At 64.7% G+C, this 109,306-nt stretch carries 118 protein-coding genes and 1 pseudogene (2 of these 119 cut by a window edge); 69 read left to right on the top strand and 50 right to left on the bottom strand.

Annotated features, from left to right (window positions below; all coding sequences use genetic code 11):
* Positions 1-617, bottom strand: partial view of a carboxylesterase/lipase family protein gene (locus AB5K84_RS27125; protein ID WP_011086777.1) — the 5' end (the start) only. Its footprint begins 934 nt before the window's first position; 617 of the gene's 1,551 nt are visible here — the first part of the coding sequence; it begins with the start codon at positions 615-617; its stop codon lies off the left edge, out of view.
* A 120-nt stretch (positions 618-737) separates the two neighbouring features.
* On the opposite strand from AB5K84_RS27125, the gene AB5K84_RS27120 reads away from it, so the two are divergent.
* From AB5K84_RS27120 to AB5K84_RS27110, 3 genes are all read left to right on the top strand, one after another.
* Positions 738-1,529 (top strand): AraC family transcriptional regulator, encoded by a 792-nt coding sequence (locus AB5K84_RS27120; protein WP_011086778.1) that lies wholly within the window; start codon positions 738-740, stop codon positions 1,527-1,529.
* A gap of 201 nt (positions 1,530-1,730) precedes the next feature.
* Complete coding sequence (locus tag AB5K84_RS27115) at positions 1,731-2,393, top strand: SRPBCC family protein (protein ID WP_011086779.1); 663 nt, start codon at positions 1,731-1,733, stop codon at positions 2,391-2,393.
* On the top strand, positions 2,393-2,755 hold the full coding sequence (locus tag AB5K84_RS27110) for an ArsR/SmtB family transcription factor (RefSeq protein ID WP_028171024.1): 363 nt from the start codon (positions 2,393-2,395) through the stop codon (positions 2,753-2,755). The genes AB5K84_RS27115 and AB5K84_RS27110 overlap by 1 nt, the downstream gene beginning before the upstream one ends.
* Before the next feature lie 42 nt (positions 2,756-2,797).
* On the opposite strand, the gene AB5K84_RS27105 is transcribed toward AB5K84_RS27110, so the two are convergent.
* On the bottom strand, positions 2,798-3,295 hold the full coding sequence (locus tag AB5K84_RS27105) for a peptide deformylase (protein ID WP_011086781.1): 498 nt from the start codon (positions 3,293-3,295) through the stop codon (positions 2,798-2,800).
* 77 nt (positions 3,296-3,372) lie between these two features.
* Here AB5K84_RS27105 and AB5K84_RS27100 point away from each other — a divergent pair, with 77 nt between their 5' ends.
* Together AB5K84_RS27100 and AB5K84_RS27095 are read left to right on the top strand one after the other, a co-directional pair.
* Positions 3,373-3,957, top strand: coding sequence for a TetR/AcrR family transcriptional regulator (locus tag AB5K84_RS27100; protein ID WP_011086782.1), 585 nt, complete (start codon positions 3,373-3,375; stop codon positions 3,955-3,957).
* Positions 3,958-4,064: 107 nt separating this feature from the next.
* A complete protein-coding gene (locus tag AB5K84_RS27095; RefSeq protein ID WP_011086783.1) occupies positions 4,065-4,652 on the top strand; it encodes a membrane protein in 588 nt (195 codons plus the stop codon).
* Between the two features lie 178 nt (positions 4,653-4,830).
* Here the strand turns inward: AB5K84_RS27095 and AB5K84_RS27090 are convergent, their stop codons facing one another.
* Positions 4,831-5,292, bottom strand: coding sequence for a cupin domain-containing protein (locus tag AB5K84_RS27090; RefSeq protein ID WP_011086784.1), 462 nt, complete (start codon positions 5,290-5,292; stop codon positions 4,831-4,833).
* A 184-nt stretch (positions 5,293-5,476) separates the two neighbouring features.
* On the opposite strand from AB5K84_RS27090, the gene AB5K84_RS27085 reads away from it, so the two are divergent.
* Positions 5,477-6,697, top strand: coding sequence for an MFS transporter (locus AB5K84_RS27085; protein WP_011086785.1), 1,221 nt, complete (start codon positions 5,477-5,479; stop codon positions 6,695-6,697).
* A gap of 43 nt (positions 6,698-6,740) precedes the next feature.
* On the opposite strand, the gene AB5K84_RS27080 is transcribed toward AB5K84_RS27085, so the two are convergent.
* From AB5K84_RS27080 to AB5K84_RS27070, 3 genes are all read right to left on the bottom strand, one after another.
* Positions 6,741-7,613, bottom strand: coding sequence for a bifunctional helix-turn-helix transcriptional regulator/GNAT family N-acetyltransferase (locus AB5K84_RS27080; RefSeq protein ID WP_011086786.1), 873 nt, complete (start codon positions 7,611-7,613; stop codon positions 6,741-6,743).
* A 52-nt stretch (positions 7,614-7,665) separates the two neighbouring features.
* Positions 7,666-8,079: a cupin domain-containing protein gene (locus AB5K84_RS27075; protein WP_011086787.1), complete on the bottom strand. Its 414-nt coding sequence runs from the start codon at positions 8,077-8,079 to the stop codon at positions 7,666-7,668.
* 79 nt (positions 8,080-8,158) lie between these two features.
* Positions 8,159-8,560 carry an Ohr family peroxiredoxin gene (locus AB5K84_RS27070; protein ID WP_028171032.1) on the bottom strand — a complete coding sequence of 134 codons (402 nt, stop codon included), beginning with the start codon at positions 8,558-8,560 and terminating at the stop codon, positions 8,159-8,161.
* Positions 8,561-8,708: 148 nt separating this feature from the next.
* Between AB5K84_RS27070 and AB5K84_RS27065 the strand changes: the two genes are divergently transcribed.
* Positions 8,709-9,179, top strand: coding sequence for a MarR family winged helix-turn-helix transcriptional regulator (locus tag AB5K84_RS27065; protein ID WP_011086789.1), 471 nt, complete (start codon positions 8,709-8,711; stop codon positions 9,177-9,179).
* Positions 9,180-9,254: 75 nt separating this feature from the next.
* On the opposite strand, the gene AB5K84_RS27060 is transcribed toward AB5K84_RS27065, so the two are convergent.
* From AB5K84_RS27060 to AB5K84_RS27030, 7 genes are all read right to left on the bottom strand, one after another.
* Positions 9,255-9,410: a hypothetical protein gene (locus tag AB5K84_RS27060; protein ID WP_011086790.1), complete on the bottom strand. Its 156-nt coding sequence runs from the start codon at positions 9,408-9,410 to the stop codon at positions 9,255-9,257.
* A 102-nt stretch (positions 9,411-9,512) separates the two neighbouring features.
* Positions 9,513-9,866 (bottom strand): MmcQ/YjbR family DNA-binding protein, encoded by a 354-nt coding sequence (locus AB5K84_RS27055; RefSeq protein WP_011086791.1) that lies wholly within the window; start codon positions 9,864-9,866, stop codon positions 9,513-9,515.
* Between the two features lie 65 nt (positions 9,867-9,931).
* Positions 9,932-10,975: a threonine aldolase family protein gene (locus tag AB5K84_RS27050; RefSeq protein ID WP_011086792.1), complete on the bottom strand. Its 1,044-nt coding sequence runs from the start codon at positions 10,973-10,975 to the stop codon at positions 9,932-9,934.
* On the bottom strand, positions 10,975-12,225 hold the full coding sequence (locus AB5K84_RS27045; protein ID WP_011086793.1) for a dicarboxylate/amino acid:cation symporter: 1,251 nt from the start codon (positions 12,223-12,225) through the stop codon (positions 10,975-10,977). Before AB5K84_RS27045 ends, AB5K84_RS27050 begins: the two co-directional genes overlap by 1 nt.
* Positions 12,222-12,905, bottom strand: coding sequence for a GntR family transcriptional regulator (locus AB5K84_RS27040; protein ID WP_038967643.1), 684 nt, complete (start codon positions 12,903-12,905; stop codon positions 12,222-12,224). Before AB5K84_RS27040 ends, AB5K84_RS27045 begins: the two co-directional genes overlap by 4 nt.
* Before the next feature lie 85 nt (positions 12,906-12,990).
* Positions 12,991-13,224 (bottom strand): tautomerase family protein, encoded by a 234-nt coding sequence (locus tag AB5K84_RS27035; RefSeq protein WP_011086795.1) that lies wholly within the window; start codon positions 13,222-13,224, stop codon positions 12,991-12,993.
* Between the two features lie 36 nt (positions 13,225-13,260).
* A complete protein-coding gene (locus AB5K84_RS27030) occupies positions 13,261-14,001 on the bottom strand; it encodes an SDR family oxidoreductase (RefSeq protein WP_038967644.1) in 741 nt (246 codons plus the stop codon).
* Positions 14,002-14,105: 104 nt separating this feature from the next.
* On the opposite strand from AB5K84_RS27030, the gene AB5K84_RS27025 reads away from it, so the two are divergent.
* The 11 genes from AB5K84_RS27025 (at position 14,106) to AB5K84_RS26975 (ending at position 23,084) form a co-directional block, all read left to right on the top strand.
* A complete protein-coding gene (locus AB5K84_RS27025; RefSeq protein WP_011086797.1) occupies positions 14,106-14,999 on the top strand; it encodes a LysR family transcriptional regulator in 894 nt (297 codons plus the stop codon).
* Between the two features lie 996 nt (positions 15,000-15,995).
* Entirely contained in the window at positions 15,996-17,660 is a 1,665-nt protein-coding gene (locus AB5K84_RS27020) for an acetolactate synthase large subunit (RefSeq protein ID WP_011086799.1), read from the top strand.
* Positions 17,661-17,841: 181 nt separating this feature from the next.
* Entirely contained in the window at positions 17,842-18,189 is a 348-nt protein-coding gene (locus AB5K84_RS27015; protein WP_011086800.1) for a Lin0512 family protein, read from the top strand.
* 4 nt (positions 18,190-18,193) lie between these two features.
* On the top strand, positions 18,194-18,886 hold the full coding sequence (locus AB5K84_RS27010; protein WP_038967556.1) for a GNAT family N-acetyltransferase: 693 nt from the start codon (positions 18,194-18,196) through the stop codon (positions 18,884-18,886).
* A gap of 73 nt (positions 18,887-18,959) precedes the next feature.
* Positions 18,960-20,144 (top strand): serine hydrolase domain-containing protein, encoded by a 1,185-nt coding sequence (locus AB5K84_RS27005; RefSeq protein ID WP_011086802.1) that lies wholly within the window; start codon positions 18,960-18,962, stop codon positions 20,142-20,144.
* Positions 20,145-20,241: 97 nt separating this feature from the next.
* A complete protein-coding gene (locus AB5K84_RS27000; protein ID WP_038967554.1) occupies positions 20,242-20,451 on the top strand; it encodes a YgaP family membrane protein in 210 nt (69 codons plus the stop codon).
* On the top strand, positions 20,448-20,969 hold the full coding sequence (locus tag AB5K84_RS26995; RefSeq protein WP_011086804.1) for an RNA polymerase sigma factor: 522 nt from the start codon (positions 20,448-20,450) through the stop codon (positions 20,967-20,969). The genes AB5K84_RS27000 and AB5K84_RS26995 overlap by 4 nt, the downstream gene beginning before the upstream one ends.
* A gap of 3 nt (positions 20,970-20,972) precedes the next feature.
* The gene (locus AB5K84_RS26990; RefSeq protein WP_011086805.1) at positions 20,973-21,320 is read left to right on the top strand and encodes a carboxymuconolactone decarboxylase family protein; all 348 of its coding nucleotides are present in this window, start codon (positions 20,973-20,975) and stop codon (positions 21,318-21,320) included.
* A gap of 27 nt (positions 21,321-21,347) precedes the next feature.
* A complete protein-coding gene (locus AB5K84_RS26985) occupies positions 21,348-22,013 on the top strand; it encodes a DUF429 domain-containing protein (protein WP_441232695.1) in 666 nt (221 codons plus the stop codon).
* Positions 22,014-22,130: 117 nt separating this feature from the next.
* Positions 22,131-22,274 (top strand): hypothetical protein, encoded by a 144-nt coding sequence (locus tag AB5K84_RS26980; protein WP_165448151.1) that lies wholly within the window; start codon positions 22,131-22,133, stop codon positions 22,272-22,274.
* A gap of 105 nt (positions 22,275-22,379) precedes the next feature.
* Positions 22,380-23,084, top strand: a complete 705-nt coding sequence (locus AB5K84_RS26975) for a glutathione S-transferase family protein (RefSeq protein WP_038967553.1) — start codon at positions 22,380-22,382, stop codon at positions 23,082-23,084.
* Position 23,085: 1 nt separating this feature from the next.
* Here AB5K84_RS26975 and AB5K84_RS26970 read toward each other — a convergent pair whose 3' ends face one another.
* The 3 genes from AB5K84_RS26970 to AB5K84_RS26960 all read right to left on the bottom strand — a co-directional run bounded on the left by AB5K84_RS26970 (position 23,086) and on the right by AB5K84_RS26960 (position 25,093).
* Positions 23,086-23,868: a sulfite exporter TauE/SafE family protein gene (locus AB5K84_RS26970; protein WP_011086808.1), complete on the bottom strand. Its 783-nt coding sequence runs from the start codon at positions 23,866-23,868 to the stop codon at positions 23,086-23,088.
* Between the two features lie 3 nt (positions 23,869-23,871).
* The gene (locus AB5K84_RS26965) at positions 23,872-24,504 is read right to left on the bottom strand and encodes a TetR/AcrR family transcriptional regulator (RefSeq protein WP_011086809.1); all 633 of its coding nucleotides are present in this window, start codon (positions 24,502-24,504) and stop codon (positions 23,872-23,874) included.
* A gap of 217 nt (positions 24,505-24,721) precedes the next feature.
* Positions 24,722-25,093 carry a tRNA-binding protein gene (locus tag AB5K84_RS26960; RefSeq protein ID WP_011086810.1) on the bottom strand — a complete coding sequence of 124 codons (372 nt, stop codon included), beginning with the start codon at positions 25,091-25,093 and terminating at the stop codon, positions 24,722-24,724.
* 107 nt (positions 25,094-25,200) lie between these two features.
* Between AB5K84_RS26960 and AB5K84_RS26955 the strand changes: the two genes are divergently transcribed.
* The gene (locus AB5K84_RS26955; RefSeq protein WP_038967551.1) at positions 25,201-25,554 is read left to right on the top strand and encodes an ArsC family reductase; all 354 of its coding nucleotides are present in this window, start codon (positions 25,201-25,203) and stop codon (positions 25,552-25,554) included.
* A gap of 24 nt (positions 25,555-25,578) precedes the next feature.
* On the opposite strand, the gene AB5K84_RS26950 is transcribed toward AB5K84_RS26955, so the two are convergent.
* Complete coding sequence (locus tag AB5K84_RS26950; protein ID WP_162185833.1) at positions 25,579-26,259, bottom strand: hypothetical protein; 681 nt, start codon at positions 26,257-26,259, stop codon at positions 25,579-25,581.
* 310 nt (positions 26,260-26,569) lie between these two features.
* Here AB5K84_RS26950 and AB5K84_RS26945 point away from each other — a divergent pair, with 310 nt between their 5' ends.
* The 7 genes from AB5K84_RS26945 (at position 26,570) to AB5K84_RS26915 (ending at position 33,200) form a co-directional block, all read left to right on the top strand.
* Complete coding sequence (locus tag AB5K84_RS26945) at positions 26,570-27,325, top strand: ABC transporter ATP-binding protein (RefSeq protein ID WP_011086813.1); 756 nt, start codon at positions 26,570-26,572, stop codon at positions 27,323-27,325.
* Complete coding sequence (locus tag AB5K84_RS26940) at positions 27,318-28,064, top strand: ABC transporter ATP-binding protein (protein ID WP_011086814.1); 747 nt, start codon at positions 27,318-27,320, stop codon at positions 28,062-28,064. The genes AB5K84_RS26945 and AB5K84_RS26940 overlap by 8 nt, the downstream gene beginning before the upstream one ends.
* Positions 28,065-28,154: 90 nt before the next feature.
* Entirely contained in the window at positions 28,155-29,378 is a 1,224-nt protein-coding gene (locus AB5K84_RS26935; protein ID WP_011086815.1) for an ABC transporter substrate-binding protein, read from the top strand.
* 74 nt (positions 29,379-29,452) lie between these two features.
* Positions 29,453-30,322 (top strand): branched-chain amino acid ABC transporter permease, encoded by an 870-nt coding sequence (locus AB5K84_RS26930; protein ID WP_011086816.1) that lies wholly within the window; start codon positions 29,453-29,455, stop codon positions 30,320-30,322.
* 1 nt (position 30,323) lies between these two features.
* On the top strand, positions 30,324-31,292 hold the full coding sequence (locus tag AB5K84_RS26925; RefSeq protein ID WP_011086817.1) for a branched-chain amino acid ABC transporter permease: 969 nt from the start codon (positions 30,324-30,326) through the stop codon (positions 31,290-31,292).
* Positions 31,293-31,448: 156 nt separating this feature from the next.
* Positions 31,449-32,093, top strand: a complete 645-nt coding sequence (locus AB5K84_RS26920; RefSeq protein WP_011086818.1) for a DUF47 domain-containing protein — start codon at positions 31,449-31,451, stop codon at positions 32,091-32,093.
* 99 nt (positions 32,094-32,192) lie between these two features.
* Complete coding sequence (locus AB5K84_RS26915) at positions 32,193-33,200, top strand: inorganic phosphate transporter (RefSeq protein ID WP_011086819.1); 1,008 nt, start codon at positions 32,193-32,195, stop codon at positions 33,198-33,200.
* On the opposite strand, the gene sugE is transcribed toward AB5K84_RS26915, so the two are convergent.
* Entirely contained in the window at positions 33,193-33,507 is a 315-nt protein-coding gene (gene sugE, locus AB5K84_RS26910; RefSeq protein ID WP_028171053.1) for a quaternary ammonium compound efflux SMR transporter SugE, read from the bottom strand. The genes AB5K84_RS26915 and sugE overlap by 8 nt on opposite strands.
* A 158-nt stretch (positions 33,508-33,665) precedes the next feature.
* Between sugE and AB5K84_RS26905 the strand changes: the two genes are divergently transcribed.
* From AB5K84_RS26905 to AB5K84_RS26850, 12 genes are all read left to right on the top strand, one after another.
* The gene (locus tag AB5K84_RS26905) at positions 33,666-35,288 is read left to right on the top strand and encodes a peptide chain release factor 3 (RefSeq protein ID WP_011086821.1); all 1,623 of its coding nucleotides are present in this window, start codon (positions 33,666-33,668) and stop codon (positions 35,286-35,288) included.
* Positions 35,289-35,394: 106 nt separating this feature from the next.
* Positions 35,395-35,973 (top strand): hypothetical protein, encoded by a 579-nt coding sequence (locus AB5K84_RS26900; protein ID WP_028171054.1) that lies wholly within the window; start codon positions 35,395-35,397, stop codon positions 35,971-35,973.
* Positions 35,974-36,042: 69 nt separating this feature from the next.
* On the top strand, positions 36,043-36,627 hold the full coding sequence (locus AB5K84_RS26895; RefSeq protein WP_011086823.1) for an NnrU family protein: 585 nt from the start codon (positions 36,043-36,045) through the stop codon (positions 36,625-36,627).
* Positions 36,628-36,629: 2 nt separating this feature from the next.
* On the top strand, positions 36,630-37,451 hold the full coding sequence (gene panB, locus AB5K84_RS26890) for a 3-methyl-2-oxobutanoate hydroxymethyltransferase (RefSeq protein ID WP_011086824.1): 822 nt from the start codon (positions 36,630-36,632) through the stop codon (positions 37,449-37,451).
* Positions 37,452-37,463: 12 nt separating this feature from the next.
* A complete protein-coding gene (locus AB5K84_RS26885) occupies positions 37,464-39,056 on the top strand; it encodes a class I adenylate-forming enzyme family protein (protein ID WP_011086825.1) in 1,593 nt (530 codons plus the stop codon).
* A 169-nt stretch (positions 39,057-39,225) separates the two neighbouring features.
* Positions 39,226-39,879 (top strand): tetratricopeptide repeat protein, encoded by a 654-nt coding sequence (locus AB5K84_RS26880; RefSeq protein ID WP_011086826.1) that lies wholly within the window; start codon positions 39,226-39,228, stop codon positions 39,877-39,879.
* Positions 39,880-39,909: 30 nt separating this feature from the next.
* The gene (locus tag AB5K84_RS26875; RefSeq protein ID WP_011086827.1) at positions 39,910-40,461 is read left to right on the top strand and encodes a hypothetical protein; all 552 of its coding nucleotides are present in this window, start codon (positions 39,910-39,912) and stop codon (positions 40,459-40,461) included.
* A 49-nt stretch (positions 40,462-40,510) separates the two neighbouring features.
* Positions 40,511-41,893, top strand: a complete 1,383-nt coding sequence (gene der, locus AB5K84_RS26870) for a ribosome biogenesis GTPase Der (RefSeq protein ID WP_011086828.1) — start codon at positions 40,511-40,513, stop codon at positions 41,891-41,893.
* Positions 41,894-42,092: 199 nt separating this feature from the next.
* Positions 42,093-43,136, top strand: coding sequence for a hypothetical protein (locus AB5K84_RS26865; RefSeq protein WP_038967550.1), 1,044 nt, complete (start codon positions 42,093-42,095; stop codon positions 43,134-43,136).
* Positions 43,137-43,150: 14 nt separating this feature from the next.
* Complete coding sequence (locus tag AB5K84_RS26860) at positions 43,151-43,462, top strand: hypothetical protein (RefSeq protein ID WP_038967549.1); 312 nt, start codon at positions 43,151-43,153, stop codon at positions 43,460-43,462.
* Positions 43,431-44,819 (top strand): TCR/Tet family MFS transporter, encoded by a 1,389-nt coding sequence (locus AB5K84_RS26855; RefSeq protein ID WP_011086830.1) that lies wholly within the window; start codon positions 43,431-43,433, stop codon positions 44,817-44,819. The genes AB5K84_RS26860 and AB5K84_RS26855 overlap by 32 nt, the downstream gene beginning before the upstream one ends.
* A 176-nt stretch (positions 44,820-44,995) precedes the next feature.
* Positions 44,996-48,265 carry an autotransporter outer membrane beta-barrel domain-containing protein gene (locus AB5K84_RS26850; protein WP_244441989.1) on the top strand — a complete coding sequence of 1,090 codons (3,270 nt, stop codon included), beginning with the start codon at positions 44,996-44,998 and terminating at the stop codon, positions 48,263-48,265.
* A 171-nt stretch (positions 48,266-48,436) separates the two neighbouring features.
* On the opposite strand, the gene AB5K84_RS26845 is transcribed toward AB5K84_RS26850, so the two are convergent.
* The 6 genes from AB5K84_RS26845 to radA form a co-directional block, all read right to left on the bottom strand.
* Complete coding sequence (locus tag AB5K84_RS26845) at positions 48,437-49,663, bottom strand: ABC transporter substrate-binding protein (protein ID WP_028171062.1); 1,227 nt, start codon at positions 49,661-49,663, stop codon at positions 48,437-48,439.
* A gap of 164 nt (positions 49,664-49,827) precedes the next feature.
* Entirely contained in the window at positions 49,828-50,976 is a 1,149-nt protein-coding gene (locus AB5K84_RS26840) for a hypothetical protein (protein ID WP_011086834.1), read from the bottom strand.
* 101 nt (positions 50,977-51,077) lie between these two features.
* Positions 51,078-51,818 carry an SDR family NAD(P)-dependent oxidoreductase gene (locus AB5K84_RS26835; protein ID WP_011086835.1) on the bottom strand — a complete coding sequence of 247 codons (741 nt, stop codon included), beginning with the start codon at positions 51,816-51,818 and terminating at the stop codon, positions 51,078-51,080.
* 138 nt (positions 51,819-51,956) lie between these two features.
* A complete protein-coding gene (gene purF, locus AB5K84_RS26830) occupies positions 51,957-53,480 on the bottom strand; it encodes an amidophosphoribosyltransferase (protein ID WP_011086836.1) in 1,524 nt (507 codons plus the stop codon).
* A gap of 28 nt (positions 53,481-53,508) precedes the next feature.
* On the bottom strand, positions 53,509-54,138 hold the full coding sequence (locus tag AB5K84_RS26825; protein WP_011086837.1) for a CvpA family protein: 630 nt from the start codon (positions 54,136-54,138) through the stop codon (positions 53,509-53,511).
* A 166-nt stretch (positions 54,139-54,304) separates the two neighbouring features.
* Positions 54,305-55,750 carry a DNA repair protein RadA gene (gene radA, locus AB5K84_RS26820; RefSeq protein ID WP_011086838.1) on the bottom strand — a complete coding sequence of 482 codons (1,446 nt, stop codon included), beginning with the start codon at positions 55,748-55,750 and terminating at the stop codon, positions 54,305-54,307.
* Positions 55,751-55,954: 204 nt separating this feature from the next.
* Between radA and AB5K84_RS26815 the strand changes: the two genes are divergently transcribed.
* Both AB5K84_RS26815 and AB5K84_RS26810 read left to right on the top strand, forming a co-directional pair.
* Positions 55,955-57,112, top strand: coding sequence for an ABC transporter substrate-binding protein (locus tag AB5K84_RS26815; protein ID WP_038967546.1), 1,158 nt, complete (start codon positions 55,955-55,957; stop codon positions 57,110-57,112).
* Positions 57,112-59,181, top strand: a complete 2,070-nt coding sequence (locus AB5K84_RS26810) for a putative bifunctional diguanylate cyclase/phosphodiesterase (protein ID WP_011086840.1) — start codon at positions 57,112-57,114, stop codon at positions 59,179-59,181. Before AB5K84_RS26815 ends, AB5K84_RS26810 begins: the two co-directional genes overlap by 1 nt.
* Positions 59,182-59,192: 11 nt before the next feature.
* Here AB5K84_RS26810 and AB5K84_RS26805 read toward each other — a convergent pair whose 3' ends face one another.
* Entirely contained in the window at positions 59,193-59,918 is a 726-nt protein-coding gene (locus AB5K84_RS26805; RefSeq protein WP_028171067.1) for a sulfite exporter TauE/SafE family protein, read from the bottom strand.
* Positions 59,919-60,104: 186 nt separating this feature from the next.
* Between AB5K84_RS26805 and AB5K84_RS26800 the strand changes: the two genes are divergently transcribed.
* The 3 genes from AB5K84_RS26800 to AB5K84_RS26790 all read left to right on the top strand — a co-directional run bounded on the left by AB5K84_RS26800 (position 60,105) and on the right by AB5K84_RS26790 (position 61,770).
* Positions 60,105-60,422 carry a hypothetical protein gene (locus AB5K84_RS26800; RefSeq protein ID WP_011086842.1) on the top strand — a complete coding sequence of 106 codons (318 nt, stop codon included), beginning with the start codon at positions 60,105-60,107 and terminating at the stop codon, positions 60,420-60,422.
* Positions 60,423-60,498: 76 nt separating this feature from the next.
* Positions 60,499-60,867 carry a GFA family protein gene (locus AB5K84_RS26795; protein ID WP_038967545.1) on the top strand — a complete coding sequence of 123 codons (369 nt, stop codon included), beginning with the start codon at positions 60,499-60,501 and terminating at the stop codon, positions 60,865-60,867.
* Positions 60,868-60,951: 84 nt separating this feature from the next.
* Positions 60,952-61,770: a DUF4886 domain-containing protein gene (locus AB5K84_RS26790; protein WP_011086844.1), complete on the top strand. Its 819-nt coding sequence runs from the start codon at positions 60,952-60,954 to the stop codon at positions 61,768-61,770.
* A gap of 1 nt (position 61,771) precedes the next feature.
* Here the strand turns inward: AB5K84_RS26790 and AB5K84_RS26785 are convergent, their stop codons facing one another.
* Positions 61,772-62,542 (bottom strand): exodeoxyribonuclease III, encoded by a 771-nt coding sequence (locus AB5K84_RS26785; protein WP_011086845.1) that lies wholly within the window; start codon positions 62,540-62,542, stop codon positions 61,772-61,774.
* 40 nt (positions 62,543-62,582) lie between these two features.
* Between AB5K84_RS26785 and AB5K84_RS26780 the strand changes: the two genes are divergently transcribed.
* The gene (locus AB5K84_RS26780) at positions 62,583-62,801 is read left to right on the top strand and encodes a hypothetical protein (protein WP_028171072.1); all 219 of its coding nucleotides are present in this window, start codon (positions 62,583-62,585) and stop codon (positions 62,799-62,801) included.
* A 12-nt stretch (positions 62,802-62,813) separates the two neighbouring features.
* On the opposite strand, the gene alr is transcribed toward AB5K84_RS26780, so the two are convergent.
* Together alr and AB5K84_RS26770 are read right to left on the bottom strand one after the other, a co-directional pair.
* Positions 62,814-64,079 (bottom strand): alanine racemase, encoded by a 1,266-nt coding sequence (gene alr / locus AB5K84_RS26775; protein ID WP_038967543.1) that lies wholly within the window; start codon positions 64,077-64,079, stop codon positions 62,814-62,816.
* Between the two features lie 46 nt (positions 64,080-64,125).
* Positions 64,126-65,637, bottom strand: a complete 1,512-nt coding sequence (locus tag AB5K84_RS26770) for a replicative DNA helicase (RefSeq protein WP_011086847.1) — start codon at positions 65,635-65,637, stop codon at positions 64,126-64,128.
* Positions 65,638-66,190: 553 nt separating this feature from the next.
* Here AB5K84_RS26770 and AB5K84_RS26765 point away from each other — a divergent pair.
* Positions 66,191-66,397: a transcriptional regulator gene (locus tag AB5K84_RS26765; protein WP_082756721.1), complete on the top strand. Its 207-nt coding sequence runs from the start codon at positions 66,191-66,193 to the stop codon at positions 66,395-66,397.
* A 3-nt stretch (positions 66,398-66,400) separates the two neighbouring features.
* Here AB5K84_RS26765 and AB5K84_RS26760 read toward each other — a convergent pair whose 3' ends face one another.
* Positions 66,401-67,651, bottom strand: a complete 1,251-nt coding sequence (locus tag AB5K84_RS26760; protein ID WP_028171076.1) for an SAM-dependent methyltransferase — start codon at positions 67,649-67,651, stop codon at positions 66,401-66,403.
* A 280-nt stretch (positions 67,652-67,931) separates the two neighbouring features.
* On the opposite strand from AB5K84_RS26760, the gene AB5K84_RS26755 reads away from it, so the two are divergent.
* The 3 genes from AB5K84_RS26755 to AB5K84_RS26745 all read left to right on the top strand — a co-directional run bounded on the left by AB5K84_RS26755 (position 67,932) and on the right by AB5K84_RS26745 (position 70,094).
* Complete coding sequence (locus tag AB5K84_RS26755; RefSeq protein WP_063921447.1) at positions 67,932-68,909, top strand: c-type cytochrome; 978 nt, start codon at positions 67,932-67,934, stop codon at positions 68,907-68,909.
* A 109-nt stretch (positions 68,910-69,018) separates the two neighbouring features.
* A complete protein-coding gene (locus AB5K84_RS26750; protein WP_011086850.1) occupies positions 69,019-69,615 on the top strand; it encodes a TetR/AcrR family transcriptional regulator in 597 nt (198 codons plus the stop codon).
* Between the two features lie 11 nt (positions 69,616-69,626).
* Positions 69,627-70,094 carry a PaaI family thioesterase gene (locus tag AB5K84_RS26745; protein ID WP_011086851.1) on the top strand — a complete coding sequence of 156 codons (468 nt, stop codon included), beginning with the start codon at positions 69,627-69,629 and terminating at the stop codon, positions 70,092-70,094.
* A 117-nt stretch (positions 70,095-70,211) separates the two neighbouring features.
* Here the strand turns inward: AB5K84_RS26745 and rplI are convergent, their stop codons facing one another.
* The 4 genes from rplI to rpsF all read right to left on the bottom strand — a co-directional run bounded on the left by rplI (position 70,212) and on the right by rpsF (position 72,719).
* On the bottom strand, positions 70,212-70,817 hold the full coding sequence (rplI, locus tag AB5K84_RS26740) for a 50S ribosomal protein L9 (RefSeq protein ID WP_011086852.1): 606 nt from the start codon (positions 70,815-70,817) through the stop codon (positions 70,212-70,214).
* A gap of 50 nt (positions 70,818-70,867) precedes the next feature.
* Positions 70,868-71,845 carry a DUF2232 domain-containing protein gene (locus AB5K84_RS26735; RefSeq protein WP_011086853.1) on the bottom strand — a complete coding sequence of 326 codons (978 nt, stop codon included), beginning with the start codon at positions 71,843-71,845 and terminating at the stop codon, positions 70,868-70,870.
* A 128-nt stretch (positions 71,846-71,973) separates the two neighbouring features.
* Positions 71,974-72,213, bottom strand: coding sequence for a 30S ribosomal protein S18 (gene rpsR, locus AB5K84_RS26730; protein WP_007592020.1), 240 nt, complete (start codon positions 72,211-72,213; stop codon positions 71,974-71,976).
* Between the two features lie 5 nt (positions 72,214-72,218).
* Positions 72,219-72,719: a 30S ribosomal protein S6 gene (gene rpsF, locus AB5K84_RS26725; RefSeq protein ID WP_011086854.1), complete on the bottom strand. Its 501-nt coding sequence runs from the start codon at positions 72,717-72,719 to the stop codon at positions 72,219-72,221.
* A 319-nt stretch (positions 72,720-73,038) separates the two neighbouring features.
* Here rpsF and AB5K84_RS26720 point away from each other — a divergent pair, with 319 nt between their 5' ends.
* The 9 genes from AB5K84_RS26720 to gmk all read left to right on the top strand — a co-directional run bounded on the left by AB5K84_RS26720 (position 73,039) and on the right by gmk (position 81,742).
* Complete coding sequence (locus AB5K84_RS26720; RefSeq protein WP_011086855.1) at positions 73,039-73,746, top strand: TetR/AcrR family transcriptional regulator C-terminal domain-containing protein; 708 nt, start codon at positions 73,039-73,041, stop codon at positions 73,744-73,746.
* 3 nt (positions 73,747-73,749) lie between these two features.
* Complete coding sequence (locus AB5K84_RS26715; protein WP_011086856.1) at positions 73,750-74,775, top strand: fatty acid desaturase family protein; 1,026 nt, start codon at positions 73,750-73,752, stop codon at positions 74,773-74,775.
* Between the two features lie 172 nt (positions 74,776-74,947).
* On the top strand, positions 74,948-75,907 hold the full coding sequence (gene fabD / locus AB5K84_RS26710) for an ACP S-malonyltransferase (protein WP_011086857.1): 960 nt from the start codon (positions 74,948-74,950) through the stop codon (positions 75,905-75,907).
* 102 nt (positions 75,908-76,009) lie between these two features.
* On the top strand, positions 76,010-76,747 hold the full coding sequence (gene fabG / locus AB5K84_RS26705) for a 3-oxoacyl-[acyl-carrier-protein] reductase (protein ID WP_011086858.1): 738 nt from the start codon (positions 76,010-76,012) through the stop codon (positions 76,745-76,747).
* 311 nt (positions 76,748-77,058) lie between these two features.
* On the top strand, positions 77,059-77,298 hold the full coding sequence (locus AB5K84_RS26700) for an acyl carrier protein (RefSeq protein ID WP_008130699.1): 240 nt from the start codon (positions 77,059-77,061) through the stop codon (positions 77,296-77,298).
* Between the two features lie 109 nt (positions 77,299-77,407).
* Positions 77,408-78,673 carry a beta-ketoacyl-ACP synthase II gene (gene fabF / locus AB5K84_RS26695; protein WP_011086859.1) on the top strand — a complete coding sequence of 422 codons (1,266 nt, stop codon included), beginning with the start codon at positions 77,408-77,410 and terminating at the stop codon, positions 78,671-78,673.
* Between the two features lie 125 nt (positions 78,674-78,798).
* Positions 78,799-80,076: an endolytic transglycosylase MltG gene (gene mltG, locus AB5K84_RS26690; protein ID WP_011086860.1), complete on the top strand. Its 1,278-nt coding sequence runs from the start codon at positions 78,799-78,801 to the stop codon at positions 80,074-80,076.
* Positions 80,077-80,191: 115 nt separating this feature from the next.
* Positions 80,192-81,079, top strand: a complete 888-nt coding sequence (locus AB5K84_RS26685; RefSeq protein WP_028171087.1) for a YicC/YloC family endoribonuclease — start codon at positions 80,192-80,194, stop codon at positions 81,077-81,079.
* Positions 81,080-81,082: 3 nt separating this feature from the next.
* Positions 81,083-81,742: a guanylate kinase gene (gene gmk / locus AB5K84_RS26680; RefSeq protein ID WP_011086862.1), complete on the top strand. Its 660-nt coding sequence runs from the start codon at positions 81,083-81,085 to the stop codon at positions 81,740-81,742.
* Here the strand turns inward: gmk and AB5K84_RS26675 are convergent.
* From AB5K84_RS26675 to AB5K84_RS26665, 3 genes are all read right to left on the bottom strand, one after another.
* Positions 81,675-82,874 carry a hypothetical protein gene (locus tag AB5K84_RS26675; protein ID WP_011086863.1) on the bottom strand — a complete coding sequence of 400 codons (1,200 nt, stop codon included), beginning with the start codon at positions 82,872-82,874 and terminating at the stop codon, positions 81,675-81,677. The two genes, gmk and AB5K84_RS26675, sit on opposite strands and share 68 nt — an antisense overlap.
* 130 nt (positions 82,875-83,004) lie before the next feature.
* Positions 83,005-83,502: a hypothetical protein gene (locus tag AB5K84_RS26670; protein ID WP_038967539.1), complete on the bottom strand. Its 498-nt coding sequence runs from the start codon at positions 83,500-83,502 to the stop codon at positions 83,005-83,007.
* A gap of 28 nt (positions 83,503-83,530) precedes the next feature.
* Entirely contained in the window at positions 83,531-84,877 is a 1,347-nt protein-coding gene (locus tag AB5K84_RS26665; RefSeq protein WP_038967535.1) for a caspase family protein, read from the bottom strand.
* Between the two features lie 1,215 nt (positions 84,878-86,092).
* On the opposite strand from AB5K84_RS26665, the gene AB5K84_RS26660 reads away from it, so the two are divergent.
* The 5 genes and pseudogenes from AB5K84_RS26660 to AB5K84_RS26640 form a co-directional block, all read left to right on the top strand.
* Positions 86,093-86,611 (top strand): toxin-activating lysine-acyltransferase, encoded by a 519-nt coding sequence (locus tag AB5K84_RS26660; RefSeq protein WP_011086867.1) that lies wholly within the window; start codon positions 86,093-86,095, stop codon positions 86,609-86,611.
* 913 nt (positions 86,612-87,524) lie between these two features.
* Positions 87,525-87,983 (top strand): toxin-activating lysine-acyltransferase, encoded by a 459-nt coding sequence (locus AB5K84_RS26655; RefSeq protein ID WP_063921450.1) that lies wholly within the window; start codon positions 87,525-87,527, stop codon positions 87,981-87,983.
* A gap of 19 nt (positions 87,984-88,002) precedes the next feature.
* Complete coding sequence (locus AB5K84_RS26650) at positions 88,003-88,449, top strand: hypothetical protein (RefSeq protein WP_011086870.1); 447 nt, start codon at positions 88,003-88,005, stop codon at positions 88,447-88,449.
* A 9-nt stretch (positions 88,450-88,458) separates the two neighbouring features.
* Positions 88,459-88,596, top strand: a complete 138-nt coding sequence (locus AB5K84_RS26645) for a hypothetical protein (protein ID WP_157839480.1) — start codon at positions 88,459-88,461, stop codon at positions 88,594-88,596.
* 88 nt (positions 88,597-88,684) lie between these two features.
* Positions 88,685-88,825, top strand: a pseudogene (locus AB5K84_RS26640) (transposase); the annotation flags it as partial.
* A gap of 117 nt (positions 88,826-88,942) precedes the next feature.
* Here AB5K84_RS26640 and AB5K84_RS26635 read toward each other — a convergent pair.
* The 3 genes from AB5K84_RS26635 to AB5K84_RS26625 all read right to left on the bottom strand — a co-directional run bounded on the left by AB5K84_RS26635 (position 88,943) and on the right by AB5K84_RS26625 (position 91,278).
* Positions 88,943-90,547, bottom strand: coding sequence for an IS66-like element ISBj7 family transposase (locus AB5K84_RS26635; protein ID WP_011084592.1), 1,605 nt, complete (start codon positions 90,545-90,547; stop codon positions 88,943-88,945).
* Positions 90,548-90,619: 72 nt separating this feature from the next.
* Positions 90,620-90,973, bottom strand: a complete 354-nt coding sequence (gene tnpB / locus AB5K84_RS26630) for an IS66 family insertion sequence element accessory protein TnpB (RefSeq protein WP_011084591.1) — start codon at positions 90,971-90,973, stop codon at positions 90,620-90,622.
* Positions 90,970-91,278 carry a transposase gene (locus tag AB5K84_RS26625; protein ID WP_158516560.1) on the bottom strand — a complete coding sequence of 103 codons (309 nt, stop codon included), beginning with the start codon at positions 91,276-91,278 and terminating at the stop codon, positions 90,970-90,972. Before AB5K84_RS26625 ends, tnpB begins: the two co-directional genes overlap by 4 nt.
* A 327-nt stretch (positions 91,279-91,605) precedes the next feature.
* Between AB5K84_RS26625 and AB5K84_RS26620 the strand changes: the two genes are divergently transcribed.
* Both AB5K84_RS26620 and AB5K84_RS26615 read left to right on the top strand, forming a co-directional pair.
* On the top strand, positions 91,606-91,851 hold the full coding sequence (locus AB5K84_RS26620) for a hypothetical protein (RefSeq protein WP_038968062.1): 246 nt from the start codon (positions 91,606-91,608) through the stop codon (positions 91,849-91,851).
* Between the two features lie 203 nt (positions 91,852-92,054).
* Positions 92,055-92,444 carry a hypothetical protein gene (locus AB5K84_RS26615; protein ID WP_038968061.1) on the top strand — a complete coding sequence of 130 codons (390 nt, stop codon included), beginning with the start codon at positions 92,055-92,057 and terminating at the stop codon, positions 92,442-92,444.
* Between the two features lie 240 nt (positions 92,445-92,684).
* On the opposite strand, the gene AB5K84_RS26610 is transcribed toward AB5K84_RS26615, so the two are convergent.
* From AB5K84_RS26610 to lptF, 11 genes are all read right to left on the bottom strand, one after another.
* The gene (locus AB5K84_RS26610) at positions 92,685-93,194 is read right to left on the bottom strand and encodes a hypothetical protein (protein WP_162494085.1); all 510 of its coding nucleotides are present in this window, start codon (positions 93,192-93,194) and stop codon (positions 92,685-92,687) included.
* A 4-nt stretch (positions 93,195-93,198) separates the two neighbouring features.
* Complete coding sequence (locus AB5K84_RS26605) at positions 93,199-93,420, bottom strand: hypothetical protein (RefSeq protein ID WP_063921453.1); 222 nt, start codon at positions 93,418-93,420, stop codon at positions 93,199-93,201.
* Positions 93,421-93,691: 271 nt separating this feature from the next.
* A complete protein-coding gene (locus AB5K84_RS26600) occupies positions 93,692-93,883 on the bottom strand; it encodes a hypothetical protein (protein ID WP_171463758.1) in 192 nt (63 codons plus the stop codon).
* 208 nt (positions 93,884-94,091) lie between these two features.
* The gene (locus tag AB5K84_RS26595; RefSeq protein WP_038968058.1) at positions 94,092-94,322 is read right to left on the bottom strand and encodes a hypothetical protein; all 231 of its coding nucleotides are present in this window, start codon (positions 94,320-94,322) and stop codon (positions 94,092-94,094) included.
* A gap of 74 nt (positions 94,323-94,396) precedes the next feature.
* The gene (locus AB5K84_RS26590; protein ID WP_011086875.1) at positions 94,397-95,455 is read right to left on the bottom strand and encodes an alcohol dehydrogenase; all 1,059 of its coding nucleotides are present in this window, start codon (positions 95,453-95,455) and stop codon (positions 94,397-94,399) included.
* 24 nt (positions 95,456-95,479) lie between these two features.
* Positions 95,480-96,334: a 16S rRNA (adenine(1518)-N(6)/adenine(1519)-N(6))-dimethyltransferase RsmA gene (gene rsmA / locus AB5K84_RS26585; protein ID WP_011086876.1), complete on the bottom strand. Its 855-nt coding sequence runs from the start codon at positions 96,332-96,334 to the stop codon at positions 95,480-95,482.
* Positions 96,334-97,371 (bottom strand): 4-hydroxythreonine-4-phosphate dehydrogenase PdxA, encoded by a 1,038-nt coding sequence (gene pdxA / locus AB5K84_RS26580; protein WP_038968057.1) that lies wholly within the window; start codon positions 97,369-97,371, stop codon positions 96,334-96,336. Before pdxA ends, rsmA begins: the two co-directional genes overlap by 1 nt.
* Complete coding sequence (locus tag AB5K84_RS26575; RefSeq protein ID WP_028171094.1) at positions 97,371-98,297, bottom strand: SurA N-terminal domain-containing protein; 927 nt, start codon at positions 98,295-98,297, stop codon at positions 97,371-97,373. Before AB5K84_RS26575 ends, pdxA begins: the two co-directional genes overlap by 1 nt.
* A 68-nt stretch (positions 98,298-98,365) precedes the next feature.
* On the bottom strand, positions 98,366-100,852 hold the full coding sequence (locus AB5K84_RS26570) for an LPS-assembly protein LptD (protein WP_063921454.1): 2,487 nt from the start codon (positions 100,850-100,852) through the stop codon (positions 98,366-98,368).
* Positions 100,852-101,949, bottom strand: a complete 1,098-nt coding sequence (gene lptG, locus AB5K84_RS26565; protein WP_038966780.1) for an LPS export ABC transporter permease LptG — start codon at positions 101,947-101,949, stop codon at positions 100,852-100,854. Before lptG ends, AB5K84_RS26570 begins: the two co-directional genes overlap by 1 nt.
* Positions 101,946-103,115, bottom strand: a complete 1,170-nt coding sequence (gene lptF, locus AB5K84_RS26560) for an LPS export ABC transporter permease LptF (protein ID WP_011086881.1) — start codon at positions 103,113-103,115, stop codon at positions 101,946-101,948. Before lptF ends, lptG begins: the two co-directional genes overlap by 4 nt.
* A gap of 337 nt (positions 103,116-103,452) precedes the next feature.
* Between lptF and AB5K84_RS26555 the strand changes: the two genes are divergently transcribed.
* The 5 genes from AB5K84_RS26555 to AB5K84_RS26535 all read left to right on the top strand — a co-directional run.
* Positions 103,453-104,952, top strand: a complete 1,500-nt coding sequence (locus AB5K84_RS26555) for a leucyl aminopeptidase (RefSeq protein WP_028171097.1) — start codon at positions 103,453-103,455, stop codon at positions 104,950-104,952.
* A 6-nt stretch (positions 104,953-104,958) separates the two neighbouring features.
* Positions 104,959-105,411, top strand: coding sequence for a DNA polymerase III subunit chi (locus AB5K84_RS26550; RefSeq protein ID WP_011086883.1), 453 nt, complete (start codon positions 104,959-104,961; stop codon positions 105,409-105,411).
* A 166-nt stretch (positions 105,412-105,577) separates the two neighbouring features.
* Complete coding sequence (locus AB5K84_RS26545) at positions 105,578-106,069, top strand: hypothetical protein (protein ID WP_171463844.1); 492 nt, start codon at positions 105,578-105,580, stop codon at positions 106,067-106,069.
* Between the two features lie 290 nt (positions 106,070-106,359).
* A complete protein-coding gene (locus AB5K84_RS26540; RefSeq protein ID WP_038966785.1) occupies positions 106,360-107,472 on the top strand; it encodes an efflux RND transporter periplasmic adaptor subunit in 1,113 nt (370 codons plus the stop codon).
* On the top strand, positions 107,472-109,306 hold the 5' portion of the coding sequence (locus tag AB5K84_RS26535; RefSeq protein WP_011086886.1) for an efflux RND transporter permease subunit. The gene runs 1,240 nt beyond the window's last position; 1,835 of the gene's 3,075 nt are visible here — the first part of the coding sequence; it begins with the start codon at positions 107,472-107,474; the stop codon falls past the right edge of the window. The genes AB5K84_RS26540 and AB5K84_RS26535 overlap by 1 nt, the downstream gene beginning before the upstream one ends.

Below are 109,306 nucleotides of genomic sequence, written 5' to 3'. Positions count from 1 at the left end.
ATCCCGGCGGCCATGGCGCCGGCGGACTCGCCGAACAGGGTGACGTTGTCAGGATCGCCGCCGAAGCCGGCAATGTTGGCCTTGACCCAGCGCAGCGCCGCCAGTTGGTCTCTGAGGCCGTAATTGCCCGACGGCGCTTCCGCGTCGAGATCAGGATGGGCGAGGAAGCCGAAGACGCCGAGGCGATAGTTGAAGCTGACGACGACGACCCCGCTGGCCGCCAGCGCGCCTCCGTCGGTCGCGGGGTTGGCCGAGGAGCCGAATTGAAAGCCCCCGCCATGAATCCACACCATCACGGGCCGCCTCTCGTCCGGATGCTCCGCTGTGGTCCAGACATTGAGATAGAGGCAATCCTCGTCGCGCGGTCCCGGCCGATGGTCGTTTTCGAGAGCTGAAAGACAGCCTGCGCCAAACACACTTGCATCTCGCACGCCGTCCCAAGGCGCTGGCGGCCGCGGTGCGCACCAGCGCAGCCGTCCAACCGGGGGCGCCGCGTAGGGGATGCCCTTGAACGACAGCACGCCGCTTGCGTCCCGCACGCCGCCGCGCACGAAACCGGCTTGGGTGCGGACCACACGTCCGAGTTCGGCTGCTGTCGCGGTCGTGAAGGCATTCATGGTCGTATCCCGTCATCGGTAGGCGCCTGGCCGCCGCCCGGCAGGTTTGGCAGCAACCTATCGACTTTCGCCCTCGTTGAATTTAGATATTTAGCCAATCAATGACTAAAAACCGGCAGCATGCGGCAACCCCTTCGCTTTCCATGGTCCAGCCTCGATGTGGACGATCGCTCCGCCCCGGTCATCGCCGTGCGCGTTGACGTGACGGGGACCAAGGGGGAGGTCCCCGATCACAGCCACCGCAAGGGACAACTGGTCTTCGCGTTGGGAGGTGGTGTCACATGTCGCGTTCCCAGTGGCCTGTGGATGGTGCCGCCACATTGCGCGGTGTGGATTCCCGGCGGCATGCAGCACAGCAACCTCGCCACAGAGAATGCCCGGCTGTTTTTCGTCTACATCGAGCCCGACATCGTGGACCTGCCGGGTCGATGCTGCACGCTGTCGATCTCGCCGCTGCTGCGTGAGCTGATCGTCGAGTTGTGCGATCAGGTCGGGGATGACTTGGCGAGGGTGGACCTCCTGGCGAGCGTCCTGCTCCGCGAGCTGCCGCGCATGCCCGTCCAGCAGCTCCATCTGCCGCTCTCGTCCGAGCCGCGGTTGAAGCGGATCGCGGCTGCGCTGGCAAAAGATCCTTCCGACCGCAGGACCCTCGCCGAATGGTCGAAGCGCGTCGCGCTCAGCGAGAGCAGCCTCGCGCGTCTCGTCGTCAGGGAAACGGGTCTGAGCTTCGGGCGCTGGCGCCAGCAATTGCACCTGATCGTCGCCCTGCGAGAACTCACTGCCGGCGCCAGCGTGCAGCAGGTCTCGGCCGATCTCGGCTACGAGTCCGTCGCGGCCTTCATCACGATGTTCAAGAAAGCGCTCGGCAAACCTCCGGCAAAATATCTCAACAGTATCGTGCGGGATGCGTAGGGAAGCACGCAACTTCCCGATCTATTGCCAGCGGCGGAGCTTCTTCCCGGAGGTGCCGGAGCACGAGGCGGTTGGGGACCTTTTTCTGCCGCTGAAGGAGGGGCACCGAATTCCAGGCGTCGAACGTCGTGAATATAAGACTTGACTTATATTAGTGCAGATCGATATTTGCCCTTGCGATCAACGACAAGGAGGAATGCAATGGAGATCGACGTCGCCAGAGTCTTGGGGCTTGTGACGCGTTCGGTGCGGAATTTCGAGAAAGACGGCAAGCCGGCCAGCGCGGTGACACTGACGCGGCTTTACGAGACGAGCGTTGACGATCTTTGGGACGCGGTGACCAGCAGGGAGCGCATTCCGCGCTGGTTCTTGCCGGTCGAGGGAGACCTCCAGCTCGGCGGAAGGTACCAGCTCAAGGGCAATGCGGGCGGCACCATCACGGCATGTACGCCGCCGACCCATTTTGCAGCGACGTGGGAATTCGGTGGTGCGATGAGCTGGATCGACGTCCAGCTCGCGGCAGAACGACATCAGGCGCGGTTGACGCTGGAGCACACCGCGATCATCGAGGATCACTGGAATCAGTTCGGCCCAGGCGCCGTGGGTATCGGTTGGGACCTCGCCATTGCCGGACTTGAGCGATATGTCGCCACCGGGGCATCGGTCGACCATGAGACGGCCGAGGCATGGATGGGATCTCCTGCGGGCAAGGAATTCATGACACGAAGCGGCGAGCAATGGCGCGAGGCGCATGTCGCGAGCGGGGTCGACCCTGACACGGCGAAGCAGCGCTCGGACCGCACCATCGCCTTCTATCGCGGCGAGATGCCGCCCGATGTCGCACATCCAGGCACAGGAAGCTGATGCACGTCTTCGAGGTCCTCGCCGATCCCGTGCGCCGTCGCATCCTCGAGCTGCTGTCGCCCGGGGAAATGGCGTCCGGCGAGGTCGTCGAGGCGATCGGGGCGGAGTTCGGAATCACGCAGGCCGCCGTGTCGCAGCACCTCAAGGTGCTGCGCGAGAGCGGCTTCGCGACGGTTCGGGCGGAGGCGCAAAGGCGGCTCTATTCGGTCGACGTTGCGGGGCTTCGCGCGGTGGATGCGTGGATCGGTCAGTTCAGGAATTTCTGGGAGCCGAAGCTGGACGCGCTGGCGACCGAGATCGCGCGCGGCAAGCGGGAGCGTCGTCACGCTCCCGTCACCAAACGGAGCGGGAAGAGGGCTTGAAGGCGTCGCGAACAAGGTGGCGAAGCCGCCTTAGCGTCACGGTCACCCCCGCGACATTTTCTCGAACTTCTTCACCAGCCGTTCCCGCTTCAGCCGCGACAGCCGCTGGATCCAGAACATCCCGTCGAGCTGATCGATCTCGTGCTGGTGACAGACGGCGCGCAGGGCTTCCGAATCCTCGGTCTGCATGGTGCCGTCGAGATCCCAGTAGCTGATGCGCACGCGGGCGTGACGCTGGACCTCGTCGTTGACCCCGGGCATCGAGACGCTGCCCTCCCGGTGCATGATCATCTCGGGCGAAGCCCATGTGATCTCAGGATTGACATAGGTCCGTGCGCCGTCTTTGGCGTCGAGCTCGAGCACCACGACGCGCAAGGGCACGCCGATATGCGGAGCCGTGATGCCGATGCCGGGCGCGGCGCGCATGGTGTCGAGCAGGTCCGCGGCGAGCTCGCGGAGCTCGTCGTCGAACGCAGTGACGGGGCGGGCAGGAATCGCCAGCCGGCGGTCGGGGTAGCGGACGAGGGGGCGGATGGTCATGCACGCTCCTACCACTCACGGATGGTTGAAGCACCTCGTTCTTGACGCCCTACCAACTGGAAGGTAGTTAATGCGCCATGACCAACGTTTCCTCGACCGCCGACGAGATTCTGGCCTGCGCGCGCACGCTGATCATTGCCGGCGGCTATAACGGCTTCAGCTACGCCGACATCGCCGACATCGTCGGCATCCGCAAGCCGAGCATCCACCACCATTTCGCCAGCAAGGTCGACCTGGTCCGCACCCTCGTGTCGCGCTATCGCGAGGAGGCCGCGGCGGGACTCTCCGCCATCGAGCGCAACATCCCGGACCCCGGCGCACAGCTCAAAAGCTATCTCGCCTATTGGGAGGCGTGCATCAAGGACGCGACGGCTCCGTTCTGCGTGTGTGCGCTTCTTGCCAGCGAGCTTCCGCTCCTGCCCGAGGAGGTGGCGCTTGAAGTGCGCGCCCATTTCCGCGCCCTGGCATCCTGGCTGACCTCGGTGATTGAGCGCGGCAAGCGGCAGGGGCGGCTACAGCTTTCCGGCACGGCGCGGGTCGAGGCCGAAGGATTCATGGCCACGGTTCACGGCGCGATGCTGTCGGCGCGTGCCTATGGCGATCCCAAGATGTTCGGTGTCATCACCCGGCCGCTGCTGGAGCGGCTGTCCGCAACGCGCTGAGATCCACCCGGCGGGCCCCCCGACAATCACACAAGCTGCAAGCCACCTGCGTCGCTGCAATTTCGCTTCGCTCGAGAAACTACCAACTAGTAGGTAAGGAGACTGTCATGAGAGATCATCATCAGCCGGATTCGGCCGGTCAGGAGCAATGGCTGAGGCTGTACTACTTCACGCGCGCGGGGTTTTCCGTCGCTTGGGTCGCCGCAGCGTTTGCCGTCGGTCAGTCCTCCGCGCCGGTCGCCGGAATTTTGCTCGTCGCCTATCCGGCGTGGGACGCCGCGGCCAATTGGCTCGACGCGCTGCGCAGCGGTGGGCTCGGCCAGAACCGCACCCAGGCTCTGAACGTCCTGGTCAGTCTGGCGACCACAGTCGCGGTCGTCCTTGCCTTGCAGGTCAGCATGAACTGGGTGCTCGGCGTGTTCGGTGCATGGGCGATCCTGTCCGGATTGCTGCAGCTCGGGACGGCAATCCGGCGCTGGAGGCGTTTTGGCGCGCAGTGGGCCATGGCGCTCAGCGGTGGCCAATCAGCGCTGGCAGGCGGCTTCTTCATCGCTCAAGCCGCGATGCCCGCGACTCCGTCGATCACGAATGTCGCCGGCTATGCTGCGGTCGGCGCGCTCTACTTCCTGGTCTCGGCGATCTGGCTCACCGTCAGCGCGTGGCGGCGTGGCGCCAGGCGGGCTCGGCTGGGGTGATGCGATGGCGTTGGCGGGATCATGACAGGATGCCGGTGTTTTGCCCGACGAGTCAAATTGCGGCCTGGTATCGCAAGTGATCGGCATCGTAAATGACCGACATCGTAAGTCATTGATCCCGCAGCGCCCGCCTACTGTGCATGGGGTTGTTTTCGAGATTTTTGTTCTCGTGGCCGAACTAGCCGTCCGGATAGGGCTTGCCATCCTTGTGCAGGAACCGGCCGTCGGAAGCCGGGCTCATCATGTCGATGTCGGAGCAGGTGATGAGGTCGGCGGGCGAGCGCGAGCCGATTTCGAGGTAGAAGGCCATCGCGTCCGACCGGTTGATCATGTGATGGCCGTTGCCGCTGCCTTTCGGAAAGGCGGCGCAATCGCCCGCGCGCAAGACGGTTTCACCGTCGTCCTCGATCAGTGTCAGTTCGCCTTCGAGCAAATAGACGAACTCGTCCTCATGCGAATGCCAGTGCCGCTGGCTCGACCAGCTGCCCGGCGGCAGCCGCATCAAATTGACGCCGAAATCGGAAAGGCCCCCGGCGTTGCCGAGCCGCTGCCGGATGCGCTCGGCGCAAGGAAGGCTGAAGGGCGAGGGATAGCCGGAGCCTCTGCGCTCCGGCACTGCGGCGATGTCGATCTTGGGCATGCGGGTGCTTTCCTGAAACCTTTGGAGTTATGAGGCGCGAACAGGCCGCATCAGGGGCGGCGCTTGCGGAACCGCGCACCGGCGGCACGGTCGCGATCGCCGGAAAATTAAAGTACCGTCGCCTGTCGGCGCGCGCCAATCCCAATCGTCTTTCACTCAGACAGACTGACGGGAGACAAGGAAAATGAACTCGTCCTACTATCGCTGGGTGATCGTCGCCGCCGGCGGCCTGCTTGGCTGTGTCGCGATCGGCGGCATGTTTTCGCTGCCGGTGTTCCTGCAGCCGATCGCCAAGGACACCGGCTGGTCGGTGACCGGCATCTCCAGCGCCATGACGATCGGCTTTCTGGCGATGGCCTTCACCAGCATGGCCTGGGGCACCGCGACGGACAGGTTCGGGCCGCGGCCGGTGGTGCTGACGGGCTCGACGGTGTTGGCGCTGAGCCTGTTCGGGGCGAGCCATGCGACCTCGCTCATTGCGTTCCAGTTCGTGTTCGGCCTCTTGGTCGGTGCCTCCTGCGCGGCGATCTTCGCGCCGATGATGGCGACCGTCACCGGCTGGTTCGACACCCATCGCAGCCTCGCGGTCTCGCTGGTGTCGGCCGGCATGGGCATGGCGCCGATGACGATGTCGCCGCTCGCGGCCTGGCTCGTCTCCGGCCATGACTGGCGCACCTCGATGCAGATCGTGGCACTGGTGGTCGGCGCCATCATGATCCCGGTATCGCTGCTGGTGCGCCGTCCGCCCGCACTTGCGCAGGCGACGCCCGTGCCGTCGGGTGAGGACGCCGCGCAGGCGGAGATGTCGCTGGGGGAGGCGCTGCGCTCGCCGCAATTCCTCATCCTGCTCGCGACCAATTTCTTCTGCTGCGCCACCCATTCCGGCCCGATCATCCACACCGTCAGCTATGCCGTGAGCTGCGGCATTCCGCTGATCGCGGCGGTGACGATCTACAGCATCGAGGGTTTTGCCGGCATGGGCGGCCGCATCGCCTTCGGCCTGCTCGGCGATCGCTTCGGCGCTAAGCGCGTGCTGGTCACGGGCCTGCTGTTGCAGGCGTTCGGCGCGCTCGCCTACGTCTTCGCGCATCAGCTCGCGACTTTCTACGCGGTCGGCGCCATCTTCGGCTTCATCTATGCCGGCACCATGCCGCTCTACGCGGTGCTGGTGCGCGAAAACTTTCCGCTGCGCATGATGGGCACGGTGATCGGCGGCACCGCGATGGCCGGCAGCCTCGGCATGGCGACGGGGCCGCTCGCCGGCGGCCTGATCTACGACGCGTTCTCGAGCTACGCCTGGCTCTACATCGCCTCCTGGGCGATGGGCCTCGGCGCCTTCCTGATGGCGATGACCTTCCGCCCGTTCGCGAAGCCGCAAGGGCAGGTGGCGACCGCGGCGGCGTGAGGCTGTAGCCCGGGTGAGCGAAGCGACACCCGGGACTTCTGCCTCACAGCTGCTTTTCGAAGAACAGATCCGGATAGGGATCGTCATTGAACCGCGGGATCTCGCGCCAGCCCGTGCTGCGGTAGAGCTGGCCGGCCTCGGGGAGGGCGCTGTTGGTGTCGAGCCGCAGCAGCGCGATGCCGAGCTCGCGCGCCGCGTCTTCGGCCGCGTCCATCAGGCGACGGCCGAGCCGCAATCCGCGCGCGGCGGGGGCGACCCACAGCCGCTTGATCTCGGCATAGCCGTGATCGGTTCCCTTCAGCCCGACACAGCCGATCGGGAGCGTGTCCGACATCGCGACGATGAAGCTCCCGCGCGGCCGGCGCATGTCCTTGGCATCGGGATCGCGCGACAGCGAAACGTCAAAGCCCTGTTTGAAACGGCGGCTGAGCTCCGCGTAATATTCGCCGAGGCAATAGCGCGCCTCCTCGGATCGCGGGTCCGTCTCGTCGAGCGCAACGCGCTCGCGTGTCAGCGCGGAGGCGATCATGTCCATGGCCGCCAGCAGCGCATCGCGCTGCAAATGGTGGGCGAGGAAGCTTTCTGCCTGCGTATTCGACAGCGCCTCGTAGGCTGCGAACTCGCGCCGGCCCGTGCGTGTGAGTTTTGCCACGCGGCGGCGCGCATCGCCCGCATGCGCCGTGGTCTCGACCAGCCCTTCGTCTTCGAGGCTGCGCAACAGCCGGCTCATCAGCCCGGAATCGAGCCCGAGATAGTCTCGGATCTCGGCCACGTCCGAACGTCCGTGCCCGATTGCGTTGAGCACCCGCGCGGCGCCGAGCGGCCGGCCACGGCCGAGGAACGAGGTGTCGAGCGCGCCGACGGCGGAGGTGACGGCACGGTTGAAGCGGCGAACGCGTGAGACGGGGTCGAGCATAATATCTGACTTTAGTCAGATATTGTCTCCTGGTCAATTGGAGTGGCTGGCCTCACTTCGCCAGCGTCAGCAGCGGCTTGTCCTTCGCGACGATATAGGTCGCAAGCTCGCTGGCGGTCTCGGTGCCCACGTTCTTCGCCGCATGCACCGTGCCGGACGGGATGAACAGCACGTCGCCGGCCTTCAGCGTCACCGGTGGCTTGCCTTCGATGGCGTATTCGATGGCGCCTGACAGCACGTAGATGATTTCTTCGCCCGGATGGGTGTGCCGGCCGAACGCCACGCCGGGGGCGAGGTCGACGCGCACCTGCACGGCTTCGCGGCCGGGCGCGCTGAGATCGTGGCGCTGGAGGTCGGTGCGCGTGACACCGGCCGGCTGCGCCGCTACCGGCAGCGTGAACAGGTTTGCGGCCAGTACGGCTGTGCTGGCGAGGATACGCACGGCGGGCAAAAGACGATGGCTCATGGTCGGCTCCGTGTGGTCGCTGGATTGATCGCACCACGCGGGCCCAGCCGATGCCGGCCGGTTCCCGCGTCGTGGCGCTTCAGACGAGGGTGGTGGTCACCTCGATGTTGCCGTGCACCGCCTTGGAGTACGGGCAGATGCCGTGCGCGGCCTCGATCAGCTCCTGCGCCACCGCACGGTCGACGCCGGGGACGCTGACGTCGAGACGGGCGCGCAAGAAGAAGGCGCCGTTCGCATTGTTGAGGTCGATCGCGGTGTCGACCGACGGCTCGCTCGGCAGCTTGACCTTGCGCTGGGCGGCGGCGAGCCCGAGCGCGCCGAGGTAGCAGGCCGACCAGGCGGCCGCGAACAGGTTTTCGGCGGCCGGATGCGGCTGCGCCAACTTGATGTCGAGGAAGCCGTCGCTGGAGCGCGCGGCACCGTCGGAGCCTGAGGTGACGTGGGTCTTGCCGGTAAAGAGAAGCTTGGCAGCGGATGACATGGCGGGGTCCTTTCGGGATGCCATTTATCGTATCCGATCTAATCGGATGCGCCTTTAAATAAACCCGCCGCATCCGCCGGTCAAGATCTTCCGATTTAATCGGATACGATTTATATCGGTTGGCAGATCACGAATTGCGGAGGTTCCCGTGGCCCGTTCCCCCAAAGCCGCCGGCAAAGGCCGAAAGCTGTCGAATTTCCTGTGCTTTGCGGTCTATTCGGCCAATCTCGCCTTCGGCCGTGCCTACAAGCCCCTCTTGGACAAGGTCGGGCTGACCTACACCCAGTACATCGCCCTGGTGGCGCTGTCGGAGGAGGACGAGCAGACCGTCAGCGCGCTCGGCGAGAAGCTGTTCCTGGAATCCAACACGCTGACGCCGATCCTGAAGAAGCTCGAGCAAACGGGTTACATCAGGCGCCACCGTGATCCCGCCGACGAGCGGCAGGTGCGGGTGAGCCTGACGCCGGGCGGGCGCAAGCTGATCGAACAGGATCTCGGCGAGTCCCTGATCGAGGCGACCGGCCTCGGCGACGATTTTCCGGTGGTGCAGAAGACGGTGAGCACATTGCGCGACAATCTGCTGCGCGCGACCCAAACGGGTGCAGAGAAGAAGCGCTGAGCGGGGCGGGCTTCTGCAGGGAAGCCGGAGGCGGTGTCCGCCTCCGGCGCAAGCACGAGGGACAAGCGCTCCGCTTCAGCTGCAGACCGTGCGCGGAATCATCCATGTCGCAAAGGTCTGCCAAATCCCGTCTTCGCGACGGCGCTGGTAGGCGACGAAGTCGGCTCCGTCACCATGCACGAGTTCATAGCGATGAGATTTGGCGGCTGTGGTGGTGCTCGGTGAGCTCATAAAACACTCCATCTCGAATGGACTTTGCCCTCAGTTAGTTGCGGTGCAGCACAAGTCCATGGGAGGAACATCACGTTATGGCGAGGGCGGCGCAGCGAGGCTCTAGTCCAGCCCCAGCATCTTGCGCGATTTGCGCGTCAGCTTGGCCACGATCAGCGCGTGGGCCTGCGCCAGATAGGCGGTGAGCTCGGCATCCGGCAGGGCGTTGTTGCTGACGAGCTGCACCCATTTGGCGCGGGCGAGATACGGCGCCGGACGTGCCACGCCGTGCTCGATCAGCATCGCATAGGCCATGTCCGAGACCTTGAACATGTAGCCGCCGGAGCTTGCGACAAAGCCGCCGCCGAGCGCGAACATCTTGCCGCCGACCTTGAATACGGAAGTGCCCTCCCACTGCACCACCTTGGTGGCGGCGGGCAGGCGCAGGCAGCGCGCTTCGAAGCTTTTCGGAGTCATGGGGCGAGCGATAGCACGCCGCGTGCGGCTTGCAATGCGCGCGCTTGCTGCTTGCAATGCGCGCGCTAGCGGCCGAGCGCCGCGAAGGCGGCAATGGTGCGGTCCACCGCCGCTCCGTCGATGTGGCGATGGGTGACGAGCCGGAGCTGCGAGGGGCCGCTGGCCTGCACCAGGATGCCGCGCTGCTTCACGCCCTCGGCCCATGCGGCGGCCTCGCGTCCGCTTGCGGAGACGTCGACGCGCAGGATGTTGGTTTGCACCTGGTCGGGATCGGCGAGTGCCGGGTCGAGCCAGCTCAAGGCCGCGGCGAGCCGCCTTGCTGCCGCGTGATCCTTGGAGAGGCGCTCGATCATCGTCTCCAGCGCGACGAGGCCCGCGGCTGCGACGACACCGGACTGGCGCATGGTGCCGCCGACGAGTTTCCGCAACGTGCGCGCCCGTGCGACGAACGCCGCGCCGCCGCACAGCAGGCTGCCGACCGGCGCGCTCAGGCCCTTGGACAGGCAGACCATCACGCTGTCGGCATGCTCGGCGATCCGTGCCGCCGGCACGCCGAGCGCGACCGAGGCATTGAACAGGCGGGCGCCGTCCAGATGCACGGGGATCCCGTTGCTCTGTCCGAGCGCGTGAATTCGCATCATGTGCGGCGGGGGCAGCACGGCGCCGCCGGCGCCGTTATGCGCAGTCTCCATTGCGATCAGGCCGGGACGTTCCGAGCCGCGGATCGCGTCTGCAAGCGCCGCTTCGTCCATTGCACCGCGACGGCTCGGCATGGGCTTGGGCACCAGCCCCGCGATCGTCACGACGCTGCCGAGCTCGGAGTTGAGCAGGTGCGCACCAGCGTCGGCGAAGACCTCTCCGCCGCGCTCGGCATGGGCGAGCATCGCCAGGAGATTGCCCATCGTGCCGCTCGGCACGAACAGGGCAGCTTCCTTGCCGGTCAACGCGGCGCCCCGCGCTTCGAGCGCGCGGACGGTCGGGTCGCCCTCGCGGCCGTCGTCGCCGAGCGGGGCCCGCTGCATGCGCTCCAGCATCGCGGCCGTCGGCAGCGTGACGGTGTCGCTGCGCAGATCGACGACGCCGTCGCGGCCTCTCTCTTGCGCGACCATCAGGCGTCCTGCACTTGCAGGCCGGCCGCCGTCGGCTGGGTCTCATCGGCGGCCATGTCGCCGGCAAACTTTTCGACCAGCTTCACCGCGACCGTGTTGCCGAACACGTTGATCGCGGTGCGGCCCATGTCGAGGAAGGCGTCGACGCCGGCGATGACCGCGAGCGCCTCGATCGGCAGCCCGATCGCCGACAGCACCATGGCGATGGCGACGAGCCCGCCGGAGGGGACGTTGGCGCTGCCCTTGCTCGCGATCGTCGTGACCATGACGATGGTGAACAGCGTCGACCAGGTCAACGTCACGCCATAGGCTTCCGCGAGGAAGGTGACGGCGAGGGCAAAATACATGATGGCGCCGTCGCGGTTGAAGGCATAGCCGAGCGGCAGCACCACCGAGACGATGCGCTCTGAGGCGCCCATCGCCCGCAGCTTCTCCATGTGCAGCGGCAGGGTCACTTCCGAGGAGCGGGTGGAGAAGGCCAGGATCATCGGCTCCATCACCGCCTTGGTGACGGCAAGCGGCTTCTCGCCGATCGCAAGCAGCATCAGCCAGAAGATCGCGACCATGATCGCAAGGCCGAGATACATCACGCCGACGAGCTTTGCGAGCGCGACCACGGTGGCGAGGCCTTGCGTCGCGAACAGCCACGCCATCACCGCGAAGATGGCGATCGGAGCGAGCGAGGTGATCCATTTGGTGATCTTGAACATCGCCGCCATCACCGCCTCGAGCACGGCGACCATGGGCTCGCCGACCTTGCCGCTAGAGGCGAGTGCGAGGCCGAACAGAATGGCGAAGACGAGCGTCGGGAGAATCTTCTGCTCGGCCATCGCCGCGACGATGTTGGAGGGGATCATGTCCATGAAGAACTTGATCCAGTCCACCGACACTGCGAGGTTCTGCGGCACCTTGCCGGTCGCGGCCAGCGGGGCGCCGGCGCCGGGATGGAAGGCGGCGTTGAGGAGCAGGCCGATCAGGATCGAGATCACGGTGGCGAGGTAGAAATAGCCGAGGCTGATCGCGGCGACGCGCCCCAGGACCTTCAACTCGCTCCCCATGCGGTAGAGGCCGAGCGTGACGGCTGCGAACACCACGGGAATGACGATCATCTTCACCGCCTCGACGAAGGCGGTGCCGATCGGCCGCAGGCTCGCGCCGAAATCCGGCCAGAGCAGGCCGACGCCGAGGCCCAGCACCAATCCGAGCAGCATCTGGAACACGAGCGGCAATCTGAACAGCGGCCGGATCATGCGTGGTGGTCTCCTTGTCCCGGATATTGCGTGCGGATCGCGCCCAGCGCGGTGAGGCGGGCCTCGAATGCGGACGACAGATGCCGCCACATGCGCTGCTGCGCGGCGTCAGGATCGTGCGCTTCGATGGCCGCGTAGATGTCGAGATGCTCGCTGACGGCCTGGCGCGTGCGCTCGACGCTGTATTGCCGCATCTTCTGGAGGGCGAGGCCGCTCTGCGCGCGCAGATTGTCGTAGGACTGCGCCAGCCGGCCATTGCCGGTCGCGCGAAAGAGTTCGTCGTGGAAGGCCCAGCCGACCTGCTGCGCCTCCTCGACATCGATGTTTTCGCGCGACTGAATGCTGCGCAGCTCCCCGGCGCATTGGCGCAGCGGCTCCGTCGGCCCGCGCGTCGCGGCGAGATAGGCGGCCATGCCTTCGAGCGCGAGCCGCAATTCATGAATCTCGCGCAGATCGTCAAAGGACATCTGGCGCAGGAAGGTGCCGCGCATCGGATGGATGGTGAGCAGGCCGTCCTTGGCGAGCGCCTTCAGCGCCTCGCGGATCGGGGTGCGGCCCAGCGCCAGGCGGCTCGACAGGCTGCGTTCGGAGAGGGGTTCGTCAGGCGCAAACTCGCCTGACACGACGAGGTCGCGGAGCAGGGCATAGGCGCGGTCGCGGTCGAGGGAGGCGGTGGGCATAACTGACATACCAGCGGCATGTCAGAGGAATGTCAAGCGGGCCTACTGATTTTGCTGGTGAAACGAACCAAGGGCGGCACCGAGCTCAGCCTGAAGCTGGCGTGACGGCGTCGCGGGCGCGCCAGGCGTCGGGAACGACGAACACCTCGTCGGCGCGGCCGTAGCCGCCGTCGGGGACTTCCTCGATCAGCACCATCGTGTGCGGCCGCGCCGCTTCGCCGAAATAGTCGACGAACAGCGCGGTGAGGCGATGCACGATCTCCGCCTTCTGGGTGCGAGACAGCGCGGCTTGCGGAATCTTGATGTTGGCGAAAGGCATGATGGGTCTCTCCGTGTGATGCGATCGTGCCGTGCGTCAGACCACGCCGCCATTGGCGCGGATGACCTGGCCGTTGATCCAGCCGCCATCGCGACCGGTGAGGAAGGCGACGATTCCTGCGATGTCGTCGGGCTGGCCGAGGCGGCCGAACGGGTTCATGGCGGCAATGGCGCGCACCTGCTGCTCGCTCTTGCCTTCGAGGAACAGCCGGGTCTCGACCGGCCCGGGCGCCACCGCGTTGACGGTGATGCGCCGGCTGCCGAGCTCCTTGGCGAGGATGTGCGTCATGGTTTCGACCGCGGCCTTGGTCGCGGCGTAGACGCCGTAGCCGGGCTGGTAGAGACCGACCACGCTGGAGGAGAAGCTGACGATGCGGCCGCCGTCGCGAAGCCGCCGCGCCGCCTCGCGCAAGGACCGGAACACGCTTCCGAGATTGATCGACGTTTGCCGCGCGAACGCTTCATCGGTCACCTCGGCGAGCGGCCCGAGCTCGATGATGCCGGCATTGTTGACGAGGATGTCGACGCCGCCGAAGGCGCGCTCGGCCGCATCGAACAGCCGCGAAGGGGTTGCCGAATCGGCGAGGTCGGCCTGCACGGCGATGGCGCGCCCGCCGGCGGCCTCGATCTCGGCGACGAGCGCATCGGCAGCCGCGCGGCCGCTCGCATAGTTGATCGCGACCGCAATCCCGCCCTGCGCCAGCCGGCGGGCGATCGCTGCGCCGATGCCGCGGGAGCCGCCGGTCACGATGGCGGCGCGCTGATGTTGGTGGGTCATGGCAGGTCTCCTCGTTGTCTTCAGCCGGAGATTTAGCTGATCGCCGTGGCCGGATAATCGCCTCAGACTTGCCATCACTTGTCGGCTGTGGTGAACAATCGGCCATGGACCGATTTGACGCCATGCGTCTGTTCGTTCGCCTCGTCGAGCGGCAGAGTTTTACGGCTGCGGCCGCCGATCTCGGCATTCCCCGCTCGACGGCGAGCGAGGTCTTGCGCGGCCTGGAGTCGCGCTTGGGCGCGCGCCTGCTCGACCGCACGACGCGGCATGTCACGCCGACGCTCGACGGCGAGGACTACTACCGCCGCTGCGTCGCGATCCTGGCCGAGGTCGAGGAAGCGGAAACTGCGATGCGCGATGCGCGGCCGCGCGGCCTGCTCCGCATCGACGCCCATCCCTTGCTGACCCGCACCTTCATCCTGCCGCACCTGCCGGCATTCCTGGCGCGCTATCCGCAGCTCGACTTGCAGATCGGGCAGGGCGACCGCCTGGTCGATCTCGTGCGTGAAGGCATCGATTGCGTGATCCGGTCGGGCGAGCCGGAGGACAGCGGGATGATCCTGCGCCGCCTCGGCACGATCGCCGAGATCACGGTGGCGAGCCCGGCCTATCTCGCCAGCCACGGCGTGCCTAGGGCGCCTGATACGCTCGACGGCCATCAGATGGTCGCCTTCGTCTCCTCGCGCACCGGCGATGTGCTGCCGCTGGAATTTTCGGTTCCCGGCGCGCTGCATCACGTCGTGCTGCCGAGCCGGGTTCGGGTCAACAATTCCGACACCATGGCCGATCTCGCACGGCTCGGCTTCGGCCTCGCCCAGGCCCCCCGCTATCGCTTCGCGGATGATCTCGCCAGCGGCGCGCTGGTCGAGGTGCTCGCCGACTATCCGCCGTCACCGACGCCGCTCTCCGCGCTGTACCTGCAAAACCGCCAGCCCGCGCTGCGCCTGCGCGTCTTCCTCGACTGGATATCGGGCATTTTTGCCGAGGCGAAGCTTTGATGTGACTCGTAGCCCGGGTGAGCGAAGCGATACCCGGGACCGCCGCCCGCACGAATCCCGGATATCGCTTCGCTCATCCGGGCTACAAGAGCTTGCGTTGCCCGACGGGCAAAACACCCAAGCTGCGGGTCAATCCGCTCAAGCAAAAATATTCCACTTTACCGAAATTCGGCTTTGGCGTATTCGTGCGCCACCTCATCCCGGTCAGAGGGGCGTATCGCGATCGTCACGACACGCGGGGTGAGCTGCGGTGGACGCTAGTCACATCGGCGCGAGGGCATCGCAGGGCGGGCAACCGTGAGCGAAGGCCGTCGCGCACACGACCGGTGTGATCTGCGTACGGCAAAACCGTGTCGTCCTGGCGCCCGGGGTCTGTGCGCCAAGTCTTGCGGTGATGCGGCGGCCCGACCGGGCGCGCACATCAGCGATCCGCAAGGCGACGGGGGCAATAGTGCATCGCTCCCCGGGGAGAACGCGGCATAAGCCGTCAAACCACTGCGCAGGGAAGGCCGTGTGTTGGGCTTCACCTGTATGCCGCTGTGCAGATTTTTCGTAGCCACCTTTCGCACAGTGGACCGTGGGTGCCTGGCCGGCACCCGGCCTTCCCTGCGCCCTCTGACATCGGAGGGTGTCGCGATGAAGCAAAGCTCGGGCGAAGCAAGCCGCGAGGATGCGAAGATGTGTCTGCGATTGGGAAATCCGACTGGTCGCGAGCACCAATTTATCACCGTCACCCTGAGGTGCTCGTCCTGCGATGTATCGCAGGGCGAGCCTCGAAGGGCGACGGCCCGGCTGCATCCCGGCCGTTCATCCTTCGAGGCTCGGCTTGCGATGCATTTGCACCGCAAGCCTCGCACCTCAGGATGACGGAACAGTCACTCTCTACATAGTTGGCCAACTGCGCCGCTTTGTGAGTTGTGCCGGAGCGCCACGCGGTTACGATACACTTGAGGTTCCCGTCGAACACAGGGGCCGACATTGTGACCGGGAGGCGACATGAGCGGGCAGGAGCGCAAGGTGAAGGGATCGGACCTGTTTGTCGCGGCGCTGGAGAATGAAGGCGTCGATCGCATCTTCGGCGTTCCCGGCGAAGAAAACCTCGATCTCGTGGAATCGCTCCGCACCTCCAAGATCGAGCTGATCCTGACCCGCCACGAGCAGGCGGCCGCCTTCATGGCTGCCACCCATGGCCGGCTCACCGGGAAGCCCGGCGTCTGTCTCTCGACGCTCGGCCCAGGGGCGCTCAATCTGTCCACGGGTGCGGCCTATGCGCATCTCGGCGCGATGCCGATGATCCTGATCACCGGCCAGAAGCCGATCATGAGCAGCAGGCAGGCGCGCTTCCAGATCGTGGACGTGGTCGCGACCATGAAGCCGCTGACAAAGCTGTCGCGGCAGATCATCAGCGCCTCCAGCATCCCGACCGTGGTGCGCGATGCCTTTCGCGTGGCGATGGAGGAGCGGCCGGGGCCGGTGCATCTCGAACTGCCCGAGGACATCGCGGGCGATGAAGTGCCGGCCGCTCCCGTGATTCCGATCCATCCGATCGAGATTCCGGTCGCCCACCGCGCCGCGCTCGATCGTGCCGCCGAGATGATTCTCGCCGCAAGGCATCCGCTGGTGATGATGGGCGCCGCGACCAGCCGGCCGCGATCGACCCACGGCATCGCGAGCTTCGTGCGGCGAACCGGCATTCCCTTTTTCACCACGCAGATGGGGAAGGGCACCGTGCCCGGCGGCACCAATCTCTATATGGGCACCGCGGCGCTGTCGGAGCGCGACTATGTCCACGACGCGATCGACGCCGCCGATCTGATCGTGGCGATCGGTCACGACCCGATCGAGAAGCCGCCCTTCATCATGGGGCCGTCGGGCCCGAAGGTTATTCACGTCAGCTACACGTCGGCCAGCGTCGAGCAGGTCTATTTCCCGGATGCCGAGGTTGTCGGCGACGTGGGCCCGAGTCTGGAGCTGCTCGCCGACCGGCTCGAAGGCAAGCTGCCGCAGGCCGCGGCGCTGCTGCCGCTCCGTGAGGAGATCCTCAGGCATATCGCCGACCGCGCCACCGAGGCGCGCTGGCCGCCGACGCCGCAGCGGATCGTGCACGACATTCGCCAGGTGATCCCGGAGAACGGCATCGTCGCGCTCGACAACGGCATGTACAAGATCTGGTTCGCGCGCAACTACCGCACCCGCGTCGCCAACACGCTGTTGTTGGACAACGCGCTGGCGACGATGGGCGCAGGCCTGCCGTCGGCGATGATGGCGGCGATGCTCTATCCCGATCGCCGCGTGCTCGCGGTCGCCGGCGACGGCGGATTCATGATGAACAGCCAGGAGATGGAAACCGCCGTCCGCCTCAAGCTCAACCTGGTCGTGCTGGTGCTGGAGGACAACGCCTACGGCATGATCCGCTGGAAGCAGGCAGTCGATCATTTCGCCGATTTCGGCATGACCTTTGGCAATCCCGATTTCGTCCTCTACGCGAAGGCCTATGGAGCCAAGGGCCATCGCATCGCGAGTATCGACAGCTTCGGCCCGACGCTGGATGCCGCGTTCAGGGAAGGCGGCGTGCACCTGGTCTCGATCCCGATCGACTATTCGGAGAACGTGCGGGTGCTCGTGGATGAGCTGCGGGCTCACGAGAAGTCGAAGGCGTGATGTGCTCGCCACTCTCGCCACACCCGTCATTGCGAGCGTAGCGAAGCAATCCAGAGTGTTTCCGCAGAGGCAGTCTGGATTGCTTCGTCGCTTCGCTCCTCGCAATGACGGAGTATGCCGATCAGCCAAAATGCGATAACAACTTGCGTCAACGTAATCCAACCAGCCACAGGAATATGAAATGACTCGCGTTCGCTGTATCACCGAGATGGGCATGGGCGTCGACGTTCACGGCAGGGACGCCACCAAGGCGGCGAAGCGGGCGGTGTCGGATGCCATCCGGCATTCGAGCCTCGGTTTCTTCCGGATGATCGGCAAGACCGCGAACGACATGTTCGTCGATGTCACGATCGGAGTGCCCAACCCCGAGGGGGTGGACAAGGAAGCCGTTGCGAAGGAGCTGCCCTACGGCACCGTGACCGTGACTGCGGTCAAGGGCGGACTTGAGATTCCCTCGGCCACGGAAGTGGCCAACGACCCCATCCTCATCGCCAATGCCGCCGTCATCGTCAGCTTCGACAAGGAGTAGGGCGGTGTCCGACAGCGATGAGGCGCTGCTGGATCGCCCGATCTGGAGCGCGCTGACAACGAGCCAGAAGCATCTGGCGGAGGGTGGCCCGCGAGCGCTGCGCTATCCCGTGGACATGACGCCGTTTGCCGACATGGCCGACATGTCCGCGGCAAGTTTTGCCGCGCTCCGTGATCTCCTGTCGGGCTCGCAGGTTGCCGCGTTGTTCACGCCGGAGCCGGTCGAAATGCCCGCCGGTTTCAAGGTGGTGCTGGCCGAGACCGGCGAGCAGATGATCGGCTCGCCCGCTGACAGTTCGCTGCGCGACGCCGAGATCGTCAGATTAAGCGCCGCCGACGTTCCCGCCATGATGGCGCTGACGGATCTGACGAAGCCCGGTCCATTCGCACTGCGTACACATGAGCTCGGCACATTCCTCGGCATCCGCGTCGGTGGCGAACTGGTCGCGATGACCGGCGAGCGGATGAAGCCGGGAAGGTTCGTCGAAATGACAGCCGTCTGCGTCCATCCGGACTATCGCGGGCGCGGCTATGCGCAGGCGCTGCTCGCGGCGGTCGCGCGCCGGATCGAGGCGCGCGGCAAAATTCCGTTCCTGCACGTGTTTTCCGGCAACGCGTCCGCGATCGCGCTGTACCAGCGACAGGGCATGCGGATTCGGCGGCGCCTGTACGTCACTGCGTTCATGAAGGAGGGATAGGCTCCCTCAAGGACCGCCCTTCATTTCCTTCGAATTCACGCTATATCCGTCCCAACCACAATTGGGGGAAACAATGGACGCCAGGGCAACCGATTTTTCCGCCGTACGGACGGCGATGCAGCGCTACGTCGATCAGGAGATCATTCCCGGCGTGTCCTGGGCGGTGCTGCGCGGCCGGGAGGTCGTTGACCAGCAATGCGTCGGGCTTGCCGACCGCGAAGCCAAAACCGCGCTCCGGACCGACCACATTTTCCGCGCGTTTTCGAATACCAAGATCTTCGTCACGTGCGCGATCATGCTTCTGGTGGAAGAGGGCCGCATCGGGCTTGACGATGTCGTCGAAAAATTCCTGCCGCAGCTCGGCAATCGCAGGGTGCTGAAGCAGGACGCTTCGAGCCTTGCCGATGTCGAGCCGGCGAAGGGCTCGATCACGATCCGCCAGCTCCTGACCCACACCTCCGGCCTCAGCTACGGCATCTTCGACCCCGGCACGGTGCTGTTCAAAGGCTATAACGAGGCGGGCGTGCTCAATCCGTTGACGCCGCTGACCGACATGATCGACAAGCTTGCCGATCTGCCGCTGTCCTATCATCCCGGCACGGGCTGGGAATATTCGGTGGCGACCGACGTGGTCGGCCGCGTTGTCGAGGTCGTCTCCGGAAAATCCCTCGATGCCTTCCTCAAGGCGCGCATTTTCGATCCGCTCGCCATGACCGATACCGGCTTCTACGTGCCCGAAGCGCAGCAGGGCAGGCTGGTCGCGCTCTACACCGGCGCCGACGTGCTTGATCCGATGAAGCCCGGTCTGACGCGGGCCGACAATCTGCCTTACCCGCAGGCCTATCGCCGTCCGTTCCCGCGGCTCTCGGGCGGCGGCGGTCTGGTCTCGACCCTGCCGGACATGCTTGCGCTGGTGCGCGCCTTGGTGCCTGGGGCAGATACACTGCTGAAGTCGGAGACGCTGGGGCAGATGGTGACGAACCAGCTGCCCGCAGGCCAGACCATCCGCTTTGCCAATCTCGGGCCGATGCCCGGCAAGGGTTTTGGTCTCGGCGGCGCCGTCACCTTCGCGCCGACGCCGTTCGATCCGCCGAATTCCACCGGCGAATTCCAGTGGGGCGGCCTTGCCGGCACCCATTGGTGGATCTGCCCGCAGGCGAATACCGCCGGCGTCCTGATGGCCCAGCGCTACATGGGCTTCTGGAATCCGTTCTTCTTCGAGTTCAAGCGCCTGGCCTACCAGGCGGTCGGAGCCTGACCGCGAAAAAAAATTGCAGGCCTCCGCGAATCCTTTTCGCCCGTCGCGTCCTCCTTGTCCTCGAGGCATTCCGCCTCGGCGCGTGTCGGAGGATGTGATGGGATTTTACAGGAAGAACATCGGCGGCCTGCATCAGGCGGTGCGGGTGGCGCTCGGAATTGCGGTCGCGATTGCCGCGTTCGCGTATCTGTCGGGGCTTGCGGCGTGGCTGGTCGCGCTCGGCGGCGCAGGCTTCGCGCTGACCGGCCTCGTCGGCTACTGCCCGATGTGCGCGATGGCCGGAATCGGACGAGGAGGCGTGTCGTGAGCGCGGCTGCGATCTCGCCCAACCTGTTCGAGGCGGCGCGGCTCGGCGATCCCGAGGCGATCGCGTCGCTGCTCGCGACGGCGCAGCCCGATATCCGCCGCTACGCGCGCGCCACCTGCCGCAGCTCGGCGGATGCCGAGGATGCGACGCAGGAGGCGCTGTGGATCCTGTTCCGCCATGTCGGCACCATCCGCTCGCTGCTGGCGCTGTCCGCCTGGCTGTTCAGCGTGGTTCGGCGCGAATGCCTGCGGCTCGCGCGCAAGGCCGGCCTTATGCCGGCCATCGCTGCGAGTGACGCGGAGGCCGCACTGCTGTCGCGGCCCGAGGCCGATCTGCGGCTCGACGTGGCCGCGGCCTTCGAGGCGCTGCCGCTGCACTATCGCGACGTCGCGCTGATGCGCGACGTCAAGGAGATGACCATCGACGAAATCGCCGTCGCACTCGGCGCGTCCAGGCAGACCGTCAAGGCACGCCTGCATCGCGCCCGCGCATTGATGCGCGAATATCTGACGAGATGAGACATGACCGATTATCAAAACTCCGATGACCTGAGATCCGTCCCGGCCTTCGTCGCGCTCGCGCCGGTCGAGGCCAACGCCTTCCTCGCCTTCAATCATGCCGTCGAGCGCAAGGACGGCTTGATCCCGCCGAAATATCGCGAGCTGATTTCGCTCGCGGTCGCGCTCACCACGCAATGCGCCTATTGCCTCGACGTGCATACGGCACAGGCGGCGAAAGCCGGTGCGACGCGCGAGGAGGTCGCGGAAGCTGCGTTGATCGCCGCTGCGGTCCGCGCCGGCGGCACGCTCGGCCATGCGCTGTTGGCCCAGCGCCTGTTCGAACGACATCAAGGTGAAACCACGGGATGAACGCGCATCGGAGGCTCGGTCGTACGCGTGAATAATTATCTCGGTCTCGATGGATTTCGTTACGGCTGGGTCGCAGCCTGGATCGACGAGCGCGGCGATCACGGCTTCGACTATTCGCCGGGGCTGACGCGATTGCTCGCGATGCCACATGCGCGCGCGATGATCGACATGCCGATTGGGTTGAACGTGAGCGGCTATCGAACATGCGACCTGCGTGCGCGCGAACTGGTCGGCCCCGCCGTGTTTCTCGGCGCGCGCCGCGACCTCTGGAGATTTCCCGACATGGCGGCAGCCAATCGTCATTACTGGGAGCACGAAGGCAAGGGCAGAGGCGTGTCGGCGCAGCTCTGGAACATCAGGGACAAGATCAGGGATGTCGACGAGATCATGACGCCGGCACGGCAAGCCACGATCGGCGAAGCGCATCCGGAATTGATCTTCTGGAATCTCGCCGGGCGCCTACGGCTGGAGAGCAAGGGATCAGCGCACGGCCGCGAACAACGCATCGCGCTACTGGAGCAACGCGGCTTTACACGCTTGCGGAAATGGCTGACGCAGCGTCACGGCACCGGCATCGGCCGTGACGATCTCATCGACGCCTGCGCCTGCGCGGTCGCAGCGCGCGACAGCACGCAGTCGGTCGGTGATGGCGAGATCGATCCGCGCGGATTGCGAGTGGAGATCAACTATTGAGGCGACCGGCCGCCAAGGTGCGCTCGGGATAAAGCGGCAATTTATTTGACAGGTGTAGGAACTGCGGGTGGTCGGCCCGCGTTCCCCGTGCGAAGAGATTACAGAGATGCTCGTGCGATGAATGATACCAGTCAATTCGCGACCGCGCTGCTCGCGCTCGTTTTCACCGGAGCCCTGCTCGTCACCGGGCAGCGCTTCATCGAGCAACGTGCGCAGCGCGATATCGTGTATGCGACAAGTCACTTGCTGCGGCCGCTGTGATCCGGCTTCAGTGCGAAAAGATCGTGTGACCTCTGCATCGGCCTTGTGCCGTTCGTCCGCTCGCCTAGATTAGGCGACAATCTCACGAACGATGCCGGGGTCCCGATGTCCGATCTCTCCGCCTTTCCCATCACCAAGCGCTGGCCGGCAAGGCATCCGGAGCTGCTTCAGCTCTATTCGTTGCCGACGCCGAACGGCGTCAAGGTGTCGATCATGCTGGAGGAGATCGGGCTTCCCTACGAGGTCCATCTCGTCGATTTCGGCAAGGACGACCAGAAGACGCCCGAGTTTCTGTCGCTCAATCCGAACGGCAAGATCCCGGCGATCCTCGATCCCAACGGTCCCGGCGGCCGGCCGCTGCCGCTGTTCGAGTCCGGGGCTATCCTGCAATATCTAGCGGAGAAGACCGGCAAGCTGTTGCCGCAGGATGCCGCGCGCCGCTACCAGGCCATCCAGTGGGTGCATTTCCAGATGGGCGGGATCGGGCCTATGTTCGGCCAGGTCGGTTTCTTCCACAAATTCGCCGGCAAGGATTTCGAGGACAAGCGGCCGCTAGAACGCTACGTGGGCGAGTCCAGGCGTCTGCTCGGCGTGATGGAGACGCATCTGGCCGGCCGGCAATGGTTCATGGATGACGACTACACCATCGCCGACATCTCGATGCTTGGCTGGGTGCGCAACCTCATCGGCTTCTACGGCGCCGGTGATCTCGTCGAATTCACCCAGTTCAAATCGGTTGCCGCATGGCTCGAACGGGGACTTACACGTCCGGCGGTGCAACGTGGGCTCAACATTCCGAAACGGCCGTGAACTAGCTCAGCGCCTTGTAGGTCATGTAGAGCGCCATCAGCGAGACGAGGGCGATCATGACCCGGCGCAGCACCGATTTGCTGACGCCATTGGCCATGCGTGCGCCGAGATCGGTGCCGACCCAGAGGCCGGCGACGATGCCGATGATGGCCGGCCAGCCGACCATGAGCCCCTTGCTCCAGTAGATCCACGCCGCTGGAATGTTGGTCGGGATCACCGAGAAGACGAGGCTGACGAGTTGCGCCTGGTGCTGCGGCACGCGCAGGCCCGCGGCAAGGCCGACGGTGATCGCCAGGCCGCCGCCGATCCCCATGAAGCCGGAGGAAAAGCCGGCCAGCGCGCCGATGAGGAACAGCGGGAGCCAGGGCAGTTCGGCGGGATCGCCGGCCTCGCCAGCTCCGTCCTTGCGGTCGCGGCGCAGCAGCAGGGCTGCGATCAGCAGAGCGAGGTAGACGACGTAGGTCCATTGCAGCACTGCGTCGGACACGCCGGCCGCGGCATAGCCGCCGCCCGCGCCACCGACGAGAAATCCGATGCCGATCCAGACGATCCATTGCAGCGGACTGCGATTGCCGCTCTGCCAGTAGCGGCGCACTCCGGCGAAACCGGTCGGCGGGACCTGCGTGATCAGCGAGGTGCCCTGGGCGACGTGCTGCTCCGCGCCGAGCAGCAGAACGGAGAAGATCACGAGACCGCCGCCCGGGCTCGTGCCCATGAAGCCCGATGTCGCGCCGCCGACGAGGCCGACGCCGATGCCTGCGAGCAGTTCGTAGATCCAGGACATCGCTCAAGCCCGGGTTCGTCGCTTGACGTCCGGCTTCGTCGTGCGGAAGCCGTCGATCACGCCATCGACAGCCGCCATGCAGGCATCGACGTCAAAGTCCTCGCCCCAGCATTTTTGCAGCACAAAGCCCTGGAAGATAGCGATCAACACGCGCGCGATGGCGTCGGCGCCGAGATCGCGCCTGATGAGGCCGTCGTGCTGGGCGCGCTCGACCAGCGCCACGATCAGGGCGCGCGGCATCTCGATGCCTTCGACGACGCTGGTGCGGACGCGGCGGTTACGCAGCGCCTCGGCCCAGCCATGGATGCCGACGCGCCGCCGCGCTTCGCCGGCGGGATCGGTGAGCCATTGCGCGTAGACGCGGACCAGCGCGTGAAGTCCTTCGATCGGATCGCCCGATCCCTGCGCGACCGAGTTGAGCACGGCTTCGCGGCGGTGCCGGTCGTCGGCGAGCGCCTCGATCAGGTCGTCCTTGCTCCGGAAGTAGAGATAGACCGCGCCATGGCTCAGCCCCGACCGCTTCACGATGTCGGCCATGCCGGTCTGGTGAAAGCCGTTCTCGGCGAAGCAGGCGAGGGCGGCCTCGAGGATCTGCCGTCGCCGGCCTTCACGCTGCTTGTCGCTGATCTTCGGCATCGGAGCCTCCGCAAATAACTGACTGATCGATCGTTTTAGCGATTCATCGAGGGCAGCTTGATTATTGGCGGGTATAATAAAAAACGATCAGTCAGTCATTTTTAGATCAACGACGGGTTTTGGTCAAGTCTCGATGGCTCCGAGCCGGGGAACAGGAGACGTAAACGGCTGGCGAGCCGCCGACAGACGCAACGGCTCGGCTCGCGACCGTGTGCCGCTAGAACAGCCGTCCGCCGTTCGGCACCGGCTTGCCCGGCTGCACCAGCACGACCTTGCCGTCGGCATCGGGAAATCCGAGCGTCAGCACTTCCGATACGACCGGCCCGATCTGGCGCGGGGGAAAATTGACGACGGCCGCGACCTGTTGCCCCACCAGCGTCTCGAGCGGATGGTTCTCGGTGATCTGCGCCGAGCTCTTGCGCACGCCGATCGCCGGGCCGAAGTCGATCCACAGCCGCCAGGCCGGCTTGCGCGCCTCCGGGAACGGCTTGGCATCGACGATGGTGCCGACGCGGATATCGACCGCGAGGAAGCTGTTGAAGTCGATGGTCGGCGACGGGGCCGCGGCGGGATCGTGGGTGACGTGCATGATGAGTCCGTTGACAGAGTTCGTAAGCTTCGCTCGCAATATTGTCGCGCGAACCGGAGTTTCGTACAACGCCGCAGCCGAAGCATCACGCATGCGAGAGGAACGTCTTGCCCAACATCATCTACGGCATCAAGAACTGCGACACCATGAAGAAGGCGCGCGCCTGGCTCGACAGCCATGGCGTTGCCTATGAGTTTCACGACTACAAGACGGCGGGCGTCGAGAAGGACAAGCTCAAGCAGTGGAGCGACAAGCTCGGCTGGGAGATTCTGCTCAATCGTGCCGGCACGACCTTCAAGAAGCTGCCCGACTCCGACAGGGAGGGTCTTACCGAAAAGAAGGCACTGGCGTTGATGCTAGCGCAACCATCGATGATCAAGCGTCCGGTGCTGGAAGTCGGCGGCAAGCTGCTGGTCGGCTTCAAGCCGGACATCTACGCCAAGGAAGTCAGGGCGAAGTAAGTCGGCGCCAAATCGCGCTGAAGGCTAGTTCAGCTCGATGATCTCGGTGGCGTCGGCGGGACCGGACTGGTCCGCGAACTCGACGACGTCGGCGGCCGCGATACGGCCGGGGGCGCGATGAAAGAGGTCGCGATCGATCACGGCGCGCAGCTTCGGTCGCGGCGGCGCGTCATTTCCGCGCATCAGATTCTTGATCTCGAAGCCGCCGTCCTCGCAGAAGGTCTTGAGCGAGGCGATGATGTGACAGACCTTGCCGTCGGTGAGGAACGGCAACAGCAGGCGTTCGTAGGCGACGATGCGCCCATAGATGTCGTCGACGTCGGCAACGCTGTAGACCGGAAGCCCGCGCGCGACGCATTCGTAATAGATGGGCATCACGGAGGGCACGAGCCGCGGCCCGATATATTCATCCAGCGGCACGCCTTTGCCGGTGTGTCCATAGGCGCGCGAGATCCGCGTGCCTTCGCTCTGGATGATGAGGCGCGGCACCGGAGTTGAGGCGTCAACGGTATAATAGATGAGATCGGACAGCTCTTCCTCGAGCCGCGCAGGTTGATACTCCCAGATCGCCGGCGCGATCTGCTGGCGCGCGTAGAGCCGCAGCCACGTGTTCAGGAGATCACGCTGCCTGATCGACTTGACGGCGGAGGGAGCGGCGCTTGCGAAATCCAAAACAATATTCCCGGCAGATCGAAACCCGCGCATCATCCATGCCGCGGGAAAATTTTCTATGAAGGCTGGCGCGCGGGACGAAAGACCGTTAACGACGGCTTGACGACCGGTGCTTTCTTGAACCGGAAGGCCGGGCAGGCGTGACATCAAAACATCTCCGACTAAGGGAGCATTTGTATCCCAGCCGGAGACCTGATCTGCTCAGCTTTCCGCCTTGCCTAACCCCCGTCACCTCCGGCATATTCCGCGCCCGGAGGCGGCGTTCCGGGAAGGCTCCAAGGCCTCCTGAAAGCCGAAGCAACAAGGACAGCCACGCGGGTCGCGCGGGCAGGGGGAAATCTGTTTGGCCGATGAGTTCATTCTCGAAACGGAAGGCTTGACCAAGGAGTTCGCGGGCTTCTTCGCTGTCCGCGACGTTGCGCTCAAGGTCCGCCGTGGGAGCATTCACGCGTTGATCGGCCCGAACGGCGCCGGCAAGACGACGTGCTTCAATCTTTTGACCAAGTTCCTCAGGCCGTCCGCCGGGAAGATCCTGTACAAGGGACAGGACATCACCGCGATGGCGCCGGCCGACGTGGCCCGCATGGGACTGGTGCGATCGTTCCAGATCTCGGCGGTGTTTCCGCATATGACCGCATTGGAAAACGTTCGCGTCGCGCTTCAGCGCCAGCACGGCAGTTCCTTCGATTTCTGGCGCTCCAAGTCCGTGCTCAACCGTTTCAACGATCGCGCACGCGATCTGTTGAACGATGTCGGCCTCAGCGAGTTTGCCAATACGCCTGCGGTCGAGATGCCCTACGGGCGCAAGCGCGCACTCGAGATTGCAACCACGCTCGCGCTCGACCCCGAGATGATGCTGCTGGACGAGCCGATGGCCGGCATGGGCCACGAGGACATCGACAAGATCGCGGCGCTGATCAAGCGCATCTCCGCGAAATACACCATCCTGATGGTCGAGCATAATCTGAGCGTCGTGGCGAATCTCTCCGACATCATCACCGTGCTGACGCGCGGGCAGGTTCTCGCGCAGGGCCATTACAGCGAGCTCACCAAGGACGAACGCGTCAAGGAAGCCTATCTGGGAGCCGGTCATGCCTGACACTGCGATCGCCGAGGCTCCGGCAAAGGCTGCGAGCGGCGGAAACATCCTCCAGGTCCGCAACCTCGAGGCCTGGTATGGCGAGTCCCACATCCTGCATGGGATCAATTTCGACGTGAACGCGGGCGAGGTTGTCACCCTGCTCGGGCGTAACGGCGCCGGCAAGACGACCACGCTGAAGTCGATCATGGGCATCATCGGCAAGCGTACCGGCTCGGTGAAGTTCAACACCCAGGAGATCATCCGCACGACCTCCGATAAGATCGCGCGCATGGGCATCGCGTTCTGCCCGGAAGAGCGGGGGATATTCTCCAGCCTCGACGTGCGGGAGAATTTGTTGTTGCCGCCAGTGGTCCGCGAAGGCGGACTGCCGCTCGAGCAGATCTTCGACCTGTTTCCGAACCTGAAGGAGCGGCTCAACAGCCAGGGCACGAAGTTGTCCGGCGGCGAGCAGCAGATGCTGGCGATCGCGCGCATCCTGCGCACCGGTGCGAGCTTCCTGATGCTGGACGAGCCGACCGAAGGGTTGGCGCCAGTCATCATCCAGCAGATCGGCCACACCATTGCGCGGCTCAAGAAGGAGGGCTTTACGATCCTCCTGGTCGAGCAGAACTTCCGGTTCGCATCCACCGTTGCCGACCGCTACTACGTGGTCGAGCACGGCAAGATCATTGACGGATTTTCCAATGCGGAGCTTGCCGCCAACATGGACAAGCTCCACACTTATCTCGGCGTCTAGGCATGATCCGGAAGGCGTGAAGCGATTTTCCGAAAAGATCATGCTTAAACAGAAGAACTGCCAACGAGAAAATTCAAAAAGGAAAGTTGCATGAAGACCAGGTCGATTGCATCATTGCTGCTGACCACCGCGCTCACCTTCGCCGCAGCCGGCGTCGCGTCCGCGCAGGACAAGACCGTCAAGATCGGCGCGCTGTCCGATCAGTCAGGACTCTATGCCGATCTCGGCGGCCCCGGCTCGACGCTCGCAGCGCAGATGGCCGTTGAAGATTCCGGCCTTACCGCCAAGGGCTGGAAGATCGACATTGTCTCCGGCGATCACCAGAACAAGCCCGACATCGGCACCGCGATCGCGCGGCAGTGGTTCGACGTCGACAAGATCGATGTCATCGTGGACGTGCCGAATTCCGGTGTGGCGCTCGCCGTCAACAACGTCATCAAGGAAAAGAACGGCGTCTACATCAACTCTGGTGCGGCGACCTCCGACCTCACCAACGCGCAGTGCTCACCCAACACCGTGCACTGGACCTACGACACGTACATGCTGGCCCACACCACGGGCCAGGCGCTGGTGAAGGCGGGTGGCGACAGCTGGTTCTTCCTGACCGCGGACTACGCCTTCGGTGCGGCGCTCGAGCGCGATACAACGGCCGTTGTCACCGCCAATGGCGGCAAGGTGGTCGGCGGCGTGAAGCATCCGCTGAACACGCCGGACTTCTCGTCCTTCCTGCTCCAGGCGCAGGCCTCCAAGGCCAAGATCATCGGCCTTGCCAATGCCGGCGGCGACACCACCAACGCCATCAAGCAGGCGGCCGAGTTCGGCATCGTCAAGGGCGGCCAGAAGCTCGCCGCGCTCCTGCTGTTCCTCACCGACGTCAAGGCGATCGGTCTGGAGACCGCGCAGGGCCTCAACTTCACCGAGACGTTCTACTGGGACATGAACGACCAGACCCGGGCGTTCTCGAAGCGCTTCGCCTCGAAAATGAAGAACAACGCGCCGCCGACCATGGTGCAGGCCGGCGTCTATGCCGGCGTGCGCCACTATCTCAAGGCGCTGGACGCACTCGGCGGCAATCCTCACGACGGCGTCAAGGTCGTCGAGAAGATGAAGTCGATGCCGACGGAGGACGATCTGTTCGGCAAGGGCGAGATCCAGCCGAACGGCCGCACCATCCACAGCGCCTATCTGTTCGAGGTCAAGAAGCCCTCGGAGTCCAAGGGCCCGTGGGACTTCTACAAGCTGGTCGGCACGGTGCCGGGCGATCAGGCCTTCACGCCGCTGTCCGAGAGCAAGTGCGCGCTGTTGAAGAAGTAGGATAACGGCCCGCAGGCCTTTGAGGCCTGCGGGCGACTTTCAGGGGAACGCCGAAGGGACCGGGTGCGGGATCGATGCAGGCACTTTACGCTCAGCTACTGGTGGGACTGATCAACGGCTCGTTCTACGCGCTGCTCAGTCTCGGGCTTGCCGTGATCTTCGGCATGCTCAACATCATCAATTTCGCCCACGGCGCTCTCTACATGATGGGCGCCTTCGTCGCCTATTTCCTGCTGAACAATGATTATCTCAGTATCGGCTACTGGCCGGCATTGATCGTCGCTCCGATCGTCGTCGGCATCTTCGGCATGATCCTGGAACGGACCATGCTGCAATGGCTGACCGGGCTTGACCATCTCTACGGCCTGCTGCTGACCTTCGGCATTGCGCTGATCGTGCAGGGCGTGTTCCAGAACTATTTTGGATCGTCGGGCCTGCCTTATGCCATTCCTGACCAGCTCAAGGGCGGCATGAATCTCGGCTTCATGTTCCTTCCGGTCTATCGCGGCTGGGTCGTCGTGTTCTCGCTTATCGTGTGTCTGGCGACCTGGTACCTGATCGAGAAGACGCGGCTCGGCGCTTACCTCCGCGCCGCGACCGAAAACCCGACGCTGGTCCGCGCCTTCGGCATAAACGTGCCGCGCATGATCACGCTGACCTACGGTCTCGGCGTCGGCCTTGCCGCGCTCGCCGGCGTGCTCTCGGCGCCGATCAACCAGGTGCGGCCGCTGATGGGCGCCGACCTCATCATCGTCGTGTTTGCCGTGGTGGTGATCGGCGGCATGGGATCGATCATGGGCTCGATCATCACCGGTTTCGCTCTCGGCGTGATCGAGGGCCTGACCAAGTATTTCTACCCCGAGGCCTCCAACACCGTCGTGTTCGTGCTGATGGTGCTGGTGCTCTTGGTGAAGCCATCGGGATTGACGGGAAGGGCGGCCTGATATGACAGCCTTGACGGACGATACGCTGCGGGCGACCCCGCGCGCGATGCGTGACGAGATGATCGTGTTTGCGGTGATGGCGCTGCTGCTGGCGTCGGTGCCGTTCACGGGGGTCTATCCGTTCTTCGTGATGCAGGCGCTGTGCTTCGCGCTCCTCGCCTGCGCCTTCAACCTTCTGATCGGCTATGGCGGCCTGCTGTCGTTCGGCCACGCGATGTTCTTAGGCACGGCCGGCTATTGCAGCGCGCATGCGCTGAAGGTGTGGGCGTTGCCGCCGGAGCTCGGCATCCTCGTCGGCGTCGCCGGTGCTTTCGTGCTCTCGATCGTGACCGGCTACATCTCGATCCGCCGCCAGGGCATCTATTTCTCGATGATCACGCTGGCGCTGTCGCAGCTCCTGTACTTCATCTACCTCCAGGCGCCGTTCACCCATGGCGAAGACGGCATTCAGGGCATTCCGCAGGGGCACATGTTCGGCGTCCTCGATCTCTCCAAGCCGACGGTCCTGTACTACGTCGTGCTGGTCGGCTTCCTCGCCGGCTTCCTGTTGATCTTCCGCATCATCAACTCGCCGTTCGGCGAGGTGTTGAAGTCGATCCGCGAGAACGAGCAGCGCGCGATCTCGCTCGGCTACCGGACCGACCAGTACAAGTTCCTGGCCTTCGTCCTGTCGGGCACGCTGGCCGGCTTCGCCGGATCGCTGAAGGTGTTCGTGGCGCAAAATGCCTCGCTCACCGACGTACACTGGTCGATGTCGGGCGAAGTCGTGCTGATGACGCTGGTCGGGGGTCTCGGGACCATCTTCGGACCCGTGGTCGGCGCCTTCGTGATCATCGCCATGCAGCAATATCTGGCGAGCTTCGGCCAATGGGTGACGGTGATCCAGGGCTCGATCTTCGTGATCTGCGTGCTCACCTTCCGCCGCGGCGTCGTCGGTGAAATCGCGCATTACTTCCGGCGTTCGCTCTAAGTAATTGATTTAAGGTCAATTTACCCGCTTCGTGAAAGTGGTGGATGATCCGGCGCCGCGGGCGTGAGGTGGCACGCGCGCGGACCGAAAATGGTCTATGACAGTTTCGTGACGGCCCTTCCGGGCCGGGCCATTTCCAACCGGTAGTCTATCCCCATGATGCGATGGTTTCGCGCTTTCCTGCCCAAGGAAGAACGGTTCTTCGACCTGTTCGACCGCCATGCCCAGACCGTGATCCAGGGCTCGATCGCGCTCCAGGGCATGCTCAACGGGGGCGAGGAGACGCCGGTCTATTGCCAGCGCGTCAACCAGTTCGAGAACGATGCCGACAACATCACCCGTGAGGTGCTGACGGCGGTGCGCCGCACCTTCATCACGCCGTTCGACCGCGGCGACATCAAGAACCTCATCACCTCGATGGACGATGCCATCGACCAGATGCAGCAGACCGCCAAGGCCGTGATGCTGTTCGAGGTCCGCGCCTTCGAGCCGCCGATGCGCGAGATCGGCGGGCTTCTGATCGAATGCGCCAATCTGGTCGGCCGTGCGCTGCCCCTGATGCAGCAGATCGGCAAGAACGTGGCCATGCTGACCGCCATCACGGAAGAGCTGACCAAGCTCGAGGGCCGGGTCGACGATCTCCACGACATCGGGATGAAGGAGCTGTTCCTCAAGCACCGCGACGGCAACGCGATGGATTTCATCGTCGGTGTCGAGATCTACGACCATCTCGAAAAGGTCGCCGATCGCTTCGACGACGTCGCAAACGAGATCAACAGCATCGTCATCGAGCAAGTGTAGCGCATGATCCGGAAAAATGTGCAGCGGTTTTCCTTCGCGACAAACGCGGAACGCGTTTGCGCGGAGATCATGCGAAAACTTTAAGGCAGGGGCCTCGCCGTGGATGCTGCGTTGGGTCTTCCCGTCCTGGTCGGACTGATCGCCGTCGCGCTGCTGTTCGACTTCTTGAACGGCCTGCATGACGCTGCCAATTCGATCGCGACCATCGTCTCGACCCGCGTGCTGCGGCCGCAATTCGCGGTGTTCTGGGCCGCTTTCTTCAATTTCGTCGCCTTCATGGTGTTCGGGCTGCACGTCGCCCAGACCATAGGCACCGGCATTATCGATCCCTCAATCGTCGATGCCCACGTGATCTTCGCGGCGCTGGTCGGCGCCATCGTCTGGAACCTCGTGACCTGGGCGCTCGGCATCCCGTCTTCGTCGTCGCATGCGCTGATCGGCGGGTTGTTCGGTGCCGGCGTGGCCAAAGCCGGGATTTCGGCGGCGGTCTGGAGCGGATTGTCCAAGACGGTGATCGCCATCGTGCTGTCTCCGCTGGTCGGCTTCCTGCTGGCGATGCTGCTGGTTGCGATCGTCTCCTGGGCCTCGGTGCGATCGACGCCCTTCGCCGTGGATCGCGCCTTCCGCATCCTGCAATTCGCCTCCGCCTCGCTCTATTCGCTCGGCCATGGCGGCAATGACGCGCAGAAGACCATGGGCATCATCGCCGTGCTGCTCTATTCACAGGGCCATCTCGGCAGCGAATTCTCGGTGCCGTTCTGGGTCGTGCTGTCCTGCCAGGCCGCGATGGCGATGGGCACGCTGATGGGCGGCTGGCGCATCGTCCGCACCATGGGCCTGCGCATCACGAAACTGACGCCGATGCAGGGCTTTTGCGCCGAAACTGGCGGCGCCGCGACCCTGTTCATGGCGACCTTCCTCGGGGTTCCCGTCTCGACCACCCATACCATCACCGGCGCCATCGTCGGCGTCGGCGCCGCCCGCCGCCTCTCGGCGGTGCGCTGGAACGTCGCCAGCTCGATCGTCTATGCCTGGGTGATCACGATGCCGGCCTCGGCGATCGTCGCCGCGCTGACCTGGTGGGCCGTCAGGATTTTCGTCAAGTAACGAGCTTCAGCCCGATGATACCGGCAACGATCAGTCCGATGCTGGCCAGGCGAAGCGCGGTCGCCGGCTCGCCGAACAGGATGATCCCGAGCGTCGCCGTGCCGACCGCGCCGATGCCGGTCCACACCGCATAGGCGGTCCCGACGGGCAGCGATTTGAGCGCGAGCCCAAGCAGGATGACGCTGCCCGCCATCGCCGCGAGCGTGATGACGGAGGGAACAAGCCTGGTGAAACCCTCGGTGTATTTCAGGCCGATCGCCCAGGTGATCTCGAGAAGACCGGCGACGAACAGGATGCTCCAGGCCATGACGACCCTCCATTCAAGGCAGGGTCGTCCCCGCGGCTGATATGCTGGTGGATAGGAGGGCCGTCCCTCCCAAACGGCGATATGGGGCTGGCCGAAGGGCTCCGCAATTACCACATCAGGCTTGATCCGGCCCATTTTCCCTGCCAAACGCTCCCGCCATGTCCGACATCGCCACCACCACAGCCGAATCGCCGGCCCGTTCCCCGCTTGCCGCTGAAGTGGCGCGGCGGCGCACCTTTGCGATCATCTCCCACCCCGACGCCGGCAAGACCACGCTGACCGAAAAGCTGCTGCTGTTCGGCGGCGCCATCAACCTCGCCGGTCAGGTCAAGGCCAAGGGTGAGCGGCGCAACACGCGCTCGGACTGGATGAAGATCGAGCGCGAGCGCGGTATCTCGGTCGTGACGTCCGTGATGACCTTCGAGTTCGAGGGCCTCGTGTTCAACCTGCTGGACACGCCGGGCCACGAGGACTTTTCGGAAGACACCTATCGCACGCTGACGGCCGTCGATTCCGCCGTCATGGTCATCGACGCCGCCAAGGGCATCGAGGCGCGCACCCGAAAACTGTTCGAGGTCTGTCGCCTGCGCGACATTCCGATCATCACCTTCATCAACAAGATGGACCGCGAGAGCCGCGACGTGTTCGAGCTGCTGGACGAGATCGAGAAGACGCTGGCGCTCGACACCACGCCGATGACCTGGCCGGTCGGCCGCGGCCGCGACTTCCTCGGCACCTATGACGTCGTCAATGGCGGCGTGCGCCTGCTCGAAGGCGGCGGCGCCAAGACCGGCGCGGCGCAGCAGATCGAGATCGAGGAGCTTGCCAAGCTCAACGCCAATCTCGACGTCTCCGCGGTGAAGGACGAGCTCGAGCTCGTCACCGAGGCTTCAAAACCGTTCGAGCTGGAGGCGTTTCGCGAGGGCCACTTGACGCCGGTCTATTTCGGCAGCGCGCTGCGCAATTTCGGCGTCGGCGACCTCCTGGAGGGCCTCGGCAAGTTCGCGCCCGAGCCGCGTGCGCAGGAGAGCGACCAGCGCAAGGTCGAGGCGACCGATCCGCGCATGAGCGCCTTCGTGTTCAAGATCCAGGCGAACATGGATCCGAACCACCGCGACCGCATCGCCTTTGCGCGCCTGTGCTCGGGCAAGCTCAGCCGCGGCATGAAGGCGAAACTGGTGCGCACCGGCAAGAGCATGCCGCTGTCGAGCCCGCAATTCTTCTTCGCGCAGGACCGTTCGGTGGCGGATGAGGCCTTTGCCGGCGACGTCGTCGGCATTCCCAACCACGGCACGCTGCGCATCGGTGATACCCTGACCGAGGGCGAGGATTTCAACTTCGTCGGCGTGCCGAGCTTTGCGCCGGAAATCGTCCGCCGCGTCCGTCTCACCGACGCGATGAAGGCGAAGAAGCTGAAGGAAGCGCTTCAGCAGATGTCGGAAGAGGGCGTCGTCCAGGTATTCCGCCCGCGCGACGGTGCACCGGCGCTGGTCGGCGTGGTCGGCGCGCTCCAGCTCGACGTGCTGAAGGCACGGCTGGAGGCGGAATATTCCCTTCCGGTCGAGTTCGAGGTCAGCGAGTTCCAGCTTGCGCGCTGGGTTTCTTCAGACGATCGCAAGAAGCTCGACACTTTCATCGCCGCCAACACCTCGAGTATCGCCGACGACGTCGATGGTGATCCCGTCTATCTGGCGAGGAACGAGTTCTATCTCGGCTACACCAGGGAACGCGCCGAGGGCATCGAGTTCACCAACGTCAAGGACGTCAAGAAGAAGGGATAACGCGCGCCAAGGCCGCCTAAACGCGAGCATGTGAACGCGCGCGCACTTGACGCTTTCGCGACGAATGCCACCTTTCGTCCACAGTGGCATTGAGAGTTCGCATACCATGTGGCGCGGCATTCTCCTTCTTATACTGCTGGCGATATCGACGGTGGCCGCCGACGCGCAGCGGCGCCAGATCAATCCCATCCCGTTTGCGCATGAACCGTGCAGCGTGCTCGACAACCGGCCCTGCACGCCGTCCTATTGCAGCCCGCTCGAGCCCGGGCCCTGCATTCCCGAGATCGACTATCCTTACGGCCAGAATCTCCAGCTCACGATCGTCAGCGTGCCGTCCGAATCCGACCGCGCCAAATACCGGAAGCCGGATCACGATCTCGATACGATCGGCGACCTCTTCGCCGAATTGCGCACTTGCTGGTCGCCGCCAGCGGACAACGCGCGGGCCGGCATGCAGATGTCGGTGCGCTTCAGCTTCAACAAGGCGGGCGGCCTGATCGGTCCGCCACGCCTCACATACGCCACCGCGGGCGTCCCGGCCGACACCCGCACGACCTATCTGAACGCCATCGATGCTTCGCTGAAGGCCTGCTTGCCGCTGAAATTCACCAGCGGTCTCGGCGGCGCCCTGGCAGGGCGGCCGATCGCGATCCGCTATGTCGACAATCGGCAGCTCGGCAAGTAGCGCATCGGTTGCGACCGACCGCCAATCGATGCTACGCCAGAGGCGGGCGCTGGTTGAGGGGAGGATGTCGTGGGTCTGCTGGTCATGATCCTGGGGCTGGTGCTGTTTTTCGCGGCGCATGTCTTCACAACGAAACGCGAGGCGCGCGCGCAGGCCATCGCGAGGCTGGGCGAGGGGACCTACAAGATCCTTTATGCGCTCGTCTCACTCGCGGGGCTCGCGCTGATCATCTGGGGCTTTGGTCATTACCGTGCGACCGGCTGGATCGACGTCTGGTATCCGCCGAAGGCGATGAAGCACATCACGCTCGCGCTGATGCTGCCCGCGGTCATCCTGGTTGTCGCGTCATACCTGCGCGGCCGTATCTACGCGACGCTGAAACATCCGATGCTGGCCGGCATCAAGCTGTGGGCGGCCGCGCATCTCCTCGCCAATGGCGATCTCGGTTCCATCATCCTGTTCGGCTCGTTCCTGGGCTGGGCGGTGTTTGACCGCATTTCGTTGAAGCATCGCACTGACGCTGGCGGCCCGCCGATTCCGGTAGGCGGCGTCTCCAACGATCTGATCGCGGTCGCGGTCGGCGTCGTTGCCTATCTGGCGCTGGCGTTTGCATTCCATCCTGTCGTGATCGGGGTTCCTGTCGTAGGGGTCTGACAATGTCCGTCCAATCCGCCATCAGGCGCAAGACCGCGCCCGACCTCCGCATTCGCAAGAATGGCGAGCCGATCGTGATGCTGACCTCCTATCACGCGCACACCGCCGCGCTGGTCGACAGGCACTGCGATGCGATCCTGGTTGGCGATTCCCTTGGCAATGTCATGCATGGCTTCGAGACCACGGTGCCCGTGACGCTTGAGATGATGATCCTGCAGGGCTGCGCGGTGATGCGCGGCTCCAGCCAGGCGCTCGTCGTCGTCGACATGCCGTTCGGTTCCTACGAAGGCTCGAAGGAGCAGGCCTTCCAGTCGGCGGTGCGGATCATGAAGGAAACGCTGTGCGGCGCGGTCAAGCTCGAGGGCGGCGCGCGGATGGCGGAGACGGTGGCGTTTCTCTCCGAGCGCGGCATTCCCGTGATGGGCCATATCGGGCTGACGCCACAGTCGATCAACACGCTTGGCTCGTTCCGCGCACAGGGCCGCGAGGAGGCGAACTGGGCTCCGATCGAGAATGACGCCAGGGCGATCGCAGAGGCGGGGGCCTTCTCTATCGTGATCGAGGCGGTCGCCGAGCCGCTGGCGCGCAAGATCACGCAATCGATCGCAGTTCCTACCATCGGCATTGGCGCGAGCGCAGCCTGCGACGGCCAGATTTTGGTGCTGGAAGATATGCTCGGCTTGTCGCCGCGGTCGCCGAAATTCGTGCGCCGCTATGGCAATCTCGGGCCGGCGATCGAGGAAGCCATCGCGGGCTATGCGCGCGACGTGAAGAGCCGGGCCTTCCCGGGCCCGGAGCATGTCTACGACATGAAGAAGAGCTGAGGAGGGGCGCGCATGGACTGGTCGCAGCACGCACTTCCGTCGATGCGGCTTGAGCCGCGCTTCGGCGACCGCGTCGTGCCGGCCTTTGTGAAGCGGCCGGGCAGCGTTTGGGCGATGATTGCGGAAGCGGTTGCGCAGAACGCCGATGGCGAGGCCCTGATCTGCGGTCATGTCCGGCTGAGCTGGCGCCAGGTCGTCGACCGGGCCGCCCGGATCGCCGAGGGCTTTCGCAAGCTCGGCCTCAAGCGCGGTGATCGCGTGGCCATCCTGCTGGGCAACCGCATCGAATTTCCGCTGCTGCTGTTTGCCGCCGCGCATGAGGGGCTGGTCACGGTTCTGCTCAGCACGCGTCAGCAGAAGCCGGAGATTGCCTATGTGCTCACCGATTGCGGCGCCAAGATCCTGATCCACGAGGCAGGGCTCGCCGGGCGGCTGCCGGATGCGCGGGATGTGCCCGATGTGATCCACCGCGTTGCCGTCGACGACGACCCGCATGCGTCGCGCTTCGCAGTGCTCGCTGACAAGGCCGCGGCCGCCGCGCCCGTCGACGTGAGCGAAGAGGACACGGCGATGATCCTCTACACCTCGGGCACGACGGGCAAGCCAAAGGGCGCGATGCTGGCCCATTGCAACATCGTGCATTCCTCGATGGTGTTTGCGTCCTGCCTGCAATTGACGGAAGCGGACCGTTCGATCGCGGCCGTGCCGCTCGGTCACGTCACTGGTGTCGTCGCCAACATCACGACCATGATCCGCTGCGGCGGCGCGCTGATCATCATGCCGGCGTTCAAGGCCGCCGATTATCTCAAGCTCGCTGCGCGCGAGCGCGTCACCTACACGGTGATGGTTCCGGCAATGTACAATCTCTGCCTGCTCCAGCCCGATTTCGACAGCTACGATCTGTCGAGCTGGCGCATCGGCGGCTTTGGCGGCGCGCCGATGCCGGTCGCGACCATCGAGAGGCTCAAGGCGACGATTCCCGGCCTGAAGCTGATGAACTGCTACGGCGCGACCGAGACGACATCGCCCTCGACGATCATGCCGGGCGAACTGACGGCGAGCCATATCGACAGCGTGGGCCTGCCGTGTCCCGGCGCGCGCATCGTCGCGATGGGACCCGATGGGCGCGAGCTGCCCCATGGCGAGATCGGCGAGCTCTGGATTCAGAGCGCCTCCGTCATCAAGGGTTACTGGAACAACCCGAAAGCCACGACCGAGAGCTTCACCGGTGGGTTCTGGCACTCGGGCGATCTGGGGTCAGTCGATGCGGACGGTTTTGTCCGCGTCTTCGACCGCCAGAAGGACATGATCAATCGCGGCGGGTTGAAGATCTATTCCGCGGAGGTCGAGTCCGTGCTGGCGGGCCACCCCGCGGTGATCGAGAGCGCGATCATTGCCAGGGCTTGCCCGGTGCTCGGTGAGCGCGTCCATGCTGTCGTGGTGACCCGCACCCCGGTCGCCGGCGACGTCTTGCGGGCCTGGTGCGCGGAGCGGCTGTCCGACTACAAGGTCCCCGAAACCATGGCGATCACCACCGAGCCGCTGCCGCGCAACGCCAATGGCAAGGTGCTGAAGCGGCAGTTGCGGGAGCACTTGGGAACCTGAGCCGGGCAGGGGCTTCTTCCGGGCTCTCCCGGGTGGTTAACGCCTTGATCGGGCTCGCTTTGCCTTGCCACCGCCATATCGTTAGGCTACCTCGCCGCCACGCGGGGGACGGGATTCCTGACGCGAACGCTGTGGCGCGCGCACCCGGACGGGCATGGGATTAGCATAAGTGTCTGAATTATTTGACGAAGTCGACGAGGAAGTACGTCGCGAACAGCTCAAGAAGCTGTGGGAAAAATATTCGATCTACTTCATCGCCCTGATGGTGCTCATCGTGGCCGCTGTGGGCGGCTGGCGCGGCTACCAGTATCTGGAGGCCAAGAAGGCCGCCGAGGCCGGCGCCGCCTTCGAGAAGGCCGTCGAGCTGTCAGAGCAGGACAAGCATGCGGAGGCCGAGACGGCCTTCACTGAGCTCGCCGCCAAGGCTCCGTCGGGCTATCGCACTCTGGCGCGGCTGCGTGCTGCGGCCGAGGCCGCTAGCCGCGATCCCAAGGCCGCCGCCAAGATGTACGACGACATTGCCGCCGACCGCGGCGTCGGCGGCGAGTGGCAGGATCTGGCGAAGATCCGCGCCGCCGGCCTGCTGGTCGACAGCGCCAGCTACGCCGACATGCAGCAGCGGCTGGAGGCTTCCGCCACACCCAAATCGACCTTCCGCCACAGCGCCCGCGAGTTGCTGGCGCTGTCGGCCTGGCGCAACAACGACACGACCGCAGCCCGCAAATGGCTCGACGCGATCGCAGAGGACGGCGAAACGCCGCCGGGCCTGCGCTCGCGCGCCGAGGCGCTCCAGGCCCTGCTGCCGCCCGTCGCCAAAAGCTGACGGTCCCGAGAGCTGAGACGAGACACCGATATGCGCCGCACGCCACGCTTGATCGCAGCCGCCGTCCTGATCGCCTTCACGGGCGTGCTGGGCGGCTGCTCCAGCTTCGATCCGAGCGACATGCTCGATTTCCTCGACACCAAGAAGAAGCTGCCAGGCGACCGCAAGCCGGTCTTCCCGGAGGGCGTGCCGGGCCTCGAGCAGGGTGTGCCGAAGGACATGTACAAGGGCGCACAGCAGCAGCCCGATCCGAATGCGCCTGCCGTTGCGGCTTTGCCCACGGAGCCGCCGCCTGAGCCGGCCAAGCCGGCGAAGGGTGCGAAAGCGAAAAAGACCAGACAGCCGGCTGCCAGCGCGGCCGCGCCCGCCGATGCGCCTGCCGGCGAAGTCGATGGCGAGGCCCAGCCGGAGGCCGCGCCGCCCGCGGCCGCTCCGCAGCCCAAGCAGAAGATCGTACGCAAGCGCACCACCGCGCCGCCGCCCGATCAGCCCGTCCAGCAGGCCCAACCGACTCAGAGCACGCAGCAGCAGTCGCAGGGCGGCTTCCCGGCGCCGCTGCCGAGCGGCAGCTTCTCGCGCTAATAATTTCATTGCATTGACAGGCGCGGCCTTCGCAGCGCACGAATGACCGATGTCCTTCACGATTGCCATTATCGGCCGGCCCAATGTCGGCAAATCGACGCTGTTCAACCGCCTGGTTGGGCAAAAGCTCGCGCTCGTCGATGACCTGCCGGGTGTCACCCGCGACCGCCGCGAGGGTGAGGCCAGGCTCGGCGACCTCGAATTCACCATCATCGACACCGCCGGCCTCGACGAGGGCGCCAAGGGCTCGCTGACCGCGCGGATGCAGGAGCAGACCGAGGCCGCGATCGCGCAGGCCGACGCGCTGTTCTTCGTCGTCGATGCCCGCATCGGCCTGACGCCGACCGACCGCGCCTTCGCCGACTTCGCCCGCAGGGCCAACAAGCCGGTGCTGCTGGTCGCCAACAAGAGCGAAGGCAAGCATGGCGATGCCGGCGCGATGGAAGCCTTTGCGCTTGGTCTTGGCGATCCCATCCAGATCTCGGCCGAGCACGGCGAGGGCATGGGCGAGCTTTATGACGCCCTCGCCAAGCTGATGCCGGAGCCCGTCGAGGAGGATGAGGACGAGGACGACGCGCCGCTCTCCGAGGAAGAGGCCGCGACGCGCCCGATCCGGGTCGCCATCGTCGGCCGGCCGAATGCCGGCAAGTCGACGCTGATCAACCATTTGCTCGGCGAGGAGCGCCTGCTGACGAGCCCGGAGGCCGGCACCACGCGCGACTCCATCGCGGTCGAGATCAACTGGAAGGGCCGCGAATTTCGCGTGTTCGACACCGCCGGCCTGCGGCGTCGCTCGCGCATCGAGGAGAAGCTCGAAAAGCTCTCGGTCGCCGACGCGCTGCGCGCGGTGCGCTTTGCCGAAGTCGTCGTGCTGATGATGGATACGCAGAACCGCTTCGAGGAGCAGGATCTGCGCATTGCCGATCTGGTCGAGCGCGAGGGCCGCGCGCTCGTGCTCGCCGCCAACAAATGGGACCTGATGGAGACCAAGGGCGGCGGCGCGATCTCGGGCCTGCGCCGCGACGCCGACCACTGGCTGCCGCAGGTCAAGGGCGTGCCGATCGTCGCGGTATCAGGCCTGATGGGCGAGGGCATCGATCGCCTGATGCAGGCGATCCAGGACGCTTACGCGGTCTGGAACAGACGCGTGTCGACGTCAGCGCTCAATCGCTGGTTCGAGCAGGCGGTCCAGGCCAATCCGCCGCCGGCTGTGTCCGGCCGCAGGCTGAAGCTGAACTACATCACGCAGACCAAGGCGCGGCCGCCGAGCTTCGTGCTGTTCTGCTCGCGTGCCGACGCGGTGCCGCAGTCGTACCTGCGCTATTTGACCAATTCCATGCGCGAGGCTTTCGATCTGCCTGGCACGCCGGTGCGCATCACCTTGCGCGAGAAGGCCAACCCCTTCGCCCATAAGCGCAAGCGGCCGTCGTGAAGGGCAGGTCGGCTGCTCAGTGCCCTTAGAGCCACAATTTTTGCTTCGGCCGTCTTCGCGCTAAGTGCCTTTTTGGCAACAGTTCCAGAATCTCATTGGCATCTGCTGGACTGCTGGCGCAGGAGGGTGCAACTTAAGATTTTGATAAAGTAACAGCGCATCCGTGCTTGATGTGCGCGGCTGAGCGGAGGCTATTGTGATGAAGCGGAGCTTTTTCGCTGCCGCCGCAATCCTGTCTCTCATGTCTACAGGTTGCGCGATCCACCCATTGCCCGAAGACGTGACAGGCGTCAAAACCTATCACATCGTTCGCCAAATTCGATGCGAAAGCCGCGATACACTTCGACGGTTTGTCATCAAGTGGCTGCACCAGATCGGTCCTAAAGTCCCGACGGCCGAAGACCTTGCCCTGCAATACGAGAAAGAGCCGGCCTCGATAAAAGACTTCCACTACGATCTATTCAAGGGCGCGGCTCTTGTTCGTGTGCGCTCCGCTGCGAAACTGTTTTACGACGCTGGGCTCGCTTATAGTTTCGACCTCACCATGACGGAGGATAATAACCTTTCGACCGACGTGAACTTTCTCAAGCCTCTTACCAATTCGCAATACACGCTCGGTCTGCACGGTTCAGCCAACAGAGCGCGGGTAAACCAGCGCACATTCACAGCGACGGATACTTTCAGCGGTCTGCTGACAAAGGTACCTGAAGCGTATTGTGTAGGAAAAGTCGTCGGTCCAAACTACATTTATCCGATTGCGGGGCACATAGGCATCGATGCTGTTATCGAAGACTTCATCAACCTGACGCTGTTCGCCAATTTGGCAGGCGGTGATGCCAAGCCGGGCGTCGGCGGCAGTCCTCCTACCATGGCTGACAAGCTCACCTTCACCACGACGGTGTCCGCGTCTGCTGTTCCAGGAGTTACGTTTACTCCCGTAACTGATGCGTTCCAATTGACGAGCGCGACCGGAACCGGACTTGCTGATCGGACCGACGTGCATCAGGTGACGGTGGGAGTCGCGATTGCACCCACGGGGGTGGTCGAGTTGGATCCGCTTCGATCCTACCTCTTCTCCTCATCTCGCGGCGGAGCCGCAGCCGATCCGACTGATCACATCACACGGAGTCCTCTCATCGTTGGTCGGCGTGTGATCGGAGGCGGCAGCCCGTCCGAGCGGCTTGCGGTTCTGGCGGCGGATCAGGCCAAGAGCCCGGAAGTTGAAGTTAGGCGGCTTCGGTAAACCAGGAGGGCATTATGGCGAACAAGGCAAAAGGGGCGAAGAAGGCTGGCAAATCCAAGGCTGCAAAGAAGTCGTCTTCGACAAAGAAGATGCTCAGAGTTCCGCTGCACTCCGTCGTGCATTTTGTCAGGATGCTCCACGACGAAAAGCATGCGGCGAATTTTGTGAAGGCCGCACGGGATTCGAAAGCGGTCGTGGCTCTGCATCCCGCAACAGTCGACTTCGTCAAGAACTTCGTTGCGGACAAGCAACTTCACCATGCAATGGTAACCAAGGTGGTCGATCCGTGTCCGGATGATCCTTTCGAGTGTCATTTCAGGGACTGAGTTCGGAAGCCAAAGTGCGGATCCGGATTTCTCTTCTGTTCCAAGGATCAATGCGATTCTAGGATTCGGATGCCGAGATTCGATATCTGGAGGCTCCTTGTTGCCGAATACGTCTAAAGTGGCGCCGGTCCGGCGCGGGGCGGTCGCCTTCATCTTCGTCACCATCCTGCTCGACATGCTCGCGCTCGGCGTGATCATGCCGATCCTGCCAAAGCTCATAGAGAGCTTCGTCGACAACGACACCGCACACGCGGCCCGCATCTTCGGCCTGTTCGGCACCGCCTGGGCGTTGATGCAGTTCGTGTTCTCGCCGGTGCTGGGCGCGCTGTCGGATCGTTTCGGGCGGCGGCCGGTGGTGCTGCTGTCGAATTTCGGGCTCGCCGCCGACTACGTGCTGATGGCGCTGGCGCCGTCGCTGGTGTGGCTTTTCATTGGGCGCGTGATCTCCGGCATCACCTCGGCCAGCATCTCGACGGCGTTTGCCTATATTGCCGACATTACGCCGCCGGAGCGGCGCGCGGCGATCTTCGGCAGGATTGGCGCGGCCTTCGGCGCCGGCTTCATCCTGGGCCCGGCGCTCGGCGGCTTGCTCGGCGACGTCGATCCGCGCCTGCCGTTCTGGGCGTCGGCGGCTTTGAGCTTCGCCAATGCGCTCTATGGGCTCCTGGTCCTGCCGGAATCGCTGGCGCCCGACAAGCGCGCGCCGTTCCGCTGGACCAGCGCCAATCCGGTCGGGGCGCTGCGTCTGCTGCGTTCCAACGCGATGCTGGCTGCGCTGTCGGTCGTCAACTTCATCGCGCAGGTCGCGCATGTCGTGCTGCCGTCGACCTTCGTGCTCTATGCGACCTATCGCTACGGGTGGGATTCCAAGACGGTCGGGCTGACGCTCGCGATGGTCGGCATCTGCGCCATGGTAGTGCAGGGGCTCGCCATCGGCCCGATCGTGCGCGCGCTCGGCGAGCGGAACACACTGTTGCTGGGCCTGTGCTGTGGTGCGATCGGGTTCGTGATCTTTGGCGCAGCGCCGACCGGACCGCTGTTCTGGATCGGCATTCCCGTGATGTCGCTGTGGGGCATCTCGGGTGCCGCGATGCAATCGCTGATGACGCGGCTGGTCGCACCCGATCAACAGGGTCAGCTGCAGGGCGCAACCGCGAGCGTGCAGAGCGTGTCGCAGCTCGTCGGGCCGTTCCTGTTCACGCTGACGTTTTCATACTTCATCGGCACCAGCGCGCCCTGGCAATTGCCCGGCGCGCCATTCCTCCTCGCGGGCGCGCTGATGGTGGTATGCGTGGCCATTGCGATGCGGACGCTGGCGACAGTCGCATCCGCCCGGCAGACTGGTGCCCGCGAATAGGACGGTTGCGACTGTCGCCAATTCGCAACAGAGATTCCGATTCGTCGGATTCTCGCCAGACGTGCGTACATGGAGCCTTTCGGCGGCGATACTTAGCCTGTTCAATAAATCTGTTGATTCGTTCTTTTTGCAATTGAAGGCCGGGGCCGCCGACGCCTCGGAAGCAAGCCATTCAAATGACGCGCCTGCCGATTCGGATATGGTGTTTCCCTCGGCAGCGCTTGCTGATTTGGCGAGCTGCCGCTGCAATTGCGATCACGGCTACCGTCACGCTGGCTCTGATGGGCGGGGCGTATGCGGCCTGTTCGCCGGCGGCCGACAATAGCCCCAATCCGCCGCCAGGCACGACCATTACATGCTCGGGCGTGACGACCGATCAGAACGGGACCAACGGTTACGGGACGGGCAACCAGACCGGCATTGTCATCAATGTCGATAGCGGTGCCTCTGTCACCGGAAGCGTGAATAGCGGAATTAATATCGGCAACGCTACGGTCAGCAATTCGGGAAGCATCACAGGCGCAACGAACGGTGTCTTCTCTCAAAATGACGTCACCGTCACCAACAACACCGGCGCCACCATCACCGGCACTGTCCTATCCGGCATCGGCTCGAACAACGGCAGTGTGACTGTCGTCAACTCCGGCACGATCACGGGCAACGCAAACGTTGGCGTATTCGCCTTCGTCAACGCCACGGTTACCAACAATGCGGGCGCCACCATCGCCGGCGATCTCGGCGTCAATTCCGGCTATTCCGCTGTCGGAAATGTCACCAATGCCGGCAATATCATCGGCACCTCTTACGGTTTCATTGCCTACGGCACGGGGGTCGTCTCCAACGCTGCGGGCGGTCTGATTTCCGGCGGGATAAGCGGTGTCCAGGCCAACCAATTGTTGAATGTCACCAATGCCGGCACGATTACCGGTACGACCAGCTATGGCCTGGAGGTGACCGGCAATATGGACGTCACCAACGCCGCCGCCGGGACGATTACCGGCGCAACGGCTGCCATCCGCGCCAACAGCGGATCGATTTCGGTAACGAATTTCGGCACCATCTCGAGCCCCACCGGCTTTGCCGCCTCTGCGAATGCCAATCTGACAATAACGAACGGTGTCACTGGAAGCATTACCGGCGGCATGGCTGCCAATTTGGGCTTTGCTCACGTTACCAATCACGGGACCATTTCCGGTCTCAACAATATCGCCATCTTTGCCTTCACCGACGTCAATGTAACCAACGGCGTTGGCGGGCAGATCACGAGCCTGATCAACAACGGAATCTATGCCAGCAATGGCGTCGCAACCGTCGTCAATTCCGGAACCCTAAGTGCCGGCGGCTTTGGCTACGCCATTCGCGCCGAGACGAGTGCGGTGGTGACCAACAATGCCGGCGCGCAGATCAGTGGCGGCGACACCGGCGTCCGCGCCAGCCTCGGATCCGTCTCAGTCATCAACTACGGCTCCATTTCCGGCCTTGCGGGCAACGGCATCTATGCGAGCACGGGTGGGTCGGACGTGTTCAATGCGGGGACCATCACTGGAGGAACGGCCGCGATCCAGTTCGCCGGTAGCGGCAACGTTCTCACGCTCGCGCCGGGATCGGTGATATCGGGCAACGTGCTCGGTGGGGGCAGTGATACGTTCCAACTCGGGGGCAGCGGTGCGGCGACCTTCGATGTCAGCACGTTGGGTGCGGCGGCCCAGTATCGGGGGTTCACGACCTTCAACAAGGTCGACGATTCAGTCTGGACGCTGACTGGCACCGGCTCCTTCTCCGGTGATGTCAATGTCGGCGGCGGGGCGCTGATCGTGAACGGCAACATCGCATCGGCCAGCAATCTCGTTGTCAATGCCGGCGGCACGTTGGGCGGCAACGGCATCGTCGGCAATACCGTCATCAACGGCGGCATTCTGTCTCCAGGCAACTCGGTCGGCACCATCAACGTTCAGCGCAGCCTCGTCTTCACGGCCGCCTCGACCTACCTTGTGCAGGTGTCATCGGCGGCTTCCGACCTCACCAATGTGACGGGGGCGGCGACGTTGGCCGGGACGGTTCGGGTTGCGCTCGCCAACGGCACCCTTCGGTTCAATTCGCCCTATACCATCCTGACCGCGGGGGCGCTGAACGGTTCGCGCTTTGATTCGGTGGCGACGCCGACGGGAATTTCCGGTTCGCTGACCTATTCGGGCGGCACGGTGCAGCTTGTTCTGGCCTCGGGCCTTGGGGAGATTGCCGGCCTCAACATCAACCAGCAGGCCGTCGCCACCGCGCTCGACATGGCGTTCAATTCCTTCGGCAACGTTCCTTCGGCGTTTGGCGGTATCTTCGCCGGCAATGTCCCGGCGAACCTGACACAGGCCTCGGGCGAGCTGGCGACAGGTTCGCAGCAGACAACATTCGACGCGATGAACCTCTTCGTCAATTTGCTGGCCGATCCGTTTACCGCTGGCCGCGACGGGACCGCACCGACGCCCGTTTCATTTGGGAAAGAGGGAGCAGCCGATAGCTATGCCGGCGGTCGCCGCCGGCCCGGTGCCGAGCGTGACGCCTACGCCATGATCGCCAAGACGCCGAGCGCGATCGATTTCGGCCAGCGCTGGAGCGTGTGGGGCGCGGGCTATGGGGGCTCGCAGACCACCGACGGCAATGCCGTACAGGGATCGAACACGTCCACCAGCCGCATCGCTGGCACGGCCGTCGGCGCCGATTATCGGATCTCTCCATTCACCCAGGTCGGGTTCGCCTTGGCCGGCGGCGGTACCAACTTCGTCGTCGCCAACGGTCTCGGTTCGGGACGCTCCGACCTGTTCCAGGCCGGTGCATTCGTTCGTCATACGGCCGGCTCCGCGTACGTCTCCGGCGCCCTGGCCTATGGCTGGCAGGATATCACGACGAACCGGACGGTCACGATTGCGGGCAGTGACCAGTTGCGTGCGCAGTTCAACGCCAATGCGTGGGCGGGGCGTATCGAGGGCGGCTATCGCCTCATCACCCCATGGGCCGGCATCGGCCTTACGCCCTATGCCGCCGCGCAATTCGCGACCTTCGAGCTGCCGGGCTATGCCGAACGGGCCATCGTCGGTGCCAACACCTTTGCGCTGGCCTATGCGGCCAAGACCGCTACCTCGCCGCGCTCCGAATTGGGATTCCGCACCGACCGATCGTTGGCATTGCCGGGAGCGATCCTCACCCTGCGCAGCCGCTTCGGCTGGGCACATGACTACAATATCGATCGCGGCATCGCCGCCACTTTCCAGGCGTTGCCGGGCGCATCCTTCGTCGTCGGCGGTGCATCGCCTGCGCGAGACGCGGCGCTCACCTCGGCAACCGCCGAGGTGAATTGGCTGAACGGTTTCTCGCTCGCCGGGACCTTTGAGGGTGAGTTCTCGAACGTCACCACAAGCTACTCCGGAAAGGGCGTGGTGCGCTATGCCTGGTAGGAAGCGCTCGTCCGCGTTGTAGAGACGCGACGTAGAGAAATGGCGCGAGCGGCGCCTTGCCCGCCGGTAGCAGGCCCCAAACGCAAATGCCCGGGACATCGAGCGCGAAGACGCGCTTCGCGCTCTCGCCCGGGCATGTCGTCGTGGAGCCTGTGCGCGTCCGCTACGCGGTCACTTCTTGACCAGCGGGCACTCGCTGGCTTCGAGCGGCTTGGCGGCGTCTTCCGGCGCGATGGTGGCCACCAGCTTGTAGTAATCCCATGGGCCCTTCGACTCTTCCGGCTTCTTCACCTCGAAGAGATAGGCCGGGATGAGGCGGCGGCCGTCGGCGCGCAGCGGGCCCTTGCCGAACAGCGGATCGTCGGTCGGCAGCTCCTTCATCTTGGCGACGACCTTGGCGCCGTCATGCGGATTGCCGCCGAGCGCGTCCATTGCCTTCAGGTAGTGCAGGATTTCCGCATAGAGGCCCGCTACCGTCATCGAGGGCATCGAGCCCTTGGGCGACACTTTCTGGAAGCGCTTCGACCATTCGCGGGTCTGATCGTTGAGGTCCCAGTAGAAGGACTCGGTGAAGGTCAGCCCCTGTGCCGTTTTCAGGCCCAGCGAATGCACGTCGTTGATGAACAGCAGCAGCGCGGCGAGCTTCTGGCCGCCGGCCACGATGCCGAACTCAGCCGCCTGCTTGATCGCGTTGGTGGTGTCGCCGCCGGCGTTGGCAAGGCCGATGACCTTGGCCTTCGACGACTGCGCCTGCAGCAGGAAGGAGGAGAAGTCGGAGGAGTTGAGCGGATGCTTGACGCCGCCGAGCACCTTGCCGCCGGTGGCCGTGACCACGGCGCTGGTGTCACGCTCCAGCGCGTGGCCGAAGGCGTAGTCCGCGGTCAGGAAGAACCAGCTGTCGCCGCCGGCTTTGGTCAGGGCCTTGCCGGTGCCGTTGGCGAGCATGTAGGTGTCGTAGGTGAAGGAGACGGTGTTGGGCGTGCAGGCCTTGCCGGTGAGGTCGGCCGTGGCGGCGCCCGAATTGAGCAGCACCGAATTCTTATCCTTGACGAGGTTGCTCACCGCGAGTGCAACGCCGGAGCTCGGCGTGTCGGCGATGGCGTCGACCTTGTCGGCATCGATCCATTGCCGGGCGATGTTGACGCCGATGTCGGGCTTGTTCTGGTGATCACCCGAGAGGACATCGATGGTCCAGCCCTTGGCCTTCAGGCCGGAATCTTCGACCGCCATTTTCACCGCGGCGACCGAGTTCGGGCCGCCGATGTCGGCATAGAGGCTCGACATGTCGTTCAAGACGCCGATCTTGACGGTCTTGTCTTGCGCGAAAGCGGATGTGGAAAAACCGAAGGCGGCACAGGCCAGAAGGGCCGCGGAGCGGCGCGCGAATGTCGTCATAATAGATTCCCTCCATTGTCAAACATGCGGACGGCTCTCTTGCGGAGCCTTGGTCCGGCTGATGGCTCTACCGTGTCCCACGGCCGGCGGCAATGCGCCTAAAGCCGGATGACGCTGCGTCGTTACGTCATCCGTCGGTTAACTTTTGGGCAAAATGCGTTGAGGCGCTATTTGAGCGCGTCCGACGTCAGCTTGAATTTCTGGATGCGCTTTCCGGTATCGACCTCGGCGGTATAGACGTTACCCTTGGCGTCGATCGCCATGGCGTGCACCCAGTGGAATTGACCGGCATTGCGGCCGTTGCGCCCGAAGCTGCCGACCACGCTGCCGTCGTCGCGCCTGATCACCCTGATCTCGTTGTTCTCGCCGTCGGCGCTGAGCAGCCAGGTCTGCTTTGGATCGGGCCAGATCGCGATGTCCCACACCGCGCCGTTGCCGAGCGTGTTCTTCTCGAAGAAGAACTCCTTCACGAAGGTGCCGTCCTTCCTGAATACCTGGATGCGGTTGTTGATGCGGTCGCAGACATAGACGAGCCCGTCATTGGCGAGCTTCACGCAATGGACGGGATTGCCGAATTGCTGCGCAACCGGCGCCTTGGGGTCGTAGGGACCTTGCTTGTCGTCGTTGGGCTTGTTGCCGTAGGCGCCCCAGTGCCGCTTGTAGGCGAGCGTCGTCGCGTCGAAGACGATGACGCGGCGGTTGCCATAGCCGTCGGCGACGTAGATCTCGTTCGCCGCCTTGTCGATCGCGGTCTCCGCGGGCTTGCCGAGTTGCGTGGTGTCGTTGCTGCCGAGGCTCGGCGCGATCTTGCCGATCTGGGCGACGAACTTGCCGTCGAGCGTGAACTTCAAAATGGCGTTGTCATTGTCGGCGTTGCCGCCGACCCAGACGAAGCCGCGCTCGTCGACCTCGATGCCGTGCTCGCGGCCGACCCATTCGTAGCCTTCGCCCAAGCCGCCCCAGGACCGCAGCAGGTTGCCGTCGGTGTCGAATTCGAGCACGGGCGGCGCCGAGACGCAGCATTTCGAGCGCGGCGGATTGAGGCTTGCGCCTTTCTCGTCATCGGTGAGCGAGCGCGGGCGATGGATCACCCAGATATGGCCCTGCCAGTCGACCGTGATGCCGCCGACCTGGCCGAGGATCCAGTTGTTCGGCAGCGGCTTTGGCCAGGCGGGATCGACGGCGAAGGTCGGGACATCGCCGGCGGTCGCAACGCCCGGAAGCGCAAATGTGAGTGCCGCGATCAGGATGGAGAAGGCGTGAGAGACGCGTGCGAGCGCACGGTCAACGCGTCCGCGATCATGCGATGGTGCCATCGCAACCTCCCTTTTTTTGGCCTGCGGCTTGCTGCCGCTTGAGCACGGGCAGTCAATCGCGGGGAGGAGGCCAAGTCAATTGGCCAAGCCAATCAGGTCAATCAGGCCGGCGGGCGGAAGCTCATCAAGGTTCGCGTCTTGTAGTCGTAGAACTTGCCGGTCTCGGTCCAATCAGGCGCGCACATCGGCACGATGAATTCGGCGACCTGCTCGGCGGTGTCGAGCGTCGCGGGATCCTCGCCCGGCATCAAGGTGGCGCGCATGCGGGTGCGGACCGGGCCGGGGTTGAACAGGTTGACACGAAGAGGCGTGTTCGCGGTCTCCTGCGCCCAGGCGCGCGCCAGCGTTTCCAGCGCGGCCTTGGAGGCGGCGTAGGGGCTGACATAGGCGGTCGCCTTGTTGGCGGCGCCCGAGGTGATGAACACGGCGCGGCCGGCATCGGACTGCTTCAGCAGCGGCTCCATGCAGCGGATGAGCTGGAAGTTGGCGGAGACGTTGACGGCCATGACGTCGTTGAAGGCCTTCAGCTCGATATGGCCAATTGGCGAGGAGGGGCCGAGCACGCCGGCATTGCCGACGAGGATGTCGAGCTTGCCGTAGCGCTCGTGCAGGCCTGCGCCCAGCCGCGCGATGCCGTCGGAATCGGTGAGGTTGAGCGGTACCAGCGTGGCGCTGCCGCCCTCTTTCCGGATCTCGTCGTCGAGCTCTTCCAGCCCGCCCTGCGTGCGCGCCACCGCGACGATGTGTGCGCCGGCCTTCGCCAGCGCCTTGGCCGTGGCGAAGCCGATGCCACGCGAGGCGCCGGTGACGAGAGCGATGCGGTCGGCGAGGGGATTTGTCATGGCGGGGTTTTACAGCCGTGGATGGCCGGGACAAGCCCCCCGCATCCCCGTCATTCCGGGGCGCGCGTAGCGCGAACCCGGAATCTCGAGATCCCGGGTTCGGTCCTTACGGACCGCCCCGGGATGACGGCTTCGCCGTCAGCTCGCCTCCGCCAGCAGCGACAATTGCCGGGGCTGCTGCTCGGTCTGGGTCTGGTCGGTGAGGTGGGTCGGATACGCCCCGGTGAAGCAGTGATCCGAGAACTTCGGATTGGCCGGGTCGCGGCCGGGCTCGCCCATGGCGCGGTACATGCCGTCGATCGACAGGAAGGCGAGCGAGTCGGCGCCAATGATCTCCCGCATTTCCTCCAGCGAATGCGTTGCGGCCAGCAGGCCGCCGCGGTCCGGCAGGTCGATGCCGTAATAATCGGGATAGAGGATCGGCGGCGAGGCGAGGCGGAAATGCACTTCCTTCGCGCCTGCATCGCGCATCATGCGCACGATCTTCTTCGAGGTGGTGCCGCGCACCAGCGAGTCGTCGATCAGGATGATGCGCTTGCCTTCGATCGCGGCGCGGTTGGCCGAATGCTTCATGCGCACGCCGGATTCGCGGATTGCCTGCGTCGGCTGGATGAAGGTGCGGCCGACATAGTGGTTGCGGATGATGCCGAGCTCGAACGGCACGCCGGAATGCTGGCTGTAGCCGACAGCGGCGGGCACGCCGGAATCCGGCACCGGCACGACGACGTCGATCGGCACGTGGCTCTCGCGCGCGAGCTGCGCACCAAAGGCCTTGCGCACCTCGTAGACCGAGCGGCCGTGGACGATGGAATCCGGACGGGAGAAATAGATGTATTCGAAGATGCAGGGACGCGGCGCCATCGGCGGGAACGGCTTGTGGATGTCCTGGCCGTTCTCGTCGAACACGATGACTTCGCCCGGCTCGATGTCGCGGATGAAGCGCGCGCCGATGATGTCGAGCGCGCAGGTCTCCGACGTCAGGATCGGGCAGCCATCGAGCTCACCGAGCACCAGGGGGCGGATGCCGCGCGGGTCGCGCGCGCCGACCAGCTTCTTGTTGGTCAGCGAGACCAGCGCATAGGCGCCCTCGATCTCGCGCAGCGCGTCGATATAGCGCTCGATGAAGCGGCTGCGCCGGGAGCGCGCGACGAGGTGCAGGATCACCTCGGTGTCGGTGGTCGACTGCATCATCGCGCCGTTCCTCACGAGCTCGCGGCGCAGCGTCAGGCCGTTGGTGAGGTTGCCGTTATGGGCGACCGCAAGGCCGCCGGCGTTGAGTTCGGCGAACAGCGGCTGCACGTTGCGCAGGATGGTCGCGCCGGTGGTGGAGTAGCGGACATGGCCGACCGCCATGTTGCCGGGCAGGCGGTCGATCACCTCGCGGCGGGAGAAAGTGTCGCCGACGAGGCCGAGGCGGCGTTCGCTGTGAAAGCGGCTGCCGTCATAGGAGACGATGCCGGCGGCTTCCTGGCCGCGGTGCTGAAGGGCGTGGAGGCCGAGGGCGGTGATGGCGGCGGCGTCGGGGTGGCCGTAGATGCCGAATACGCCGCATTCCTCGCGGAGCGTATCCCCCTCCAGATCGTCCTGAAGCTCTAGCGCGGCCGGGCTCAAACCGGCTTTTGGATCGAGATCAAGTTGGGCGTCCTGGTCAGGGTGTCGCATCTCGTCCGCGCCTCTCTTTAGGGCCTAATCAACGCGCCGCAGGTTTCTCGATCAGCTTTTTCAGGCTGTCACGAGCAGGTTTACTGTATCCGTCGCCACTGCCCGAAGGCTGCTGCTCGGAATCAGCTTGATCATCATCTGGTTTGTTTTTCTTGAATCTCTTCAAGATGGTGTTCTCGGGGTCGTCCGGCAAGAGCGCCATCAGCCAATCGCCGGTTCCCTGGAGCACCACGCGGGATTTCGCCCCCGTAACCCAGTCCGGGCGCTGCTTGTCCGGCACCAGCCAGGTGAAGAACAGGAAGGCGACCACGACGATCAAAAGGCCGCGAGCCAGCCCGAACAGGAAGCCGAGGGTGCGGTCCAGCGCGCCGATCCGCGAATCCAGGATCATGTCGGAGATCCGGACGGTGATCACGGAGACCACGACCAGGGTACCGACGAACACGCCGGCGACCACGACCACACTCGCGACCGTGTCGTTGTTGAAATAGGTCTTTGCGGTCGGCAGCAGCTTGGAGAAGGAGTACAGCGTCACGATCGCCGCCGCGCCCCAGGCTGCGATCGACAGGATTTCGCGCATGAAGCCGCGGACCATCGCAAGCAGGCCCGAGATCAGCATCACACCGAGCAGGATCAGGTCGAGGAGTGTTACTGGCATCGGCTGGTCTGGTCCGCTCGTACTTCAAAGGTGCTCAGCGAATCGGTGTTTGGCCGCCGTCCTAAAAGAGGGGCAGACGGCGTTCCCGGCAAGGCCGCAACCACGCAATCCCATGCTGCTTTTGTGACGGCTGTATAGCGGCGGGGGCCGGGGACGTCACCTCCGGCTACCCCTCTCCGCGGCGGAATCTTGCCGGTGTGGCATTTTTCTCTGCCGATCCGCCGGATTCGCCCCGACGGGAGCCGCGGGCGGCGATCTCGGCCACCAAAGTCGTCAGGCTGTTCACCGCATTGAGCGACAGTCCGGCGTCGCCGCCGGCTTCGCCCCGGGCCGATTCGGGCAGCACGGCGCGCTGGAAGCCGAGTTTTGCCGCTTCCTTCAGCCGGGCCGGGGTCTGCGCCACCGGACGGACCACGCCTGAGAGCGAAATCTCGCCGAAATAGACTGCATCCGTGGGTAACTGCGCATTAACCAGGGACGAAACCAGTGCCGCCGCCGCGGCGAGGTCGGCCGCCGGCTCGTGGATGCGCAAGCCGCCGGCGACGTTCAGATAGACGTCATGGCCGGACAGCTTGACCCCGCAATGGGCTTCCAGCACCGCCAGCACCATCGAGAGGCGGCTCGGATCCCAGCCGACCACGGCCCGGCGCGGGGTGCCGAGCGAGGTTGGTGCGACCAGTGCCTGCAATTCGACCAGGACCGGCCTTGTGCCCTCGATGCCCGCAAACACCGCGGTGCCCGGCGTGCCGAGATCGCGCTCCGACAGGAACAGTTCGGAGGGATTGGTGACCTCGCGCAGACCAAGGCCGGTCATCTCGAACACGCCGATCTCGTCGGTTGGCCCGAAGCGGTTCTTGACGGCGCGCAGGATGCGGAATTGCTGCGAGCCTTCGCCCTCGAACGACATCACGGCATCGACCATGTGCTCGACCACGCGGGGGCCTGCGATCTGGCCGTCCTTGGTGACGTGGCCGACCAGGATGATGGCGGCGCCGGTTTTCTTGGCGAAACGGATCAACGCCTGCGCCGAAGCGCGCACCTGCGTGACGGTGCCGGGCGCGGATTCCACGGTGTCGGTCCACATGGTCTGGATCGAGTCGATCACGATCAAGCGGGGAACCGCGCCCTCCGACAGCGTCGAGACGATGTCCTCGACCGAGGTCTCGGCCGCAAGTTGCACCGGCGCGTCCGACAGGCCGAGCCGCTCGGCACGCAGCCGCACCTGGGCGATGGCTTCTTCGCCGGAGATGTAGACGATCCGATGCCCGGCGCGCGCCATCAGACTGGTCGCCTGCGTCAGCAGTGTCGATTTGCCGATGCCCGGATCGCCGCCGACGAGGAGCACCGAGCCGCGGACGAAGCCGCCGCCGGTGACGCGGTCGAGCTCGGTCATCCCCGAGGACAGGCGCGGCGCGTCCGGGCTCTTGCCGGCAAGGCTCTCCAGCGCAAAGGTCCGGCCCTTGCGCTTGGAGCGGATCGAGACCGGCACGCTGCCGCTCGTGTCCTCCTCGGCGAGCGTATTCCACTCGCCGCAGGACTCGCACTTGCCCTGCCAGCGGTTATAGGCCGCGCCGCAGTTCTGGCAGACGAAGGAAAGCGTGTTCTTGGCCATGGGGACAGTTGAGTCGGGGGTCTTGATGTCAGCTGATAGCACGGAATGGCGGGCCGCGAGGCCGATCGCCCGCGCGCCCAATATCGCAATTCAACGCAACCAGTACACCCTTTGTTAGTTCTAGGCCCCAGCGCCGCACCGGGCTTTGCCAAATGTTAGCGGACGACGGTCCAGTTTCGGAACCAGTACGGGGTGACGAGACCAATGACGATATTTTTGCGGATATTGCTCGCCGTGGGCATGGCCTGCGGCGTCCTGGCGCCTGCCGGCCGTGTCGTCGCGGCTGACGCCAAATCCCTCAACATCGTCTTCGTGAATCCCGGCAAGACCGGCGAGGTCTATTGGGACATGGTCGCGCAGACCATGCAGGCCGCCGGCCGCAAGCTTGATGCGCATGTCGAGGTGCTGACCAGCGAGCGCAACTACCGCACCATGCAGGAACTGGGGTTCGGCGTCGTGGCACGTCCCGACAAGCCCGACTTCCTCATTCTCTCGAACGAGGAATCCGCCGCCGTTCCGATCCTGGAAGCGGCCGAGGTCGCGGGCGTCAAGACACTGCTGCTCTCGAACACGCTGATCGGCGAGGATGCGGCGCGGCTCGGACCGCCGCGCCAGACGCTCAAGACCTGGCTCGGCGACATCACGACCGATCTTCAGACCGCGGGCGCGCGGATGGCGAATGCGCTGATCAGCGCGGCGCGTGCCGAGAAATGGCAGAGCCCGGACGGCAAGATCCACATTCTCGGCATCGGTGGCGACGAGATCACGCCCGCCTCGATCGCGCGCAACGCCGGGCTCCAGCTTGCGGTGGCGGCCGCGCCCGACGTGGTGGTGGACCGGATGCTGTTCGCCAACTGGACGCAGTCGGAGGCCGAGCAGGTCACGGCGAATTATCTGAGCTGGGCCGCGCGCAAGGAGATTCGGCCCGCCGGCATCTGGGCCGGAAACGATCCGATGGCGCTCGGCGCGCTTCGCGCGGCGACCGCTGCCGGCCTCATGCCCGGTCGGAATATTCAGGTGGTCGGCCTCAACTGGTCGGAGGATGCACTGCGCGAGATCAGGGCCGGCCGTCTGCTCCTGACCGACGGCGGCCACTTCCTGCTCGGCGGCTGGTCGATCGTCCTGCTCCGCGACTACGCCGATGGCTGCGATTTCGCGGCCACATCGCCCCGCGTCGAGGCCAAGACATCCGCGATCACCCGCGACAATCTCGCTGCGGTCGGAGACCTCATCAAGACGCGCGCCTTCGATCGGATCGATTTCGCGCGTTTCAGGGCGAGGGCAGGGCGCTGCGGCCAGTACGATTTCTCCGTCGATGCGCTGATTTCTTCGCTGACGCTGCCGGAAGGCATCGCTGACTGATGCGGAACGGTGACGACATGACCGATCCGGATCGCAAGCAGCAAGCGGCGGCGCCGTCGCGCTCGCGCTCGGTGGTCCGCGCGATGATCTGGGCCACCGTGCCGGTGCTGCTGGTGGTGCAGTTGCTCGCCTCCGCCGGCGTCGAGGCATCCAGCTTCTGGTCGCAGATCAGGCAGCTCGACGCGCGCATTGCCCGCACGGCCGAGAGCCGCGCCGAGCTGATCGCCGAGCCGCTCTGGAAGATGCGTTACGACCAGGTCACGAACGTGCTCAATGAGATCATGCACGACGAGACCATCGCGGCGGCGGCCGTCTATGACGACACCGGCGCTGCAATCGCCCGCGTGGTGGCGCGCCCCTCCGGGCAGGCGGTCGCGGAGGTGTCGCGTCCGATCAACTACAGCAACGGCAACATGGCCGTGCAGGCCGGCCGCATCGCGATCGCCTATTCCTACGCGACAGTCTACGCCGACACGGGCAGCCGTCTGATGCGGCTGCTGATCGTTGGCCTGCTCGCAACGCTTGCGACCGTGGTCGCAATGCGGATATCGGCGAACATCTTCATCGGCAAGCCGCTTGACGCAATCATGTCGGCGATCCAGCGCAGCAAGCGGGATGGTCGCGCCTATCCGGCGGACATCACATCGTCGAACGAATTCGGCCAGCTCGCGCACGCCTTCAACGCGATGCAGCACACGACGTCAGGTGCGCTCGACCGGCTCGGGCACATGGCGTCGCACGACCCGCTTACGAGCCTGCCCAATCGGCGCTCGCTGTCCGAGCGCCTGGTGACCTTGAGCGGCGATGCAGGCTCGCCGGATTCCCTGATCGCCTTCTGCTTCATCGATCTGGACGACTTCAAGGGCATCAACGACACTTTCGGTCATGATGCCGGCGACAAGTTCCTGGTCCACATTTCCGGGCGTCTCCGCGAGGCGGTCGAGCCGCAGGATTGGGTGGCGCGGCTCGGCGGCGACGAATTCGTCGTGATCCGCCCCGAAGTCAGCAACGAAGCGACCGCGCAGGCCTTCGCGCGCCATCTGCTGGCCGCGATTTCCGAGCCGATCCGGCTTCACGACAAGCAGGTCGTGCCGCGGGCCAGCATCGGTCTTGCCGTGCGCCGCGCCGACGATCCCGAGCTATCGCACCTGCCGGCGCTCGCCGACATCGCGCTCTACCATGCCAAGACCAAGGCGCCCGGCACCGTCGCGGTGCTGAACGAGGCGCTCCAGCGCGACTACCGCCGTCGCAGGGAGCTCGAGCTTGCCATTCCCACAGGCTTCGCCGAGGGCCAGTTCGAGGTCTGGTATCAAAGCCAGGTCGACCTCGACAGCCAGGGCGTCGTCGGCCTGGAGGCGCTCATTCGTTGGCGCCACCCTGAATATGGCGTGATCGGTCCCGGCGAATTCCTGTCACTGATCGAGCGCAGCGGCAACAATGCACGGCTGACGCGCTATGTGCTGACCGATGCCTGCCGCGCGCTGCGACATCTGGCTGCCGCCGGCAGGCCGGATATCCGGATCGCGATCAACCTGCCGCCGTCCGAGCTCGCCGACCATTCGCTTGCCGCCGAGCTGCGCGAGACCTGCCAGCGCTTCGGCGTCGCGGCATCGTCGCTCGAGCTCGAGATCACCGAGGGTTCGCTGATCAACAACATCGCCAGCGCGTCCGAGACGTTGCACCGCCTGCGGCGCCTCGGCGCCACCATCGCGCTCGACGATTTCGGCACGGGCTACAGCTCGCTCGCCCATCTCAGGCGTTTCCCACTCGACAAGGTCAAGATCGACAAGGCCTTCATCAGCGAGATTCCGGACAGCGCGGAAGACAAGGCGATCGTTGGCGTCATCGCCTCGCTCGCCGGCACGCTGGGGCTGACGCTTGTCGCGGAAGGCATCGAGCGGCCCGAGCAAGCTGACGCCATGCGCGAGATGGGTGTGATGCTCGGGCAGGGTTATCACTATCATCGGCCGCAACCGCTCGCGGCCGTGCTGCAATGGCTCGAGGGACAGGCGGCTGGGAGCCGCGTCGTCACCGACAGCCCGTCGATCGCGCCCGAATTTGCCGCCTGAGCGCTGTGCGGCTACGGCTGTGTCGCGTTCCAGAACATCGAGAGCCCGGCTGCGATCATGATCGCGTCCATCAGCAGGCGGAACATCTCGGGCTTCAGATGCAGCACGAAACGCTTTGCGATGAAGGCGCCGGCCATCAATGACGATCCTGCGATCAGACCTTTGATGAACACATCGCTCGTCAGTGCGCCGAAGCGCTCGAAGGTCACGGACTTCGCGAAGTAGAGGCCGAGCGAGGCGGCCGCCTCGGTGGCGAGGAATGCGCCCTTGGAGAGGCCGTAGAACAGGAACAGCGGCACGCTGAGCGGCCCGGTCGAGACCACGATGCCGGTGAGATAGCCGATGACGGCGCCGCCGATCGCAAGATGCCAGAGATTGGCCTTGAGGTCGTGCCGCGCCAGCCAGTGCCGGACCGGCACCATTGCGATCAGGAAGATGCCGATGGCAAGATCGACGGTGTGGGAGGGGAGCGCGAGCAGCGTGCGCGCGCCAAGCGCTGCGGCCGGAACACCCGTCACCGAATAGGCCGCGCAGGCCCGCCAGTCGACCTCGCGCCACCAGGCCAGGATCCGCGAGAAATTCGCCATGACGGAGGCGACCGCCATGATCGGCACGGCTTCCTTCGGCCCATAGGCGTAGACCAGCACCGGCATCAGCATGATCGACGAGCCGGTGCCGACGATGCCTGAGATGGTGCCGGCGACGAGGCCGACGGTGAGGACGAAGAGGAAGGCCAAGGGCGGGGCTCCGGGAATCGGACGAATGTAGCCCGTGGCCGGCAACCGTGCCCAGCCGCATCGACATCGCCTCTTGGTTAATCGGCGGTGTCGCAGGAACCGCCAATCCGACCCGCTCGGCGGCCTGGTCCTTAGAATTTGAAGCGTATTGATCGGAGCGCTCGCCTAGAGAATTTGAGGTCCGCGATGCCGGATCACCATTCCTTCTCCGCGCTCGACCGCCATGCCGTGCTCAGCGGGTCCGACAACGGTTTTCCCTGGTACGCCGGCGCGATGCTCGCGGTCGAAGCGAGTAAAGTGGTGCGGCTGCGCTGCGAGAAGCTCAGCCAGGGCGATGAGGCCGCCGGGCAGGAGGCCGTGCTGATGGTGAGCGAGAAGATCGCTGCAGCCTTCGAGGCCGCCGCGGGCCTGCTTGCGGGGGCAACGCCGGCCGCCATCGTCCGGCGCTATCGTGAGCATGTGGCCGCGAATGCCAGGCGCCTCTCCGTGAACGAGACTCCATGAGGGAATTGCGCTGCTGACAGCATGTTGGCAGCAGGGGCCGGCTACGACCATCTCCTGACAAAACGGAGAGGTGGTCATGTCGATCGAGGCGAGCTGTCATTGCGGTGAAACGGTGTTCGAGGTGACGGAGGCGCCCTCCAGCGTGACGCGCTGCACCTGTTCGCTCTGCGCCAAGCGCGGCTCGCTGTGGGCCTATTACAAGCCGGCGCAGTTTCGTCTGCTGTCGCCGCCGGAAAACGTCACGACCTATCTCTGGGGCAGCCGCACCGTCAAACACCATTTCTGTGCGAGCTGCGGCTGCGGCACCTATTCGGAGTCGCCGGACTGGTCGACCGGCAAGCCTGACTTCGACAACCCCAAGGTCGCGGTGAACGCGCGCCTGTTCGACGATTTCGACCTCGACGCGGTACCGGTGAACATGATCGACGGCAAGAATTTGTGGTGAGGATGCCGCCTCCCGTCCTCTTGAGGCTGGCGGAGAAAGCTGATCTGTTTCCGGCCTCGGTGAGAAGAAAAGGCGAGGAAACCCATGATGCGTCTTTTGACGCGAGCGATGCTCGCAATGTGTCTGGGAGTTGTAGTCAGCTTCAACGCGGCGCAGGCGCAGACCAGGCCGAAGGTCACGACGCTCGGACCTGACTTCCCCAAGGCGGCGCTGTTCGTCGGGAACAGCTTCTTCTATTACAACAACGGCATGCCCTGGCATCTCTCCTTCATGGAGCGGGCTGCGGATGCGGCCAACAAGGCGGCGTATCGCAACACCATGGTCACGATCGGCGGCTCCGGCCTCGACTGGCACGACATGGACAATCTGCTGCGGCCGGGCGGCATCGGCGCCTACTCCTTCGACGAGCAGAACGTCGTGGTCTTCAACAAGCCCGGCAGGCAGTTCGAAGCGGTTGTGATGATGGATTGCAGCCAGTGCCCAATCCATCCGCAATTGAAAGACGCCTTCGTCGCCTTCGCGAAGAAGGACAGCGAGATCGTCCGCGCCCACGACATGCGGCCGGTGCTGTTCATGTCCTGGGCCTACGCCGACAAGCCGGAGATGACGGAAGGACTGGCCGAGGCCTATACGCTCGCCGGCAATGCCAATGATGCGCTCGTCATTCCCGCGGGTCTTGCGTTTGCGCGCGTCCGCAAGCTTCAGCCCGAGCTCAATCTCTATGCGCCGGACAAGCGGCATCCGAGTCCGGCCGGCACGTATCTGGCGGCCTGCACGACGCTCGCCGCGCTGACAGGTCGCACGCCGGTCGGCAATTCCTACACGATAGGGCTGGATCCGGAGACGGCGCAACTGTTGCAAAAGGCGGCGTGGGACACGGTGCAGGAGTATTACGGGCTCTGATCTAGCGCAGGACGATCCAGGCCGGCGCGTGATCGCTTGCGCCGTCCTCGCCGCGCACCTTCTTGTCGACGCCGGCCTTGGCCAGGCGTGAAATAAGGGCAGGGCTGAGCAGCAGATGATCGAGCCGCAGGCCGGCATCGCGCGGCCAGCGGTTCCGCTTATAGTCCCAGAAAGTGTAGATGCGCTTGTCCGGATGAAGCTCGCGGATCGCGTCGCCCCAGCCTTGCGCGACGAGCGAGGCAAATGCCGCGCGGCTCTTCGGCTGGATCAGCGCATCCTTGTCCCAGGACCTCGTCGGATAAATGTCGATCGCCGTCGGCGCCACGTTGTAGTCGCCGGCGAGCACCACGGGCAGATCCTGCTTGATGAAGGTCTTGGCGTGGCGCTTCAGGCGCGCGAACCAGTCAAGCTTGTAGTCGAATTTCGGCCCCGGCTGGGGGTTGCCGTTGGGCAGGTAGATGCTGGTGACGATGATGCCGCGCACGGCGGCCTCGATGTAGCGCGCCTCGTGATCGTCGCTGCCGCCGGGCAGGCGGTCGCGGGTGAGAATGGGCTCGGCATCGCGGGCGAGGATGGCAACGCCGTTCCAGGTTTTTTGTCCACGCCATACTGCGCCGTAGCCGGCCTTTTCGATGGCTGCCGCCGGAAATTCGCCATCACTTGCCTTCAATTCCTGGAGCGCGACGACATCTGGCTTTGCCGCGCGCATCCATGCCAGCAGATTGGGCAGGCGGCGGTTGATGTTGTTGATGTTGAATGTCGCGATCTTCATGTAGAGCTAGCGGCTCCTGCCTTCCGTCACCGGAGATACAATGTCCAAGTTGAACTTTGCTGCTCTCGTCGTCGTGGCCGCGATCTCCGGAGCGGCTTCGGCACAATCGTCCGATCCACGCGGCGCGTGCAAGGCGGATTACGACAAGTTCTGTGCCGGCATTGCGCCGGGCGGCGGCATCGTCGCCTGCCTCAACGGCAAGCGCGACCAGCTCAGCGCGACCTGCAAGGCGGCGCTGGACAACAGGAAGAAGAAGTAGGCGGCTGACGGCTTAGCTCGGCAGCGGCGGCGGGCTCGCCGGCTGCTCGACCGGCGGCGGAGAGGACGGCTGCTCGGCTGCCGGCTTTGCCAGCGGCTCCACCACATTGCCGCCCTTGTAGACGCGGGCATAGCGGTGGCCGAGGCTGGTCAGCACCTCATAGCCGATCGTGCCGAAATGATGCGCGAGCTCGTCGACGGTGATGCCTTCGCCGATCAGCGTCACCAGGTGGCCGCGCCGTGCCGCGTTCGGCGGCAGATCGGTGATGTCGATCGCGATCAGGTCCATGGAGACGCGGCCTGCAACCGGGCAGCGTTTGCCGGCAACGATCACCTCTGCGCCGCGCGTGCCGTCGTTTGAACTGGCGGCGCGGAAATAGCCGTCGGCATAGCCGACCGCGATGATTGCAAGCTTGGTCGGCCGGCGCGCGGTCCAGGTGCCGCCATAGCCGACGCTCTCGCCGCGCTCGACATTGCGAATCTGCACGATGCGCGCCTTGAGGTCGACCACCGGCTGCATCGGATTATCGGCCTCCGGCGTCGGGTTGACGCCGTAGAGCGCGGCGCCCGGCCGCACCAGGTCGAACTGGAACGGCGCCCCGAGGAAGATTCCGGACGAATTGGCGAGCGCCGCCGGCACGCCGGAGAATTCGCTGGCGATGCCGCGGAAGGAAGCGAGCTGTTTGGCATTGACGGGGCTGTTGAGCTGCTCGGCCGAGACCAGATGGCTCATCACCAGCGTGATGCCGTGGTCGCCGGCATTGATGCGGGGGATGATGGCCTGTGCTTCCGCAAGCGTCAGCCCGAGCCGGTTCATGCCGGTGTCGATGTGAACAGCGGCGCCTCCGTTCCAGCCGGTGCGGCGGCAGAACACGTCCCATTCGGCGAGCTCGTTGAGATCGCCGATCACCGGACGGCAATTGATCTGGGCGTAGTGCTCGCCGGTGTTCTGGAAATAGCCGCCGAGCACGTAGATGGTCGGCTCCGGTACGGCGGCGCGCACCTTGCGCGCCTCCTCGATGGTGGCGACGAAGAAGGTCTTGCAGCCGGCCTTGTGGAGGGCACGCGCGACCTGCGCGGCGCCGCAGCCATAGGCATCGGCCTTGATCACCGCCGCGCATTCGGCCGGCACCGCCGTCTTCTCGAGCTTGCGCCAGTTGGCAATGATGGCGTCGAGGTCGACGGTGAGCACGCCGCCGAAGGCAGCGAGCGCGGCGGCATGGTTGGCCTCCGCTGAGAGAAGGCCGGATTGCGGGTTCATTTTCGGGTCGGACGCCATTGTCATGGCGCCGTTTTACGCAAGAGGCAGGTCTGGTTCAAGGAACTCAGTAGTCGTTGCTGTTGCGAGCCGGCATCTGGCTGTCGGGCGCGAGGTCACCGAACCGCGTGACGGAGGCTTCGAACGCCAGATCGACGGTGCCTGTCGGGCCGTGGCGCTGCTTGCCGATGATGACCTCGGCTTTTCCGTGCGCAAGACTCATGTCAAGCTGCCACTTCTCGTGTTCAGGCGTGCCCGGGCGGGGCTCCTTCATCGCGAGGTAATATTCCTCGCGGTACACGAATAGGACGACGTCGGCGTCCTGCTCGATCGATCCGGATTCACGCAAGTCGGAGAGCTGCGGCCGCTTGTCGTCGCGGGATTCGACCTGGCGTGAGAGCTGGGACAGCGCGATCACGGGAACGTTGAGCTCCTTGGCGAGCGCCTTCAGGCTGGTCGTGATCTCAGTGATTTCCTGCACGCGGCTGTCGCTGGCGCGCTTGCCCGAGCCGGACAGCAGCTGGATGTAGTCGATCACGAGCAGGTCGAGGCCCTTCTGACGCTTCAGGCGGCGCGCGCGCGCCATCAGCTGCGCGATCGACAGGCCTCCAGTCGCGTCGACATAGAAAGGAAGCGATTGCAGCTCGATCGAGACCTCCCGGATCTTCTCGAAATCGGCTTCCGAGATGCCGCCGCGGCGGATGTGGGAGGAGGGAACGCCGGTGCGCTCGGCCACGATACGCGTGGCGAGCTGGTCGGCCGACATTTCGCAGGAGAAGAAGCCGATTACGCCGCCATTGGCGGCCTTCGTGGTGCCGTCGGCCTGGAGTTCCGGAACGTAGGCGCGTGCGACATTGTAGGCGATGTTGGTCGCCAGTGACGTCTTGCCCATGCCGGGACGTCCCGCGACGATGATGAGATCGGAGTGCTGCAGGCCGCCCATCTTGGTGTCGAGGTCGCGCATACCCGTCGAGATGCCCGACAGCTTTCCGTCGCGCTGGAACGCCTTTGCCGCGAGATCGACCGCGACCGCCAACGCCTGCGAGAATTTCTGGAAGCCGCCGTCATAGCGCCCGGACTCGGCGAGTTCGTACAGCTTTCGCTCGGCGTCCTCGATCTGCGCGCGCGGCTGGAAATCGACCGGGGCGTCATAGGCGACATTGACCATGTCCTCGCCGATGCCGATCAGGTCGCGCCTGAGCGACAGGTCGTAGACGGTGCGGCCGTAGTCCTGGGCGTTGATGATGGTGGTCGCTTCGGCAGCGAGGCGCGCCAGATATTGCCCGATGGTCATGCCCCCGACGTCGGTATCGGCGGGCAGGAACGTCTTCAGCGTGACGGGCGTGGCGATCTTGCCCATCCGGATCAGGCTGCCGGCGGTGTCGAAGATGGTCTGGTGCAGCGGCTCGAAGAAATGCTTCGCCTCCAGGAAGTCGGAGACGCGGTAGAAGGCATCGTTGTTGACCAGGATGGCGCCCAGAAGGCTCTGTTCCGCCTCGATATTGTGCGGCGCGCTCCGATAGGTCGGAGTTCCTGCGTCAGGCGCGAGTTTGAGAACGTTCGAATCAGTCAGGGCCATGGTCGGACGTGCTTAGCAATTTTCTTGGGCGGATGCGGGGCCGGGATAAAGCGCCGCCTGCGCCCAAAGCGGAAGCAAAAGCTCGCCGCTATCAACCGCTCAGTTAAAATGGTGGATGATTAGCAGCCGCAGCATGCGCCGCGCTTGACGGATTTTTGCGGAACTCCCCCCGGCCTGGAAGCGGCCGCGACTGTGCCGCGGAAAAATACTGAAACAGTGAACCTAATGGATTGGGGTGCAGACGTATGAAGAGCGCGCGAAATGACGCGCGCTGGCCGCTTTCGGCTCGGGCTCAGACCAGCAGGAGGTAGACCAGTGCAACCAGGGCCGCCCCGACGCCGGTAGCGATCAGGGCGTAATCGGTGCGGAGGTCGTCCTGCACGTCGAATGAGGTTTGGGTCTCTTTGCTCATGGCGACGGTCTAAGCCAGGCCCGACCAGACTTATGTGAAGCAGATCACATCTCCCCGGATTCTTTCGGGGGTAGAGCCGGAACGGACGGGCGGACAGGGGATTGTCCCCGGTAACCCGCCATCAGGGGGACGAGGCAAGCGATGCGGCCAGAACGGCAGCACGGGATATGGCGAAGCGAGGCAGGCAGCCGGCTCTGGCTGTCCGGGCTGATCGCGGCCATGCAGCATGCCGAGCGCCCCGAAGTCCGCCGCCAGCCGGTCGCGCCCGAGATCCTGGCGGAACTGCGGGCGCAGTTGGCGTTAACGGCGTCTTTCCGCTCTTCTCCGATTTCAACCTCGCGCCACTAGCCTCTATTCACCGGCCAGCTTCAGCCGTGGCTTGGCGCCGCCCTCGATGGCCCGGAGGCGGGCTTCTTCGTGCGCGACGTAGTCACGGGTGATTGGCACCACGCCCTGACGCTTGGTGAGCTGGATCTGGAAGTTCATCATGTGCTGCTTGCGGAACGTCATCTCGCTGGCCGCCAGATAAAATTCCCACATCAGGGCGAAGCGCTCGTCGTAAAGCTGCACGGCCTCCTCGCGCCGCGCCATGAAGCGCTCCCGCCAGGCCTTCAGCGTCTCGGCGTAATGCAGCCGCAGGATCTCGATGTCGCAGACCAGGAGACCAGCACGCTCGATCGCCGGCAGCACTTCGGACAGAGCGGGGATGTAACCGCCCGGGAAGATGTACTTGGCGATCCAGGGATTGGTCGAATCCGGGCCCTGTGAACGGCCGATCGAGTGCAGCATCATGACGCCGTCCTCGTTCAGGAGTTCGGCGCAGCGCTGGAAGTAGGCGTCGTAGAACCTGACGCCGACATGCTCCAACATGCCGACCGAGACGATCCGGTCGAACGGCCCGTCAATGTCGCGATAGTCCTGGAGCAGGAATTTGGCCGATCGGGTCAGGCCCTTTTCGGCCGCGCGCGCATTGGCGAGCTGCAACTGCTCTGACGACAGCGTGATGCCGGTGACGTCGGCGCCTGCGGTCTCGGCGAGATAGAGCCCGAGGCCGCCCCAGCCCGAGCCGATGTCGAGCACGCGCTCGCCGCCCTTGACGCGAAGCTTTGCGGCGATGTGGCGCTTCTTGGCGAGCTGCGCGTCGTCGAGGGTGCTCTCCGGCGTCTCGAAATAGGCGCAGCTATATTGCTTGTCGGCGTCGAGGAAGAGGGAATAGAGCCGGGCGTCGAGATCGTAGTGATGCGCGACATTGCGACGCGAGCGCGCGCGCGGATTGAACTGCTTCAGATGCCGCGTCAGATAGCGCAGGTGCCACCAGGGTTTTGCCCACTGCGGCAACAGGTCGGGTTGATCGAGCAGGATCGCGAGGGCATCAGCTATGGTGCCGCGCTCGACGACGAACTCGCCATCCATATAGGCCTCGCCAAGCCCGAGCTCGGGATTGATGAGGATCTTCCGTTCCGCGTCCGCAGTCACGAAACGGACTGCGATCGGTTCGCCTGAGCCGTCGCCGACGGTGAACTTCGACCCCTTCGCCGTGGTCACCGTCATCGACCCGCGGCGAATGAATTGAGACAGGAATTGACGCAACAAACGGTCCATCGACACCTTCCTCTCGAGCGAACCCGAAGAGATGCGACCAACCCGGCTTTCACATCAGACGCTCAGGTCCCGCTCAGGTTCCTATGCGTTTGCATCTAAATCTAGGGAGGGTATTCCGCTCCCGCTATTGCGCTGTATTCAATGCCGATATTCCAAAAGCGCTTAATCACATCCTTGCGCGCGGACCCTGCTTCCATTCGCGGCTCAATCCGGTAAAAGGTGACCGCCGCCGCGCCGGGATGCCGGCTGCATTCGCGGAAATTCAACGGAGATGATGGGAATGTCGAGCCGAGCGCTCAGCCTCGCGACGGTAGTGCTTCTGATCGGCTTCGGTGCGGCCGATGCCGTTCTGGCACAGGCGACGAACCTCGAGGCCGGCAAGGCCCCATCCCAGCTCTTCGCGCAGACCTGCAGTGCCTGCCACAAGAGCCCGAGGGGGCTGCTGAAGACTGTCGCGCCGGGCTCGCTCCCGGGTTTCCTGCGTCAGCACTACACGACCAGCTCCGACATGGCCGGCGTGCTGGCCTCCTACCTCGTTTCGAACGGCGCCACCGACACCCGCTACCAGGCCAAAGACGGCAAGGACAAGAAGGACGGCGCCAAGGACAAGGAAGCGAGCACCAATCCTGCGCAGTCGCCCGAGCATCAGGGCCGTCGCCAGCGCTCCCAGGAGGCCGCCAAGCCGGAAGGCGAAACCGCCGCTCCAGCCGCCGAGGGCGCGCGCCAGAAGCGCGCGGCGCGGCCGAGCGAGGAGGGGGTAAAGGAAGGCGCGAAGCCCGAGGGGCAAGCCACGCCGGAGGGCCGCAAGGCCAAGCGTCTCAGCAAGCGCGGCAAGCCCGAAACCGAAGAGGCGCCGAAGGTCGATGCCGCCGCGCCGGCCGCTGACGACAGGAAGAGCGAGCCCAAGCCCGACACCGCCAAGGTCGAGCCCGGTCGCGACGAAGCCAAGCCCGACAGCGCCAAGGCCTCGGAGAAACCCGCCGAGCCGAAGCCGGAGAGCGCCAGGGTCGAGCCGCGCGGCAGCGAAGCTCCGGCGCTGCGGCCCGATCCGGTGCCGCAGGTGACGCCGGCCCCGCCGGCGGCCGCCACGAAGCCCGCCGAGCCGGCCGCGCCCAAGGCGGCGGAAGAGGCGGCTCCCGCGCCTGCCGCAAGCTCCGAGCCGGCGGTCAAGCCGCAGGAGCCGGCGCCGCCCACGACCGCTGCGGCCCCGCCGCCGACGGAGTCATCGGGACCGCCAGCACCGCCGATTTCGCGCTAAGCCAACCCGCATTCTCAGATCAAGTTGCGAAGGTCGCGCTCGCCGCGGCCTTCGCATCGTCTTGACCGCGATTGGAGCAGTACTCTAGAGTGGTACTCTAGGAGGCGCGATGACGACGAGCGTGCGTGACGACCTGTTGGCGGCGGGGCTGTTCGTGTTCGACCGCGTCGGCTTCGAAGCTGCGACGGTGGCTGCGATCCGCGCCAAGGCGCGCGCCTCCAACGGCAGCTTCTTTCATGCCTTCGGGTCGAAGAAGGAGCTGGCCGGCGCGCTGTTCCTGGAGGTGCTGCGGCATTATCACGCCGCGGTGCTGGCCGCGCTCGATCCCGTGCCTGATGCCGAACAGGGCATCGATCGCCTGATCCGGGCGCATCTCGACTGGGTCGTCTCGAGCCGGCGCGAGGCCCGCTATCTCTTCGAGATCTCGCGCAGCGAATGGGGCGAGGACGTCCGCGACGCCCAGCGCGCACAGAATGCGCGCCTTGCCGAAGGCATCGAACGCTGGCGCGCGCCTCTGGTTGCCGGCGGCGAGCTCCTGCCGATGACGCCGGTGACGTTCATCAGCCAGCTCATCGGCCCGGCGCAGATCTTCTGCCGCGCCTTCCTGTCGGGTCGCGATCGTGCCGATCCGCGGAGCGAAGCCGACACGCTGGTCGCCTGCGCCATCCGCGCGCTGCGGCCGCCCGATCGCATCAACAAGCAATAGGGAGAGATGTCATGCGAGCCGAAGCAGATCCGGAATTTGCGGCCGTAGCCGAGCGCATCCACGCCAATGTCGGCCGCCAAGGCTTTATGAACCTCGTCGGTGCCGAGCTCTCGGAATTGTCGCGCGGCACCTGCACGATCGCGGTGGAGCGCCGGCCGGAGCTGCTCCAGCAGCACGGCTTTTTCCACGGCGGCGTCACCGCCTTTTTGGTCGACAACGCCACGACGATCGCGGCCGCCACTTCGCGCGGCCAGCCGGCGCTGACGGCGGAATACAAGCTCAATTTGTTGTCGCCCGCTGTCGGCGAGAAGCTGATCTGCCGGGCAAGGGTGATCAAGCCGGGACGTCAGGTCTCGGTGGTGGCGGCCGACGTGTTCTGTGTCAGCGACGGAGTCGAGAAGCACACGGCAACGGCGCTCGCTTCGATCGCGATGCTGAGCGAGGACGTCGCCGCCAAAACGAAAAGCCCGGCCGCTTGAAGCGACCGGGCTTTTGATTTGTCTTCGTCATTCCGGGACAGCACATCGGCGCTGGACCCGGAATCTCGAGATTCCGGGTCTGGTCCTTCGGACCATCCAGGAATGACGACGTTGGAGTTACTTCTCGGTCTCTTCCGCAGCCGGGGCCGGCTCGACGTCGTCGTGCTGGGCTTCCGGATCGAAGAACTCGCCGGCGGCGGCGATCGCCTCGGCGGCCGCATCGCGGTCCTCGTTGCGGGTCGAGATGTCCTCGCCGCGGTTGATGCGCTCGGCCTCGTCCTGGCTGCGCGCAACCGTGACGGTGATCTCGACCTCGACCTCGGGGTGAACGGCGACGGTGATGGTGTGCTTGCCGATGGTCTTGATCGGTGCGTCGAGCTGGATCTGCGGGCGAGCGAGCGAGATGCCGTCGGCTTCGAACGCGACGACGATGTCACGCACGTTGACCGAGCCGAACAGCTGGCCGGCTTCCGAGGCCTGGCGGATCACGATGATGTTCTTGCCCTGGATCTTCTCGGCGACCTTGGACGCCTCGGCCTTGGACGCGAGGTTGCGGGCCTCGAGGTCGGCCTTCATGCCGTCGTACTTGGCGCGGTTGTCGGCGGTGGCGCGCAGCGCCTTGCCGCGCTTGAGCAGGAAATTACGGGCGTAGCCGTCGCGAACCTTCACGACTTCGCCCATCTGGCCGAGCTTGTTCACGCGTTCCAGCAAAATGACTTCCATATTCGTTCTCCTTTGAAGTGCTCTGTGAGTTCTGGGTTTCAGGGGTGGACTTAAGGGGTCGGGAGCGGCGGCGGCTGGCGGCTGCGCAGGAAGCGCTCGCGGAAGCCGAACACGGCGTCCGCAAGGCCCAGGATCACCATCGCGATGACAGGCCATCCGAACACGACGACGACGGCGTAGGTCGAGCCGAGCCAGAACGTGCGGCTCTTCAGCGCGAGCGTCAGCGTATGCAGCACGGCAAAGCCGGTCAGCGCATAGCCCATCATCAGCGCCGCCGTGGTGATTTGCGCGACGATCGCCAGCAGCCCGCCGGTGAAGCAGAAGGCGAGCGCGATGCAGAGCGCCACGAGCGTCATCGGCGGCAGCTCGGCCGTCATCAGATCCGGCCAGGGGCGGCGCAGCCGGCCCGACGTCGCCGTCACCCTGGCGCTGAGCCAGAGGTTGAGGGTCAGCGTCATCATGGCGACGATGGTGGCGGCGGCCGGCGCGATGCGCACCAGTGCGTCGACGAACTGGTCGGCTTCGCCGGAAGCTTGCGGATCGGTGGCGCGGAGGATGCGCATCAGGCCGCGCCGCAGCGTGCCGATGATGGTGTCGGCGTCGGTGCCGAGCGTGAGCAGGGCGGCGATCGTGGTCAGCGCGGCGAAGCCGGCGATCCACAGCAGGATACGGCCGACCGGGTACCACTCGAGCTCAGGCCCTGCCGCCGGCTCGGTCGCGGCGTCCGGCGTGACAGGTCCAACCTGCCGGCTGAGCAGGACGAGATGGCCGAGCCACCAGGCCGGCAGCGCGACGGTGACGGCGAAAGCGATGCAGTAGGGTAGGCCGAACAGGGCGCCGAGGCCGATCGCAGCGGCGATGCCGCCAAGGCTCGCGCAAAGCGGTCCCCAGCCGATCGCGGCGACCATCAGCGGCAGTGGTGCGAGATAGAACAGGACGAGCGAGATCAGCGCGCCCGAAACGATCGAGGCGAACATCAGGGCCGACGCAGCGCCGGCGATCAGGGCTATCAGTCCAAAGGCCATCATCAGCTGTCCCGCTCCTTCCGAGCGGTTAGAGGCATCTCGCCCCAACCATCGGCGACCGGACGACCCGGAAGCCTTATGAAACTTCGAGAGTGCGGCCGGCGGCGATGTCGCCGCCGGCCGAATTCGTCTTAGCGAATGACGTAGGGCAGCAGGCCCAGGAAGCGCGCGCGCTTGATGGCGCGGGCGAGCTCACGTTGCTTCTTCGCGGACACCGCGGTGATGCGGCTCGGCACGATCTTGCCGCGCTCGGAGACGTAACGCATCAGCAGCTTGGAGTCCTTGTAGTCGATCTTCGGAGCATTGGCGCCCGTGAACGGGCAGCTCTTGCGACGACGGAAAAACGGACGGCGTGCACCAGCTTCAGCCATTGATCTTACTCCCCATCCGTCGCGGTTTCAGCTTCTTCGCGCGGACGGCGCGGGCCGCGATCACCGCGGAAGCCACCACCGTCACGATCGCCGCCACGGAAACCACCCTCGCGGTCGCCACGGAAGCCGCCTTCACGCTCGCCGCGGAAGCCGCCGCCACGATCGTCACGTTCGCGATCGCGATCAGCCTTGCGCATCATCGCGGACGGGCCTTCCTCGAGCTCCTCGACGCGGACGCTGAGATAGCGGATCACGTCTTCGCTGATGCGCTCCTGGCGCTCGATCTCGGCGATCGCCGCGGACGGCGCGTCGATGTTGAGCAGCACGAAGTGCGCCTTGCGGTTCTTGTTCATGCGGTAGGTGAGGGAGCGAACGCCCCAGTTCTCGGTCTTGGTGACCTTGCCGCCGAGACCCTCGACGATACCGGTCATCTGCGCAGTCAGCTCTTCGACCTGCTGCGGGCTCGCGTCTTGGCGCGCGAGAAAAACATGCTCATAGAGAGCCATGGAAGTCCTTTCCTCATGTTGGCGCATCGCCCGGCGTCAAGCCCTTAAGAGGCCTTCGGAAAGGACTCTGGGATTAAGCTCAGAAGGCGGAAACACGGGACGACGGGCCGACTGGCCCTGCCACACCAAAATCACGAATGATTTGTTGAGACCGTCCGTTCAGCTCCCGGCCGGGGTCTGCGGATGCGCGCCTTATACGGATTTTGGCCGGCTTTGCAAGTTTGGAGGGCCAGGTTTCGCCTCTGGCGCCCGGGCTGGGGGCCCTTCGGCTTGATTTATTTGTTTGTATAGCATACAAATAAATCAACGGGAGGATCCCATGGCAGACAAATCTGCCCGCGCCCCATCCGAGCCGGCCGCCGGCGACCCCAAGCATGCGGCGCGCGCCACACGCTCGGCCGGTCGCAAAATGCGCTCGTTGCTGCTGGATGCGGCCAGCCCGCTGTTCCGGGAGCGGGGATTGTCGGGCGCCTCGATCACCGACATCGCGGCCGCCGCGGACGCATTTCCGAGCCAGATCACCTACTATTTCCGCACCAAGGAGGCGCTGTTCGTCGAATGCGCCTGCCGCGAGCTCCTGTACGTCGCCCGCGCGACCGAGCAGGCTGCGCTGAAGGCGCGCACGCCGCGGGACTACACCCACGCGCTGGCCGAGACGGTGACGGCGAGCGATTCGGTCGCCTTCTTCGCCGAGGCGTTGACGTTGACGCGGCGTCGCCCGGATCTCGCGCCGCTGGTCGAGCGCACCATCGAGCGTCTGCACGCCGAGGGCGCACGCGCCTATGCGAGCCAGGTCGAGCGCCACGGCTGGCGTTCCCTGCGCGCGCCCGACGAGAGCTCGCGGCGGTTCTGGGCCGTCGCCATCGGCGTCATCCTCGAAGGCTATGCCATGGGGCGCTCGCCGGATGAGCTCTGCGCCGAGATGCTGCGCGTGCTGGGCGAGCAGGCGAAATCTGCCGGCGACGCCGCGCGCCTGCGCCTCGTCGACGACCGCGACGCATCGACCACTTCGGATGAGGAGAGCTAGGCCATGACCGCACTTCGCATGCGTGCCCGCGATTTCCTGACCGAGGATCAGCTCGTCGACGTGCGCCAGCGCGTAACGTGGAAGGGTGTCGCACTGATCGCGCATGCCTGGGCGCTGATTGCCGGTGCCATCGCCCTCGTCGCATGGTGGCCCAATCCGCTGACGTACATTTTCGCTGTCGCCGTCATCGGCTCGCGCCAACTGGGCCTGTCGATCCTTATGCACGACGGCGCGCATGGTTGTCTCTCCGCCGATGAGAACACCAATTTGACGCTGAGCCAGTGGTTCTGCGCCTATCCCGTTTTTGCCGAGACGCGCGCCTATCGCCGCTATCACTTGCAGCACCACGCGCGCACCCAGCAGGAGGACGATCCCGATCTCGTGCTGTCGGCGCCATTTCCGATCACGCAGCTGAGCTATCGCCGCAAGTTCATTCGCGACATCACCGGGCAGACCGGCTACCAGCAGCGCAAGGCGCAGCTGCTCAACGCACTCGGCCCGCAGGACTGGCCGTGGCGGCAGCGCGCGGCGCATTTCTGGGAGAAGCTTGGCCCGCAATGCGTTTTCAACGCCATCCTGTTTGCAGGGCTTGCGGCGGCCGGTGTGTGGTGGGCTTACCCGCTGCTATGGCTGGTGCCGCTGCTCACCTGGATGATGGTCATCACCCGCATCCGCAACATCGCCGAGCATGCCGTCGTCCCCGACAGCAGCGATCCCCTGCGCAACACCCGCACCACGCATGCCAATTTTCTCGAGCGCCTGTTCATCGCGCCGTATTACGTGAACTATCACCTCGAGCATCATCTCTTGTTCTACGTGCCCTGCTACAATCTGCCCAAGGTCCATCGCCTGCTGAGCGAGAGTCGTCATGCCGGCCGCATGGAAGTGCAGCCGAACTACGGCGCCGTGCTGCGGCTCGCCACCGCCAAGCCGAACCGCGACGACCGGCCGGGGCAATTGGTCAGCAGCGCGCGCCGCGCGCGGGCTGGCGCCGAGGTCGGCGCGGATCAGAAGGCGGGTGGTTTTTAAGGGGCGCATCCCCAGTTGAATGCCGGTCGACGTTCCCATCTTGGCTTGACATTGCAGGCCCGGACGGTGTCTACGGCCCCCTTTGAGGCACGATCCGGAACCATGGCCCAAGGCCGCGCGTATTCGGCTGCCGGTTCTCGCAGGGATCGTGCTCGACAAGCAGGGAGCGCCGATGACGGCAGCATTCACATTTCCGGGGCAGGGGTCCCAGGCGGTTGGCATGGGCAAGGCGTTGGCCGACGCCTTCCCGGTGGCGCGCGCCGTGTTCGACGAGGTCGATGCAGCGCTTGGGGAGAAGCTGACGGCCACCATCTGGGATGGCCCGGCCGAAACCCTCCAGCTCACCGAAAACGCCCAGCCGGCGCTGATGGCCGTTTCTGTTGCGACCCTGCGGGTGCTTGAGGCTGAAGCCGGTTTTTCCGTGGGGCGGGACGCGGCCTTTGTCGCCGGCCACTCGCTTGGTGAATATTCGGGGCTGGCCGCGGCCGGCAGCCTGACGGTTTCCGATACCGCGCGGCTGCTTCGCACCCGCGGTCTCGCAATGCAAAAAGCCGTGCCGGTCGGCGCCGGTGCGATGGCCGCTCTGCTGGGCCTCGATTACGAGGCCGCCATGGAGGTCGCCAATGAGGCGGCTCAGGGGCAGGTCTGCCAGGCCGCCAACGACAATGGCGGCGGGCAGGTGGTCGTCTCCGGCGACAAGGCAGCGGTCGATCGCGCCGTCGAGATCGCCAAGACCAAGGGCGCCAAGCGCGCGATGCTGCTGCCGGTGTCCGCACCGTTCCATTGCAAGCTGATGCAGCCGGCTGCCGACGCGATGGCGGAGGCGCTGGCCAAGGTCACGATCAAGGCTCCGGCAGCTCCGCTGGTGTCGAACGTGCTGGCAACCGCCATCACCGATCCCGACGAGATCCGCCGCCGTCTGGTCGAGCAAGTCACCGGAACGGTGCGCTGGCGCGAGTCGGTTGCCTATATGGCCGGGCAGGGCGTTACCCGTTTCTTCGAGATCGGTGCCGGCAAGGTGCTGACGGGTCTCGTCAAGCGTATCGCCGACGGCGCCGTCGGTGTCGCGGTGGGCGGACCGAACGACATAGCGGCCGCCAAGGATGCGCTGGCCGCTGCGAAGCAGGCCTGAAGCGCGATGAATCGTCATCGCGCTTTGGTTCTTTAGTTTGCGCACGATCTTGCCGGAAAACCGCTGCGCACGTTTCCGGATCGTGCTTTGAAGGAGTTATCCATGTTCGATCTGACTGGCAAAAAGGCGCTCGTCACCGGCGCGACCGGCGGTATCGGCGGCGCAATCGCGCAGGCGCTGCACGCGCAGGGCGCCACGGTCGCGATATCAGGAACGCGGAAGGAAGTGCTGGATGAGCTTGCCGGCAAGCTCGGCGAGCGCACCTTCGTGCTGCCCTGCAATCTCTCCAAGGCCGACGAGGTCGAGGCGCTGGTGCCTGCGGCGGAAGCCGCGATGGGCCAGGTCGACATCCTCGTCGCCAATGCCGGCATCACGCGCGACAATCTCTTCGTCCAGCTCCGCGACGAGGACTGGGACGAGGTCATCAACGTCAATTTGACCTCGACCTTCCGCCTGGCGCGCGCCGCCACCAAATTGATGATGCGCAAGCGCTTCGGCCGCATCATCGCCATCACCTCGGTGGTCGGCGTCACCGGCAATCCCGGGCAGGGCAACTACACGGCGTCGAAGGCAGGCTTGATCGGCATGATCAAGACGCTGGGTGCCGAATACGCCAAGCGCGGCGTCACCGCCAACTGCATCGCGCCCGGCTTCATCAAGACGCCGATGACGGACGCGCTCAATGACAAGCAGCGCGAGACGATTCTGACCAAGGTTCCGGCCGCCCGGCTGGGGACGCCCGAGGACATCGCGGCGGCCGCCGTCTACCTGAGTTCAAACGAAGCGGCCTACGTCACCGGGCAAACCATCCATGTCAACGGCGGCATGGCCATGATCTGAAGTCCTCGTTCCGTGCCGCCCACATGGCGGTGCGGGATGCGGCAAACGGCCGTTTCCGATGCGAAATGAGGCTTGTAGTCAAGGCAGTTGAAGTATGGTAACCGGACCTTCAACGGATGGGCAAAGAACGCCATTGCAGGTTTTTGAAACCCTGTATATTGGCGATGCGGAGCCTTGGCCGTCGTTCGCCGGGCCCTGCATCGGTTAGGATGGGGCCAAATCAAAGTTCGTAAGCGAAGGCAGTCAACGACCACGACGGCTCGTATCGTCCCGGGGGGTCGGGTCTACAGGGAACAACACGAGGTTATGCAATGAGTGACATTGGCGAGCGGGTTAAGAAGATCGTGGTCGAACACCTTGGTGTTGAACCCGAGAAGGTTGTCGACGCTGCGAGCTTCATCGACGACCTCGGCGCCGACAGTCTGGACACCGTCGAGCTGGTGATGGCGTTCGAAGAAGAATTCGGTTGCGAGATTCCGGACGACGCCGCGGAGACGATTCTCACCGTCGGCGACGCCACGAAGTTTCTCGAGAAGAACGCGAAGAGCTAAGGCTCTTCAATTTTCGCGGGGACAACATTGAAACCGGACGGGCCGCTTCGCAGCGGTCAGCCGGTTTCTTGTTATTGGCCGTGAATCTTTCGATGCGGAGTTTGCGGATATGAGGCGGGTTGTCGTCACGGGTCTCGGCATGGTCTCGCCACTCGGCTGTGGCGTCGAGCCGACCTGGAAACGCATCCTCAACGGCGAAAGCGGTGCGCGCAGGATCGAGAGCTTCGATGTCTCCGATCTTCAGACCAAGATCGCCTGCACGGTGGTGCGCGGCGACGGGTCGAACGACACCTTCAATCCCGACAAGTGGATGGAGCCGAAGGACCAGCGCAAGGTCGACGACTTCATCATCTTCGGCATGGCCGCAGCCGGCCAGGCGCTCGACGATGCCAACTGGCATCCCGAAACCGAAGAGGACAAGTGTGCGACCGGCACCATGATCGGGTCCGGCATCGGCGGCCTTAACGGCATCGCGGAAACCGCCATCCTGCTGAAGGAGCGCGGACCGCGCCGGGTGTCGCCGTTCTTCATTCCGGGCCGCCTGATCAATCTCGCCTCCGGCTACGTCTCGATCGCGCACGGGCTGAAGGGGCCGAACCATTCGGTGGTCACGGCCTGCTCGACCGGCGCGCATGCGGTCGGCGATGCCGCCCGCCTGATCGCGCTGGGCGATGCCGACGTGATGGTCGCCGGCGGCGCTGAGTCGCCGATCAGCCGCATCGGCATTGCCGGCTTCAACGCCGCGCGCGCGCTCTCGACCGGTTTCAACGACACACCCGAGAAGGCCTCACGTCCCTACGACAAGGATCGCGACGGCTTCGTGATGGGCGAGGGCGCCGGCGTCCTCGTTCTGGAAGAACTCGAGCACGCGAGGCGACGCGGCGCCAAGATCTATGCCGAGGTGATCGGCTATGGTCTGTCGGGCGACGCCTATCACATCACGTCGCCGTCGCCCGACGGCGATGGCGGCTTCCGCAGCATGCAGGCCGCGCTCAAGCGCGCCGGCCTCACGGCGTCCGATCTCGACTACATCAACGCGCACGGCACCTCGACGCCGCTCGGTGACGAGATCGAGCTCGGCGCGGTCGAGCGTCTGCTCGGCAATGCCGCCTCCAAGGTCGCGATGTCCTCGACCAAATCGTCGACCGGCCATCTGCTCGGCGCGGCCGGTGCGATCGAGGCGATCTTCGCCATTCTCGCGATTCGCGATAATGTCGTGCCGCCGACTATCAACCTCGACAATCCGTCGGTCGAAACTACGATCGATCTCGTGCCGCACACGGCGAAGAAGCGAGAGGTCAACGTCGCGTTGTCGAATTCTTTCGGTTTTGGCGGTACCAATGCGTCGGTGATCGTCCGCCGTTTGGCCAATTAGTTTGCGTTTGAAACGAATCCACCGTTTTGCCGTATTCGGCGATAGTCATGGTAGTGGGCGCGTGCATTTGGCAGGGCAAACGGTTGTCAGGCCGCGATTGAACCGGCAGGATTCAGGTTGCTTCGATGAGTGAAAGGCCGCCCATTTCGCCCCGGAGTCCGCGGGCAGCGCTCGAGCCCGAGCAGGTCCCGCCGCCGCCGAAGCGATCGGACCGCGCGCGCAATCCCTTCGTGATCGTCGGCAACGCCATCATCACGCTGCTCTTGATCTCCATGATCGGGGCGGGCGCCGTCTATTACTACGGCCGGCAGGTGCTCGAAGCGCCGGGTCCGCTCAAGGAAGACAAGATCGTCAACATCCCGCAGCGCGCCGGCAAGCGCGACATCGCCGAGACGCTGAACCGGGAAGGCGTGACCGACGTCAACCCGTGGGTGTTCATCGCAAGCGTAGCCGCGCTGAAGGCGAGCTCGGACCTCAAGCCCGGCGAGTATTCGTTCCAGAAGAACGCATCCCTGCGCGACGTCATCGCCACCATCGTCGAAGGCAAGGTGGTGCAGCATGCCGTCACGATTCCGGAAGGCCTGACCTCCGAGCAGATCGTGGCACGGCTCTCCGACAACGATATCTTCACCGGCAGCGTGCGCGAGCTGCCGCGCGAGGGCACGCTCTTGCCCGAGACCTACAAGTTCCCGCGCGGCACCACGCGCGAGCAGGTGATCCAGCGCATGCAGCAGGCGCACAAGCGCGTGCTGACCGAGATCTGGGAGCGTCGCAGCCAGGACATTCCGGTCAAGACTCCGGAGCAGCTGGTGACGCTGGCCTCGATCGTCGAGAAAGAGACCGGCAAGCCGGACGAGCGCAGCCGCGTCGCTGCCGTGTTCGTCAATCGCCTGAAGCAGAAGATCAAGCTCCAGTCCGATCCGACCATCATCTATGGCCTCGTCGGCGGCAAGGGCACGCTGGGCCGCCCGATCAAGCGCAGCGAGATCACGCAGCCCTCGCCCTACAACACCTATGTGATCGAAGGCCTGCCGCCGGGCCCGATCTCCAATCCCGGCCGCGCCTCGCTCGAAGCCGCCGCCAACCCGGCCCGCACCCGCGACCTCTATTTCGTCGCCGACGGCACCGGCGGGCATGCCTTCACCGAGACCTACGACGCGCACCAGAAAAACGTCGCCAAGCTGCGCGCGATGGAGAAGCAGATCCAGAACGACACGGTCGAGCCGGCCGAGGACGCGCAGCCGCCGGCGGCGGCAGCGCCCGGCGCTGCCGACACGCCGACCGCGACCACGCCGGCACGGCCGAACCAGCAGAAGAAGCCGCCGGCTGCTCCTCGCCCCGCTGGTCCCGCTCCTGCCCGGCAGGGCGCGGTGCAACCCTCGCCGCCGGTGATCCAGCGCTAGGCCCGCGCAGACCTGCCTACGGGACTTTGCGGATTCCACTTTCCGGCAAAATAGTCTTAAGATTCGCGTGCCTTGATGGCCTCGCGAATCCTGTGTTTCTGGAGAATTTGACCTGATGGCGCTGTCGTCCATGACCGGCTTTGCCCGAAGCCACGGCGCTAGCGGGCCGTACACGTTCGAATGGGAATTGAAGTCGGTCAACGCCAAGGGCTTTGACCTCAGGGTGCGGCTGCCGCAGGGGTTCGACGAGCTCGAGGCCCACGCCAAGAAGCGCGCCGGCGAGCTTTTGTCGCGCGGCACCGTCTACGCCAATCTCAACGTCAAGCGCGCCAATGCCGCCGCCTCCGTCCGTGTCAACGAGGACGTGCTCAACGCCGTCCTGAAGGCCGCCTCGATGATCGCCGGAAAGGTCGATGCGGTGGCACCGAGCGTCGACGGCCTGCTCGCCATCAAGGGCGTCGTCGAGGTCGCCGAGCCCGAGGGCGACGAGGAGGAGGACAAGGCGGCGCGCGCCGCGGCAGCGGAGGCCTTCGACAAGGCGCTCGCCGATCTCGTCGAGATGCGCAAGCGCGAGGGGACCTCGCTCGGGCAGATCCTGACCCAGCGGGTGGACGAGGTCGAGCAACTGGCGAAGAAGGCCGAAGCCGCACCCGGCCGCAAGCCGGAGGCGATCAAGGCCAGGCTCGCCGAGCAGATCGCAACGCTGCTCGACACCTCCGACCGTTTCGATCCCGACCGCCTGATGCAGGAGGCGATCCTGATCGCGACCAGGGCCGACATCCGCGAGGAGCTCGACCGTATCGCCTCGCATATCGCGCAGGCGCGCGAGCTGATCGGCAAGGGCGGCCCGATCGGGCGCAAGCTCGACTTCCTGGCGCAGGAGTTTCACCGCGAGGTCAATACCTGCTGCTCGAAGTCGAACGACATCGAGCTGACCAATACGGGGCTCGCCATGAAAAACGTGGTCGAGCAATTTCGCGAGCAGGTCCAGAATCTGGAGTGATCGATGACGACGGGCGGTCACGGAACTGACGGTGTCGAGCGGCGTGGATTGATGTTCGTGCTGTCCTCGCCGTCGGGCGCAGGCAAAACGACGCTGTCGCGCTTGTTGATCGAGCGGATGCCGGGCCTGCGAATGTCAGTCTCGGCGACCACGCGGCCGATGCGGCCCGGCGAGGTCGACGGCCGCGACTATCTGTTCGTCGACAAGCCCCGCTTCGAGGCGATGGTGAGGGACGACGAGCTGCTGGAATGGGCGACCGTGTTCGACAACCGCTACGGCACGCCGCGCGCGCCGGTCGAGGCGGCGCTGTCGGCCGGGCAGGACGTGCTGTTCGATATCGACTGGCAGGGCACGCAGCAGCTGCGCGAGAAGGCGCGTGCCGACGTCGTCAGCGTGTTCATCCTGCCGCCGTCAGCCGGCGATCTCGAGAAGCGGCTGCATTCGCGCGCGCAGGATTCCGACGAGGTGATCCGCAAGCGCATGAGCCGCGCCAGCCACGAGATGAGCCACTGGGCCGAGTACGACTACATCGTGATCAACCACGACGTCGACGAAGCCTTTGCCGAGGTGCAATCGATCCTGAAGGCCGAGCGCCTCAAGCGCGAGCGGCGGATTGGCCTCGTTGGTTTCGTGCGAGGTTTGCAAGGCCAGCTGCAGGGTTAGAGCCAGGGCCAGGCTGCCTCAGCCGCGGCCCTTCCTGCGCCAGCCGTTCCAGCATCGCGGTGATGATGTCGACGTCGACCGCATCCTCATCGCGACCAGCCGGCTTTTCATCGCTGTTGGCCCGGTCCGCGGCTAACCGGGGTGAACTGGCCTCGATCTCGAATTCCCTGTCGAATACCGCGATCTCGGGCTCGCCGGATTCCGCGACTTCGACGATGCCAGCCGGCTCGTGCGCTTCGATCACATCGATCTCGCGGTCGATCGCGGCGAGCTGTGCCGCCTGCGGGCGTGCGGCATCGAAGTCGATCGGGCGCGGCGGCTGCGCGCGCGGCGTGACGGCCGGCATCGCCTTGAGCCAGGGCGCGCGGCTCTCGTCCTGGTCCTGCGGCTCCCAATCGTCCCAATTCACGCGGCGGTGGTCGCTCGCCTTGACGCGGGAGCGCGCACCGGCGAAGCGGTAGATGACGCTGGCGAGGATGCCGGCGATCGCCAAAGCGCCGCCGATCACGAGCAGGAGCGTCTGGAGCGAGCCGGTCGGCTTGTCGGCGGGAATTTCGGCCGCGGCGAGCGCCACCGGGGCGCTGGCCTTTGCCGGTGTCGCGCCCGGCTGCGTTGCGGGTGCGGGCGCAGCGGAACTCGCGGAAGTATCGGGCCAGCGCGCGGCGACGGCGGGCTGCTGCGCGTTGTTGTCGGCGATCGCGCCCGGCGGCTGTTGCATGACCTGTGGCGCGCTCGTTGGCGCAGGCGCGGTCATGTTCGGCGAGCTCGGCGCGGCACCAGTCTGCGGTGCAATGTATTCCGCGCGCGCATTCTGCACCGACGGCGGCGCTGCTGAATCTGCGTTTGGCGTGTCGGCCGTCGCTTGCGCGCTCTGCGTCGCCTTGCCGCCTTCGGCACGCAGGTACCAGCACTGCCGCTTGGTCGCGCGATCGAGGCGATAGTGCCAGTGCTGTCCCTGCGGCGCGGTGCTTTTCGGCGAGGTGAGGCAGTCGGCGGCCGCATTGGCCGTGCTCGATGTGCTCGGCGCGTTCTGCGACACCGCAGCGAGGGGGGCGCCGGCAATGATACTGCCAACAAGCGCTGATATGAATTTCGCGGTGCGGTTGCCCATCCTGGTCTCCCGGTTACGCATGACGCAACTCTTAACCTTCCCTTTCTCTTCAAAGAGTTGGGTGGCAATGAGCCGCAAATCCGGAGAGGATGTGGCTTGAATCGGGCCTGCGCGGCGATCGTTCCGCCGCGAAATCAGGCATTTTCGACCATTATTGTTTGGTCGAGGTCCATGTTCCCGAGCAGCCGTCGGAGCGGCGGAAGGTTCCGGAACCGCTGCGCCCCGAAAGGCGGCCGGCGCCCGTGAAGGTCACGCCATTGCCCGCGCCGGAGGTATGAACCGCGCCGCTCGCGCTGACGCTGCCGCTGACGCCCTCGCCGATGACCCGGCCCGAGCTCACGACCACCGCGCCGGAGGTCGAACCGCCGCAGCCGAGGCTGAGGACGACCCAGGCGCCGTCGAAACCGCCGCCACCACCGCCGCCGCTTCTCCGCGGCGCCGAGCGTTCCTCGGCCGCCGGCTTGCTCCGGCGCGCGGAGGGCGCGGGCTCGGCCGAGCGGCCTGAAGAAGGATCCTGGCGCGAGCCGGACAGCGATTTCTCGTCATTGCCGATCGAGCCACCGGCGCTGCCGGATTGCGCGAAGGCGGACGACGAGGCGAGGGCGAGGAGGGAGGCGAGAGCGAACGTGCGGGCGATGGAATTGGGCATGAGCAAATAATCCAAAATGAAAATCGTATCAGCGGCCGGAGCCGTCGGCGCAGACGGATCCGATAATGCGGCAAGCCTTGCCAGCCTTGCCGCATTCGTCAAGCGCAGCATCCCTGGCGCGCTGGACGCCCTCGCGCTGGACCAGCGACCAGGATTTGTCGGAGATCGCGAAGGCGCCGCAGCCCTTGCCATAGAAGGAAAGCTCGATCGGACATTTGGCGCCGGCGCAGTTGCCGCGCGCATCCGCGACCGCCGCGCGCCGCGAGGCGTGGTTCCACGACATGCCCCATTTGCTGCCGTCGGGGCCGTAAACGATCGAGCCCCATGGCTTCAGATCGTCCATCTTGCGCATCCGCAGCAGCAGGCCTTCGGTCGCCTCTCCGGTCGGCGCCATGGATATCCGCTGCTGAAGCTTCGTGATGGAGCGAGTAAGGCCGTCGGGCGTGTCAGGATCGAAATTGAGCTCGTAGAGCCGTTCGCTGAGTTCGCTGAGCAATGCGGCATCGCGTAGGGGGACGCGGTCAGGATCGGCGCGCAGGCGATCCGCCGGCAGCGGATCGGGCTGCACCGCCGCGACCTGCGGCGGAGCCGTCTGCGTCGGCGGCACGAAATAGAAGGTGCCGTCGATCGGCGAGGACGAGACCCAGGGCTGCTGCGCGCCCGACGTGGCGCGCTTCACCGCGAGGCCGACCTGGTTGAAGGTCTGGAATACGTCGAGACCTGCGGTCCGGATCGTCGCAGCCAGCGCCTTGGTGTAGGGGCTATGGCCGTCGCTGCCGTCCTGGGCGACGTTGCCGGGTTGCGTCGCGTAGGAGATCAGCGTGCCCTCGGGTGCGCGCATTTGCGCGAGGCCGCCGTCGGAGGAACGCAAGCCGCGCGAGCCGAACGGGTTGTTGCGGCAGGCGTCGAGGATGACGAGGTTGAGCCGCGTGCCGGAGCCCTGCATCTGGCGCAGCACGAGATTGACGTCGGTCATCTGGAAGTCGACGTCGGCCTCGCGCGTCGGATTGGCCCCGACCGGCACGAGATAGTTGGAGCCGGCGACCTGGACACCGTGGCCGGCATAGTAGAACAGCGCGACGTCGGCGCCTTGCGCCTGCCGGCCGAAGCTCCGCACCGCGATGTCCATCGCGCCCTTGTCGAGATCGAGCTGGGCGCGGCCGCCGACTAGTGTGAAGCCGAGCGTGCTGAGCGTCTCCGCCATCAGGCTGGCGTCCTTGGACGGGTTGTCGAGCGGCGTGATGTTCTTGTAGGCGGAGTTGCCGACGACGAGCGCGATGCGCTTATCGGCGGATGCAGGCGTTGCCGCGGCGACGAGCAGCGCTGTGGCGAGTGCCGCCAGCCCCACAACGCGATTGAAAATCCTCGCGCGCATAAAAATTCCCCAAAGCAATGGCGCCAATGTACCAGCTAGGTGCGCGGGCGAAAAGCGGTGCGACATTCTGTGCGGCCACGGGCCCGTCCGCATCGTGCCGGGAAAGAGGCGCGGCTGTGCGTTCCCGCGGCAGGTCTTGCCCGAGCCTTGCTTCCGTTCGCCGCCCGATGGAGGCCAAAGGGCGCAGGGAAGGCCGGGCGCCGGCGGCACCCGCACGTCCGTGCGCGATAGAAGTGCACACGGTTTGGACCACAGGTGATGCCGGTCGCCCGGCCTTCCCTGCGCGGATGGTTTTAACGGTGTCCTTCGTGCTCTCCCCGGGGAGCGATGCACTATTGCCCCCGTCGCCCTGCCGATCACTGATACGCGCGCCCGGTCGGGCCGCCACATCACCGCAGGACTTGACGCACAGACCCCGGGAGTCAGGACCACACGACTTCTCCGTCCGCGGACGGCTTTGCCGGATCGTCAGGGGCTGGCGCGTGCTCACCCAAGACGACCGACGAAGCCGCTGTAACTGCGCCGTGTCGTACCGCGTCGCGTGGATGGCTCACGGTTGCCCGCCCTGTCATCACACGGACCGCGCCGACGCTGCCGCGTCCACCGCCACTCGGCCCGCATGTCGTGACGGTCGCGAACGCCCCTTTGGCAGGGCCGAGGTGAGGGGGTGTATGCCATAAATCCGAAATTCGGAAAAGTGAAATATTTTTGCGTGAGGGGATTGACGGGGTGTTTTGCCCGACGGGTCTCGGGTGTTGCCGCGCGCGGCGCGAGGGCTTAGGGCTGGGCTCTCAGCCACACCGTCATTGCGAGGAGCCCTTGCGACGAAGCAATCCAGACTATCTCTGCGGACGCATTCTGGATTGCTTCGCTGCGCTCGCAATGACGGGTGGCAGGCAGCATCGTGATGCGGCAAGCCGCGACGTCGTCGATGACACCGGCGTGACCAAATCCACACGCTCCACGTGCGTTCAAGCCCGCCATCAATTTTTTGCTTGATGTTTCCAGATTGTTCCGATTAGCTTCTCGCGCAAGGGTTGGGAATGACGGACTATCCATAGATCGGAGCATCAGCGCGGCGAACTCTACCGCCGATGCTCATAAACATCCCACAACGACAGGACTGATCAGCGCGCCTCTCCTGCGAACGGGCCGTGCTGTGCATGAGGTGACGCGCGCTCTACTATTCGGCTGGTCTCACAGGAGGAGGAGCCGATGCCGGCGCGTGGAGGCAAGCGAATGACGAAAACCGGAGCCGCGATGCGGGTTGAGGAGCCGGCGTTGAATGCAGCGGGGCAGGCGAGCAAAGGTCTTGGCGGCGCTTCGGCCGGCGGGCCGCACGCCAACGGCGCGCAAGCCGCCAACCAGTCGGACGCCTCCGCTGCCGGCACGCAAGCGGCCCCGCCGCCCAAGACCGTGTCGCAGGTGCTCGGCGAAATCACCTGGCTGATGACGCAGAGCCCGCGCCACAAGGCGATCCCGCTCGGCGATCTCGAATGGCTGGTGATGCTGGCGATCCTGCTCCAGCAGTTCCGTATTTTCTACAAGGGCGAGCAGCCAGTCGGCGTCGCGTTCTGGGCGCTGGCGGATGAGATCGTCGCGAAGCGGATCGATGCGGGGGATGTGCGGTTAAGCCCCGCGGAGTGGAAGAGTGGGACGAGCAGGCGGATCATTGATGTGGTTGCGCCGTTTGGGGGTGAGGCGGAGATGCGGGGGCAAGTCAGTGCTGGATAGCTCCGCATTCCAGTCGATGCGGGCTTAACGGGGCTCGTTCCTATGACCCCTTATGGCCGTGCTCTCGCGTCTTGGAGTTTATCTGTAGCCTCGTTGGTTCTCTTCGAGGGCACAATTGCCAGTGTGCTCGCTCTCGAGGCCAACCATCTGACTACACGGCCTCTGATTGCGGAGCGCCCGTCCGCGTCGCCCCGAACGCTCCCCTCCCAACGGCGAACGACGACAGATGGCGTACTCCGGTTAGATGAACCTGTTACTGTCAGGCTGCGCTCCACAATGCTGCAAGTGCCTGCGGCATATCTATCACCATGGCCGCATGCAGAGGTGAGACATCGTGTCAACGATGTGCGGAGCCTGAGGTTCGAATTTTGGATGCCCGATGGACGTTATCTTGAGGTCAATCCAATTTCGAACGCGAGTTTCCGGCCAAAAGAGCCTGGACGAGCGGAGCCCTCACAGGATGCGTTCGTTGTTAGGGTTTGGGACGTGTTACCAAGTGTAAAAAATGAGTCTAGATACGTCTCGCCTGACCAGGCATTTCAAAATCAGGTCCGCAATAGGTATCCACCAAACTCTCCGTTTTCGTTTCGTGAAGAGGCGTTCGGGCTAGTCAGGTTCTGGCCAGCGGACGACGCGAATTCAGATTATTCGATCAGTTACCGGAATAAGGACGGCGCCGACCCACAGTTATTGCTGGACTGTGTTGGTCCTGGTCGCTTCAGAGTTTTCCTGGCCTGTTCCGCGCGAGTGTATCTCGTTTCCGAGGACTTGGCATTTTCTGTCGTGTTTCCAAAGGAGCAAGTGCAGCGTTGGCGTGAGATCGTAACGACGGCGCGAGATCTCTACAATTCGTGGAAGTCCCAACCTCGGGATGTAAAATAACTTCTCTGCCTGCAAGTGCTTGGAGTTGGCTATGACCAATCAACTAGATCTCACGGCCCAACAGATTGCAACACTCAATCAAATTAAGGCCAATGGCACTACAAACTTTCCGGCTGGGTATAAGTATATTTCCGAATTGATCGAAGATAGGTCGAGCGTTGATTCCTACACGAAAGTTTTCTTTTCGGGGGCCGCGGAGGTGCCGGCGATCCTGCTTCAGCAGTTCCGCATCTTCTACAAGGGCGAGCAGCCGGTCGGCGTCGCGTTCTGGGCGCTGGCGGACGAGATCGTCGCGAAGCGGATCGATGCGGGGGATGTGCGGTTGACGCCGGCAGATGGAAGGGTGGGGCGAGCGTCAAGATTATGGACGCTGTTGCGCCGTTTGGCGGCGAGGCGGAAATGCGCGCGCAACTCAACTCATTGCCCTTTGCTAAGAACGCGCGATGGGTGGGTGCTCCGGCTACTAGCTGGGCCGTGCAGAACATCGTAGGCCCGGTGTTGGGTTTGGCATGAAGCGCATTGTGAAGATTGTTCTGGCAGCCGTCTGCGGTATCGCCACCGCCGCTATTGGGACGGGTGGGCTCTACCTCTTCTCCGGTTATCGTGCGTACCGTAATGCTGAAATCACCACCACCCTAATTCGTGAAGGTAAGTATGACCCGGCGGAACACTTCAGTTTTGATCGAGCTTGTGTTTTTCCGCCGGAGTCGGCGTTAGCTGATACGTGGTTTTCGCAGCGGGGCTATCGGCAGCTGGATCCAATACTTCCCGATACCTACACAAATTGGACACTGATACTAGTGGACGATCAGAGAAAAACGTTCCGCACTTTGTATGCTCTCGAGCCCAAGGTGCGATTTGGTGGCAACGTCGTTTGCAATCCAAGACTTGTTCTTCGAACCAGGTCCTCTCAGGAGGGCCTTGTCGCCTACATCGACGATGCTAGCGCACATTAGGAATTTGCTGTGAGTAATCCGCTTTCCGATCCAGTCAAATACTACGATCTTGAGAAGCTGAAGGTAGCTAGCGTGGCGCTTGCCGACGGCAACGGCTTGCATGGATACGATCCGACGCTTCTCGATTCAAAAAGGAAAACCCCTTGAGCTTGGTAAGCGGCGTGTCTCCCGCACCTTGTTGCTGTTGAGCAGACCGGCAATATGCGTTCCGTCTTGAAGAGGACGGTTTGCATATATGATCGAGCGTGTTGTCGACGCATCGGAGCTACGGGTTCGGCGGCGCTGGGGTGGCGAGGTCAAGGGACGGATCGTCGCGGAATCCTTTGTTCCCGGCGCGGTCGTCTCGGACGTCGCGCGGCGCCACGGTCTATCGCCGCAGCATTTGTCGACCTGGCGCAAGGCGGTGCGCGACGGGTTGTTGACGTTGTCGGAACACACGGAGCCGGTGGCGACGAGGCCGGCTGGAGCGGTCGCGATCCAGGAAGCGAGTTCATCAAGCGGCGAGGCTTTTAGCTTGCTCGGCGCTCCACGCCCAGGGCATGAGTTCGTCCAGACGCGAGGCCGGCCAGAGGTTGACGAGTCTGGTGAGGACGTCGGTCAGATAGGCCTGCGGCTCCACGCCGCAGAGCTTGCAGGTCTCAATCAGCGAAGCGATGCAGGCCCAGTTCTCCGCGCCCTCATCATGCCCCGCGAACAGTGCGTTCTTGCGGTTGAGGATAAGAGGACGGATGCTTCGCTCGACAATATTTGTGTCGAGCTCGATGCGGCCGTCGTCAAGGAAGCGCATCAGGCCAACCCAGTGGTTCAAGGCGTAACGGATGTGCTCGGCGATTGTCGCTTTGCCCGAGACGCGGGTGAGTTGCTGCTCGAACCAGGCCTTGAGCGCCAGCACCAGCGGCTTGCTGCGCTCCTGGCGGATGGCACGACGCTCATCGGCGCTGCGGCCCCTGATCGTCTTCTCGATCGCATAGAGAGCGGCAATACGCTCGAGCGCTTCGCTCGCGATCGGGGCAGGACCGTCCTGGACAACGTCGAAGAAGCGCCGCCGCAGATGAGCCCAGCAGAAGGCGAGCGTGATCGCCGCGTCAGGCGCGGTGTCGGCAATGGTCTTGTAGACGGTGTAGCCGTCGCATTGCACGATGCCGCGATAACCGTCGAGCAGCTTGAGCGCGTGGACGGCGCCGCGACCAGGCGCATAAGTGTAGGCCACTGCCGGCGGATCGGCCCCGCCCCACGGCCGATCGTCGCGCGCGATCGCCCAGAAGAAGCCTTTCTTGGTGCGGCCGCGGCCGGGATCGAGCACAGGCGCTGTGGTCTCGTCCACCGCGATCTTGTTCGCGGTCAAAATGATCTCGCGCAGCCTGAGCCAGAGCGGACGAAGCTCTGCGCCTGCATAGCCCACCCAGAACGCCAAAACCGAGCGCTTGATGTCGATACCCTGCGCCAGCAGCATCTGAGCCTGCCGATACAGCGGCAGGTGCCAGGCAAATTTGGCGACCAGAACATGGGCGACCATCGCCTCGGTCGGCAAGCCGCCCTTGATCAGCCGCTCTGGTGCCGGCGCCTGAACCACGCCATCCGTGCAGGCCCGACAGGCATATTTGGGACGATGGGTGACGATCACGCGGAACTGCGCCGGGACGACGTCGAGCCGCCGTGAGGTCTCCTCACCGATCACATGCAGAGGCGTGCGGCAGCACGGACAGTTGGTATCCTCCGGGGCAATCGTGACGTCGATATGCGGCAGATGGGCCGGAAGCGCACCACGGCTGGCGCGGCGCCGTTCAGCACGCTGGCGTGCGCCTGCCGTGTCCTTCCTGTCCTGGACCGCTTCATCGCCGGCAATGGCCTGCTCGATGTCCTCGATCGCCAGTTGCAACTGCTCAGGGTCGAGCTTCTCCGAGCGGCGACCGAACTGCGCGCGTTGCAGCTGGCGCAAGAGATGCTGAAGGCGATCCATTTGCGACAGCGCCTGATCGCGTTCGATGATCGCCGCGTCGCACTTTGCGATCGCCGCGTCGCGCTCCGCGCGTGCCGCCGCAACCAGCGCCTGCAGCGCCTCGATATCGGTCGGAAGTTGATCCGTGGTCTCGCTCACGCCCGGTACTCAAGCTGATTCGCGGGCCCTTGTGGAAGACTGCAGCCGACATGATTCAATTGGTCACAGGGTTCACGACGTTGCGCTCGGCTGACCAATGTCGCGGGCATGCAGGCGCGACCAATCCAGGCCGTCCATCAGCGCGGCGAGCTGTGAGGCAGACAAACGCATCACGCCATCGCTGATCGGCGGCCAGCGGAACGCGCTATGCTCCAGCCGCTTCCACAGCAGCACGAGCCCGGACCCGTCCCAGGCAAAAATCTTCAAACGGTCCGCTCGCTTTGAACGGAAGACGAAAATCGTTCCCGCGAACGGATCATGGTGGAGTTGCTCGCGCACCAGCGCGGCGAGACCATCGGCACCTTTACGAAAGTCGACCGGCCGCGTCGCGACCATGATCTTCACGCCCGCCGAAGCCGCGATCATGTCGTCGCCCTCACGGCCCGCAGCACATCGCGCAGCCAGGTCGGATCGACCCCCGCCGCTGCGCGAACTACCGCATCGCCAATCTCGATGCTGATCGTTATCCCGTTCCGCGTTGCCGCTTCCACGCACATCCCAGCGGGGCGAAGCTCCGACACCACCGGAACGAAGAGCGGTGCATCCTCCGCCGGCAAGCTCAGCAGACCGGCACGCGCGGCCTTGCGCCAAGCAAACAGGTGTTGCGGTGAGAGGTCGTGCCGGCGCGCCACCTCGGACACAACTGTGCCCGGCGCATATGACTCCGCCACGATCCGCCCCTTGACCACGGCGCTCCACCGCCGCCGACGCCCCGCTCCGACCTGGATATCCACCCGGCCCCGTGGCTCTGAAGCGTCAACTATATGGTCAACCATATATGCGAACCTTACTGTATATGACGGCTCGCATGTTGCCGATCAGCTCACGCCAAACAAGGTGTGGGAGACACACCGCTTACTGAGCTTGGGGGGAACAAGCGGATTATCGATGTGGTCCCGCCAGGCGGAGATGAAAAACAATATACTAAGTGCTTCGCCTCTTGAGGCTAGCTTGTAGTGTCGAAAGCTCGAGGTGCTTCAATGGTGCGAGCGATTTTCATGACGGAAGAACAAATTGCAGAGCTTGTTGAGAAAGCCCGACTCGATGGAGAATTATGGGCAGTACTCAAGGATCGTGAACTTAATCAATTTAGCGATGATGGATCGGCCAAGCTGCCCTCAATCGCGATGGCGGTTGGCGATTTCGTGGTGGGTTTGTATGGGGCGGAACATGGCTATGAGATCGGATCATTGATCATCGCGCTTCGCTTCCACATACGGCAAGAACTTGGCTTGCCGGTCTGAAGCAGGTCGACTGAAAGGCCATTTATGTCCGAACTGATCTATAACAGCGGCTTGGTCCGCCCAAGTTACGGCGGTCAACTGCCTGCAGACTCTGCGACTCTGGTTTCTTTGGCAAAGGCAGATCAGCTAAATTTGCTCCTCCAAACCGGACGTGGGGGCGAGGGAGAGATGCGGAAGCAGATAAGTGGCCGAACGGTGTGACCATGAAGAGTCTTGCGATCGTTCGCTTTCTCCGGGCGTTCCTAGTTGCCTTGGTGGTGCTGGTCGCTTGGAATGTATCGGCTGAAGCACAACAACTTTCTCTTAGAGCCAAGGAAGCAAGTCTCACAAGCACGATCGATAATCATCAAGCGCTAAAGATCCGTCTCAATGAACATTCGAAGGCGGACTATGCAGAATTTACCGCGCGACACGTCGGTCGGCGAATTGAATTCAGCGTTCAGGGGCGTCCCTTGATGACTGCTCGCATGATGACCTCGGTTCTAAGTGGCGAGGTTCAAGTGTTGGTAGATCAGAAGGCCGTTGCGGATCAACTAGCCGCCAGCCTAGCCGCGGGAAAAACGACTCTGGACGTGCGAGTTCTTGGCGAATGAGGCCGATGGAAAGGCGAATGAACCGATGGAGCCGTTAGCCTGGCTTCAAGATCGACTCGCCGATTTGATTGCGTCGACCTAGATGGCTATTTTTTGCATGAAGCGAACGGTCAAATACATCGCCATAATCGCCGCAGTCGTAGTCACGGCAGCTGCCATCTGGAGGGGCCTGGATTTTGCGGCGCGGCTCCCTCCGGGCGCATATACGGATCAATATCCTAATCTGACCAAGCGGCCCATTCAGGCCGTCAGCGCGGGTCCCGGCACATACGATCTATTCTCCGTGTACGGTGATGTGTCCGCAGTTTGCATTAGTTTTGCGGGATAGATCCGAGGCAATTGGCCGCCAATTTGCTCAATAAGAATCTGGTTGAGCTTAGAGGAGGGCAACCCTTTTTCACCGTGGAAGGAGTTGCCACTCTCATCGTCTTCGATGAAAGAGGAGGATTCCAGATTGAAGAAATCGAACAAGATGTTCTGTTGTTTTCTGCGGATGGGCCAATACAGAACAACACATGCGTGAATCGCCCGCATGTGGCCCGAATTCTGGTCGAGCCGGCCCTGCGGGGGAGAGCCTCGCAAAACTGACAGCAAAAATTGACCTAAGGTAGGCGTTGCATGGCAATGCGCGATTTGGCGAATTTTGTTCTGGCCCGATGGATTCCGGGCCTGCCTGCTGCGCGCGCATCCCGGAATGACGGAGCGGGAGGTGGCTTCCTGGCGAGAGCCGGCGAAGGAGCGAAATTGCAAAAGCCTATTTCCAGACGCGCGCCAATTTCAGCGCCAGCAGCCCCAGCACGGTGCTCACAAGTCCCTCCATCACGTAGGATTGCGCGAACACACCGGTCTGAACAAAGACCTGCGCCGCGATAGCGAAGCAGACGGCGGCGAGCAGCAGGCAGGCGCAGCCGACGATGATCGACAGATAGCGTATCGCGGCTGCGACTGGCCTTGCGGATGATGCGGGATCGTTCATGCGGAATGACAACGGCGCAGCCGACGGCGGGTTCCTCTGCCGCGCGCGAGCATCAGTCGCGTGCGCAGCAATCGACGAGCGCGCGCCAGATGCGCTGGATCTCGACCGTCCTTTGAAGCTCGAGGACATGGTTCTCGCTCGTTGGGGAGGATGTCGTCTCAGGGCGGGGTTCGCGCGGCGCGATCCAGCGTTCGGATATGGGATCGTACCATCTGCCGAGACTGACCACGTTCGTTTCTCCTCGTTTCAAATCCCCCAATTGTCCGGTCGCTTATCCCTTGCGCCTGTTGCTTGTGTTCTGGGTGAGATTGCCGTGCGCCGCCTGCTCGCGAATATTCTGCTTCTCGTCGTCGCGGTGGCCCTTGGTGGTGTCGACCGGGACCGACGGCGCGCTGCCGGTGCCCTTGTGGCTCTGGTTTTCTTCAGGAACAGGTTGCACTGTCTGCGTCAGCGGCCTTGTCATCAGCTCTGACTCCGTCGTTGCCTTCACGAGAGACAAACGCGCCCGAGGCGCGCGACGTTCCAATATCAGGCCGAAGTGATCGGCTGGCGATCGGCATGATGGTGTGGCGAAGCGGGAGCTTCCTGTCTTCATCGAGGGGGCAGGCATTGGCTTCGATGGCGGCGGCGCATTTGCCGGAACGGGCCCCGAGGGCATCGCCCGCCGCCCGTCACCCGAAGCGGGCTTCCTGCGACGGCCGGCGCTTCGCCGCGTGGGCACGCCAGGTATCGATCGCTCTGTTCGCGAGCATCAACTGCCGGCGTTCACCGGTCCTGAGCTGGGCTTCGATGGCGTCGAGAAGGACATTCGCGGTCTCGTCCGGAGGGCCGAGCTCTCCGCTCTGCTCCAGGAAGCCCCAGGCGATGAAGAACGCGCTCTCGACGGTGCAGCGAATGGACATACTCTGCCAACGCGGCGTGGCCGCAGCCGTTCCGCGCGGCGGGCGAAACTTGCGTCCGGCCGCCGCGGGCGGTGTCAGTTCTTCAGCACGATGCGGCCGACGACCTTGCCGGCGCGCAATTCGTCGATCCATTTCTGGACGTCGCCCATCGGCTCCTCGCGCATCGGCGTCGGCTTGATCTTGCCGGCGCGGGCGAGTGCCATCAGCTCCTTGGCCTCCGCAAGCGTGCCGACCATGAAGCCTTCGATGGTCATGCGCTTGTAGACCCATTGCACCATGGGCAGCGTGAACTGGCCGCCCATCAGGCCGGAGACCACGATCTTGCCGCCGCGCGCGGCGACCGCGACCGCAAACGCCATCGACTTCTCGTTGCCGGCGAAATCGACGATCTCGTCAAAGCCGCCTTCGGTCTCCTTGAGGATGCGCTTGATCACGTCGGGCTCGGCCGGATCGTAGGCGTTGGCTGCGCCGTTCTTCAGTGCGGTGTCGCGCGCGGCCGGCGAGAGATCGGCGACCGTGATCGGCTGCTTGAACGTCGCCTGCGCGAACGACAGGCCCATCATGCCGACGCCGCCGAGGCCGATCAGCAGCAGGTTGCGCTGGCGCGGACGGTCGACCAGGCGCTTGAGCGCGCCGTAGGCGGTGACGCCGGAGCACATCAGCGTCGCGGCCTGGTTGACGGGCAGGGGATCGTAGTCGAGCAGATATTTCGCGTCGGGCACAAGCACGTGGGTGGCGAAACCGCCGTCGATGGAGACGCCGAGGAAGCGCTGCTTGACGCAGAGGTTCTCGTCGCCATTGGCGCAGTCGCGGCACTGGCCGCAGCCGATCCACGGAAACACCGCCTTCTTGCTGCCGACGAGGCCGCCCGGAACGTCGGGGCCGACTTCATCGACGACGCCGGCAATCTCGTGGCCGAGCGTGAAGGGCAGCGTCATGCCGCGCGTGGTGTCGAGCTTCTTGCCGCCGCCGAGATCGGCATAGCCGTCCTGGATGTGCAGATCCGAATGGCAGAGGCCGCAGCGCTCGATGCGCACCAGCACCTCGGCGCCTTTCGGCTTTGGCGTGTCGACGATGGTCTCGCACAAGGGCGCATCGAACTTGACCAGCGACTGCCGACGCATCAACGCCATTTTCTTTCCTCCGGAATTTCTGTCTTAGCCTTCGCTGCGTATATCCGCCAATTCACGCGCCATGGCAACAAAGCCGGATATCGGAATGGTCTCGGCGCGCCGCGTCGCATCGACGCCGGCGGCCTGCGCAAGCCGCGCCGGATCGACGCCGAGCGATTTCAGGCTTTGCCGCAGCATCTTGCGGCGCTGGCCGAACGCGGCCGCCGCGACCTGCTCGAGCATTTTTCGATCGCATGGCAGGGGCTCGGCGCGCGGCACCAGGCGTACGACGGAGGAGGTGACCTTCGGCGGCGGCACGAAGGCGGACGGCGCGATGTCGAACAGGATCTTCGTCTCGCAGCGCCAGTTAGCGAGCACGCCGAGGCGGCCATAGGCTTCCTCGTCCTCGCGCGCCACGATGCGCTCGCCGACCTCGCGCTGGAACATCAGGACCATCATGTCGTACCAGGGCGGCCATGGTTCGGTGGTGAGCCAGTTGATCAGAAGCTGGGTCGCGATGTTGTAGGGCAGGTTGGCGACGATCTTTGCGCTTTCGCCATTGAGCAGCGGACGCGGGTCGAAGGTCATGGCATCGCCGTGGACGATCTCAAGCCGGCCGGGATAGCGCGCGGAAATATCTTGCAGGGCGGGGATCGCGCGCTCGTCATGCTCGATGGCGACGACGCGCCTAGCGCCGAGCGCAAGCAGGGCGCGGGTTAGTCCTCCCGGGCCCGGGCCGATCTCGACGATGGTGGAGTTGTCCAGTGGCGCCGCCGCGCGCGCGATGCGCGCGGTGAGGTTGAGATCGAGCAGGAAATTCTGGCCGAGCGATTTGCGGGCCGACAGCGCGTGCTGGCGAATGACCTCGCGCAGTGGCGGGAGGTCGTCGATCGCGCTCATCAGGTCTTGGCAGCCGCCATGCGGCTGGCGAGCTCAAGCGCTGCGATCAGGCTCGCCGGATTGGCTTTGCCGGTGCCGGCGATGTCGAAGGCGGTGCCGTGATCGGGCGAGGTACGGATGAAGGGCAGGCCGAGCGTGACGTTGACGGCGTCGTCGAAGGCGACCGTCTTGATCGGGATCAGCGCCTGGTCGTGATACATGCAGACCGCGCAGTCATAGCTGCTGCGCGCGGCCTCGTGGAACATGGTGTCGGCGGGCAGCGGCCCCCTGGCGTCGATGCCGTCGTTGCGCAATGTCTTGAGCGCAGGCGCGATGATGGTCTGCTCCTCGTGGCCGAGCGAGCCGTCCTCGCCGGCGTGCGGATTGAGTCCGGAGACCGCGATACGCGGCCGCGCGATGCCGAAGCGGGATTTCAGTTCGGTCGCGACGATGCGCACGGTCGAGACGATCAATTCGCTCGTGAGCTGGGACAGCGCATCGCGCAAGGAGACGTGGATGGTCACGGGCACCACGGCGAGCCGCGGCGACCACAGCATCATCACCGGCTGCGGCACGCGGCCGTCCTTTGCGGCGAGCTCGGCGAGGAATTCGGTGTGGCCGGGATGGCGGAAGCCCGCGCGGTAGAGCACGCTCTTGGCGATCGGATTGGTGACGACGGCGCCGGCGCGGCCGGCCCGGACATCGGCCACCGCCTGGCGGATCGAGGCGAGCGCAGCCGGCGCGCTCGAGGCGTCGGGCTGGCCGGGTTCGGCCGTGGCGCGCTCGCCGGTCGCAACCACCGGCAGGGCTTCGGTGAAGGCGGCCGCGGCTTCGTGTGCGCTCACGGAGGCGATCCGGATCTCGGCGCCGAGCGCCTTACCCAGGGTCTTGTCCAGTGTCTTGGCGCGCCGCGCGATCAGCGCCTCGTCGCCGAGCAGGTAGAAGGCGGGCAGGTTCAGCTCGCGGCGCCGGAGCCAGGCTGCGATCGTGATGTCGGGGCCGATGCCGGCAGGCTCTCCCAGGGTCAGGGCGAGGGGCTTTGCTGCGTGGTTGGCCATCAGCGGTTGCGATATTCGATCATCGCCGCCTTGCGGAGCTCGTCGAGATAGGCCTTCTGGGTCTTCTCGTACTTCTCCTGATACATCTTCTCGCGGACCTCGCGCTTCTTCGGCGTGTCGATCATGGTCGGCTTGCGCGAGCAGAGCACCACCATCTCGATGCCCGCCTTGGTCACCTCCGGCGCGGTCAGATGGCCGATCGGCGTGTCGTCGAGCACCTTGCGCAGCGCCTCGGGCAGCTCCGCGGTCGTCTTGGTGACGCTCTCGCGGATGGTGGCGTTCGGCGTCGAGCGGAACAGCGAATTGGCCTCCTCGCAGCTCGCAACGCGCGAGCGATATTGTTCGGCTTCCTTCATCCGCGTTTCCTGAAAGGCCGGAGACGAGCCGCGCGGCACGATCAGCACGATCGGCTGCATCTTGTATTCGGTGCCCTCGATCTGCAGCTTGTCGCCGGCCTGGGCCTGCACCGCCTGCGCGACGTCGCGCTCGCCGACCATCAGCTTCTCCTTGAAGCGGCCGCGCACGAGGCTGGTCCAGACCATCTCGGACTTCATGCGGGCCTTCAACGTCTCCGGGCGGACGCCCTTGACCTCGAGCGACTTGGTCAGCTGATCCGTCGTGATGCGCATGCGCTGCGCCATGCCCTCGAAGGACTGGTTGATGTCGGAGACGCCGGGATCGACGCCGTACTTCTTGCCTTCCTTCAGCTTCACCCTGTCGTCGATCAGCTCGTTGATGACCTCCTGCCGGCTCGGGGTCTTCTGCGTCGTCAGCAGGTCGAGCTTGGAGCGCTGGTCGATGTCGAAATCGGTGATCGGATCGCCGTTGACCATGACGACGATGTTCTGCGCGCGCGACGGCGTGCCGGCCAGAAACAGGGCGGCGAGGACGAGGAGGAGGCGGAACAGAGGCAAGGCAGTCGTCATGGATCTCGCTCGCATGTCAGCCGCGGTGAACCTGCGATTGGGGCAACGTGGTCGGCACTTCAAACCGTTTACTGGAGGCCGCCGGTACTGCTGGTCGTCGACGAGGTCGCCAGCGTACGCAGCCCGAACGTGAACATGTACGCATGGCTCAGCACTGGCGGCGTAGTGCCCGCCGAATAGCTATACGAAGTTACATAGTTCGCCGCCAGCACGAAGCAATCGTCGACATAGCCGGCGCCGAGCACATACTGGTTGATCTTGTTGGCCTCGAGGTCCCAGCGCGCCGAGCCCGACACCACCCAGTTGGTCGCGACCTTGAGCGAGCCCGAGGTCAGGATGCCCTCGCGGCGCGTCAGATAGCCGAGTTCCGGCTGTGCCGCGTAGTTGCCGTACATCACGCTGATCGACCAGCGATCGAAGTTGGCGCGGCCTTCCGCCTCGAAACGCTGGACGTTCCAGGTCTGCTCGTCCATGCGGGAGCGGACGCTGAACGTGTAGGTGCGGTTGGGCGAGTAGGCGATGCTCGCCACGTAGTCGGAGCGAGGCTTGTCGAGACCGGAATCCACGCCCGTGTTGATGGAGTCCTGGACCGCGTAGGAGTTCATGCCGAACAGCTGGTAGGACTGGCCGAACAGCGTCTTGACGGCGCCGCCCCTGTCGAACTGCGTGGTGGCCTGCACGCCGACATTGGCGCGGCCGCCGCCCTCGACGCGGTCGTAACCGGAGAACTTGTCGACGCTGAACAGGTTCGATGTGTCGAACACCATACTCTGCGCGTCCTCGTTCGGCAGCTTGCCGGCATAGGTCTCGTTCGGGCGGATGATGATCTGCGCGATCGGCTCGATGGTGGTCGAGCCCCAGGGCTGAACGTTGATGAAGGGATAGCGGTATTCGAGGCCGACGGTCGGCATCAGGCGGATCGCCTGGGTGTCGCCGACCGGCAGGTAGTTCGACACGCCCGGCTGGTTCGAGACCGAGGAGTTGATCGCATCGGCACGGAGGCTGGCGAACGGCGTCCAGATCTGGCCGAGCGGGTCGGTGAAGGATTTGCGCCACTGCGCTTCCGCCGTCAGGCGGGTATAGGTGCCGGGGAAGCCGCGCAGCAGGCACTGCGACGGCGTGCGCGCGAGCGGATCGGCCGACGCCGTCGTGCACAGGCTGTTGGTGTTGGCGAGCGTCGTGATCGGATCGAACACGGCGGTGTCACGCGACAGGTTCACGAAGTTGGTCTTGTAGCTGAACTCGCCGCCGAACACCGGATAGTTGAGCACGTTCGAGTAGTCGATCACGGGGTAGACGATCGGCACCTGGTTCTGGTTGCCCGAGAAGCTCAGCCAGTACATCGTGCGCGCGTCGAAGAAGCTGCGATTGCCGACGCCGGTCAGATAAAGCTGCGAGATCGCATCGGTCGGCAGGTTCAGGAACGATCCGAGCGGGTCCCTGTAGGCGGCGAGGCGATAGTCCGAGAAGAAATAGTAGTCGGACATCAGGACACCGTCCCAACCCCAGACCCATTTGTCGTTCAGCGCGAACTGACCCTTGGTGTCGATAGCGCCGCGGAACTGGCGGTCTCCGGGCTGCCCGGCAAAGGCTCCGGGATCGAGCTGGTAGATGCCGTAGGCGCGGATCTGATAGGCGCCGTCGATCAAGCGCTGACGGAATTCGCCTTGCAGCAGCGCGCCCTGTCGCGACATGAAGCGCGGGGTGAAGGTTGCGTCCATGTCGGGCGCGATCGCCCAATAATAGGGAACTTCGGCGCCGAAGCCGGTGTTCGTCGTGCCGGGGAAGTAGCCGGGCATCAGGAAGCCGGATTTGCGCTTCACGGTCGGGTCGGGCGTCGAGAAATAGGGCATGTAGGCGATCGGCACGCCGAAGAATTCGAGCTGCGCCGTCTCGAAGTACAGCATCTTCTCCTGCTGGTCGTGGATGATGCGCGCACCCTTGACCTGCCACAGCGGTGGCTTCTTCGGATCGTCCTTGCACGGCGCGCAGGCCGTGTAGACGCCGTTGTCGAACACCGTGTAGTTGCCGCTGGACCGGTCGGCACGGGTCGCGGCCATGCGGGTCTGGTCGGCGGTGTCCACGCGCAGCGAATCGACGAAACCGTCGCGGTAATCGTCCGAGAGATCCATGATCTCGGCATAGGTGATCTTGCCGTCGGCATCCGTCATGCGGATGTTGCCTTCGGCATGGAGCCGCTTGGTCTTCTGGTCGTAGATGACCTTGTCGGCCTCGACGCTGGTGCCGTTGTAGAACAGCTGGACGTTACCGACCGCGGAGACGCGCGAATTGTTGTAGTCGTAGTCGACCTCGGTCGCCTGAACCAGCATCTGGTTGTCGTTGGCGGCCTTCGGCGGCTTCGGACGCGGCGGCAGCGGATTATAGGTGAACTGGGCCGAGGCCGGCGCCACGGTGGCAATGTCGATCAGCCCGCCGAGCGAGACGGCAGCGATGACGGCGAGCAGAAGCCTGCGCACGGACAAGCCGCGCCCGTTCGCGCGCATCACAGTGCGGCGCGTCAAACGAGACACGGGCCCTCGATGGACGGCAGTCACTAACCGTCCTCCTGGTACAACAAGGCCAAAAAGCCGGTGAGGCCGCCCACCACCACGGGCAACCACGCCGCAGCGATCGGATGCATCAACTCAGCCTTGCTCAAGTCTTCAGTCACTTTCGACAGAACGTAGAGCAGAAACCCTGCGCCCACGCCACTCAAAACCATCTTTTGCACGCCGCCCATCCGGAAGAAACGCAACGACACCGAGGCCGCGAGCATCACCATGGCGGCGAGCAAAAACGGCTGCGCCAACAGCTTGTGATACTGGAGTCGATAGCCGGCTGTCGCGAAGCCTGAGCTTTCGGAGGAGCGGATGTAGCTCGGTAGTTGCCAAAAGGACACAGTCTCGGGTGTGGAAAAGCTGTTGCGGACCTGGGCCTCGGTCAACGTCGTCGGAATCGCCAGAACGGCCTGCTCGATCGGCGGCCCGTCGAGCGAGAAGCGGCGGACGTTCCTGAATATCCACTGGCCGACTTCGAGCTCCGCCTCGCGCGCCTCGACGCGTTCCTTGAAGTGCTGCTCTGTGTCAAACCGGAACAGCGTGAGCCCCGTGAGCCGGACGCCCTGCTGCTCGCTGCGCGCCGCATTGATGATCGTCTGGCCGTCGTTGGTCACCTGGTTGAGCCAGAAGCCGGAGGCGTCCTGGATGCCGCCGCCGGGCGCCGAGCCGAACAGCTCGGCCTCCATGCGCTTGGAGAGCTCGCGCAGATTGGCCGACATCGGATTGTAGGCGACGGTGGCGATCACCCCGATCAGGAGCGCGCTGCCGAGCGCCGGCGAGATGAACTGCCAGGCCGAGACGCCGGCGGCGCGCGCGACCACGAGCTCGAGCCTTCGCGAGAGCGCGAGATAGCAGGTCATGGCGCCGATCAGCATGCAGAACGGCGTCAGTTTCTCCAGGAGCTGCGGCACCCGGAACAGCGAGGTCTCGGCCACCATGATCGCCGAGGCGGACGCAAGGCCGGAGGTCTTGCGCACCATCTCGATGTAATCGACCAGCACCAGCAGCAGGAAGATGCTGGCGAACACGCCGAGCGCCGCGACCACGAAGCGGCCGGCGAAATAGCGCCCGAGTGTATTGGTGAGCATGCTCATGCGGTGGCCGGCCGTCCGAACAACCGTGCGATGCGCGCGTTCGACCTGTTGATGGCCTCCATGAGGCGGGGCGGCGGCTCGACCACGATGCCGCCGACGATCATCCACATCCCGACGCCGATGGCGCCCAACACCATCGCGTATTGGACCAGCACCGCGGCGGGCGACTTCACCGCCATCACCGAGCAGGCGAAGCCGGCCATGCGCAGGCCGAACACTGCGACGATGGACGAGCCGATCGAGAAATTGCGACTCTGGCGGGTGGTGCGAGGCGCACCGAGGAAGGCGAAGGTCAGCACGGCAAAGGCGAACGGATAGATCGGCGCCAACAGGCTGTCGTGCAAGGCCGAGCGGAACTGACCGGGAATCTGCTTGTAGACGGGATCATCCTCGGACGGCGAGAACAGCTCCCAGAGATAGCGCTCGCGGATGCCGAGGGTGACGTCGCGGCCCTGGCCGGAGAATTTCGACATGTCGAAGCCGTAACGGCCGAACGCCACCAGCGCGGGATCGCGCTTGCCGACCTCGAAACGCTGCAGATTTCCCGTTTCCAGCACCAGGAACGATCCGGTGTCGTTCTTCATGACCTCGCCATGCTCGGCGACGATCGAGACGCGCTCGTTGGGATCGCGGCGGTCGTCGATGAAGATGCCGGCGAGGATGCCGCCCGGCAGGCGCTCGCGGATCCGGATCGTCAGGTTCTTGTCGAGCTGGGCGAAGCGGCCGGGCTGGAGGATGTTGGTGAGCACGTCGGCGGTGATCTCGGCGTCCCACTGCTTGATCCGCCGCATGCCGTCGGGCGCAAGATAGGCCGCGATGAAGGCGACCAGCAGGGCCACCACGCAGGTGGCGTAGAAGAACGGATAGAACAGCCGGAACGGCGAGAAGCCGGCGGCATTCATCACGATGATCTCGGAATCGGTCGCGAGCTTGTTCAGGGTGTGCGAGATCGCGATCATCAGCGCGATCGGCGAGATGATCAGGACCAGCGCGGGCACGACGAGGCTGGTGATGCCGAGGAAGGTGAGGATGGTCTGACCCTGGCTCGTCATCAGGTCGATGCCGCGCAACGCCTGCGTAATCCAGATCACGCCGGTGAGGCTGACCAGGACCAGCGCAAACGACGCCAGCGTCGTGCGGAAGATATACCTATCGATTGACCCCATGCGCTACCGCACGAATCCCACCAAGTCCCCAATGTCGGCCGGAGTTCTGGCCGTCCAACCAATCCCCGGAAGGGGATCCCCAAGGTCGGACAAACAGCTCTTACGCCGGCTTACTCTCTCACTACCATCCCTTTGATCCGTCAACAAAATGGCTGCCCCGTGGCACCCTCAACATATGGTTAATATTTCCCTCTTGTGGCCTGGCGGCCACGGGTGGTCTTGGCATCTGCCCGGCCGGTGGCCCATAGTGCGGAAAGTCCAGTGAATCGCCGTTCAGCGCCGGCCCGTGGCCGGACCCGTCGAGCGGCAAAAGCCCCATGTTTTGGAGGAGTTACCCATGTCCGATGCCATCAAGGTCGGCTTCGTCCCGTTGTCTGCTGCCGCCCGTGGCATCCTGGTCGTGTTCTGCGACGACGGTTTGAAGCTGGGCCCGGCGACCGCCAAGGCGCTCGGCGGCGCTACCGAACTTGTGAAGCGGGCGGCCTCGGCCGCCGCTTTCAAAGGTAAAAGCGGCGCCGCGTTGGACATCCTGGCGCCGGAGGGGGTGAAGGCCACCCGCCTGATCGTGATCGGGGCCGGCAAGGCGACGGGCCTGAAAGCGAACGACTTTCTCAAATTCGGCGGCGTGGCGGCGGGCAAGCTCTCCGCCACTGCCGCCGCCATGACCATCATGGCGGAACTGCCTGACGGCGCCATGACGAGCGAGCAGGCGGTTGCGATCGCCGCGGGGCTCCGGCTGCGCGCCTACAAGTTCGACCGCTACAAGACCAAGAAGAAGGACGGCGAGGAGGGCGGCTCACGCGCCGATATCTCGCTTGCGGTGGGCGATGTCGCCGCGGCCAAGAAGGCGTTTGCCTCGGCCGGCCATGTCGTCGACGGCGTGATCATCGCGCGCGACCTCGTCAACGAGCCGCCGAATGTGCTTTTCCCCGAGGAATTCGCGCGCCGCGCAAGCCTGCTCCGCAAGCTCGGCGTCAAGGTCGAGGTGCTCGACGTCAAGGCGATGGACAAGCTCGGCATGGGCGCGCTGCTCGGCGTCGGCCAGGGCTCGACGCGGCCGAGCCGCACCGTGATCATGCGCTGGGACGGCGGCAAGAAGGGCGAGGCCCCGGTCGCCTTCGTCGGCAAGGGCGTCTGCTTCGACACCGGCGGCATCTCCATCAAGCCGGCCGGCAGCATGGAGGACATGAAGGGCGACATGGGCGGGGCTGCCTGCGTCGTCGGGCTGATGCACGCGCTTGCGGCGCGCAAGGCCAAGGCCAACGTGGTCGGCGCCATCGGCCTCGTCGAGAACATGCCCGACGGCAATGCGCAGCGACCGGGCGACATCGTCACCTCGATGTCGGGCCAGACCATCGAGATCATCAACACCGACGCCGAAGGCCGCCTCGTGCTGGCCGACGTGCTCTGGTACGTGGCCAAGAAGACGAAGCCGAAATTCATGGTGGACCTGGCGACGCTGACCGGCGCGATCGTGGTCGCGCTCGGCACCGAGCATGCCGGCATGTTCTCCAACAATGACGAGCTCGCCGACCGGCTGCTGACGGCCGGCATCGAGAGCGGCGAGAAGGTCTGGCGCCTGCCGCTCGGCCCCGAATACGACAAGCTGATCGATTCGCAGTTCGCCGACATGAAGAACACCGGCGGCCGCCACGGCGGCTCGATCACCGCGGCGCAGTTCCTGCAGCGCTTCGTCGACGGCACGCCCTGGGCGCATCTCGACATCGCCGGCACCGCCATGGGCGCGCCGAAGACCGACATCAACCAGAGCTGGGGAAGCGGCTATGGCGTCCGCCTCCTGGATCGCCTAGTGGCGGACCACTACGAGCGCAAATGATCCAAAATGACTGAAGTGCTGTTCTACCATCTGCAAAACATGACGGTGGAGAACGTGTTGCCGCCGCTTCTCGAGAAATCGCTCGAGCGCGGCTGGCGCGTCGTGGTGCAGTCGACCTCGGAGGAACGCGCCGATGCGCTCGATGCGCATCTGTGGACCTATCGCGACGATTCCTTCCTGCCGCACGCGACATGGCGCGTGAACGATGCCGCCGATCAGCCGATCGTGCTGGCGATCGAGGAGGACAATCCCAACGGCGCCCATGTCCGCTTTCTGGTCGACAACGCAGCGCTGCCGCAGGATGCGCAGGGCTATGAGCGCATGGTGCTGCTGTTCAACGGCGACGATCCGGACGCGCTGGCGCTCGCCCGCAGTGCCTGGACGGATTGCAAGGCGCGGGGATTTGATGTCACCTATTGGCAGGCCGACGAACGGGGTCGGTGGCAGCGGCGGAATTAGCGGTCGATCGCAATTAATGATAATTTGCACTTTACGGGTGATGCTGGCTTCGGCCACCTTCGTGCCGCAAAGTGATGTTGGGACAATCGTTTAGGGCTGGTCCTTCACGCGGGGAATTTAGTTTATCGTGCGACATCAAAAGCTTCCCGGCTCGCTCATAGTTGCGTTGGCTGCCGTAGCACCGCTGGTCGCGGGCTGCTCGGGCGGGACCGATCTGCTGTCCAAGGATGCCCAGTGGTTCAACACGCCCAGCCGCCTGTTCATCAGGAACATCTCGATCGAATCGCCGCCGCTGACTCCCGAAAAGCCGGTCGGGGCTGAGGATCTGGTCAGCGCCGACGGCGCCTGTCCCGGCATGGCGGCGCCTCCCGGACCTGCCGATGCCAATGCATCGACGACCGCGCCGGCGGCCGCCGGCGGCACAGTCGCGCTCGGCCATACCGAATGCGACGTGGTGCGCGGCATCGGCGCGCCCTCGAACGTGAACCTCTCCAATGATGCCGTCGGCAGGCGCGTTGCCGTTGTCACATGGACGACCGGTCCGCGCGCGGGCATCTACACGTTCACGGCCGGACGCCTGTCCTCGATCGAGGGCACGCCGGAGGCGCCTGTCTTGCCGAAGGCGACCAAGCCCAAGGCGAAGAAGAAGTCGGCGTAAGCGCAAGCCCGCGTCCCGGCGCAACGCTACGAGCTGGTCGTCGATCCGAACGCGGCCAGGGCGATCGACCTCGACATACGGTCCTTGCCGCTGGTTCGCGCGGATCGCGCAATTGAAGAGCGCGCGCCGCGCGCGACCAAAACAACAACATCGTCCGCGACAGCCAGCTCGAATACCCGATTTGCCGCAATGGGCTGCCGTTGACGTAGGTCAACACCTTCAATCGCATCCGGCCTAGAAAGACCCGGCAACGGTCTTCGAAGCTGGTATTGATGCGATCTTTCCATCAGATGGAACGTCTTCTACGCAGGGCGTGCCGCGTCGTTGTTGCGCTCTCGCTCGTCGGGTGCCCCGGCATCGCTGCGGCCGACGACGACATGAAACTGACGCCCACGCAGATCGAAAGCCTCGGCATTCGTGTCGTGCATCCGGTTTCGAGCAGAACCGACCAGACACTGCCTTATCCGGCGCAGATCGTCGTTCCGACGCCTCAATTGTGGGTGGTGAGCACACCCGTTGCCGGCATGGTCACCAATCTGGCCGTCGCGCGCGGGGATCGCGTGAGCGCCGGCCAGCCGCTTCTTACGTTGGAGAGCCAGGGTTTCGTGTCACTCCAGCGGGACTATCTTCACGCCGTCGCGCAGGAGGCTCTTGCGAACCAGCAGCTCAGGCGGAACGCCGATCTCTTCGAGGGCAAGGCCGTCCCACAACGCGTTCTCGAGGCGAGCCAGACCGAGGCGCGCCAGGCCACCATCGCGGTCGCGGAGCGCCGGCAGATGCTCCGGTTGGCGGGGCTCTCCGATGATGCGATCTCCCGGTTGGCGAGCGACGCGGCAATCAGCGGGACGCTGACCGTCAATGCGCCGCAGACGGGATCCGTGGTCGAGATCGCGGTCTCGCCGGGGCAGCGGCTGGAGCAGTCCGCGCCGCTGGTCAAGCTTGCCCGGCTTTCGCCGTTGTGGGCCGAAATCGCCATTCCAGGGGCCAACATCCGCGCAATCCGCACCGGTGCGCGGGTCGAGGTCGAAGGTTACGTAACGCCCGGTCGCGTCGTTCTGATTTCCGAGACGACCGATGCGGCGACGCAAACCATCCTGGTGCGGGCCGAAGTGCCGAACAGCGGCCAATTGCACCCGGGCCAGACGGCGTCCGTCCGTCTCAGCTTCCTCTCCGAGGGCGAGAGCGCCTGGGAGATTCCCTATAGCGGTCTCGTCCGTCGTGGCGAGCAGAGCTGGATATTCAAAGCCATCGAGGGCGGCTTCCGGCTGGTATCGGTCACGCTGCTCGCAGAGGACCAGGATCACGTCGTGATATCCGGCCCGATCAGCGACAAGGACGAGGTTGCGATCGCGGGCATCTCGGCGCTTCGGGGCATTCTCTCGCGGCTCGGAGCCGGCCAATAATGCTCCAGCGTCTGGTCGCCTTTGCGCTCTCGCAGCGGCTGTTCGTCCTGCTCGCCGTCTTGCTGCTGATCGGCGCGGGCGCAACGTTCCTCCCCAGCCTGCCGATCGACGCGTTCCCCGACGTTTCACCAGTCCAGGTGAAAATCATCATGAAGGCACCGGGCCTGACGCCGGAGGAGGTCGAGCAGCGCATCACCGTCCCGATCGAGCTCGAACTGCTGGGCCTGCCGAACAAGAAGATCCTTCGCTCGACCACTAAATACGCGCTCGCCGACGTCACGATCGATTTCGAGGACGGCACGGATATCTACTGGGCGCGCAACCAGGTCTCCGAGCGGTTGTCGAACATCGCTCGTGACCTTCCCGAGGGGGTGAGTGGCGGGCTTGCGCCGATCACCAGTCCGCTCGGCGAGATGTTCATGTTTACCATCGACAGCTCCGAGCTGTCGCTGGCGGAACGGCGAACCCTGCTCGACTGGGTGATCCGACCGGCGCTGCGCACGGTTCCCGGGGTTGCCGACGTGAATGCCCTCGGCGGCTACGTGCGGGCGTTCGAGATCGTCCCGCTCAACGATGCGCTCGCCGCGCGCGGCATTTCGTCGGAGCTGTTTCGCCGCGCCGTCGAAACCAACAGCCGCAACGACGGCGCGGGGCGCGTCAACCAGGGCGAGGACAGTGCCCTGGTGCGGATTGAAGGCAGCATCCGCACGATCGACGACATCAAGGCCATTGTCGTGGACACCCGCGACGGGGTCCCGATACGCGTGAACGACGTTGCGCGCGTCAAGGTCGGGGCCCTGACACGCTATGGGGCGGTGACGGAGAACGGCCAGGGCGAAACGGTTGAAGGGCTGGTGCTGGGCTTGCGCGGAGCCAATGCCGGTCAACTCGTGCGTGACGTCCGCGCAAAGCTCGAGGAGCTGAAGCCCGCGCTGCCCCAGAGCGTATCCCTCAACGTGTTCTATGACCGAAGCCGCCTCGTCGGTCGCGCCGTCGGCACGGTGGTGCGGGCGCTCGGCGAGGCGACCGTGCTGGTGGTCGTCCTGTTGTTGCTGTTCCTGGGCAATTGGCGCGCATCGTTGGTGATCGCCCTCAGCCTGCCGCTCGCGATCGTCATTGCGCTCCTGGCCATGCGTGCGGTTGGAATGTCCGCCAATCTGATGAGCCTCGGCGGGCTTGCGATCGCGATCGGCATGCTGATCGATGCGCTGGTGGTGGTGGTCGAGAACATCGTCGGAAATCTCGGCAACCACGAGCCGGGCAGGGGCCTTCCGCTGATCCACGTCATCTTCCGGTCGGTCTGCGAGGTGCTGCAACCTGTCGCTTCCGGCGTGCTGATCATCATGATCGTGTTCGTGCCGCTGCTCACCTTGCAGGGGCTCGAGGGCAAGCTCTTCATCCCCGTTGCGCTCGCAATCATCTTTGCGCTCGCCGGCTCGCTGTTGCTGGCGCTCACCGTGATCCCGGTCGCGACCTCGTTCCTGCTCAAATCGGCAGGGCACGGCGAGCCGCTGCTGATCCGCCTCGCGCAGCGCGTCTACGCACCCGCGCTGGACTGGTCGCTGCGAAACGAGCGAAAGGTCATTGCTGCAGCTCTCCTGGCGCTGGTCGCGGCAGGGTACGCCTATTCGCAACTCGGCAAGACCTTCATGCCGACCATGGACGAGGGCGACGTCATCGTCAGCGTCGAGACGTTGCCGTCGGTCAATCTGGACGAATCCCTCGCGATCAACGCGAGGATCCAGTCGGCGCTCTTGAAGGTTCCGGACGTCACCGGGATCATCGCGCGAACCGGTTCCGACGAGCTCGGGCTCGATCCCATGGGACCGAACCA

Source organism: Bradyrhizobium sp. 1200_D9_N1_1 (genome assembly GCF_052075915.1).
Lineage (GTDB): Bacteria > Pseudomonadota > Alphaproteobacteria > Rhizobiales > Xanthobacteraceae > Bradyrhizobium > Bradyrhizobium diazoefficiens.
This window is presented reverse-complemented; position numbering and strand designations above follow the sequence as displayed.

Bases quoted from the DNA above. Each gene is read 5' to 3' on its own strand.
- AB5K84_RS27120 (WP_011086778.1), top strand. From the start codon at position 738: ATGCGGCAACCCCTTCGCTTTCCATGGTCCAGCCTCGATGTGGACGAT.
- AB5K84_RS27115 (WP_011086779.1), top strand. From the start codon at position 1,731: ATGGAGATCGACGTCGCCAGAGTCTTGGGGCTTGTGACGCGTTCGGTG.
- AB5K84_RS27110 (WP_028171024.1), top strand. From the start codon at position 2,393: ATGCACGTCTTCGAGGTCCTCGCCGATCCCGTGCGCCGTCGCATCCTC.
- AB5K84_RS27105 (WP_011086781.1), bottom strand. From the start codon at position 3,295: ATGACCATCCGCCCCCTCGTCCGCTACCCCGACCGCCGGCTGGCGATT.
- AB5K84_RS27100 (WP_011086782.1), top strand. From the start codon at position 3,373: ATGACCAACGTTTCCTCGACCGCCGACGAGATTCTGGCCTGCGCGCGC.
- AB5K84_RS27095 (WP_011086783.1), top strand. From the start codon at position 4,065: ATGAGAGATCATCATCAGCCGGATTCGGCCGGTCAGGAGCAATGGCTG.
- AB5K84_RS27090 (WP_011086784.1), bottom strand. From the start codon at position 5,292: ATGCCCAAGATCGACATCGCCGCAGTGCCGGAGCGCAGAGGCTCCGGC.
- AB5K84_RS27085 (WP_011086785.1), top strand. From the start codon at position 5,477: ATGAACTCGTCCTACTATCGCTGGGTGATCGTCGCCGCCGGCGGCCTG.
- AB5K84_RS27080 (WP_011086786.1), bottom strand. From the start codon at position 7,613: ATGCTCGACCCCGTCTCACGCGTTCGCCGCTTCAACCGTGCCGTCACC.
- AB5K84_RS27075 (WP_011086787.1), bottom strand. From the start codon at position 8,079: ATGAGCCATCGTCTTTTGCCCGCCGTGCGTATCCTCGCCAGCACAGCC.
- AB5K84_RS27070 (WP_028171032.1), bottom strand. From the start codon at position 8,560: ATGTCATCCGCTGCCAAGCTTCTCTTTACCGGCAAGACCCACGTCACC.
- AB5K84_RS27060 (WP_011086790.1), bottom strand. From the start codon at position 9,410: ATGAGCTCACCGAGCACCACCACAGCCGCCAAATCTCATCGCTATGAA.
- AB5K84_RS27055 (WP_011086791.1), bottom strand. From the start codon at position 9,866: ATGACTCCGAAAAGCTTCGAAGCGCGCTGCCTGCGCCTGCCCGCCGCC.
- AB5K84_RS27050 (WP_011086792.1), bottom strand. From the start codon at position 10,975: ATGGTCGCGCAAGAGAGAGGCCGCGACGGCGTCGTCGATCTGCGCAGC.
- AB5K84_RS27045 (WP_011086793.1), bottom strand. From the start codon at position 12,225: ATGATCCGGCCGCTGTTCAGATTGCCGCTCGTGTTCCAGATGCTGCTC.
- AB5K84_RS27040 (WP_038967643.1), bottom strand. From the start codon at position 12,905: ATGCCCACCGCCTCCCTCGACCGCGACCGCGCCTATGCCCTGCTCCGC.
- AB5K84_RS27035 (WP_011086795.1), bottom strand. From the start codon at position 13,224: ATGCCTTTCGCCAACATCAAGATTCCGCAAGCCGCGCTGTCTCGCACC.
- AB5K84_RS27030 (WP_038967644.1), bottom strand. From the start codon at position 14,001: ATGACCCACCAACATCAGCGCGCCGCCATCGTGACCGGCGGCTCCCGC.
- AB5K84_RS27025 (WP_011086797.1), top strand. From the start codon at position 14,106: ATGGACCGATTTGACGCCATGCGTCTGTTCGTTCGCCTCGTCGAGCGG.
- AB5K84_RS27020 (WP_011086799.1), top strand. From the start codon at position 15,996: ATGAGCGGGCAGGAGCGCAAGGTGAAGGGATCGGACCTGTTTGTCGCG.
- AB5K84_RS27015 (WP_011086800.1), top strand. From the start codon at position 17,842: ATGACTCGCGTTCGCTGTATCACCGAGATGGGCATGGGCGTCGACGTT.
- AB5K84_RS27005 (WP_011086802.1), top strand. From the start codon at position 18,960: ATGGACGCCAGGGCAACCGATTTTTCCGCCGTACGGACGGCGATGCAG.
- AB5K84_RS27000 (WP_038967554.1), top strand. From the start codon at position 20,242: ATGGGATTTTACAGGAAGAACATCGGCGGCCTGCATCAGGCGGTGCGG.
- AB5K84_RS26990 (WP_011086805.1), top strand. From the start codon at position 20,973: ATGACCGATTATCAAAACTCCGATGACCTGAGATCCGTCCCGGCCTTC.
- AB5K84_RS26980 (WP_165448151.1), top strand. From the start codon at position 22,131: ATGAATGATACCAGTCAATTCGCGACCGCGCTGCTCGCGCTCGTTTTC.
- AB5K84_RS26975 (WP_038967553.1), top strand. From the start codon at position 22,380: ATGTCCGATCTCTCCGCCTTTCCCATCACCAAGCGCTGGCCGGCAAGG.
- AB5K84_RS26970 (WP_011086808.1), bottom strand. From the start codon at position 23,868: ATGTCCTGGATCTACGAACTGCTCGCAGGCATCGGCGTCGGCCTCGTC.
- AB5K84_RS26965 (WP_011086809.1), bottom strand. From the start codon at position 24,504: ATGCCGAAGATCAGCGACAAGCAGCGTGAAGGCCGGCGACGGCAGATC.
- AB5K84_RS26960 (WP_011086810.1), bottom strand. From the start codon at position 25,093: ATGCACGTCACCCACGATCCCGCCGCGGCCCCGTCGCCGACCATCGAC.
- AB5K84_RS26950 (WP_162185833.1), bottom strand. From the start codon at position 26,259: ATGCGCGGGTTTCGATCTGCCGGGAATATTGTTTTGGATTTCGCAAGC.
- AB5K84_RS26940 (WP_011086814.1), top strand. From the start codon at position 27,318: ATGCCTGACACTGCGATCGCCGAGGCTCCGGCAAAGGCTGCGAGCGGC.
- AB5K84_RS26935 (WP_011086815.1), top strand. From the start codon at position 28,155: ATGAAGACCAGGTCGATTGCATCATTGCTGCTGACCACCGCGCTCACC.
- AB5K84_RS26930 (WP_011086816.1), top strand. From the start codon at position 29,453: ATGCAGGCACTTTACGCTCAGCTACTGGTGGGACTGATCAACGGCTCG.
- AB5K84_RS26925 (WP_011086817.1), top strand. From the start codon at position 30,324: ATGACAGCCTTGACGGACGATACGCTGCGGGCGACCCCGCGCGCGATG.
- AB5K84_RS26920 (WP_011086818.1), top strand. From the start codon at position 31,449: ATGATGCGATGGTTTCGCGCTTTCCTGCCCAAGGAAGAACGGTTCTTC.
- sugE (WP_028171053.1), bottom strand. From the start codon at position 33,507: ATGGCCTGGAGCATCCTGTTCGTCGCCGGTCTTCTCGAGATCACCTGG.
- AB5K84_RS26905 (WP_011086821.1), top strand. From the start codon at position 33,666: ATGTCCGACATCGCCACCACCACAGCCGAATCGCCGGCCCGTTCCCCG.
- AB5K84_RS26900 (WP_028171054.1), top strand. From the start codon at position 35,395: ATGTGGCGCGGCATTCTCCTTCTTATACTGCTGGCGATATCGACGGTG.
- panB (WP_011086824.1), top strand. From the start codon at position 36,630: ATGTCCGTCCAATCCGCCATCAGGCGCAAGACCGCGCCCGACCTCCGC.
- AB5K84_RS26885 (WP_011086825.1), top strand. From the start codon at position 37,464: ATGGACTGGTCGCAGCACGCACTTCCGTCGATGCGGCTTGAGCCGCGC.
- AB5K84_RS26875 (WP_011086827.1), top strand. From the start codon at position 39,910: ATGCGCCGCACGCCACGCTTGATCGCAGCCGCCGTCCTGATCGCCTTC.
- der (WP_011086828.1), top strand. From the start codon at position 40,511: ATGTCCTTCACGATTGCCATTATCGGCCGGCCCAATGTCGGCAAATCG.
- AB5K84_RS26865 (WP_038967550.1), top strand. From the start codon at position 42,093: ATGAAGCGGAGCTTTTTCGCTGCCGCCGCAATCCTGTCTCTCATGTCT.
- AB5K84_RS26860 (WP_038967549.1), top strand. From the start codon at position 43,151: ATGGCGAACAAGGCAAAAGGGGCGAAGAAGGCTGGCAAATCCAAGGCT.
- AB5K84_RS26855 (WP_011086830.1), top strand. From the start codon at position 43,431: ATGATCCTTTCGAGTGTCATTTCAGGGACTGAGTTCGGAAGCCAAAGT.
- AB5K84_RS26850 (WP_244441989.1), top strand. From the start codon at position 44,996: ATGACGCGCCTGCCGATTCGGATATGGTGTTTCCCTCGGCAGCGCTTG.
- AB5K84_RS26840 (WP_011086834.1), bottom strand. From the start codon at position 50,976: ATGGCACCATCGCATGATCGCGGACGCGTTGACCGTGCGCTCGCACGC.
- AB5K84_RS26835 (WP_011086835.1), bottom strand. From the start codon at position 51,818: ATGACAAATCCCCTCGCCGACCGCATCGCTCTCGTCACCGGCGCCTCG.
- purF (WP_011086836.1), bottom strand. From the start codon at position 53,480: ATGCGACACCCTGACCAGGACGCCCAACTTGATCTCGATCCAAAAGCC.
- AB5K84_RS26825 (WP_011086837.1), bottom strand. From the start codon at position 54,138: ATGCCAGTAACACTCCTCGACCTGATCCTGCTCGGTGTGATGCTGATC.
- radA (WP_011086838.1), bottom strand. From the start codon at position 55,750: ATGGCCAAGAACACGCTTTCCTTCGTCTGCCAGAACTGCGGCGCGGCC.
- AB5K84_RS26815 (WP_038967546.1), top strand. From the start codon at position 55,955: ATGACGATATTTTTGCGGATATTGCTCGCCGTGGGCATGGCCTGCGGC.
- AB5K84_RS26810 (WP_011086840.1), top strand. From the start codon at position 57,112: ATGCGGAACGGTGACGACATGACCGATCCGGATCGCAAGCAGCAAGCG.
- AB5K84_RS26800 (WP_011086842.1), top strand. From the start codon at position 60,105: ATGCCGGATCACCATTCCTTCTCCGCGCTCGACCGCCATGCCGTGCTC.
- AB5K84_RS26795 (WP_038967545.1), top strand. From the start codon at position 60,499: ATGTCGATCGAGGCGAGCTGTCATTGCGGTGAAACGGTGTTCGAGGTG.
- AB5K84_RS26790 (WP_011086844.1), top strand. From the start codon at position 60,952: ATGATGCGTCTTTTGACGCGAGCGATGCTCGCAATGTGTCTGGGAGTT.
- AB5K84_RS26785 (WP_011086845.1), bottom strand. From the start codon at position 62,542: ATGAAGATCGCGACATTCAACATCAACAACATCAACCGCCGCCTGCCC.
- AB5K84_RS26780 (WP_028171072.1), top strand. From the start codon at position 62,583: ATGTCCAAGTTGAACTTTGCTGCTCTCGTCGTCGTGGCCGCGATCTCC.
- alr (WP_038967543.1), bottom strand. From the start codon at position 64,079: ATGGCGTCCGACCCGAAAATGAACCCGCAATCCGGCCTTCTCTCAGCG.
- AB5K84_RS26770 (WP_011086847.1), bottom strand. From the start codon at position 65,637: ATGGCCCTGACTGATTCGAACGTTCTCAAACTCGCGCCTGACGCAGGA.
- AB5K84_RS26765 (WP_082756721.1), top strand. From the start codon at position 66,191: ATGCGGCCAGAACGGCAGCACGGGATATGGCGAAGCGAGGCAGGCAGC.
- AB5K84_RS26760 (WP_028171076.1), bottom strand. From the start codon at position 67,651: ATGGACCGTTTGTTGCGTCAATTCCTGTCTCAATTCATTCGCCGCGGG.
- AB5K84_RS26755 (WP_063921447.1), top strand. From the start codon at position 67,932: ATGTCGAGCCGAGCGCTCAGCCTCGCGACGGTAGTGCTTCTGATCGGC.
- AB5K84_RS26750 (WP_011086850.1), top strand. From the start codon at position 69,019: ATGACGACGAGCGTGCGTGACGACCTGTTGGCGGCGGGGCTGTTCGTG.
- AB5K84_RS26745 (WP_011086851.1), top strand. From the start codon at position 69,627: ATGCGAGCCGAAGCAGATCCGGAATTTGCGGCCGTAGCCGAGCGCATC.
- rplI (WP_011086852.1), bottom strand. From the start codon at position 70,817: ATGGAAGTCATTTTGCTGGAACGCGTGAACAAGCTCGGCCAGATGGGC.
- AB5K84_RS26735 (WP_011086853.1), bottom strand. From the start codon at position 71,845: ATGATGGCCTTTGGACTGATAGCCCTGATCGCCGGCGCTGCGTCGGCC.
- rpsR (WP_007592020.1), bottom strand. From the start codon at position 72,213: ATGGCTGAAGCTGGTGCACGCCGTCCGTTTTTCCGTCGTCGCAAGAGC.
- rpsF (WP_011086854.1), bottom strand. From the start codon at position 72,719: ATGGCTCTCTATGAGCATGTTTTTCTCGCGCGCCAAGACGCGAGCCCG.
- AB5K84_RS26720 (WP_011086855.1), top strand. From the start codon at position 73,039: ATGGCAGACAAATCTGCCCGCGCCCCATCCGAGCCGGCCGCCGGCGAC.
- AB5K84_RS26715 (WP_011086856.1), top strand. From the start codon at position 73,750: ATGACCGCACTTCGCATGCGTGCCCGCGATTTCCTGACCGAGGATCAG.
- fabD (WP_011086857.1), top strand. From the start codon at position 74,948: ATGACGGCAGCATTCACATTTCCGGGGCAGGGGTCCCAGGCGGTTGGC.
- fabG (WP_011086858.1), top strand. From the start codon at position 76,010: ATGTTCGATCTGACTGGCAAAAAGGCGCTCGTCACCGGCGCGACCGGC.
- AB5K84_RS26700 (WP_008130699.1), top strand. From the start codon at position 77,059: ATGAGTGACATTGGCGAGCGGGTTAAGAAGATCGTGGTCGAACACCTT.
- fabF (WP_011086859.1), top strand. From the start codon at position 77,408: ATGAGGCGGGTTGTCGTCACGGGTCTCGGCATGGTCTCGCCACTCGGC.
- mltG (WP_011086860.1), top strand. From the start codon at position 78,799: ATGAGTGAAAGGCCGCCCATTTCGCCCCGGAGTCCGCGGGCAGCGCTC.
- AB5K84_RS26685 (WP_028171087.1), top strand. From the start codon at position 80,192: ATGGCGCTGTCGTCCATGACCGGCTTTGCCCGAAGCCACGGCGCTAGC.
- gmk (WP_011086862.1), top strand. From the start codon at position 81,083: ATGACGACGGGCGGTCACGGAACTGACGGTGTCGAGCGGCGTGGATTG.
- AB5K84_RS26675 (WP_011086863.1), bottom strand. From the start codon at position 82,874: ATGCGTAACCGGGAGACCAGGATGGGCAACCGCACCGCGAAATTCATA.
- AB5K84_RS26670 (WP_038967539.1), bottom strand. From the start codon at position 83,502: ATGCCCAATTCCATCGCCCGCACGTTCGCTCTCGCCTCCCTCCTCGCC.
- AB5K84_RS26665 (WP_038967535.1), bottom strand. From the start codon at position 84,877: ATGCGCGCGAGGATTTTCAATCGCGTTGTGGGGCTGGCGGCACTCGCC.
- AB5K84_RS26660 (WP_011086867.1), top strand. From the start codon at position 86,093: ATGCCGGCGCGTGGAGGCAAGCGAATGACGAAAACCGGAGCCGCGATG.
- AB5K84_RS26655 (WP_063921450.1), top strand. From the start codon at position 87,525: ATGACCAATCAACTAGATCTCACGGCCCAACAGATTGCAACACTCAAT.
- AB5K84_RS26650 (WP_011086870.1), top strand. From the start codon at position 88,003: ATGAAGCGCATTGTGAAGATTGTTCTGGCAGCCGTCTGCGGTATCGCC.
- tnpB (WP_011084591.1), bottom strand. From the start codon at position 90,973: ATGATCGCGGCTTCGGCGGGCGTGAAGATCATGGTCGCGACGCGGCCG.
- AB5K84_RS26620 (WP_038968062.1), top strand. From the start codon at position 91,606: ATGACGGAAGAACAAATTGCAGAGCTTGTTGAGAAAGCCCGACTCGAT.
- AB5K84_RS26615 (WP_038968061.1), top strand. From the start codon at position 92,055: ATGAAGAGTCTTGCGATCGTTCGCTTTCTCCGGGCGTTCCTAGTTGCC.
- AB5K84_RS26605 (WP_063921453.1), bottom strand. From the start codon at position 93,420: ATGAACGATCCCGCATCATCCGCAAGGCCAGTCGCAGCCGCGATACGC.
- AB5K84_RS26600 (WP_171463758.1), bottom strand. From the start codon at position 93,883: ATGACAAGGCCGCTGACGCAGACAGTGCAACCTGTTCCTGAAGAAAAC.
- AB5K84_RS26595 (WP_038968058.1), bottom strand. From the start codon at position 94,322: ATGTCCATTCGCTGCACCGTCGAGAGCGCGTTCTTCATCGCCTGGGGC.
- AB5K84_RS26590 (WP_011086875.1), bottom strand. From the start codon at position 95,455: ATGGCGTTGATGCGTCGGCAGTCGCTGGTCAAGTTCGATGCGCCCTTG.
- rsmA (WP_011086876.1), bottom strand. From the start codon at position 96,334: ATGAGCGCGATCGACGACCTCCCGCCACTGCGCGAGGTCATTCGCCAG.
- pdxA (WP_038968057.1), bottom strand. From the start codon at position 97,371: ATGGCCAACCACGCAGCAAAGCCCCTCGCCCTGACCCTGGGAGAGCCT.
- AB5K84_RS26575 (WP_028171094.1), bottom strand. From the start codon at position 98,297: ATGACGACTGCCTTGCCTCTGTTCCGCCTCCTCCTCGTCCTCGCCGCC.
- lptG (WP_038966780.1), bottom strand. From the start codon at position 101,949: ATGAGCATGCTCACCAATACACTCGGGCGCTATTTCGCCGGCCGCTTC.
- lptF (WP_011086881.1), bottom strand. From the start codon at position 103,115: ATGGGGTCAATCGATAGGTATATCTTCCGCACGACGCTGGCGTCGTTT.
- AB5K84_RS26555 (WP_028171097.1), top strand. From the start codon at position 103,453: ATGTCCGATGCCATCAAGGTCGGCTTCGTCCCGTTGTCTGCTGCCGCC.
- AB5K84_RS26550 (WP_011086883.1), top strand. From the start codon at position 104,959: ATGACTGAAGTGCTGTTCTACCATCTGCAAAACATGACGGTGGAGAAC.
- AB5K84_RS26540 (WP_038966785.1), top strand. From the start codon at position 106,360: ATGGAACGTCTTCTACGCAGGGCGTGCCGCGTCGTTGTTGCGCTCTCG.